Annotated in this window: 112 protein-coding genes, 1 other RNA gene and 1 riboswitch (2 of these 114 cut by a window edge); of the genes, 63 read left to right on the forward strand and 50 right to left on the reverse strand. The window is 62.1% G+C overall.

What is annotated here, in order from left to right; genetic code table 11:
• Positions 1–1,145, reverse strand: the 5' portion of a protein-coding gene (locus tag ACR0IR_RS12930; RefSeq protein WP_170364219.1) for a flagellar hook-length control protein FliK. Its footprint begins 97 nt before the window's first position; only the first 1,145 of its 1,242 coding nucleotides appear in the window; its start codon is at positions 1,143–1,145; its stop codon lies beyond the left edge, outside the window.
• 111 nt (positions 1,146–1,256) lie between these two features.
• Between ACR0IR_RS12930 and ACR0IR_RS12935 the strand changes: the two genes are divergently transcribed.
• The 6 genes from ACR0IR_RS12935 to ACR0IR_RS12960 all read left to right on the forward strand — a co-directional run bounded on the left by ACR0IR_RS12935 (position 1,257) and on the right by ACR0IR_RS12960 (position 4,984).
• Positions 1,257–1,532 carry a rod-binding protein gene (locus tag ACR0IR_RS12935; RefSeq protein WP_170364220.1) on the forward strand — a complete coding sequence of 92 codons (276 nt, stop codon included), beginning with the start codon at positions 1,257–1,259 and terminating at the stop codon, positions 1,530–1,532.
• Positions 1,522–1,881, forward strand: a complete 360-nt coding sequence (locus ACR0IR_RS12940; RefSeq protein ID WP_170364221.1) for a flagellar biosynthesis protein FlgN — start codon at positions 1,522–1,524, stop codon at positions 1,879–1,881. The genes ACR0IR_RS12935 and ACR0IR_RS12940 overlap by 11 nt, the downstream gene beginning before the upstream one ends.
• Before the next feature lie 207 nt (positions 1,882–2,088).
• Positions 2,089–3,336, forward strand: coding sequence for a flagellin (locus tag ACR0IR_RS12945; RefSeq protein ID WP_170364222.1), 1,248 nt, complete (start codon positions 2,089–2,091; stop codon positions 3,334–3,336).
• 78 nt (positions 3,337–3,414) lie between these two features.
• Positions 3,415–3,789, forward strand: coding sequence for a flagellar biosynthesis regulator FlaF (flaF, locus tag ACR0IR_RS12950; protein ID WP_170364223.1), 375 nt, complete (start codon positions 3,415–3,417; stop codon positions 3,787–3,789).
• Positions 3,789–4,190 carry a flagellar biosynthesis repressor FlbT gene (gene flbT, locus ACR0IR_RS12955; protein ID WP_170341263.1) on the forward strand — a complete coding sequence of 134 codons (402 nt, stop codon included), beginning with the start codon at positions 3,789–3,791 and terminating at the stop codon, positions 4,188–4,190. The genes flaF and flbT overlap by 1 nt, the downstream gene beginning before the upstream one ends.
• A 32-nt stretch (positions 4,191–4,222) precedes the next feature.
• Positions 4,223–4,984, forward strand: a complete 762-nt coding sequence (locus ACR0IR_RS12960; RefSeq protein WP_367647673.1) for a DUF1217 domain-containing protein — start codon at positions 4,223–4,225, stop codon at positions 4,982–4,984.
• 107 nt (positions 4,985–5,091) lie between these two features.
• On the opposite strand, the gene ACR0IR_RS12965 is transcribed toward ACR0IR_RS12960, so the two are convergent.
• The 3 genes from ACR0IR_RS12965 to ACR0IR_RS12975 form a co-directional block, all read right to left on the reverse strand.
• Positions 5,092–6,663 carry a DUF427 domain-containing protein gene (locus tag ACR0IR_RS12965; RefSeq protein ID WP_170364226.1) on the reverse strand — a complete coding sequence of 524 codons (1,572 nt, stop codon included), beginning with the start codon at positions 6,661–6,663 and terminating at the stop codon, positions 5,092–5,094.
• A 103-nt stretch (positions 6,664–6,766) separates the two neighbouring features.
• Positions 6,767–7,468 carry a winged helix-turn-helix domain-containing protein gene (locus tag ACR0IR_RS12970; protein WP_093964234.1) on the reverse strand — a complete coding sequence of 234 codons (702 nt, stop codon included), beginning with the start codon at positions 7,466–7,468 and terminating at the stop codon, positions 6,767–6,769.
• Positions 7,440–7,727, reverse strand: a complete 288-nt coding sequence (locus tag ACR0IR_RS12975) for a hypothetical protein (protein ID WP_093964235.1) — start codon at positions 7,725–7,727, stop codon at positions 7,440–7,442. Before ACR0IR_RS12975 ends, ACR0IR_RS12970 begins: the two co-directional genes overlap by 29 nt.
• 176 nt (positions 7,728–7,903) lie before the next feature.
• Here ACR0IR_RS12975 and ACR0IR_RS12980 point away from each other — a divergent pair, with 176 nt between their 5' ends.
• The 4 genes from ACR0IR_RS12980 to ACR0IR_RS12995 all read left to right on the forward strand — a co-directional run bounded on the left by ACR0IR_RS12980 (position 7,904) and on the right by ACR0IR_RS12995 (position 11,838).
• Complete coding sequence (locus ACR0IR_RS12980) at positions 7,904–8,368, forward strand: hypothetical protein (protein ID WP_170364227.1); 465 nt, start codon at positions 7,904–7,906, stop codon at positions 8,366–8,368.
• Between the two features lie 111 nt (positions 8,369–8,479).
• Positions 8,480–9,097, forward strand: a complete 618-nt coding sequence (locus ACR0IR_RS12985) for a ribonuclease HII (RefSeq protein ID WP_170364228.1) — start codon at positions 8,480–8,482, stop codon at positions 9,095–9,097.
• 106 nt (positions 9,098–9,203) lie between these two features.
• A complete protein-coding gene (locus ACR0IR_RS12990; protein WP_170341272.1) occupies positions 9,204–10,307 on the forward strand; it encodes a site-specific DNA-methyltransferase in 1,104 nt (367 codons plus the stop codon).
• Between the two features lie 145 nt (positions 10,308–10,452).
• Positions 10,453–11,838 (forward strand): adenylate/guanylate cyclase domain-containing protein, encoded by a 1,386-nt coding sequence (locus ACR0IR_RS12995; protein ID WP_170364229.1) that lies wholly within the window; start codon positions 10,453–10,455, stop codon positions 11,836–11,838.
• A 6-nt stretch (positions 11,839–11,844) separates the two neighbouring features.
• Here the strand turns inward: ACR0IR_RS12995 and ACR0IR_RS13000 are convergent, their stop codons facing one another.
• Together ACR0IR_RS13000 and mutY are read right to left on the reverse strand one after the other, a co-directional pair.
• The gene (locus ACR0IR_RS13000; protein ID WP_170364230.1) at positions 11,845–12,981 is read right to left on the reverse strand and encodes an alkane 1-monooxygenase; all 1,137 of its coding nucleotides are present in this window, start codon (positions 12,979–12,981) and stop codon (positions 11,845–11,847) included.
• A gap of 23 nt (positions 12,982–13,004) precedes the next feature.
• Positions 13,005–14,096: an A/G-specific adenine glycosylase gene (gene mutY, locus ACR0IR_RS13005; RefSeq protein ID WP_170364231.1), complete on the reverse strand. Its 1,092-nt coding sequence runs from the start codon at positions 14,094–14,096 to the stop codon at positions 13,005–13,007.
• 81 nt (positions 14,097–14,177) lie between these two features.
• Here mutY and ACR0IR_RS13010 point away from each other — a divergent pair, with 81 nt between their 5' ends.
• From ACR0IR_RS13010 to ACR0IR_RS13020, 3 genes are read left to right on the forward strand one after another with little or no spacing between them, the layout of a single operon-like run.
• Positions 14,178–14,684, forward strand: coding sequence for a DUF721 domain-containing protein (locus ACR0IR_RS13010; RefSeq protein ID WP_170342209.1), 507 nt, complete (start codon positions 14,178–14,180; stop codon positions 14,682–14,684).
• 13 nt (positions 14,685–14,697) lie between these two features.
• Positions 14,698–15,363, forward strand: coding sequence for a DsbA family protein (locus ACR0IR_RS13015; protein ID WP_170360782.1), 666 nt, complete (start codon positions 14,698–14,700; stop codon positions 15,361–15,363).
• Positions 15,363–16,475 carry a CaiB/BaiF CoA transferase family protein gene (locus tag ACR0IR_RS13020; RefSeq protein ID WP_170364232.1) on the forward strand — a complete coding sequence of 371 codons (1,113 nt, stop codon included), beginning with the start codon at positions 15,363–15,365 and terminating at the stop codon, positions 16,473–16,475. The genes ACR0IR_RS13015 and ACR0IR_RS13020 overlap by 1 nt, the downstream gene beginning before the upstream one ends.
• On the opposite strand, the gene lpxK is transcribed toward ACR0IR_RS13020, so the two are convergent.
• Genes lpxK through ACR0IR_RS13040 form a run of 4 tightly spaced genes read right to left on the reverse strand, consistent with a single transcriptional unit; the run spans position 16,472 to position 20,822 of the window.
• Positions 16,472–17,470: a tetraacyldisaccharide 4'-kinase gene (gene lpxK / locus ACR0IR_RS13025; RefSeq protein ID WP_170364233.1), complete on the reverse strand. Its 999-nt coding sequence runs from the start codon at positions 17,468–17,470 to the stop codon at positions 16,472–16,474. The two genes, ACR0IR_RS13020 and lpxK, sit on opposite strands and share 4 nt — an antisense overlap.
• Entirely contained in the window at positions 17,457–18,692 is a 1,236-nt protein-coding gene (locus ACR0IR_RS13030) for a 3-deoxy-D-manno-octulosonic acid transferase (protein ID WP_170364234.1), read from the reverse strand. Before ACR0IR_RS13030 ends, lpxK begins: the two co-directional genes overlap by 14 nt.
• Positions 18,689–19,489 (reverse strand): 3'(2'),5'-bisphosphate nucleotidase CysQ, encoded by an 801-nt coding sequence (locus ACR0IR_RS13035; protein ID WP_170364235.1) that lies wholly within the window; start codon positions 19,487–19,489, stop codon positions 18,689–18,691. The genes ACR0IR_RS13030 and ACR0IR_RS13035 overlap by 4 nt, the downstream gene beginning before the upstream one ends.
• A complete protein-coding gene (locus tag ACR0IR_RS13040) occupies positions 19,476–20,822 on the reverse strand; it encodes a TldD/PmbA family protein (protein ID WP_170364236.1) in 1,347 nt (448 codons plus the stop codon). Before ACR0IR_RS13040 ends, ACR0IR_RS13035 begins: the two co-directional genes overlap by 14 nt.
• A gap of 351 nt (positions 20,823–21,173) precedes the next feature.
• Here ACR0IR_RS13040 and ACR0IR_RS13045 point away from each other — a divergent pair, with 351 nt between their 5' ends.
• Positions 21,174–21,959: a hypothetical protein gene (locus tag ACR0IR_RS13045; RefSeq protein WP_480779124.1), complete on the forward strand. Its 786-nt coding sequence runs from the start codon at positions 21,174–21,176 to the stop codon at positions 21,957–21,959.
• 78 nt (positions 21,960–22,037) lie between these two features.
• On the opposite strand, the gene ACR0IR_RS13050 is transcribed toward ACR0IR_RS13045, so the two are convergent.
• Positions 22,038–23,561 carry a DUF2125 domain-containing protein gene (locus tag ACR0IR_RS13050; RefSeq protein ID WP_170364239.1) on the reverse strand — a complete coding sequence of 508 codons (1,524 nt, stop codon included), beginning with the start codon at positions 23,559–23,561 and terminating at the stop codon, positions 22,038–22,040.
• 133 nt (positions 23,562–23,694) lie between these two features.
• Between ACR0IR_RS13050 and ACR0IR_RS13055 the strand changes: the two genes are divergently transcribed.
• Genes ACR0IR_RS13055 through ACR0IR_RS13065 form a run of 3 tightly spaced genes read left to right on the forward strand, consistent with a single transcriptional unit; the run spans position 23,695 to position 25,780 of the window.
• A complete protein-coding gene (locus ACR0IR_RS13055; RefSeq protein ID WP_093964250.1) occupies positions 23,695–24,444 on the forward strand; it encodes an SDR family oxidoreductase in 750 nt (249 codons plus the stop codon).
• Positions 24,441–25,049 (forward strand): enoyl-CoA hydratase/isomerase family protein, encoded by a 609-nt coding sequence (locus ACR0IR_RS13060; protein WP_170341288.1) that lies wholly within the window; start codon positions 24,441–24,443, stop codon positions 25,047–25,049. The genes ACR0IR_RS13055 and ACR0IR_RS13060 overlap by 4 nt, the downstream gene beginning before the upstream one ends.
• Entirely contained in the window at positions 25,046–25,780 is a 735-nt protein-coding gene (locus tag ACR0IR_RS13065) for a VOC family protein (RefSeq protein ID WP_170364240.1), read from the forward strand. The genes ACR0IR_RS13060 and ACR0IR_RS13065 overlap by 4 nt, the downstream gene beginning before the upstream one ends.
• Here ACR0IR_RS13065 and ACR0IR_RS13070 read toward each other — a convergent pair whose 3' ends face one another.
• Positions 25,781–26,077, reverse strand: a complete 297-nt coding sequence (locus ACR0IR_RS13070; RefSeq protein WP_170342229.1) for an HNH endonuclease — start codon at positions 26,075–26,077, stop codon at positions 25,781–25,783.
• 48 nt (positions 26,078–26,125) lie between these two features.
• Between ACR0IR_RS13070 and ACR0IR_RS13075 the strand changes: the two genes are divergently transcribed.
• Complete coding sequence (locus tag ACR0IR_RS13075; protein ID WP_170364242.1) at positions 26,126–27,316, forward strand: TIGR03862 family flavoprotein; 1,191 nt, start codon at positions 26,126–26,128, stop codon at positions 27,314–27,316.
• Here the strand turns inward: ACR0IR_RS13075 and ACR0IR_RS13080 are convergent.
• From ACR0IR_RS13080 to ACR0IR_RS13100, 5 genes are all read right to left on the reverse strand, one after another.
• Complete coding sequence (locus ACR0IR_RS13080; protein WP_170342233.1) at positions 27,313–27,909, reverse strand: glutathione S-transferase family protein; 597 nt, start codon at positions 27,907–27,909, stop codon at positions 27,313–27,315. The two genes, ACR0IR_RS13075 and ACR0IR_RS13080, sit on opposite strands and share 4 nt — an antisense overlap.
• Positions 27,910–27,990: 81 nt before the next feature.
• Positions 27,991–29,019 (reverse strand): DNA polymerase III subunit delta, encoded by a 1,029-nt coding sequence (gene holA, locus ACR0IR_RS13085; protein WP_170364244.1) that lies wholly within the window; start codon positions 29,017–29,019, stop codon positions 27,991–27,993.
• Entirely contained in the window at positions 29,016–29,516 is a 501-nt protein-coding gene (gene lptE, locus ACR0IR_RS13090; RefSeq protein ID WP_170342238.1) for an LPS assembly lipoprotein LptE, read from the reverse strand. The genes holA and lptE overlap by 4 nt, the downstream gene beginning before the upstream one ends.
• Entirely contained in the window at positions 29,503–32,040 is a 2,538-nt protein-coding gene (leuS, locus tag ACR0IR_RS13095; protein WP_170364246.1) for a leucine--tRNA ligase, read from the reverse strand. Before leuS ends, lptE begins: the two co-directional genes overlap by 14 nt.
• Before the next feature lie 72 nt (positions 32,041–32,112).
• Positions 32,113–32,601, reverse strand: coding sequence for a DUF3576 domain-containing protein (locus tag ACR0IR_RS13100; RefSeq protein WP_170341302.1), 489 nt, complete (start codon positions 32,599–32,601; stop codon positions 32,113–32,115).
• Positions 32,602–32,881: 280 nt separating this feature from the next.
• Between ACR0IR_RS13100 and ACR0IR_RS13105 the strand changes: the two genes are divergently transcribed.
• Together ACR0IR_RS13105 and ACR0IR_RS13110 are read left to right on the forward strand one after the other, a co-directional pair.
• Complete coding sequence (locus tag ACR0IR_RS13105) at positions 32,882–33,952, forward strand: porin (RefSeq protein WP_170364419.1); 1,071 nt, start codon at positions 32,882–32,884, stop codon at positions 33,950–33,952.
• A 103-nt stretch (positions 33,953–34,055) separates the two neighbouring features.
• Positions 34,056–34,715 (forward strand): YggS family pyridoxal phosphate-dependent enzyme, encoded by a 660-nt coding sequence (locus tag ACR0IR_RS13110; protein WP_170364248.1) that lies wholly within the window; start codon positions 34,056–34,058, stop codon positions 34,713–34,715.
• Here ACR0IR_RS13110 and ACR0IR_RS13115 read toward each other — a convergent pair.
• Together ACR0IR_RS13115 and ribA are read right to left on the reverse strand one after the other, a co-directional pair.
• Positions 34,699–35,199 carry a L,D-transpeptidase family protein gene (locus tag ACR0IR_RS13115; protein WP_170364250.1) on the reverse strand — a complete coding sequence of 167 codons (501 nt, stop codon included), beginning with the start codon at positions 35,197–35,199 and terminating at the stop codon, positions 34,699–34,701. The genes ACR0IR_RS13110 and ACR0IR_RS13115 overlap by 17 nt on opposite strands.
• On the reverse strand, positions 35,196–36,290 hold the full coding sequence (gene ribA, locus ACR0IR_RS13120) for a GTP cyclohydrolase II (protein WP_170364252.1): 1,095 nt from the start codon (positions 36,288–36,290) through the stop codon (positions 35,196–35,198). Before ribA ends, ACR0IR_RS13115 begins: the two co-directional genes overlap by 4 nt.
• Before the next feature lie 162 nt (positions 36,291–36,452).
• Between ribA and ACR0IR_RS13125 the strand changes: the two genes are divergently transcribed.
• The 5 genes from ACR0IR_RS13125 to ACR0IR_RS13145 all read left to right on the forward strand — a co-directional run bounded on the left by ACR0IR_RS13125 (position 36,453) and on the right by ACR0IR_RS13145 (position 39,977).
• Positions 36,453–37,139: a response regulator transcription factor gene (locus tag ACR0IR_RS13125; RefSeq protein ID WP_093964262.1), complete on the forward strand. Its 687-nt coding sequence runs from the start codon at positions 36,453–36,455 to the stop codon at positions 37,137–37,139.
• Positions 37,140–37,331: 192 nt separating this feature from the next.
• Complete coding sequence (locus ACR0IR_RS13130; RefSeq protein ID WP_170342259.1) at positions 37,332–38,120, forward strand: exodeoxyribonuclease III; 789 nt, start codon at positions 37,332–37,334, stop codon at positions 38,118–38,120.
• Positions 38,121–38,208: 88 nt separating this feature from the next.
• A complete protein-coding gene (locus ACR0IR_RS13135; RefSeq protein ID WP_170364254.1) occupies positions 38,209–39,126 on the forward strand; it encodes a thioredoxin family protein in 918 nt (305 codons plus the stop codon).
• Between the two features lie 27 nt (positions 39,127–39,153).
• Positions 39,154–39,795, forward strand: a complete 642-nt coding sequence (locus ACR0IR_RS13140; protein WP_170364255.1) for an LON peptidase substrate-binding domain-containing protein — start codon at positions 39,154–39,156, stop codon at positions 39,793–39,795.
• A complete protein-coding gene (locus tag ACR0IR_RS13145; RefSeq protein WP_093964266.1) occupies positions 39,792–39,977 on the forward strand; it encodes a Trm112 family protein in 186 nt (61 codons plus the stop codon). Before ACR0IR_RS13140 ends, ACR0IR_RS13145 begins: the two co-directional genes overlap by 4 nt.
• Here ACR0IR_RS13145 and ACR0IR_RS13150 read toward each other — a convergent pair.
• Complete coding sequence (locus tag ACR0IR_RS13150; RefSeq protein ID WP_254441561.1) at positions 39,974–41,236, reverse strand: FAD-dependent monooxygenase; 1,263 nt, start codon at positions 41,234–41,236, stop codon at positions 39,974–39,976. The genes ACR0IR_RS13145 and ACR0IR_RS13150 overlap by 4 nt on opposite strands.
• Positions 41,237–41,293: 57 nt before the next feature.
• Here ACR0IR_RS13150 and ACR0IR_RS13155 point away from each other — a divergent pair, with 57 nt between their 5' ends.
• The 4 genes from ACR0IR_RS13155 to ACR0IR_RS13170 all read left to right on the forward strand — a co-directional run bounded on the left by ACR0IR_RS13155 (position 41,294) and on the right by ACR0IR_RS13170 (position 47,466).
• Positions 41,294–42,622, forward strand: coding sequence for an amidase (locus tag ACR0IR_RS13155; protein WP_170364259.1), 1,329 nt, complete (start codon positions 41,294–41,296; stop codon positions 42,620–42,622).
• A gap of 109 nt (positions 42,623–42,731) precedes the next feature.
• Entirely contained in the window at positions 42,732–43,913 is a 1,182-nt protein-coding gene (locus ACR0IR_RS13160) for an aminotransferase class I/II-fold pyridoxal phosphate-dependent enzyme (protein ID WP_170364261.1), read from the forward strand.
• Between the two features lie 13 nt (positions 43,914–43,926).
• On the forward strand, positions 43,927–46,830 hold the full coding sequence (locus ACR0IR_RS13165; protein ID WP_170364263.1) for a DNA translocase FtsK: 2,904 nt from the start codon (positions 43,927–43,929) through the stop codon (positions 46,828–46,830).
• 39 nt (positions 46,831–46,869) lie between these two features.
• Complete coding sequence (locus tag ACR0IR_RS13170) at positions 46,870–47,466, forward strand: LolA family protein (RefSeq protein ID WP_170364265.1); 597 nt, start codon at positions 46,870–46,872, stop codon at positions 47,464–47,466.
• Positions 47,467–47,478: 12 nt separating this feature from the next.
• On the opposite strand, the gene ACR0IR_RS13175 is transcribed toward ACR0IR_RS13170, so the two are convergent.
• Complete coding sequence (locus ACR0IR_RS13175) at positions 47,479–48,060, reverse strand: transglycosylase SLT domain-containing protein (RefSeq protein ID WP_093964271.1); 582 nt, start codon at positions 48,058–48,060, stop codon at positions 47,479–47,481.
• Positions 48,061–48,247: 187 nt separating this feature from the next.
• Between ACR0IR_RS13175 and hspQ the strand changes: the two genes are divergently transcribed.
• Positions 48,248–48,574, forward strand: a complete 327-nt coding sequence (hspQ, locus tag ACR0IR_RS13180; RefSeq protein ID WP_170341320.1) for a heat shock protein HspQ — start codon at positions 48,248–48,250, stop codon at positions 48,572–48,574.
• Positions 48,575–48,598: 24 nt separating this feature from the next.
• Here the strand turns inward: hspQ and ACR0IR_RS13185 are convergent, their stop codons facing one another.
• The 3 genes from ACR0IR_RS13185 to ACR0IR_RS13195 all read right to left on the reverse strand — a co-directional run bounded on the left by ACR0IR_RS13185 (position 48,599) and on the right by ACR0IR_RS13195 (position 51,185).
• Positions 48,599–50,176 (reverse strand): gamma-glutamyltransferase family protein, encoded by a 1,578-nt coding sequence (locus ACR0IR_RS13185; protein ID WP_170364268.1) that lies wholly within the window; start codon positions 50,174–50,176, stop codon positions 48,599–48,601.
• Positions 50,177–50,364: 188 nt separating this feature from the next.
• Positions 50,365–50,826, reverse strand: a complete 462-nt coding sequence (locus ACR0IR_RS13190) for an ATP-binding protein (protein WP_170364269.1) — start codon at positions 50,824–50,826, stop codon at positions 50,365–50,367.
• A 20-nt stretch (positions 50,827–50,846) separates the two neighbouring features.
• Positions 50,847–51,185, reverse strand: a complete 339-nt coding sequence (locus ACR0IR_RS13195; RefSeq protein ID WP_170364271.1) for an STAS domain-containing protein — start codon at positions 51,183–51,185, stop codon at positions 50,847–50,849.
• 100 nt (positions 51,186–51,285) lie between these two features.
• Between ACR0IR_RS13195 and ACR0IR_RS13200 the strand changes: the two genes are divergently transcribed.
• Together ACR0IR_RS13200 and ACR0IR_RS13205 are read left to right on the forward strand one after the other, a co-directional pair.
• The gene (locus ACR0IR_RS13200; RefSeq protein WP_170341327.1) at positions 51,286–52,458 is read left to right on the forward strand and encodes an acetyl-CoA C-acyltransferase; all 1,173 of its coding nucleotides are present in this window, start codon (positions 51,286–51,288) and stop codon (positions 52,456–52,458) included.
• A 73-nt stretch (positions 52,459–52,531) separates the two neighbouring features.
• Positions 52,532–52,987 (forward strand): GAF domain-containing protein, encoded by a 456-nt coding sequence (locus ACR0IR_RS13205; RefSeq protein WP_093964276.1) that lies wholly within the window; start codon positions 52,532–52,534, stop codon positions 52,985–52,987.
• A 5-nt stretch (positions 52,988–52,992) separates the two neighbouring features.
• Here the strand turns inward: ACR0IR_RS13205 and ACR0IR_RS13210 are convergent, their stop codons facing one another.
• Positions 52,993–53,889: a cation diffusion facilitator family transporter gene (locus ACR0IR_RS13210; protein WP_170341329.1), complete on the reverse strand. Its 897-nt coding sequence runs from the start codon at positions 53,887–53,889 to the stop codon at positions 52,993–52,995.
• Between the two features lie 38 nt (positions 53,890–53,927).
• Positions 53,928–54,200 carry a DUF1294 domain-containing protein gene (locus ACR0IR_RS13215; RefSeq protein ID WP_170364273.1) on the reverse strand — a complete coding sequence of 91 codons (273 nt, stop codon included), beginning with the start codon at positions 54,198–54,200 and terminating at the stop codon, positions 53,928–53,930.
• Positions 54,201–54,314: 114 nt separating this feature from the next.
• Between ACR0IR_RS13215 and ACR0IR_RS13220 the strand changes: the two genes are divergently transcribed.
• The 10 genes from ACR0IR_RS13220 to rarD all read left to right on the forward strand — a co-directional run bounded on the left by ACR0IR_RS13220 (position 54,315) and on the right by rarD (position 65,503).
• Positions 54,315–54,884, forward strand: coding sequence for a helix-turn-helix domain-containing protein (locus ACR0IR_RS13220; protein ID WP_170364275.1), 570 nt, complete (start codon positions 54,315–54,317; stop codon positions 54,882–54,884).
• Entirely contained in the window at positions 54,884–55,507 is a 624-nt protein-coding gene (locus ACR0IR_RS13225) for a LysE family translocator (protein WP_170364277.1), read from the forward strand. The genes ACR0IR_RS13220 and ACR0IR_RS13225 overlap by 1 nt, the downstream gene beginning before the upstream one ends.
• Before the next feature lie 4 nt (positions 55,508–55,511).
• On the forward strand, positions 55,512–55,892 hold the full coding sequence (locus tag ACR0IR_RS13230; protein ID WP_170364279.1) for a GFA family protein: 381 nt from the start codon (positions 55,512–55,514) through the stop codon (positions 55,890–55,892).
• Positions 55,893–55,907: 15 nt separating this feature from the next.
• Complete coding sequence (locus tag ACR0IR_RS13235; protein ID WP_170364281.1) at positions 55,908–58,355, forward strand: GcvT family protein; 2,448 nt, start codon at positions 55,908–55,910, stop codon at positions 58,353–58,355.
• A 15-nt stretch (positions 58,356–58,370) separates the two neighbouring features.
• On the forward strand, positions 58,371–58,847 hold the full coding sequence (locus tag ACR0IR_RS13240; RefSeq protein ID WP_093964282.1) for a cupin domain-containing protein: 477 nt from the start codon (positions 58,371–58,373) through the stop codon (positions 58,845–58,847).
• A 12-nt stretch (positions 58,848–58,859) separates the two neighbouring features.
• The gene (locus ACR0IR_RS13245) at positions 58,860–59,912 is read left to right on the forward strand and encodes an alcohol dehydrogenase family protein (RefSeq protein ID WP_170364283.1); all 1,053 of its coding nucleotides are present in this window, start codon (positions 58,860–58,862) and stop codon (positions 59,910–59,912) included.
• Between the two features lie 12 nt (positions 59,913–59,924).
• Positions 59,925–60,818, forward strand: a complete 894-nt coding sequence (locus tag ACR0IR_RS13250) for a homocysteine S-methyltransferase family protein (RefSeq protein ID WP_170364285.1) — start codon at positions 59,925–59,927, stop codon at positions 60,816–60,818.
• A 9-nt stretch (positions 60,819–60,827) separates the two neighbouring features.
• On the forward strand, positions 60,828–61,811 hold the full coding sequence (locus tag ACR0IR_RS13255) for a GlxA family transcriptional regulator (protein WP_170342312.1): 984 nt from the start codon (positions 60,828–60,830) through the stop codon (positions 61,809–61,811).
• Between the two features lie 87 nt (positions 61,812–61,898).
• A complete protein-coding gene (locus tag ACR0IR_RS13260; RefSeq protein ID WP_170364287.1) occupies positions 61,899–64,352 on the forward strand; it encodes a GcvT family protein in 2,454 nt (817 codons plus the stop codon).
• Positions 64,353–64,597: 245 nt separating this feature from the next.
• Positions 64,598–65,503 (forward strand): EamA family transporter RarD, encoded by a 906-nt coding sequence (rarD, locus tag ACR0IR_RS13265; protein WP_170364289.1) that lies wholly within the window; start codon positions 64,598–64,600, stop codon positions 65,501–65,503.
• Here the strand turns inward: rarD and ACR0IR_RS13270 are convergent.
• Both ACR0IR_RS13270 and ACR0IR_RS13275 read right to left on the reverse strand, forming a co-directional pair.
• Positions 65,494–66,201: an SGNH/GDSL hydrolase family protein gene (locus tag ACR0IR_RS13270; RefSeq protein WP_367647674.1), complete on the reverse strand. Its 708-nt coding sequence runs from the start codon at positions 66,199–66,201 to the stop codon at positions 65,494–65,496. The two genes, rarD and ACR0IR_RS13270, sit on opposite strands and share 10 nt — an antisense overlap.
• A gap of 7 nt (positions 66,202–66,208) precedes the next feature.
• Complete coding sequence (locus tag ACR0IR_RS13275) at positions 66,209–66,619, reverse strand: nuclear transport factor 2 family protein (RefSeq protein WP_170364290.1); 411 nt, start codon at positions 66,617–66,619, stop codon at positions 66,209–66,211.
• Positions 66,620–66,713: 94 nt separating this feature from the next.
• On the opposite strand from ACR0IR_RS13275, the gene ACR0IR_RS13280 reads away from it, so the two are divergent.
• From ACR0IR_RS13280 to ACR0IR_RS13295, 4 genes are all read left to right on the forward strand, one after another.
• Positions 66,714–67,361, forward strand: a complete 648-nt coding sequence (locus ACR0IR_RS13280) for an RluA family pseudouridine synthase (protein WP_170364291.1) — start codon at positions 66,714–66,716, stop codon at positions 67,359–67,361.
• Positions 67,362–67,490: 129 nt separating this feature from the next.
• Positions 67,491–68,162, forward strand: coding sequence for a YiaD family glycine zipper/OmpA-like lipoprotein (locus tag ACR0IR_RS13285; protein WP_480779125.1), 672 nt, complete (start codon positions 67,491–67,493; stop codon positions 68,160–68,162).
• A 136-nt stretch (positions 68,163–68,298) separates the two neighbouring features.
• Complete coding sequence (locus tag ACR0IR_RS13290) at positions 68,299–68,841, forward strand: NADPH-dependent FMN reductase (RefSeq protein WP_170364293.1); 543 nt, start codon at positions 68,299–68,301, stop codon at positions 68,839–68,841.
• 38 nt (positions 68,842–68,879) lie between these two features.
• Positions 68,880–69,692, forward strand: a complete 813-nt coding sequence (locus tag ACR0IR_RS13295; protein ID WP_170364294.1) for an HTD2 family dehydratase — start codon at positions 68,880–68,882, stop codon at positions 69,690–69,692.
• Here the strand turns inward: ACR0IR_RS13295 and ACR0IR_RS13300 are convergent.
• Positions 69,684–70,718, reverse strand: a complete 1,035-nt coding sequence (locus tag ACR0IR_RS13300) for an NAD(P)/FAD-dependent oxidoreductase (RefSeq protein ID WP_170364295.1) — start codon at positions 70,716–70,718, stop codon at positions 69,684–69,686. The two genes, ACR0IR_RS13295 and ACR0IR_RS13300, sit on opposite strands and share 9 nt — an antisense overlap.
• A gap of 55 nt (positions 70,719–70,773) precedes the next feature.
• Between ACR0IR_RS13300 and mnmC2 the strand changes: the two genes are divergently transcribed.
• Positions 70,774–71,439 carry a tRNA (5-methylaminomethyl-2-thiouridine)(34)-methyltransferase MnmC2 gene (mnmC2, locus tag ACR0IR_RS13305; protein ID WP_170364296.1) on the forward strand — a complete coding sequence of 222 codons (666 nt, stop codon included), beginning with the start codon at positions 70,774–70,776 and terminating at the stop codon, positions 71,437–71,439.
• The gene (locus ACR0IR_RS13310) at positions 71,436–72,305 is read left to right on the forward strand and encodes a DMT family transporter (protein WP_170364297.1); all 870 of its coding nucleotides are present in this window, start codon (positions 71,436–71,438) and stop codon (positions 72,303–72,305) included. The genes mnmC2 and ACR0IR_RS13310 overlap by 4 nt, the downstream gene beginning before the upstream one ends.
• Here the strand turns inward: ACR0IR_RS13310 and ACR0IR_RS13315 are convergent.
• Positions 72,279–74,252, reverse strand: coding sequence for a lytic transglycosylase domain-containing protein (locus ACR0IR_RS13315; RefSeq protein WP_170364298.1), 1,974 nt, complete (start codon positions 74,250–74,252; stop codon positions 72,279–72,281). The genes ACR0IR_RS13310 and ACR0IR_RS13315 overlap by 27 nt on opposite strands.
• Positions 74,253–74,385: 133 nt before the next feature.
• On the opposite strand from ACR0IR_RS13315, the gene dapA reads away from it, so the two are divergent.
• Positions 74,386–75,258, forward strand: a complete 873-nt coding sequence (gene dapA, locus ACR0IR_RS13320; RefSeq protein ID WP_170360872.1) for a 4-hydroxy-tetrahydrodipicolinate synthase — start codon at positions 74,386–74,388, stop codon at positions 75,256–75,258.
• A gap of 74 nt (positions 75,259–75,332) precedes the next feature.
• Here dapA and ACR0IR_RS13325 read toward each other — a convergent pair whose 3' ends face one another.
• The 6 genes from ACR0IR_RS13325 to pdxR all read right to left on the reverse strand — a co-directional run bounded on the left by ACR0IR_RS13325 (position 75,333) and on the right by pdxR (position 84,369).
• Positions 75,333–76,205, reverse strand: coding sequence for a dimethyl sulfoxide reductase anchor subunit family protein (locus ACR0IR_RS13325; protein WP_170364299.1), 873 nt, complete (start codon positions 76,203–76,205; stop codon positions 75,333–75,335).
• Position 76,206: 1 nt separating this feature from the next.
• Positions 76,207–76,956, reverse strand: coding sequence for a 4Fe-4S dicluster domain-containing protein (locus ACR0IR_RS13330; protein ID WP_170364301.1), 750 nt, complete (start codon positions 76,954–76,956; stop codon positions 76,207–76,209).
• A 112-nt stretch (positions 76,957–77,068) separates the two neighbouring features.
• The gene (locus ACR0IR_RS13335) at positions 77,069–79,888 is read right to left on the reverse strand and encodes a molybdopterin oxidoreductase family protein (RefSeq protein WP_170364302.1); all 2,820 of its coding nucleotides are present in this window, start codon (positions 79,886–79,888) and stop codon (positions 77,069–77,071) included.
• A 90-nt stretch (positions 79,889–79,978) separates the two neighbouring features.
• Positions 79,979–80,986 (reverse strand): phosphate acetyltransferase, encoded by a 1,008-nt coding sequence (gene pta, locus ACR0IR_RS13340; RefSeq protein ID WP_170364304.1) that lies wholly within the window; start codon positions 80,984–80,986, stop codon positions 79,979–79,981.
• 21 nt (positions 80,987–81,007) lie between these two features.
• Positions 81,008–82,783, reverse strand: a complete 1,776-nt coding sequence (gene xsc, locus ACR0IR_RS13345; RefSeq protein WP_170364307.1) for a sulfoacetaldehyde acetyltransferase — start codon at positions 82,781–82,783, stop codon at positions 81,008–81,010.
• Positions 82,784–82,908: 125 nt separating this feature from the next.
• Positions 82,909–84,369, reverse strand: a complete 1,461-nt coding sequence (gene pdxR / locus ACR0IR_RS13350; RefSeq protein WP_170364309.1) for a MocR-like pyridoxine biosynthesis transcription factor PdxR — start codon at positions 84,367–84,369, stop codon at positions 82,909–82,911.
• Between the two features lie 134 nt (positions 84,370–84,503).
• Here pdxR and ACR0IR_RS13355 point away from each other — a divergent pair, with 134 nt between their 5' ends.
• The gene (locus ACR0IR_RS13355) at positions 84,504–84,812 is read left to right on the forward strand and encodes an ArsR/SmtB family transcription factor (protein WP_093964304.1); all 309 of its coding nucleotides are present in this window, start codon (positions 84,504–84,506) and stop codon (positions 84,810–84,812) included.
• Positions 84,805–85,833, forward strand: a complete 1,029-nt coding sequence (locus ACR0IR_RS13360) for a permease (protein WP_170364311.1) — start codon at positions 84,805–84,807, stop codon at positions 85,831–85,833. Before ACR0IR_RS13355 ends, ACR0IR_RS13360 begins: the two co-directional genes overlap by 8 nt.
• A 41-nt stretch (positions 85,834–85,874) precedes the next feature.
• Here the strand turns inward: ACR0IR_RS13360 and ACR0IR_RS13365 are convergent, their stop codons facing one another.
• A complete protein-coding gene (locus ACR0IR_RS13365; RefSeq protein WP_170364313.1) occupies positions 85,875–86,264 on the reverse strand; it encodes a hypothetical protein in 390 nt (129 codons plus the stop codon).
• Positions 86,265–86,316: 52 nt separating this feature from the next.
• Positions 86,317–87,078, reverse strand: a complete 762-nt coding sequence (locus ACR0IR_RS13370; RefSeq protein WP_170364315.1) for a DUF1013 domain-containing protein — start codon at positions 87,076–87,078, stop codon at positions 86,317–86,319.
• Positions 87,079–87,208: 130 nt separating this feature from the next.
• Here ACR0IR_RS13370 and ACR0IR_RS13375 point away from each other — a divergent pair, with 130 nt between their 5' ends.
• Entirely contained in the window at positions 87,209–87,850 is a 642-nt protein-coding gene (locus tag ACR0IR_RS13375; protein WP_170364984.1) for a ribonuclease T2 family protein, read from the forward strand.
• Here the strand turns inward: ACR0IR_RS13375 and ACR0IR_RS13380 are convergent.
• Positions 87,847–88,335, reverse strand: coding sequence for a hypothetical protein (locus ACR0IR_RS13380; RefSeq protein ID WP_170341383.1), 489 nt, complete (start codon positions 88,333–88,335; stop codon positions 87,847–87,849). The two genes, ACR0IR_RS13375 and ACR0IR_RS13380, sit on opposite strands and share 4 nt — an antisense overlap.
• A gap of 196 nt (positions 88,336–88,531) precedes the next feature.
• Between ACR0IR_RS13380 and ACR0IR_RS13385 the strand changes: the two genes are divergently transcribed.
• Positions 88,532–89,029, forward strand: coding sequence for a lactoylglutathione lyase family protein (locus ACR0IR_RS13385; protein WP_480779126.1), 498 nt, complete (start codon positions 88,532–88,534; stop codon positions 89,027–89,029).
• 71 nt (positions 89,030–89,100) lie between these two features.
• Here the strand turns inward: ACR0IR_RS13385 and recR are convergent, their stop codons facing one another.
• The 3 genes from recR to ACR0IR_RS13400 all read right to left on the reverse strand — a co-directional run bounded on the left by recR (position 89,101) and on the right by ACR0IR_RS13400 (position 91,926).
• Positions 89,101–89,694: a recombination mediator RecR gene (gene recR, locus ACR0IR_RS13390; protein ID WP_170341385.1), complete on the reverse strand. Its 594-nt coding sequence runs from the start codon at positions 89,692–89,694 to the stop codon at positions 89,101–89,103.
• A 46-nt stretch (positions 89,695–89,740) separates the two neighbouring features.
• Positions 89,741–90,085 carry a YbaB/EbfC family nucleoid-associated protein gene (locus ACR0IR_RS13395; protein ID WP_005980576.1) on the reverse strand — a complete coding sequence of 115 codons (345 nt, stop codon included), beginning with the start codon at positions 90,083–90,085 and terminating at the stop codon, positions 89,741–89,743.
• A gap of 86 nt (positions 90,086–90,171) precedes the next feature.
• Entirely contained in the window at positions 90,172–91,926 is a 1,755-nt protein-coding gene (locus ACR0IR_RS13400; protein ID WP_480779127.1) for a DNA polymerase III subunit gamma/tau, read from the reverse strand.
• Positions 91,927–92,081: 155 nt separating this feature from the next.
• Between ACR0IR_RS13400 and ACR0IR_RS13405 the strand changes: the two genes are divergently transcribed.
• The gene (locus ACR0IR_RS13405) at positions 92,082–92,585 is read left to right on the forward strand and encodes a protein-tyrosine phosphatase family protein (protein ID WP_170364325.1); all 504 of its coding nucleotides are present in this window, start codon (positions 92,082–92,084) and stop codon (positions 92,583–92,585) included.
• A gap of 3 nt (positions 92,586–92,588) precedes the next feature.
• Here the strand turns inward: ACR0IR_RS13405 and ACR0IR_RS13410 are convergent, their stop codons facing one another.
• Positions 92,589–92,996, reverse strand: a complete 408-nt coding sequence (locus tag ACR0IR_RS13410; protein WP_170364327.1) for a hypothetical protein — start codon at positions 92,994–92,996, stop codon at positions 92,589–92,591.
• Between the two features lie 86 nt (positions 92,997–93,082).
• Positions 93,083–93,298: riboswitch (cobalamin riboswitch) on the reverse strand.
• Between the two features lie 30 nt (positions 93,299–93,328).
• Positions 93,329–93,862: a TetR/AcrR family transcriptional regulator gene (locus ACR0IR_RS13415; RefSeq protein ID WP_367647675.1), complete on the reverse strand. Its 534-nt coding sequence runs from the start codon at positions 93,860–93,862 to the stop codon at positions 93,329–93,331.
• A 123-nt stretch (positions 93,863–93,985) separates the two neighbouring features.
• On the opposite strand from ACR0IR_RS13415, the gene ACR0IR_RS13420 reads away from it, so the two are divergent.
• On the forward strand, positions 93,986–94,843 hold the full coding sequence (locus ACR0IR_RS13420; RefSeq protein WP_170364331.1) for an alpha/beta hydrolase family protein: 858 nt from the start codon (positions 93,986–93,988) through the stop codon (positions 94,841–94,843).
• Between the two features lie 81 nt (positions 94,844–94,924).
• Here ACR0IR_RS13420 and ffs read toward each other — a convergent pair.
• Positions 94,925–95,023: signal recognition particle sRNA small type (gene ffs, locus ACR0IR_RS13425), an RNA gene on the reverse strand.
• Between the two features lie 39 nt (positions 95,024–95,062).
• Complete coding sequence (locus ACR0IR_RS13430; protein WP_254441562.1) at positions 95,063–96,931, reverse strand: 5'-nucleotidase C-terminal domain-containing protein; 1,869 nt, start codon at positions 96,929–96,931, stop codon at positions 95,063–95,065.
• Positions 96,932–97,104: 173 nt separating this feature from the next.
• Here ACR0IR_RS13430 and nudC point away from each other — a divergent pair, with 173 nt between their 5' ends.
• Positions 97,105–98,088, forward strand: a complete 984-nt coding sequence (nudC, locus tag ACR0IR_RS13435) for an NAD(+) diphosphatase (protein WP_170364334.1) — start codon at positions 97,105–97,107, stop codon at positions 98,086–98,088.
• 38 nt (positions 98,089–98,126) lie between these two features.
• Positions 98,127–98,594 (forward strand): SRPBCC family protein, encoded by a 468-nt coding sequence (locus tag ACR0IR_RS13440; RefSeq protein WP_170364336.1) that lies wholly within the window; start codon positions 98,127–98,129, stop codon positions 98,592–98,594.
• 56 nt (positions 98,595–98,650) lie between these two features.
• On the opposite strand, the gene ACR0IR_RS13445 is transcribed toward ACR0IR_RS13440, so the two are convergent.
• Positions 98,651–99,484, reverse strand: a complete 834-nt coding sequence (locus tag ACR0IR_RS13445; RefSeq protein WP_170364338.1) for a prephenate dehydratase — start codon at positions 99,482–99,484, stop codon at positions 98,651–98,653.
• 119 nt (positions 99,485–99,603) lie between these two features.
• On the opposite strand from ACR0IR_RS13445, the gene ACR0IR_RS13450 reads away from it, so the two are divergent.
• The 5 genes from ACR0IR_RS13450 to ACR0IR_RS13470 all read left to right on the forward strand — a co-directional run bounded on the left by ACR0IR_RS13450 (position 99,604) and on the right by ACR0IR_RS13470 (position 105,967).
• Positions 99,604–100,107 carry a c-type cytochrome gene (locus tag ACR0IR_RS13450; protein WP_170341467.1) on the forward strand — a complete coding sequence of 168 codons (504 nt, stop codon included), beginning with the start codon at positions 99,604–99,606 and terminating at the stop codon, positions 100,105–100,107.
• A 172-nt stretch (positions 100,108–100,279) separates the two neighbouring features.
• Positions 100,280–102,190, forward strand: a complete 1,911-nt coding sequence (locus ACR0IR_RS13455; RefSeq protein ID WP_170364340.1) for an extracellular solute-binding protein — start codon at positions 100,280–100,282, stop codon at positions 102,188–102,190.
• A 1-nt stretch (position 102,191) separates the two neighbouring features.
• Positions 102,192–103,286, forward strand: coding sequence for a microcin C ABC transporter permease YejB (locus tag ACR0IR_RS13460; RefSeq protein ID WP_170341405.1), 1,095 nt, complete (start codon positions 102,192–102,194; stop codon positions 103,284–103,286).
• Positions 103,287–104,393, forward strand: coding sequence for an ABC transporter permease (locus tag ACR0IR_RS13465; RefSeq protein ID WP_170364341.1), 1,107 nt, complete (start codon positions 103,287–103,289; stop codon positions 104,391–104,393).
• The gene (locus ACR0IR_RS13470) at positions 104,390–105,967 is read left to right on the forward strand and encodes an ABC transporter ATP-binding protein (protein WP_170364343.1); all 1,578 of its coding nucleotides are present in this window, start codon (positions 104,390–104,392) and stop codon (positions 105,965–105,967) included. Before ACR0IR_RS13465 ends, ACR0IR_RS13470 begins: the two co-directional genes overlap by 4 nt.
• On the opposite strand, the gene ACR0IR_RS13475 is transcribed toward ACR0IR_RS13470, so the two are convergent.
• Together ACR0IR_RS13475 and hemN are read right to left on the reverse strand one after the other, a co-directional pair.
• Positions 105,964–107,892, reverse strand: coding sequence for an elongation factor G (locus ACR0IR_RS13475; RefSeq protein ID WP_170364345.1), 1,929 nt, complete (start codon positions 107,890–107,892; stop codon positions 105,964–105,966). The genes ACR0IR_RS13470 and ACR0IR_RS13475 overlap by 4 nt on opposite strands.
• 211 nt (positions 107,893–108,103) lie before the next feature.
• The gene (gene hemN / locus ACR0IR_RS13480; RefSeq protein ID WP_170364347.1) at positions 108,104–109,459 is read right to left on the reverse strand and encodes an oxygen-independent coproporphyrinogen III oxidase; all 1,356 of its coding nucleotides are present in this window, start codon (positions 109,457–109,459) and stop codon (positions 108,104–108,106) included.
• 61 nt (positions 109,460–109,520) lie between these two features.
• Between hemN and fnrL the strand changes: the two genes are divergently transcribed.
• Positions 109,521–110,264 (forward strand): transcriptional regulator FnrL, encoded by a 744-nt coding sequence (gene fnrL / locus ACR0IR_RS13485; protein ID WP_170341416.1) that lies wholly within the window; start codon positions 109,521–109,523, stop codon positions 110,262–110,264.
• Here fnrL and ACR0IR_RS13490 read toward each other — a convergent pair.
• Positions 110,261–110,980: the 3' portion of a LysR family transcriptional regulator gene (locus ACR0IR_RS13490; protein WP_170364349.1), read on the reverse strand. Its footprint extends 153 nt past the window's final position; only the last 720 of its 873 coding nucleotides appear in the window; the start codon falls outside the window, past its right edge; the stop codon is at positions 110,261–110,263. The two genes, fnrL and ACR0IR_RS13490, sit on opposite strands and share 4 nt — an antisense overlap.

A 110,980-nucleotide genomic window follows, 5' to 3' on the forward strand; every position in this document is an offset into this window, starting at 1 on the left:
CTGCGTTCACGTGGCTCAGCGTCCTGTTCTGGGTTCGTCGAGGTGCCCAGATCAAAGGAAAGATCGCCCAGCCCCATCTCTTTGAATTCGGCTGACAGGATCGAAATATGCCGACGCATGAGGTCCATGGTTTCAGGCCGGTCAGCGACGATCATCATGTGCAACCCGTCTTCGCGCCCGGTCACCTTGATCGAAACTTTGCCCAGCTCTTCCGGAGTCAGTGCGATTTCCACGCTTCCGCTTCCCGGCTTTGCGACGATGGTGGCCGCCATTTGCCCGGCGACCGCCCGCGCAATTTCCGCCCGGCCCGAGAACGGGGCGCCGTTGGTCGGGCCTGTATCCCTTTGCGCTGGGGTCGTACCCAAGTCCTGCGTTGGCATCCGGTCGTGCAGACTGTCCTCTGGCATCCGGTCCTTCAGTGCTGCGCGTTCCGATGTACCGACGATCTGCGCCCGGATGATGGATTCCGTTCTTTGGCCCGCAGGTTTGGCCGGCCGTTGATCCACCCCCCACGATCCGGTGGTCTGCTCGTCGCGCCTGGCATCTTTACCGGTTGCAGCGCGCAATTCGTCCTTTCGGTTCTGCAGCCCTCCACTCATTCCAGGTTCGGTGGTGTTCAACTGCTCTTTTGCCGCTGACCCATGTTGAGACGCTGTGCTCGCGACACGCTCGGGCGCTTCGGTTCCCTTGCCCGTGTCGCCCGCGAGCGATCGGCGATCGGGATCAGAGGTTGTTGCGCGCATGGCCGCGGCGGCAGTTGACTGGCGCCCCTCCGGCGGCGGAGTGACCCCGAGAGTGGCGTGCGCCGTCGCCTCGCGCTTTAGAAATTCAACGGGCGTTGCCATGGGCAGAGGCGTGTCTTTCTGTCGGGCGTCCTGTTGTGATCCCTGCAAATCCAGCGGTTCAGCCAAATCGGGTTCGGCTTGCGGGACGTCAGGGTCGGTGTTTTCATCGCCATCCACGATTTCCGGACCCGCGCGGCTGTCCGGATGAGGTTTCGCCTCGGCCTCAAGGTTCGGCATCTCTTCTTCGGCCATGAGTTCCGCGAAATCAGAGTTGCCTTTTGTTTGGGGCTCGGACTTTGCGGCCCAATCCGGCTTTCCGCCGGAAATCACATTGGTCATCATGGTCAGGGCGTTGGGCATTTTGCTCCGGCTCCGGTTGTTTGGCCCAAACCTGCCCTCAAGGTAGTTACGTTTATTTTAACCGCTCTTCGCTTTGATCGACAAAGATCGAAACAATTTTCGGAGAGGGCGATGGAAATCCCAAACCTCGCGCCGGTACCGCGCAGCAATATGACCGAACAAAGACTCAAGGCCGCAGCGGTCGAGCTTGAGGCAACTTTTCTAGCCGAAATGCTGAAGGCCGCAGGCCTGGGCAAGGCGCGGCAGGCTTTCGGAGGTGGCGCGGGCGAAGACCAGTTCTCGTCTTTCCTGTTGCAGGAGCAGGCCAGGCAATTGGCCCGATCCGGCGGGATCGGCCTGTCGGAAACCCTTTTCAATGCAATGATGGAGAAGACCGATGCCGACTGAGAACAAGCAAGGACTGATTAAGGCTCTCGAGGAGGTTCTCGATCTCGAGCGCAGGGCTTTGGTCGAAGGGGACCTGGATCGGCTGGGCCAGATGATGCCGCAGAAGGAAAAGCTGATCGGCGCACTCAACGAGATGCAGGTGCACGACAGTGACGACTTGATTCGGCTGCACAAGAAGGTCGAGCGCAATCAAGGCCTGCTGAACAGCGCGGCCGAAGGGATTCGGGCGGTCATGAACCGGATGGCTGAACTCAGAAAAATCCGGCAGGAGTTCACGACCTATGACGCGGCCGGGCAACGCAATGGCTTCGCCGTCCGTCAGGATCCCAAGCTGGAAAAACTTGCCTAGCGGCGGGTTTGATTCAAATCCGTCTTTTTCGGTCGGACCGCCTTAGCACTCCGTTAGGAGATCAGACCCAAAAGTGGTCCCGCACCTCGAAAGAAGGTGGCGCGAACACCGATCGGTAGCTCGCACAGGTCAGAACGACAACACGTCCGCCAATGATGGTCGGGCGTCACTGGGCGAAGAAGGCCCGAATGGAAAAGGATGAAAAACATGTCCAGCATTCTGACAAACAACGGCGCGATGGTTGCGCTGCAGACTCTGAAATCGGTCAACAAGAACCTTGCAGCAACCCAGAACGCGATTTCGACGGGTAAGGATGTCGCTACGGCCAAGGACAACTCGGCTGTATGGGCGATTTCCAAGGTGATGGAATCCGACGTCAACGGTTTCAATGCGATCAAGGATAGCCTGGCACTGGGTGAATCGACTGTCGCCGTGGCCCGGAACGCTTCGGAAACCGTGACCGATCTGCTGACCCAGATGAAGAACAAGATCGTCGCCGCGCAGGAGGACAACGTCGACCGCGGCAAGATCAACGATGACGTAACCGCCCTGCGGGACCAGATCGCATCGGTTGTCGGTGCCGCACAGTTCAACGGCCTCAATCTTGTGGACGGTTCAGCGGGCACCGCATCGATCCTGTCGTCGCTGGATCGCGACAGTGCAGGCAACGTGACCGCGTCGTCGATTTCGGTGGCCAGCCAGGATCTGTCGACCGGTGGGTATGCCAGCAAGGGCGTTCTGGCCGGCTCGGACAACGCGACCACTGACAATGACGCCGCCGGGTTCACAATGGACAAGTCCGGCGGTTCCGGTGACATCGTGATCGACAGTTCGACCGACAACTTCGCCGTCGGAGACAAGGTGTCAATCACCATCGGGGACAAAGTTGCATCATACACCGTGCAGGCCAGCGATCTGGATCCTTCGGGAACCTATGACTCCGCCTACACAGATGCCATCGTGGCAGTTGGACTGAAGAACCAGATCGACGCGCTTGGGATCACCGGTGTTGCGATCGACTATGACTCTAGCGCGCCGGGCACCCTGTCCTTCGTGACCGGGACCGCAACCGCTGGTGCTGACGCAGATCGCGACGTAACCGTTTCGGCCCAGTTCACCAATGCCGGTTCTGGAGGTCTTGGCGCGCTGTCGTCGATTGACGTTTCGACCAGTGCCGGCGCTGCCGCAGCACTGGGCACGATCGAAACCTTGATCGACACGGCGATTGACGCGTCGGCCGCGTTCGGTTCGGCGCAAGGGCGGATCGAGACCCAGAAGGAGTTCATCTCGAACCTGACTGACTCTTTCAAATCCGGCATCGGCTCGCTGGTGGACGCCGATATGGAAGAGACCTCGGCCCGTCTGCAGGCCCTGCAGGTCCAGCAGCAATTGGCGACACAATCGCTGTCGATCGCCAACCAGGCCCCGCAGTCGATCCTGTCGCTGTTCCGCTAAGGCGGAAACTTGGTCGGGGCGTGACCAACGCGCCCCGGCTGTGACTGCAAATACGACGGCCTTTTGAAAGGATTTCAAGTGACCCCGCAAACGCTTGCACAACGGGCATACGCTCAGTCCGCCGTTCCGACGCGAACCCCGCGTGATACCGAGTATGAGGCGATTTCAAAGATCACGCATCGGCTCAAGGCAGCGGCTGCGCGCAAAGCCTCGGATTTCGCGGGCTTTGTTCAGGCCCTGCATGAAAACCGCCGCTTGTGGTCCGTTCTGGCCAATGGCGTCGTGGATTCGGAAAATGCACTGCCGAATGAGCTGCGCGCGCGGATCTTCTATCTGGCCGAGTTCACCGAGCAGCACACGGGCGAGGTTCTGGCCAGCAAGGCCGGGGTCGAGCCGCTGCTTGAAATCAATCTGGCGGTTTTGCGCGGGCTGCGTCAGCGGGGGACCGCGTAATGGGAGGGCTGGTTCTGAAGCTGGCTCCGAAAGAGCGGGTTCTGATCAATGGCGTAGTGATCGAGAACGGCGACCGACGGACCCGCTTTTCAATCATGACGCCCGAGGCAAATGTCCTTCGATTGCGCGACGCGATACATCCCGACGAAGTGACGACCCCGGTCCGGCGCGTGTGTTACGCGGCCCAGCTGGTCCTGTCCGGAGATCTGGAAGCCGGAGACGCAAAACAACAGCTGCTGCGACGGATCGAGGAACTGAGCCAGGTCTTCACGGATGTCGACAGTCGCCGGGTCCTTGCACAGGCGACCGAAGCCCTGGTGACCGAGCAGTACTACAAATGCCTGAAGGCGCTTCGATCGTTGCTGCCGCGCGAAGAGCGTCTGATGGCCTATCGGCAATGACATTCCTGCCGGTCGTTCCAACTGGGGGTATCGTGGGGTGGCGTTTTTTGCAGCGCACCTATGACGCCCAGTTGCAGGCCTTTTCCACCTCGGCGGTCAATGACCGGGACACGCAGTATTTTGTGGAAAACATCCGAAACGTCCGATCGGCAGAAGATCTGGTCTCTGACCGACGCCTGCTGCAGGTCGCGTTGGGCGCGTTCGGATTGGAAGGTGACCTGGACAATCGGTACTTCATTCAAAAGGTCTTGTCAGACGGTACGAGTTCGGATGACGCCCTTGCGAACCGCCTGGCTGACAGCAGATACAGGGAGTTTTCCGAAGCATTCGGCTTGGGTCCGGGCGAGGTTCGGAAAACCGCACTGATCACTGACATGGAAAAGATCGCTCAGAAAAATGCCGTCGCCCGGTTCGAAAGCTCGGTCGGAGAAACCGACGACTCCATGCGGATCGCACTTTTTGCCCAGCACGCTTTGAAAGACCTTGCCGGGCAGTCCGGAAGCGAGACCAAGAAGTGGTACGATCTGATGAGCCTGTCGCCGTTGCGCAGCATGATGGAAACAGCGCTGGGCCTGCCGTCAAGCTTTGGGCAGCTGGATATCGACAAGCAGTTGGACGTATTTCGGGACAAGCTGAGCAGAGTGACTGGTTCGCCGAACCTTTCGCAGTTCGTCGATGCCGAGGCAATTGCCGAACTGACGGAGACTTATCTCGCCCGAACTCAGATCGCACAGATGCAAAGTTCGATTTCTCCCGCGCAAACTGCGTTGATTTTGCTGGGCGCCGCAAGTTGAACCGTTCGGGCTAAGGTCAGTACCTCGCGCCAGGATCAGAATGCGCACCAGTGCCGTGCGCAGCTATGAGTGGCTATTTGGGATCGGGGGGCAAGGGTGCCGGATGCTCAGGCGTCCAGAACCGTGTCAGCCGATGTCTGCAAGGCAAAAGACTTCACCGGATGCGAAACGTTGTGCAGGTCGACCGGCCCCAGTGGGACGGCCCGGGAACAGGCCGGCTCGATATCTTCGGACACGACGATCCGATGGCCATTGAGCTTGCCGAACTCGCCCAACCGCGCCGCGACATTAGCCGCATGTCCGATCACCGTGAAATCAAGCCGCTCGCGCGAACCGACATTTCCGTACGTGACACGCCCGAACGATACACCGATCGAACAATCGCATTGCCGGCTCTTGTCGGAGCGACGCAGCTCGGCCAATTTCTCGACGATTTCAACGGCACTGCGCTGAGCGTCTGACCGTGCCTTGCCGGGGTCCTCACCTGCCGGGAAAACCGCAAGAACGGCGTCGCCGATGAATTTCAGAACCTCACCGTCGTTGTCGTGGACGATGCCGGACACCGTTTCGAAGAATTCGTTCAACAGGTTGATGTATTCCGTGCGGCCCAGATCCTCTTCCAGGCTGGTCGAGTTGCGCAGGTCACAGAACATGATGGCCGCGTCGATGTCGTCTCCGTCGCCGCGACGAATGTCGCCGCCCAAAACGCGGGCCCCGGTTCGTTTGCCCACATAGGTCTCGAGAAGGGCCTGGGCATTCTCGCGCTGCATGAACACCTCGTAGTACCGGGCGATGACGGCCGAGCACTCAAAGACAAGCCCCAGGTTTTCCGTGGTAAAGCCGTTGGGGTGGTCGCAGGTCAACGTCAGGACATTGATACGCCCGTCGGAAAACGGCAGAGGCATTGCCACGTAATCGGTGCCCCCCTTGGCGCGCAGGTCCTCCATGATGGGGAAACTGTTGTGGGGGTTGTCTACGTTCAGCCGTTGCCGAACGCCGCCCAACCCGTTCGAGACATGCCGCAAGGGGCTGTTGATGAACGCGGGGTGGTCGTGAATCTCGTAAGTTGGAATATTGGTCGAAATCTCCTCGGCACCCTTTTCCCAGATGTAGTGCTTGCCTGCGATCAGGGGATGCAGCGACCAGACAAGGATGCTGAGGCGTTGAATGGCGATGCCGTGTTCCAGCATTTTTTCGGCCAGGGTCTTGGTGAAATCTTCCGGTGTTGAGATCGACCCCGCGCCACGCATCAACCAATCGATCAACGGGCCGCTGATGTTGCCGTCTCGCGGTTGGCGCAATTGATTTTCGCCCAGATCGATATGAGTGTAGGCCGCAGGCATGAAGCCGATGTGACCCTGAATGGCTTTGCTTTCAGGCAGGGAATCCTCGTAGGCCCAAACCGAGTTTGCCAACCGTTCGTCGCCAAGCAGGACATCGTGATAGGTTGCCGTGCCCTTGAACGGGCAGAAGGTCTGCAACTCGGTCTCACCGCTCAGATCAACGCGCACGTCTTCGCGCGGAACATAAATCGCAGGCGGCAGCCGGGTTTCATACATGACCTTGGCATTCGTGCTTTCAGCCAGAAGGATGTCATCGCGGTAGATGGCAACCCTGCCGTCAAGCGTTTCGATCGAAATTCCGTAGCCGTTCGTATTCCGTGTGGCGTGGACATTCATCGGCCGTCTCCCTTGCCCGGGTCCCTAGAGGATGGGCTCTTGCAGCCCGATTTCCAAGGGGCGCAACACAGAATTTACCGATTACGATCCACGGCCGAGGCGGTCAGACCATCTGGATCACGTCTTTTTCGATCGCCAGCATATATCCCTTTTTGGCGATGTTTTTGACCAACAGCTCGCTGACCATCTGATTGCCCAGCGCGTCCCGCAGCCGTTTGATGCGCGTGGCCCCGGCGGCTTCGTCACAGTCCGATATGTCTCGGCCAGAGATCATGGCTTCGATCTGAACCCCCGACAGCACTTCGTCGTCGAGACGGGACTCGGCCAGGACGGCCAGCGTTTCCATCGCTGCGGGCGTCAGCTTGAAATCCATGTTGTTCAGGTAGACGGTGTTCTCTTCGCGACTGATCAGCAGCGACGTGACCTGGATTCCCGTGCGCTCGATCTGGGCCATTCTACGGTTCAACGTCACCAGCATTACCAGAAAGACCAAGGCGGCCAACAGCATGGCCGTGGCAAAGATCAGCAGCACGAAGATCACCATCCGGTAGCTGGCCAGCGTGTCGGCAAATGCGGTTCCGGATTGCGCGAGGATCTCCAGCAATCGGATTTCAGCCTGGGTGGTCAGATCGCTTTCGACGAACAGCCGCTCGACCCGGGCGTTGAAAGCATTGGCATCGGGCAGGGTCCAGAACAAGAAGGCTGCGGCCGTGATCAGGATCACGACAATTGCGGCGATGCCTGCTCCAACCAGCCGGGTGCCAGACCGCCGCGCCTCAGAAACGGAGATAGAATTTTCCGGCATTGGCCTTCCTTTGATCCAACCCTTCCGGTCCGAAAACGCTGATCACGTTGAGCAACGTCCACCCCGAGGATTTCAGCCTTTTGGCCACCTCTTGCTTGGCTTGCCCCTTTTTGCAGGCGGACACTTGCATCACGCCATAGTGCAGGCGCAGCGGGTTGTCCTGTTTGGCCTTGTAATCGGCATAGCATTCGGCCGCCGAGACGGTGGTGCTCAGCGATATCAACGTCGCAACGACCAGGAAAGAGAGGATCTGTTTCATAGGCTGCATCCTGCGCATGGCTTGGCACGATATTCAATATCTCAAAGGGTTTGCGGCGATGATATCGGATAACACCGGGCCGTTATTGCTTGTCTGTCGGCGGGTGGCCGAAAGCTGTTGCATCAGTTTCGCGGTTAGCCAGTGGCGCCGCGTCCAGCTTTGAAAGGACACTTGTCATGCACCGGAAGTTCATCGCCCTCGTCGTCGCCACCGCAGTCGCCATCACCGGCGTTTCCGCATCCCAGGCCAAGGCGGCCGACGCCCATGACATTCTGGGCGGGTTGGCGGCCATTGCCATCATCGGCGCGGCCGTCAATCACTATAACAAGGAAAAGCGCAAAGAGCGTGTCACCCGGCAGAACAACTATGTCTACCAGCCGCAAAACGTTCGGCCCGATCATATCCGCCCGCTGCCCCGGCGTGTCGCCCGCTATGACCTGCCGCAGCGTTGCCTGAAGACCTACAACGGCTATTCGAAGAAACGTCCTTTGCTGGGTCCGAATTGCCTCGAGAAACACTACAAACATGCCAATAGCCTGCCACAACAGTGCAAAGTGGGGTTCTGGGACGGCAAGAAGGTGAAGCGGGCCTACGAACCCGCCTGTCTGCGCCAGAAAGGATACCGCGTGGTTTACCAGTAATCGGTTTCGAGCAGGAGCAGCGCCGCAGAAGCGCTGTGCGGGAAGGGGGCGGCCTAGGTCGCCTCCTTCTTTTTTGTTGCGGTTCGGGCCAAAAAACGGTTTGCCGAGGGGATGACGACTCCGACGTTTGAAATGGAACAGGCGCTGATTGCGCAGGGCTATCCCCGAATAGCAGGTGTAGACGAGGTGGGCCGCGGCCCGTTGGCCGGTCCGGTCGTGGCGGCCGCGGCCATTCTGAACCCGCAAGACATCCCCGACGGTTTGAATGACTCCAAGAAGCTGACGGCGCGAAGGCGGCGTACCCTTGACGAAGATCTGCGCGCCCGGGCCGAGTTTGCCATTGCCGAGGCGTCGGTTGAGGAAATTGATGACCTCAATATCTTGTATGCCTCTCATCTGGCGATGGAGCGCGCCGTCGCCGCCCTGCATCCTGCGCCGGACTACCTGTTGATCGACGGCAATCTGATCCCCAAAGGGCTGACCCTGCCGGCGCAGGCTGTGGTCAAGGGGGATGCGAAGTCAGTCTCGATCGCGGCGGCGTCGATCCTTGCAAAGAATTGGCGCGATCAACTGATGGTGGATTTGGCGCAACAGCATCCGGGCTACGGCTGGGAAACCAATGCGGGCTATCCGTCCAAACAACACCGCGACGCGCTGCAAAATCTTGGGGTAACCCCACACCATAGACGTTCATTCAAGCCCGTCCACAATATCTTGTATCAAGAGTAAATCGTAACCCCCTGATTCAAAAAAGAATTTGACGCCGAATCCGGTTTGACTCATCCTAGTCTCAACCAAATGAGCGCAAAAGCGCCGTGGAACTTGAGGCAGAGACATGACAACTACCAAGACAAAGGGCGCATCCGCGCTCCCTTTAAACACGATTCTATCTGGCGACTGCATCGAGGTGATGAACAGTCTTCCCGAGGCGTCGGTCGACCTGATTTTTGCGGATCCGCCGTATAATTTGCAGCTGAAAGGACAGTTGCATCGCCCGGACAACAGCCAGGTGGATGCGGTCGATGATCATTGGGACCAGTTCTCGAGCTTTGCCGCCTATGACCAGTTTACCCGCGAGTGGCTGAAGGCCGCGCATCGCCTGCTCAAGCCCAATGGGGCGATCTGGGTGATCGGCTCGTATCACAACATCTTCCGCGTGGGCTCGGCCCTGCAGGATGCGGGCTATTGGATCCTGAACGACGTGATCTGGCGCAAGTCGAACCCGATGCCGAATTTCCGCGGCAAGCGGTTCACCAACGCGCATGAGACGATGATCTGGGCCAGCAAGCGGGAAGGCGCGAAATACACCTTCAACTATGAGGCGCTGAAGGCCTTGAATGAAGGCGTGCAGATGCGCAGCGACTGGGTGCTGCCGATCTGCACGGGCCACGAGCGCCTGAAAGATGAAAATGGTGACAAAGCGCACCCGACGCAGAAGCCCGAGTCGCTGTTGCACAGGGTTCTGGTTGGTTCGACCAATCCGGGCGACGTGGTGCTTGACCCGTTCTTCGGCACCGGAACCACCGGCGCGGTGGCCAAGATGCTGGGCCGCGAGTTCATCGGGATCGAGCGTGAGGACAGCTATCGCAAGGTGGCCGAAAAGCGCATCGCCAAGGTGCGCAAGTTCGACCGTGACGCGCTGGAGGTCAGCGCCAGCAAACGCGCCGAGCCGCGCGTGCCTTTCGGCCAGCTGGTCGAACGCGGCATGCTGCGCCCGGGCGAAGAGCTGTATTCGATGAACCAGCGGCACAAGGCCAAGGTGCGGGCCGACGGCACGCTGGTGGGCGACAACATCAAGGGCTCGATCCATCAGGTGGGCGCGCATCTGGAAAACGCGCCGTCCTGCAATGGCTGGACATACTGGTGCTTCAAGCGCGACGGAAAAACCGTTCCGATCGACGTGCTGCGCCAGCAGATCCGGGCCGAACTGCACAACTGATCACACCAATACCGCCGGTGCCTGTGGCCTGACACATGGTACCAAGCCTTGCCCCGCCGAACCCGGCGGGGTCTTTTGTTTTTGGCCCCGTGATGTTTGGATGGTGCGACCCCATATCCCGCTACATAGCGAGGGAGCATCAGAAATGTCTGATACCACGGCCAGCCAATCCCGGTTTCAGCGGTTTTTCGTGACCACGCCGGACAAATTCAATTTGGACAACAAATACACCGAAGCCGCGCTGGAACGGCACAAGCGCGAGGGGCTGGAACTGGCCGTCCGCGCCCGCTGGATCGCCATGGCGTTGACCGGTGTCCTGCTGGTGTTTCTGAATCCGAACTGGGATGTGATGTGGTATCATTTCATCCTGCTGCTGCTCTGCGGCAACGGCTGGCTGATCCGGCGCGCTGGCCGTGTGGGCCAATCCCGGATCGAGCTTCTGCTGATTTTCGCCGATCTGCTGATCATGACGCTGGGCATGGTCGTTCCCAACCCGTTCAGCGACGATGTGCGCCCGCTGGCGATGCAGTACCGGTTCGACAATTTCCAGTATTTCTTCATCATCCTGGCCGCAGGTACGCTGGCCTATTCCTGGCGCACGGTGATCGCCATGGGCAGCTGGACGGCCCTGATGTGGACGGCGGGCTGGATCGTCGCCTGGTGGGTGGCCACGCCCATCTCAGGGCTCAGCGAAAAGGTTGCCGCCGCGTTGCAGGGCTATCCGGCCGTGGCTGAATTGTTGGACCCCAACAGCTTCATGGTTCCGATGCGTGTGCAAGAGGTGATCGTGTTCATGATGGTCGCGGTTACGCTGGGCGTGTCGATGCGGCGGCTCAATCGCCTGTTGATCTCGAATGCCGGGCTGGAACGGGAACGCGCCAACCTGTCGCGATACTTCTCGCCCAACGTGGTCGAGGAACTGAGCCAGAACGACGAGCCGCTCAAGCAGGTGCGCAAGGAAAACATCGCGGTTCTGTTCATCGACATCGTCGGCTTCACGAAATTCGCTGCCGGCCGCGACCCGTATGAAGTGATCGAGGTGTTGCGGGGCTTCCATGCGCGAATGGAGGCCGAGGTGTTCCATCACCACGGAACCTTGGACAAGTATCTGGGCGACGGGCTGATGGCCACGTTCGGCACGCCGGTTCCAACTCCGCTGGACGCGGTCAACGCCCTGTCCTGCGCGCGGTCAATGGCTGACATCATCGACCGTTGGAATCTGGAACGCCGACGGGCAGGCGAGCAGGAGATTCAGGTTGGCATCGGTGTTCACTACGGTCCGGTCGTTCTGGGCGACATCGGGGCCAACCGGCTGGAATTCGCGGTGATCGGAGACGCGGTCAATCTGGCTGCCAAGCTTGAAGCAATGACGCGAAAGATGGGTGCGCGGATTGTCATCAGCGACGCGCTGCGCGAAAAGGCCCTAAGCGAAGCGTCGACGGCTGCCGATCTGATGAACGGGTTCCAGCGCCACGATGCACAGGCGGTTGGCGGCGTCGAGCGGCCGGTCGATATCTGGGCGCTTCGTTGACCGCTCTCAGGACCGTGGCATCGGAAGCATTGCCTTGTTGTACGGCTTCCAGTCCGTGATCTCGGGGTAGTACTGTCGCCGCCAAGCCCGCACCCGCGGGTTCATCACACGCCGCCACAGCGGCGGGACCATCGCCGCGATCGTCATCACCGGATAGCCATAGGGCAGTTGCGGGGCCGCTTCGGCAGGGTGGTTCTGCAGCAGCGGAAACCGCCGGTTGGGCTTGTAATGGTGGTCCGAGTGGCGTTGCAGATTGATCAGCAGCCAGTTCGAGGCCTTGTGCGCGGCGTTCCACGAATGGCGCGGCCGGACGTGCTCGTATTTGCCGTCGCCCAGGTATTTGCGCGTCAGGCCGTAATGTTCGACATAGTTGACCAGCTCCAGCTGCCAGATCGCGGTGCCCGCCTGAACCAGGAACAGCCCCAGCCCCGCCCATCCGCCGAGCAGCAGCGCCAGCGCCAGCATCAGCCCCTGCAGCGCCCAATACCGCCAGAACGGGTTTGCCCGGTCCGTCCAGTTCAGCCCCTTGCGCGCCAGCTTGGCCTTTTCGGCCTGAAACGCGGACACCAGGCACTGGCGCAGGACGCGCGGATAAAAGCGGTGGAACCCTTCGTTGTAGCGCGCGGTCACCGGGTCGCGCGGCGTGCCCACATAACGGTGATGCACCAGCAAGTGTTCGGACCGGAAATGCGAATACAGAACCATCGCCAGCAGGATGTCGCCCAGCCACCGCTCCAGCCGGCCCTTCTGGTGCATCAGTTCGTGGCTGTAGTTGATGCCGATCGTGCCCGAGATCACGCCCATCCCGAAGAACAGCCCGATCTTTTCCAGTGATGACAGATGTTCGGCGCGGGTGGCGTACCAGATCAGGCCATAGAGCGTGAAAAACTGGACCGGAACCCAGGCCTTGGTCAGCAGGACGTACCAGCGCAGCGCGTCCTCGGGCGTTTCGGGGTCGGCGTTTTCAAGGTTCAGCCCGGTCAGGCCGTCCAGCGCCGCAAACAACCACCAGGTGGACAGCGGCACCAGCAGCACCCACCAGCCACCGGCGAAAGCAGTGAACCACAGGATCGGGATCAATATGAACGAAACCCAGAAAGGAAGGGCTGATTGCCAGCGCGACAGGGTATCAGTCGAGATCATGGTCAGGCTCCGAAACTCTGCCGTCAGGATAATCCTGCCCGATCCATTTTCCCAGATGCAGAACTGCCGCGCCACAGATCATGCGCCTTGCGCATCACGGTCGGAAGGTCGCCGGGGCGAAAGGCATGTTTGGGCATCACCAGCAACCCCTCGGGGCTCACCTCTGCGGGTACGGCGGTGGTCCAGACGCGCAGGATCAGGTGGAAATGGGTAAAGGTATGGCGCACCTCGGCGGGCAGCAGGGTCCAATCGGCCGGAAAGGGCGGCGCCTCGGCCGCGTCCTCGGACCAGTCCGAGCCCGGAAAGCCCAGCATCCCGCCCAACAGCCCCGTTTCCGGGCGGCGCTCCAACAGGATTGCGCCATCGGCGCGCTGCGCGATGTAGACGTGGCCAAGCCGGGTGGGCTTCGGTGCCTTGGGCGTCTTGCGCGGCAACTCTGCCTGGGTTCCGGCAGCGCGGGCCTGGCACGGGTCTCGCAGGGGGCAGATGCCACAGGCCGGAGATTTCGGCGTACAGATCGTGGCCCCCAGATCCATCACCGCCTGGGCATAATCGCCGGGGCGTTCCTCCGGGGTCAGCGCGGCGGCTTTCGCCTTCAGCAGAGGTTTCGATTTCGGCAACGGGTCGTGGATGTCATGCAGCCGGGCCATGACCCGCTCGACATTTCCGTCCAGCACGGTTTCCGGCCGGTCAAAGGCGATGGCCGCGATGGCCGCGGCGGTGTAAGGGCCGATGCCGGGCAGCTTCAGCAGCGCATCATGGCTGTCTGGAAAGCGCCCGTCGTGCTGGTCCACCACCGCGCGGGCGCATTTCAGCAGGTTGCGGGCGCGGGCGTAATAACCCAGCCCGGCCCATTCCGCCATCACCTGGTCATCGGGCGCAGCGGCCAGCGCCCGGACATCCGGCCAACGCGCGGTGAAGCGCAGGAAATAACCCTGCACGGCGGCCACTGTGGTCTGCTGCAACATCACCTCGGACAGCCACACGCGATAGGGGTCGGGTTGCACGCCTGCCGCCCTGTCGGCGGGGCTGACCCGCCACGGCAGGTCGCGGGCATGGCGGTCGTACCAGGCAAGCAGGCTGCGGCTCAGGTCGAAAGTGGCGATGTCACGCAAGTTTTATCCATTTCTCTGTCGGGTTTCGCTGGCGCCCGGATGCACGCCCATTACAATAGCGGCGCAGGAGCTGGAAACCAGATGCAACCAAGACGGTCCACCACCCGCGGGTTCAAACGCACCGCGTCCTTGCTGAGCGATCGGATCCGCAAAGCCGGTGAAAGCCGCGGCTTTGCCGTGTCGCGCCTGTTGACCCATTGGGCCGATATCGTGGGCCCCGACATCGCCGCCATCGCCCGACCGGTCAAGGTGGGCTATGGAAAGGGTGGGTTCGGCGCCACATTGACCGTGCTGACCACCGGACCTCAGGCCCCGATGCTCGAGATGCAGAAGGACCGTCTGCGCGACAAGGTGAATGCCGTCTATGGCTACAGTGCCATCAGCCGCATCCGCATCACCCAGACCGCTCCCACAGGATTTGCCGAGGGGCAGGCCAGTTTCGAGCATCGGCCGAAACAGGCGAAACCCACCATCGCACCGGAAATCGTTGCCGAGGCAGACAAAGTGACGCGCGAGGTTCACGACCAAGACTTGCGTGCTGCCCTTGAACGACTGGGCCGGAACGTTCTATCCAAACAAAAACGCTGAGAAAGGGCTGAGTATGAGCCGTATTGCAACCGTAATCTGCGCGGCCGTGGCGCTGGCCGCAGGCGGCTATTGGCTGACCCAATCGCCAAGCACCGTGCCTGTGCCACAACTGGTCGGCAGCGCCGAAGCGCAAAACGCCGATCTGGACACCTCGACCATTGTCGAAATGGTGCAGGGGGCCGAGGATGCGCCGGTCGAGATCATCGAATACGCGTCCTATACCTGCCCGCACTGCGCGAACTTCCATCAGGGGCCTTACAAGCAGCTCAAGAAGGAATACATCGACACCGGCAAGGTCAAATTCATCTACCGCGAGGTCTATTTCGACCGCTACGGTATCTGGGCGTCGATGGTGGCGCGCTGCGGTGGCCCCGAAAAGTTCTTTGGCATCACCGACCTGATCTATCAGGGCCAGTCCGAATGGACACGCGCCGGCGGCCCGGCCGAGATCGTGGAAGAACTGCGCAAGATCGGCCGTCTGGCCGGGCTGAGCAACGATCAGCTGGAAGCCTGCCTGCAGGACGGCACCAAGGCGCAGACCCTCGTCGCCTGGTATCAGAAAAACGCCGAGAAAGACGGTATCCAGGCCACCCCGTCCTTTGTCGTCAACGGCAAGAAGGTCGACAACCAGTCCTATGACGAGTTCAAGGCGCTGATCGAAAAGGAACTGGGCAACTGATGACCGGGCCTCTGGCCGGTCTCAAGGTTGTCGAACTGGCGCGCATTCTGGCTGGCCCCTGGGCCGGCCAGACCTTTGCCGATCTGGGCGCCGAGGTCATCAAGGTGGAATCCCCGGCCGGCGACGACACCCGCGCCTGGGGTCCGCCCTTCGTGACCCGCGATCAGGATGTCTCGGCGGCCTATTACCATTCGACCAATCGCGGCAAGGCGTCTGTGATCGCCGATTTCTCGACCCCCGAAGGGCAGCAGAAGGTGCGCGCGCTGGTCGCTGACGCCGATGTGGTGATCGAGAATTTCAAGGTCGGCGGGCTGAAGAAATACGGGCTGGACTTTGACAACCTCAGCCAGTTGAACCCGCGCCTCGTCTATTGCTCGATCACCGGGTTTGGGCAGACCGGGCCTTATGCGCACCGGGCCGGGTATGATTTCATCATCCAGGGCATGTCGGGGCTGATGTCCGTGACCGGAGAGCCCGACGGCCAACCGCAGAAGGCAGGTGTGGCGATCACCGACGTGTTCACCGGCATTTATGCGGTGGCCGGGGTTCTGGCCGCCCTGCACCAGCGCCAGCGCACCGGGCGCGGGCAGCATGTGGACATGGCCTTGCTGGACGTGGCCGTGGCGGTCACGGCAAACCAGGCGCTGAACTATCTGACCACCGGCGAGGTGCCGCAGCGCATGGGCAATGCACATGTGAACCTGGCGCCCTACCAGGTGTTCGACTGTGCCGACGGTCACATCATCATCGCCACCGGCAATGATCGGCAATATCAGCGCCTGTGCCAGGTATTGAACCTGCCCGACATGGCCGAGGCGCCCGAATATCTGCACAACAAGGACAGGTTGGCCAATCGCCGCACCCTGATCGCCCGGCTGAACGGGGCCACGGCGACTTGGGCCAAGGCCGACCTGCTGGCCGCCTGTGAGGCGCAAGGCATCCCCGCCGGGCCGATCAACACGCTGGACGAGGTCATGGCCGATCCGCAGGTGATCGCGCGCGGCATGCAGATCGACCTGGACGGTGTGCCGGGGATTCGCGCGCCGTTCGTCTTTTCGGATGCCGATCTGAACCTGTCGCGCCCCGCCCCGAAACTGGGCGAAGACGACTAGGGCGGCGGCGCGGCCGTCAGCAGCCGCTGACGCAAGTCGTCGGCCTGATCCACCTGCAGGCGCACCGGCAGGGTGATGACCTTGCTGCGGAAGGCGGGCGGCAGGCGAACCGCGTCTTTTTCGGTGGTGACCATCTGCGCACCCAGCAACCGCGCCTCGTTCTCCAGCCGGGTCATCAGGGCCGGCGTCAGCGGCTGGTGATCGTCCAGCGCCTCGGCCCGCAGCAGCCGCGCGCCCTGTTGGCGCAAGGTCTGAAAGAACTTCTCGGGGTGGCCGATACCGGCAAAGGCCAGAACCGGAGTCTCGCTCCAGTCCATCCCGGTTTGCAGCGCCGTCACCTGACCGGTTGCGTGCGGAACGCCCAGCTTGTCGCCCCATAGCTGCGCGAACCGCTCCTGCGCGGCCAAGTCACCCAGCGACAATACCAGGTCGGCCCGTTGCAACCCGACATCGACCGGCTCGCGCAGCGGTCCGGCCGGCAGACACATGCCGTTGCCAAAGCCGCGGGCCGCATCCACAACGACGATCGAGAATGTCTTGGCCACCGAGGGGTTCTGGAACCCGTCGTCCAGCACGATCACGGTAGCGCCGTTCTCGACGGCGGCGCGGGCGCCGGCGGCACGATCCTTGGCGACCCAGACCTCGGCGAAGGCCGCCAGCAACAATGGCTCGTCTCCGACCTGCGCCGCCGTGTGTCGGACCGGGTCGACCCGAACCGGCCCCTCAAGCGATCCGCCATGGCCGCGGGTGACCACATGCGGCGTGTGATACGCGTCACGCAACTGTTCCAGAACCCATATTGCCGTCGGCGTTTTTCCAGTGCCGCCAGCATTCAGGTTGCCGACGCAGATCACGGGTACACCCGGATCAACCCCGGGCCCCGACGCCACCCGCCGCGCCGTTGCCCGCGCATAGACGCGGCCAAGCGGCGCCAGCAGCCTCGCGCGAAGGCCGGGGTGATCCGGCGCGTTGTTCCAGAATTCAGGCGCCCTCATGTTCCGCTCCGTGCTGGTCCAGATGTTCCTGTACCATGTCGATCAGAGTATCCACCTGGGGCGCGCTCTCGGTCACCAGTTGCCAACCGGCAAGGGCCATGTTCGCGGCCAAGTCCGGGGCCAGCAATTCAACGACAGCGTCGCCCAATTCGGTGGCGGTGCGAATCTCTCGAGCGGCTCCCACACGATCAAGCGCGTCATACAGGGCCTTGTGGCCGCTCACGTCCGGTCCATGGATCAGGGCCGAGCCCAAGGCTGCGGCCGCGATTGGGTCATGCCCGCCTATTCCCGACTCGAGCGTGCTGCCCATGAACGTCACCGGAGAGACGCGATACCAAAGGCCAAGGGCCTCGGGGTCTGACGCAAGGATGACCTGGGTCATGTCTTCGATCATGTCCCCATCTTCCCAGTTGGCACAGCGCAGGTCCATCGTTTCCAGCCTTTTGCGCAGGGGCGCCGCCTCGGACATGTCCGCGACATGCAGGATCAGGGCCAGCCTCGGCAGCATCCGCATGGCCTGCCGATGTGCGCTGAGAACCGAGATGAATTCCTTGGCGTCGACCCACGCCGCCAGCCAGACCGGCCGCCCTGCCAACGCATGGTTCGTCTCGATCAGTTCGTCCTCGGGCCAGGGGCGAAGGGTGGGGCTGATACTGAGCGGCGGAAACAGCGCCACCTTCGAAGCGGGGACGCCCAGACGTCGGATTTGCCGGGCTGCATCCTCGGACGTGACGTGGATCGCACGGAAGCAGTCAAAGGTATAGCGGTTGATGTCCGGCAGCCATTTCCCGACAAAGGCAATACGAACGTCGTTCTCGCCTTCAAGCAGGACCATGGGTATACCGCGTTCGGCCGCGCGGGTGATCACGTTGGGCATCAGGCCGCCGCCGACCCACAGCCCCATGTCGGGCTGCCAGTGCTCCAGAAATCCACGCGCCGCGCCGGTTTTTTCGTCAGGCAGCGGAACCAATTCCATGTCGCAACCTGCCCAGTGTGTCAGGTCAGCGTCAGGCGGGACGGTCAACAGAATCGACAGCCCTGGCCGGGACTGCTGCAGCCGCTTGCAAAAGTCGTTCACCGCCCGCAGGCGCTGTTCGTTGGCAACATGAATCCAAAGCAACTCACCCGCGGGGCGAGGCGGCGTGTTGTGTCCAGTGGGCTTGGGAACACCCCAGGACAACGCGCGATAGGCCGCCAGGCTGAGGGATCGCGGTTTGCTCATGCCCGGTGCCCCTGAATTGGCTGATCCAGTCGGCCCATCAGCACCTTATGCAATTCGGACCCGGCGCCAACAACACCGTTCAGCCGTGGGTTGGGGTTGTTGAACCGCAACGGACGCCCAGTACGGTCAGTACAGGTGCCGCCTGCTTCGCGCAGGATCAGATCCCCGGCCGCGATGTCCCATTCCCAGCTTGGGCGCAAGGTCAGCATCCCGTCGAACCTGCCCTGTGCGACCAGCGCCATACGGTAGGCCAGCGACGGGCGATAGGCCCGACGGAAGATCGGCGCGACCCCGCTCTGCCAATGATCCGCTTTCAGGTTCGGTTTTGCGGCCAGAACCTCGGCTTCGGCCTCTGTGGCCGCCGCGGTCACCCGGATCGGCTGACCGTTCAGGGTTGCCCCCTGTCCCCGCGCGGCAGCAAACAGCATGTCGCGCATCGGCAGGTAGATCACGCCGGCGATGACCTGTCCGCGATCGGCGATCGCCAAGGAATGCGCCCAGGTCCGCGACCCTTCGGCAAAGCTGCGGGTGCCGTCGATCGGGTCGATGATGAACACCCGGTCACGGGTCAACCGATCCTGATTGTCCTCGGTCTCCTCGCTCAGCCAGCCATATCCGGGCCGCGCGCTGGGCAGGCGTTGTTCCAACATCGCGTTGACGGCCAGATCAGCCTCGGTCACCGGCCCGGCGCCCTTGGGTTTGTCCCAGCTCTGCATCTCGCGGCCCGCATAGGCGACGGCAATCCGGCCGGCCTCGCGTGCAGCGTCGATCAGCAGGGACAGGTCAGTTTCCGGCAAGTGTCATCCCTTCGATCAGAAGCGAGGGCACGACCCGGGACAGATAGGTGCGCGCGTCGTTGGCCGGGATGATCCGCATCAGCATGTCCCGCAGGTTTCCGGCAATGGTGCATTCGTTGACCGGGTGCGAGATCTCTCCGTTTTCGACCCAGAAACCCGACGCACCGCGTGAGTAATCGCCGGTATTGGGGTTGATGGTGGACCCTATCATCGAGGTCACCAGCAATCCCGTTCCCATGTCGCGCAGCAGGTCGTCCCGGCTGGACTCGCCCTGGGTCAGGCTCAGGTTCCAGTTGCTGGGAGATGGAGGGCCGGACACGCCACGGGCGGCGTTCCCGGTGGAATTCATGCCCAGTTTGCGCGCGCTTGAAAGATCCAGGGTCCATCCGGTCAGCACGCCGTTTTTGACGATCATCCGGCGCGCGGTCGGCAATCCTTCGGCATCAAACGGGCGCGATCCCGCAATCCTCGGGCGATGGGGGTCCTCGATCAGCGACAGATGTGCAGGCAGCACCTGCTGGCCCAGGCTGTCCTTGAGCCAGGAGGCACCGCGGGCCACCGCCGCGCCGTTGCTGGCCGCCAGAAGATGCCCGATCAAAGAGGACGAGATCCGCTCGTCGAACAATACCGGGAAGCGCCCTGTTTCCGGCTTTCGGGCACCCACTCGCTGCACGGCACGCTCGCCGGCGATCCGGCCGATCTCGTCGGGGCTGCGCAGGTCGGACTGAAAGCTGCGGCTGTCTCCGTCATAGTCGCGTTCCATCCCGGTGCCTTCGCCCGAGATCGCCACGCATGAAACCGAGCGGCTGCTGCGCGCATAGCCACCGGAAAATCCATTTGTCGCGGACAAATGAACCCGGTGGGTGCCATAGGATGCCGCCGCATCAGACACCTGGGTAACGCCTTCCACCGCTAGGGCCGCAGCCTCGGCGGTCAGCGCGTCCTGCATCAGTGCGTCTGCTGAAGGTTCGGGCGTGGGGTCAAAAAGCTCCAAGGAGTCCACGGAAAAACCGCTGGCCAGTTGTTCCGGATCTGCCAGACCGGCGAACGGATCCTCGGGCGCTTCGCGCGCCATGGCCACGGCCCGTTCGGCCATGGCTGCAAGCGTTTCGGGACGACTGTCTGAACCTGATACAATGGCCTGCTGCTTGCCGATGAAAACACGCAACCCAACGTCGGTGCTTTCGGCGCGTTCGGCGTGCTCCAAAGCGCCTCCACGCACCTCGACCGAGACCGAGGATCCGTCGATCACGATCGTGTCGGCCGCTTCGGCTCCGGCCTTGCGGGCCAGGTCCAGCATTTCGTGGCTGATTGCTTCGGGTGATCGGGTCATGGTGCCTCCAATTGATTGTATTGGACCTAGCCTTGGTCAACCCGCCTCGCAAGCCCTTGGGTGTATCCAATGCGTCACGGATGGTGTTGGCACGTTGGGAAATCGGGGTCTACGGAAATAGATCCCGCTGGGAAGGGCCGCAGCTGCAGGGTAAGCTGACTGCAGAGAATGACCGGTCGCCCGGCGGCACTGAAATTTGAGGTATGAGGTTTGGCGCGCTTCTTTGTGGTTGAGTTTGACGAACCCGGCGTCCTGGCCAAGGGCAAAGGGTCCCGCAACATCATCGTACGCCTGACCCGGGTGATGAGTAAGCTGGGCGTTCCCTCCGAGGTTTTGCCCTTTGCCGAATTGATGGCACGCGGTGCGATCGACGACCCGCAGAGTTACGTTCTTCTTCACTACAACGAGCTGTTTGTCGTTCAGAACGAAAAAGTTGACTGGCTGCGTGCGCGGGAATCTGAAATCGAGGCACTGGGCCACAGGATTTTGCACTCGGTCGAACATGGCCGCGTCGTCGGGCACAAGATCCGTCAGAACAAGGTTCTGACAGCGGCAGGGGTTCCAATGCTCCGGCTTATCGAGACTGGGTCTTCGTTCGAAACTGCGTTCTCGAACGAAGTTTCGAACGCTCATGTTCCGGTTCAGCTTGTCGGGAATGCCGCAGAGTTGGACACGGATCGTTACAACACCGAGTATGTCGATTGTCGTCACGAGTATGAAGGTGAGATGTGGCACGTCTGCATTCGTGCGCAAGCGGTGGGCGAACAGGTTCTGTTTTCTTGGGTTAGAGCGGGGCCGCAGCCAAACGTTCGAACTCGTGGTACACCCCTCGACGCCAAGCTCTTGAACCATTTCCATTCCAAGCTGGTTGTTCCGAACACCGATCAGATCAGGGAAATTGCGAGCGCGGTAAAAAAGGCGGTCGGTGTCGGTTTCTTTGCGCATGACATTTTACCATGCGCAAAGACGGGCCGACTTTTTCTGTGCGAAACTAATTACAAATTCTACGAGGGCTTCTATCGTTTCTACATGAAACCGATTGCAAAAGACCTGCCCAATCAGGCCTTTTTTGATGGGCGAAAAGTTACACGGCGGATGGCCCGGGCTTTGGTGCAGGAACTTGATTTGAAGACCTGAAAAGCCCGAGATTGCATAGGACCAAAGAAAAAGGGCGCGGAACACCGCGCCCTTGGTCGAAGGCCAGGCCAAGCGAGCTTACTTGATCCGTTGACCATTGGCCAAAATCTGGCCGTCCTTGGTGAACTCGATCTTGGAGTTCAGCGTATCGGGCTGGTCGCCGGGAACGGCCATCATCCCCATCATCATGCGCGCGCCCATGGCGTCGTTCTCGGACATGAACCCCATTCCGATCAGCTTGTCGATCAGGGCGTTGGCACCCACCAACTGGAGGTTTGCCTCACCCGCCGGCGCCGGAACGCCTCCGAACTCTTCGGTGTTCGAGTTGTCGAAGGTGAAATCACCGGTTCCGGTCAGCTTGGCGCCGACCATCGAGACCAGCAGTTCATTGATTTTGAGCGAATGCAGTTCGGCCGGAATCTCGTCCGAGCCTTCCAATGCTTCGGCAACTTCCGGGTCCAGGAAGTTCAGGAGAACCTTTGCGGTGCCCGTCGCATCCAGCGCGATCGTGGCTGGATCGCGTGGCAACGCGCCTGCGGGGTCGAACATGCTCCACAGAATGTCGGACATGGTGAAGTCTGTCAGATTCATCGCAAAGCCGAACGGCTCGACCTCTTCTGATGCCTGGATAGGTGCCTCGAGTTTCAGACCGGCCTTCGCCATTGCAATCTCGATGGGAAACGGCAGGTCTGCCGTGGTTACTTCGAGCTTTGCATTGTTCTGTTCGACGTCATACGCCAGACGCTCGGCGTCGATGCTGGCACCGAAGCGGCCACCGTCCGAACTGCTGGCCATCGAGAAAGCCTCGCCCTCGCTGGTGCCTGCGATGCTGGTTTGGCCAGCGCCGTAGGTGAAGATCCCGTCAAAGGCAAAACCAGCCTCATATGCGCCTTCCACGTCCGCCAGGCTGAAGCCTTCGGGGATTACGTTCTTGCCTTCAAACTCCAGCTGGTCGAGCTTGCCGTTGATGCGTGCATCTTCGCCCGTTTCCGGGTCTTGGAAATTCAGGTCATAGGTCAGGTTTGCCGCGGTGAAATTCTGGTCGACCTTGCGGCCCTCTCCGATCTGCATCCGGGATGCACCGGCCAGGTTGATCATCTCAAAACCCAGATCCAGCGCGTCGTCGGGCATCGCTTCGCCATCGACCATGATGTTGTCGAGCGCCAGTGCCAGCTTGCTGGCAGAGTAGTCATAGGTCATGTCGTCGGGCGACCCCGAAACCAGCATTTTCAACCCGGTCTGCGAGTACAGGATATCCACCGAGAATTCTTCCTCCTCGGCCTGGCCGGATACCGTCATGGGGAAGCTTTCGGGGAATTCGATGCTGACCGTTCCGTCGCCGTTTTCCGTCAGGGTCATTTCCGGAACGACCATGTCGAACGAGCCTTCTCCCTCAGGAAGGTCCATCTTCATGGTCATGTTCGTGATGGTGGTGACGTCGCCAGAGGTGTTCTGCTCGCCGGTGATGGTGTACCCCATGCTGCCCATGTAGGCCTGCCAATCCGACCAGACATCGTTGGCGGACAGATCGGCAAAAGCGCCTTGGGTTGCAACGGCATAAGCCAGCGCGGCACCGCAGCTGCGGCGGAAGAAAACGGACATAAGGGAACCCTTCTCGGTAAAAATTGCGCGCATGGTCGTGGTTGTCGCGGCTGCCGTCAAGGGGCAAGGGCTGGACGATTTCCCCGTTTGCGCGGTACCACTTTACCCGATTTCAATCCAAAAGGATTACAGGATGCACATGAAGGGCAAAACAGTACTGATCACCGGAGCCAGCCGCGGCATCGGCGCCGAAGCAGGGCGCGTATTTGCCGCAGCCGGCGCCAATGTCGCGCTGGTAGCGCGCAGCCATGATCAGATCGACGCATTGGCCGCGGCACTGGGTGAGAACGCCATCGCGCTGTCTTGCGACGTCAGCGATTTTGCGCAGGTGGAACAAGCGGTTGCGGATTGCGCCGACCGCTTTGGCCGCGTGGACGTGCTGATAGGCAATGCAGGTGTGATCGATCCAATCTTTCACCTGTCAAATGCCGATCCAGCAGCCTGGAGCAAGGCCATCGACATCAACCTCAAGGGTGTGTTCCACGGGATGCGCGCGGTTCTGCCGCTGATGCGCGCGGCGGGCGGCGGGACGGTTCTGACCGTTTCCTCCGGAGCCGCCTCGAACCCGGTCGAGGCCTGGAGCCACTACTGCGCGTCCAAGGCCGGGGCGAAAATGCTGACCGAATGTCTTCACCTGGAAGAGGCGCATCACGGCATACGCGCCATGGGTCTGTCCCCGGGCACGGTGGCGACCGACATGCAGCGGGTCATCAAGGCCAGCGGCATCAACCCGGTCAGCCAGTTGGACTGGGACGATCACATCCCGGCCGACTGGCCGGCGCGGGCGCTGCTGTGGATGTGCTCGGAAGATGCGGACGAGTTTCTGGGAACCGAGATTTCGCTGCGCCGTGATGACATTCGCCAGAGGATCGGCCTGACGTGATCGACCTGACCCAGCAGGACGGTCTGTGGACGGTCACGATCAACAACCCCGGCAAGGCCAATGCCCTGACCGGGGCCATGTTGTCGGACCTGCTGCAGATCGCGGAAGCGGCCCAAGAGGCGCGCGCCCTGATCCTGACCGGAGCGGGCAAGGTGTTCAGTGCCGGCGCCGATCTGGACGAGGCGCGGGCAGGCCTTGCGACCTCGGACCTGTGGGAGCGTTTGTCCGGAGCCATCGCGGCGCTGCCCTGCCTGACCGTCGCTGCGTTGAACGGCACCATGGCGGGCGGGGCCAACGGTATGGCCTTGGCCTGTGACCTGCGCATCGCGGTGCCCACGGCCAAGGTCTTCTACCCGGTCATGCGGTTGGGGTTCCTGCCGCAGCCATCGGACGTGAAACGCATGCGGGCGCTGATCGGCCCCGCCCGGACCAAGTTGATCCTGATGGCAGGCCAGAAGGTCACGGCGGACGAAGCGCTTGCCTTTGGCCTGGTGGACCGGGTGGTCGCTCCGGAAGATCTGATGCAGACCGCGCGGGACCTGGTTGCGGACAGCCTAGCCGCTGATCCGCAGACGGCGGCCGGTATCGCCGGGATGTGCGGATGAGGATCGCTGCCCTTCGCCTGCGTGTGGCTGATCCCGCACGGCTGGCCGATTTTTACAGGGAAAACCTCGGCATGGTCGTTCGTGCCGAGGGAGATGCGCGGCGAGCGGGCTACCCGGGGCCCAGCGCCGACCTTCTGCTCCTGCCCGGAGGCGGCGGATACGCCCACGACCGGGGTCAGAGATACTGGAAGATCGGCATCACCTTGCCAGATCTCGACCAAGCGGCGGAATGGCTTCGGCGCGCTGGCATCAACGTCAGCCGTCCGGCCCAGTTTCGAGATATCGGTTACATGTGCCACCTCTCGGACCCCGAAGGCTTCTCGATCGAGCTTCTTCAGCATGATTTTGAGGGGAAGCGGCCCAAAAAGCAGCGGGATGAGAACCCGTTCGGACAGGCCGCCGTGGGCCAGATCACTCTGCGGACCGGCGACATTTCGGCAGAGGATGCGTTTTGCAGGGATTTGGGCCTGCGCCTGCTTTCCATGCAGGACGTGGCCTCGCACGGGTTTGATCTGCATTTCTATGCCTTCACGACCGAGGTGCCGCCGGACCCTGATCTCTGGGCGGTCGCAAATCGCGAATGGCTGTGGAAACGTCCCTATACCATTCTGGAATACCAGCATATTCCCGATGCGCGAATCGTTCCCGCGCCAGACTTTCTGGGCATCGAGGTCGAGGGCCTGGCTGCAACGGAAACAGACCCGATGGGTGATCCTTTCCTGCCAGCCTGATCAACGGCCGCGGCGTCGGCCCGGGACTTTGGATTGAAACCCAGGCGGACGTTTGCGTACCCAGTCCAGAAACCGGTTCAGCCGGGGATGCGTGCGCAGGCTTTCGACAGTGTTGAAGTCTCGCGCAAGCTCGGCTTCGGTCAGGGTGGCGTGCACCTCCTTGTGGCAGATCTTGTGCAGCAGAACCGTGGGACCGCCCTTGCCACCTTTGAGTTTTGGGATCAGATGGTGCAGGCTGCCGGTCCCGTTCGGGATCGGGCGGTTGCAGAGCGGGCAGATCGGATCGCTGTTCGTCATCACCGGAACACAGTCGCGGCTGAACGCAAGTGAGGCAAGAGGGCAGATATGGCACAGGCAGTGGTGATCGGGGCAGGCCCCGCCGGGCTGATGGCCGCCGAAGAACTTGCCGCGGCCGGGCACAATGTGCTGGTTGCCGAGGCCAAACCCTCGGTGGCCCGCAAATTCCTGATGGCGGGGAAGTCCGGTCTGAACCTGACAAAGGACGAGCCGTTTGACCGCCTGATTTCGGCGTACGGCGATGCGGCGGACTGGTTGTACCCAATGATTGCCGCATTCGATGCGCAGAGCGTGCAAAGCTGGGCGCGGGACTTGGGCCAAGATCTGTTCACGGGGTCCACAGGGCGGGTATTTCCCAAATCAAAAAAAGCTTCGCCATTGCTGCGCGCCTGGCTGGCGCGGCTGGACGAGATGCGGGTCGAGATCCGCACCCGTTGGCGCTGGTTGGGTTGGGACGGCCCCGCGCTGGTCTTTGATACGCCGGAAGGTCGGCAGAAAGTGGTTGCTGACGTCACGGTTCTGGCGCTTGGCGGTTCCAGCTGGGCGCGTCTGGGATCGGATGGCGCTTGGGCGCCGGCTCTGGCCGAGGCTGGGGTTCCACTGGTCCCTTTTGCACCATCGAACGCCGCACTGTCCGTCGAATGGAGCCCCCATATGGCCGCGCATTTCGGTCAGGCACTGAAATCTGTTCGGTGGCGCGCGGGCGACCTTGCCAGCCGTGGCGAGGCGGTCATTTCAGCCAAAGGCCTGGAAGGGGGCGGTCTTTACCCGCTGACACCCGCGCTGCGGCAGGGTGCTGATCTGTATGTGGACCTCGCGCCGGACCGCACGATTCAGGATCTGTCCGGGCGTCTGTCAAAAGCTGGCCCGAAAACCACTTTGACCCGTTGGTTGAAGAACGGCCTGCGACTGCCGCCGCCAAAGATCGCCTTGTTCCACGAAATGACACATGGGCAGAATCAGCGGCGCGATGATTGGGTCAAGACTTTGAAGGCTTTGCCTGTTCGCAACGCAGGCTTGCGCCCGCTGGACGAAGCCATTTCGACCGCAGGCGGGGTTGCGAAAAGCGGGCTGGACTCGGGGCTGATGCTGAGAGCCAAGCCCGGCGTGTTCTGCGCAGGCGAGATGCTGGATTGGGAAGCCCCGACCGGCGGCTATCTGTTGACCGCATGCCTGGCGACAGGTCGTTGGGCGGGGCGCTCGGCCGCAGAATGGGCCGGGCCGTCCCAAGCGGATTAGGCAGATTTGGCCATCTCACCCAGTTTCTTGTAGGCCGGACGCTCGCGAACGCGCTTGCCGTAGGCTTTCAGGCTGTCTGAATTCATCGGGAAGCCAGCCGATTTTGCCCAACTCATGCAGTGAATGCACAGGATGTCCGCGATCGTCATCTGCTCGCCCTGAAGGAATGGCCCTTTGAATCGTTGCCCCATGCGTTGAAAGCTGCGGTCAAACTCCCACTGGGCGGTTTCGACGACCTGTGGAACGCGTTTGTCCTTGGGCAGAATGAACATATGGCGGGCGGCCAGCCACAGCGGAGCATCGAATTCTTCCAACAGCGCGTGCAACAACGAATCCTGCTCGGCCCGTTCCGGGGTGCCGGCGGGGTACGTGAAGGCCCTGTGCTTGTCCGCCAGATAAGTCATGATCGCCGCGCTGTCCGAAATGACTGCGTCGCCATCCTGCAGGACAGGGATCTTGCCCGTGCCGTTCAGGTCCAGAACGCGCGGGTCGTGCGGGCCCGCATCGATCCACTCATAGTCCTGCCCCAGTTCCTCCAATAGCCAGATCACCCGAGAGGCACGACTCTGGATGCGCCCGTAGATCTTGTACATGTCATGCTCCTGCGTGGTTGCCCTGGCGACAGGGTGGGGGACTGCGCCGCCGCGTCAAGTCGGACGCGCCGTTAGTTCAATTCAGCGTGACCGCGCCAGCATGGCCAGCCGGATCAGAGCGCGCTCGACCAGGGCCATGGCCGGGGCAGTCTGCCCTGCCGACCGGAGAGACAGATCCGTATCCGTCAGCACGGTCAAAGCCGTCTGCAGCTTGTGCGCGCCCCAATTCTGCGCCTGCCGAAGTATCCGGTCACGCCGTTTGCCATAAACCGGCGGCCGGAGTTTGCCGATCCCTTGCGCCGCGCCACCGGGGTCCGAGGCGCAGGCATAGAGCGTGCGAAAATGGCGGGTCGCGCCGATGCACAGGGACACCGCATTGGTTCCTTGCGCCTGCAACCGTCGGATCAGGGGCCCGATTTCACCGGATCGGCCTTCGGCAACGACGTTGAGAACGTCATCCAGGGCCGCCTCATTGGATTGCGGTGCGCAGGCCTCAATGTCTTCGACGGTAACGTCCGACGCATCGCCACGTTTGTAAAGAGACAGCTTTTCAACGGTTTGCGCAAAGTCTCCCGGGCTGAGTTCGGTCGCCAGATCGCTGAGCACGGACATCGCGTCACGGGGAACACTTGCAAGTCCGGCTTGGGCCAGAACACGCTCGATCTCCGCGCGCGACGGTGGGTCGTCATAGATCCCGACCGCATACGCAGCCCGATGGCCTTCGAACGCTTTGCGCAGCTTCGAGCTGGCCTTGAGCTGCCCGGCGGTCACAATGATCTGAGCGTCGCCTGGCGCCCAATCCTCGAGCGCAGCGGCGATCGCCGGGGTTGCGGCGTCTGTTGCATCCTCGACGAATACGGCGCGCGCGCCGGGAAAGAACCCCACAGCCTTCACGGCATCCAGCAGAAGGGCAGGATCCGCCCGCAGATCCGAGGCCGGAAGACGGGTCAGGCGCATTTCCTCTTCGGCACCCGGGCCCAACAGCGCGGCCAATACCTGCTGGCGCTTGAGCGCAACGCGCATCGCGTCGGCGCCGTAGATCAACAATCCCGTCTTGTCGGGGTCAGGTTTGGCGAAATACCCCTCGGCGTCGCGCGGGGACAGCTTCATGAAGCCAGGCCCGGTGCGGAATACAGGCGCGTGACGATCTGATCGGACAGGATGACCATCAGCCTCTCTTTGGCATCCCGTTCATCAGCGAGCGTGGAAACGGTGGACCCCGCGGCGGAGTAGCCTACGAAATCGGCCACAGTGCCGGACACAAGGATCTGGCCCGTTTCATTGGATCTCAGCGTATAGCTGGCGCGCCCGTCAATCGAATACCGGTTGGTCTCGTTCGAGGTCGTGATGGCGGCCCCGCGGGTCACCGTAGAGACCTGCACATTCAGGCTGTAATCCTTGGCTGAACTGACGCTGCGCCCGAGGGACTGCTCCAGATTCTGCACCAGAAGGTAGCTTTCGACCGAATCTGGCGCTGACACGGCGACCTTGCCGTATAATTCGCTGCCAGCGCCGCCCGGGGCATAAACCGGCTGGAACCCACAAGCGGGCGCCACGGTCAACGCCGCCAACGAAAGCAGCAGGTTTCTGCGGTCAAACAACGACATTCACGATCCGGCCCGGAACAACGATCACCTTTTTCGGAGCAGCGCCATCCAGCGCCTTCTGCACAGCTTCGGTGCTGAGCGCGATTCTTTCAACCTGCGTCTTGTCCAGATCCTTGGCCACGCTGATCTCGGCACGGCGCTTGCCGTTGATCTGGATGGGCAGGGTGACGGTATCATCGACCAGCATCGACTCGTCCGCCACCGGCCAGGGCGCCAGCGCCACCAGCCCTTCGCCGCCCAGCATCTGCCACAGCTCTTCGGACAGGTGCGGCGTCATCGGCGACATCAGCTGCGCCAGCGTCTTGGCCGCCTGCCGCTTGGCCTGTGCGCCCGCCTTGGATTTGGCCAGCGTGTTGGTAAAGGCATAGAGCTTGGCGATCGAGGCGTTGAAGCCGAAGGATTCGACCCCGCCGGTCACGTCATGGATGGTCTTGTGCATCTCGCGCAGCAGCGCTTCGTCCTCGGCATTGGCCGGGGCGTCGGACGCGGCGATCTCGGACACGATGCGATGCACGCGGCTGAGGTGCTTGTGCGCGGCCTCGGCGCCGGCGGCGGTCCATTCCACGTCACGCTCGGGCGGCGAATCGGACAGAACGAACCAACGCGCGGTATCCGCCCCGAAGGCCGAGATGATGCTGACCGGGTCGACCACGTTTTTCTTCGATTTCGACATCTTGGCCGAGGGGATGATCTCGACCGGCTCGCCCGTCGCCTTCAGCTTGCCGTCCTCGACCTCTTCGGGAAGGTGATAGACCGGGCGGCCCTTGTCGTCGCGGGTCTGATAGATTTCATGGGTGACCATGCCCTGGGTGAACAGCGCGTCGAACGGCTCGATCGCCTTTTTCGGCAGATGTCCCGTCAGATGCATGGCCCGGGCGAAGAACCGCGAATACAGCAGGTGCAGGATCGCGTGTTCGATGCCGCCGATATACTGGTCCACGTTCATCCAGTACTCGGCTTCAGCCAGATCGGTCGGCGTTTCGGCACGCGGCGCGGTGAAACGGGCGAAGTACCACGACGAATCGACAAACGTGTCCATCGTGTCGGTTTCGCGCTTGGCCGGTTTGCCGCAGGACGGGCAGGCACAGTCGCGCCAGGTCGGGTGACGGTCCAGCGGGTTGCCCGGTTTGTCGAAGGTAACATCGTCGGGCAGGCGAATCGGCAGGTTCTCCTTTTTCTCCGGCACTACGCCGCAATCGTCGCAATGCACCACCGGGATCGGACAACCCCAATAGCGCTGGCGCGACAGGCCCCAATCGCGCAGGCGGTACTTGGTCACGCCTTTGCCCCAGCCGGCCTTCTCGGCAAAGTCGATAGTCGCGTCGATGGCTTCCTGTCCGGTGGCCTCGGTCAGACCGGCGAAATGGTTGACCCAGCGCACCTTCTGCTCTTTCGGCGGGACGAAGGCGATCTTGTCCACCGGCGTGTCGTCATCCAGGGCAAAGAAGGTGTCGATTACCGGCAGGTCGTATTTGCGGCAGAAATCCAGGTCGCGCTGGTCATGCGCGGGGCAGGCAAAGATCGCGCCGGTGCCGTAATCCATAAGGATGAAATTCGCGATCCAGACCGGCAGTTCCCAGTTCGGGTCCAGCGGGTGTTTGACGCGGATGCCGGTGTCGAAACCCAGCTTCTCGCCGGTCTCGATGGCCTCTTCCGTGGTGCCGCCCTTGCGGCATTCGGCAACGAATTCAGCAACTTCGGGGTTCTCGGCCTCAAGCTGCTTGGCGATCGGGTGATCGGGCGAGATACCCACGAAAGACGCCCCTAACAGCGTGTCCGGCCGCGTGGTATAGACGGTGATGGGTGCACTGTCGTCGGTGCGCTCGAAGGAAAACTCCAGACCGCGTGACTTGCCGATCCAGTTTTCCTGCATCAGCCGCACCTTGGCGGGCCAGTTGTCGAGCGTATCCAGCGCATCAAGAAGCTCTTCCGAGAACTCGGAGATCTTGAAGAACCACTGGGTCAGCTCGCGCCGCTCGACCAATGCGCCCGAGCGCCAGCCGCGGCCGCTTTCCACCTGTTCGTTGGCCAGCACGGTCATGTCCACCGGGTCCCAGTTGACCACGGCGTTCTTGCGATAGACCAGCCCCGCATCCAGCATGTCGAGGAACAGCGCCTGCTGCTGGCCGTAATATTCCGGGTCGCAGGTCGCGAATTCGCGCGACCAGTCGATCGACAGGCCCAGCGGCTTCATCTGCGCGCGCATGTCGGCGATGTTGCCATAGGTCCAGTCCTTGGGATGGCCGCCGATGGCCATGGCCGCGTTTTCCGCCGGCATCCCGAAAGCATCCCAGCCCATCGGGTGCAGAACGTTGTGCCCGGTGCTCAGCTTGTGGCGCGCGATCACGTCACCCATGGTGTAGTTGCGCACATGCCCCATGTGGATGCGCCCCGACGGATAGGGGAACATTTCCAGCACATAGTATTTCGGCTTGTCCGCCGTCCGTTTGGCGGTGAAGATCCCGGCCTTGTCCCAGGCCTCTTGCCATTTTGCTTCGATTTCGTTGGCCGAGTAACGCGACATCATGCGGTCCTTCGTGAATGAAAACGCCGGGCAGGGGCCCGGCGTGGTAATATTGTGATTTTCTGCGGGTTGCTAGAGCTTGTTGTCCGCGATCCGCAGCTGGCGCGCCCGCGAAAGAATCGCATCTTCGACCGCACGCGTGGTCGCCGCGCTGACCGGAGCGCCCCCGCTGGTCTGCAGAGCCACCGAAAGGGACCGCGCCGCCAAGGCCGGATCACTGATGTGCACCGTCGCCCGATAGGACCGCCCGCCGCCCGGCGGTTTGCCGTAACCCGTTATGATCACGCCGGTAAACGGATCCACCTCCTGCACCGGCAGGAAGCTGAGCACATCCAGCGACGCCGCCCACAGGTACCGGTTGACCTGGGTGACCTGTTCCGAGTTGTTGGGGCCGAACACATCCCAGATAGTCGAACGATTCGGATCGTTGAGCTCGCGGGCCTCGGACGAGCTGCCGTCGGCGGATAGAACATTGGGGTTGGGCGACGTGCTCCGATTCTGTCCGCACGCAGAAACGGAGGCAGTCAAAACGGTCAAACCCAAAATCGTCAGCAGGCGCATCGTCGGCAGGTCCTGTTTTCACATGTTTTGCTTTGCTAGGAGATACTCCTAGACAACGTACTGTGCTGCAACAACCCCATTCTTGGCTTACGTGCCGGTGCCGCTGAAATATCGGGGTGAATTCGACTGTGGCATCCTTGCACCAATTTGGGGTCAAAGAACCGAAGCTGTCCAAGGCATGCTTGCGCAACAGGGGCAAAAAGAGCGAAACGGTCTGCGTGCTGAGACATATGCAGCAGGTATGTGTCGAGTAGAAATTATTGAAACCGAGGGAAACAAGATGAAAAAAGTTCTCTTCGCATCGACCGCACTGATCGCAACCGCATCGGTTGCCGCGGCCGAAGTTAAGTTCAGCGGTTATGGCCGCTTTGGTATCGGTTACCTGGAAGACCGTACCGGCGTTGTGACCAACTTCAACACCGGCGTGACCACGACCACGACCACGACGACCGCTTCCGGGACCAACCAGAACCAGAACACTGGTCAGACCACCACCAACACCACGACCGTTTCGACCGACGAAACCATCCTGGTCTCGCGCTTCCGCCTGAACATCGACGGCATCGCGGAAACCGACGGTGGCGTCCGCTTTGAAGCACGTGTTCGTCTGCAGGCTGACGAGAACGCCGGCAACGGCGAAGCAAACGCAGCCGGCCTGAACGGCGCTCGCTTCTCGGTCATCTACGGTGGTCTGCGTGTTGACGCCGGCAACGTTGCTGGTTCGTTCGACAACTTGGCAAACTACTACGGTAACGAGCCGGGCCTGGAAAACTTCATCGGTCAGTACTCGGGCGTTGACTACAGCTTCCTGGGCTACTCGTCGACCGGTGCAGGTTCGAACGCTGTGTTCTTCCAGTACGCAGTTGGTGACTTCGCCTTCGGCGCATCGTACGATCAGGCAACCTTTGGCCTGAACGGTGTTGCAGACAGCGCAGACCGCTGGGACATCAGCTTCACCTACAGCTTCAACAACTTCACCGCAGCTGTTGCTTATGGTGAAACCAGCGCCATCGGCGACGTTGTTGAGAAGCAGAGCCTGGCAGTTCTGACCCTGGGTGCTGAATTCGGCGACTTCTCGGGCACCATCTTCGTCGCAGACGATGACGTTGCAGACGAGGACCTGAACGGTACCGCATACGGTCTGTCGGCAGCCTACAACGTTGGCGCTGCAACCACCCTGACCTTCGCTTACGGCGACGGTTCGGCTGACAACGACACCCAGCAGTACGGCATTGGCGCCATCTACGACCTGGGCGGCGGTGCATCGCTGCGCGGTGGTATCGGCCAGTCGAAAGCCGGTGACGGCGACAGCCGCCTGCGCGCTGACTTCGGTGCTCAGTTCAACTTCTAAGTTGATCTGAACCGCAAGGTTTGAGGGCGGGTCTTCGGACCCGCCCTTTTCTTTTGCGCCGACATGGTGTTTTTCTGCGGACAAATGGAAACAGAGGGAATCCATGTCGCTGCAAGAAATCACTGCCCGCATCGCCAAGGCCGAAACCGCAGCCGGCCGCCCCAAGGGCACGGTCCGGCTGATTGCCGTATCCAAGGTGCAGCCCAACGACCGGGTCGAGGCCGTGTTGAAGCAGGGTCACCGGTGTTTTGGTGAAAACCGGGTGCAGGAGGCCGCCGGCAAGTGGCCCGCCTTCCGTGAAAGCTATCCCGATATTGATCTGCATCTGATTGGTCCGCTGCAAACCAACAAGGCGCGGCAGGCGATGGAACTGTGCAACGCGATCCACTCGGTCGACCGTCCCAAACTGGCCAAAACCCTTGCGCGGCTGGCGCAAGAGGTGGGGCAGTGTCCTGATCTGTTCATTCAGGTAAATACCGGCGAAGAGGCCCAGAAAGCTGGGGTCATGCCCGCCGAGGCCGATGATTTTGTCGCCGAATGTCGATCACTTGACCTGCCGGTGCGTGGGTTGATGTGCATTCCGCCCGTCGACGAGGAGCCCGCGCTGCATTTTGCTCTGCTGGCCAAGATCGCGCGCCGAAACGGTTTGGAAGGCCTGTCCATGGGGATGAGCAGCGATTTTGAAACGGCGATTGCGCTGGGTGCAACTCATGTCCGGGTGGGGTCGGCCATTTTTGGTGACCGGGTCAAACCCGAGGAATGATGATCCGGGTTCCGGGTGCGACGCGCCGCGCGATCCAGTGCAGATGGTCGCGCTGGAACGCCACGCAACCTTCGGTCGGATAACCCGGCCTGCGCCACTGATGCAGAAAGATCGCTGATCCGCCGCCCGGTGTGGCAACGGGCCAATTCCAATCGGTAATCAGCACCAGATCGTACAGCGGATCAGCCCGACGCAGGCGTTCGTGGCTGCATGGATAGGGCTCCCGAACGTGTTGGTTGTAGTCCTGATCCCTATCGTCATCCGACCACAGATCGCCCGGCCCGATGGGCAAAGCCCACGGGGCGGGAGGCGCAATCCGATCCGGGCGGTACAGCATTCCGACAATGTGGTGGTGCCCTGTGGGGGTGGCCCCGTCGCCCTCGCGCTTGTGGTTGCTCAGGCCACCTCTGCCGACGGTGCAGGGAAACCTGCGGCCGAAGAACCGTACTCCGGTCGGCGTCACCACCAGATCAAGAGGGCTCACAGCAGGTGGCCCGATTTCGAGGCCTTGGTCGCCAGATAGGCCCGGTTGTGGGCGGTTTCCCCGACCTTCAGCGGCACACGCTCGGTAACGGCAATCCCGGTCCGTTCCATCATTGCGATCTTCGCCGGGTTGTTGGTCAGCAACCGGACCGAACTGAACCCGAGCGATTTCAGGATGTCCGATCCCAGGCGGAAATCGCGCTCGTCATCTTCAAACCCAAGCCGGTGGTTGGCTTCGACCGTGTCGAAGCCCTGATCCTGCAGGAAATAGGCGCGCATTTTGTTGGCCAGGCCGATCCCGCGACCTTCCTGGTTGAGATACAGCAGAATCCCATGCCCCTCGGCCCCCATCTGGGCCAGGGCACCGCGCAGTTGCGGGCCGCAGTCGCATTTCAGGCTGCCCATCAGATCACCGGTAAAACAGGCCGAATGCAACCGAGCCAGAACAGGTTTCGAGCGATCCGGGCGGCCGATTTCGATGGCATAGTGCTCCTCGCCACCGTCCTCTGGGCGGAAGACGTGCAGACGACCGGCCTCGGACACCTCCATCGGCAGGCGCGCGGCAACCACCTCGTGCAAGGGGCTGCGATCGGCCAGATGCGGCGCGGCGCGTGTGTGGTCGATGCAGGTCAGACCGTGTGTCGCCGCAAAGGCCCGGCCGTTTTCGACCGCAACCACCACCGCAGCGGGCAGCAGGCGGGCGGATTTTGTCAGTGCGATTGCGATGCGATGCAGGTGCGCATTGCCCTGGCGCTGAGTCATCAAGGGCCCCTTCATCGGGGCATTCAGGTCATCGGACGGGTCTGCAACCGCCTGCACCCACCCCAGATCAGCCTCGGCCGGTATCACGACCCGAGCAAGATCACCGTCATAGGCGCGGGCTTTCAGCGTTTCGGCCCGTCGTCCTGTGATGGCAACCACAGGCGTGTCGCCAAGCCCCCTCAGGTCCGCCAGACGCTGCGGGTTGAGTGTCTCTGCGGCGACGGCAACAACGCTGAAATCCCCGTCATCCGTCAGCACGACCGGAACGCCCATCCGAAGGTCGGCACGCGCCCGGGCCAGCAACTCGGTGATGTCTGGAATGAGACTCATTGATGTTATCCTGTAACGTTCGACCCTCGTCCTAGCCCGTTCGAAAGGAAATGTGAAACATTTCCGGCCCACCAGACACGAGGGCGTGAGAGCATTGCAGCAAAACTTGTTGATTGCATCTTCCACGCTCAAGTGTAGCAAAAGGTTTAGGAGGACCGGGACATGGCGCAACTCAAGAAAATCCTGCTGGTCGATGACGATGAAGACCTGCGCGAGGCGCTCAGCGAGCAGTTGGTGATGACCGAAGACTTTGATGTATTCGAAGCCTCCGACGGCCAATCCGCGATGGAGCGGGCGCGCGAAGCCATCTATGACCTTGTGATCCTGGATGTGGGTTTGCCCGACACGGATGGGCGCGAGCTGTGCCGCCTGATGCGCAAGCAGGGGGTCAAAAGCCCGATCCTGATGCTGACCGGCCATGACAGCGATGCCGATACGATCCTGGGGTTGGATGCGGGTGCCAACGACTATGTTTCAAAGCCGTTCAAGTTCCCGGTGCTTCTGGCCCGGATCCGTGCGCAGCTGCGCCAGCACGAACAGTCTGAAGATGCCGTTTTTGTCCTGGGGCCGTACACCTTCAAGCCGGCGATGAAGATGTTGATCACCGAGGACGACCGCAAGATTCGGCTGACGGAGAAGGAAACCAACATTCTCAAGTTCCTGTATCGCTCGACCGACGGCGTGGTGGCGCGCGATGTGCTGCTGCACGAGGTCTGGGGCTACAACGCCGGTGTAACCACACATACGCTGGAAACGCACATCTACCGGCTGCGTCAGAAAATCGAGCCCGATCCCTCCAATGCGCGCCTTTTGGTCACAGAATCTGGTGGATATCGACTGGTGTCGTAACCATAGGTGGATTGATGTGGATCAAAGTGATACTCTGCAAGCATCTTTAGGATAATCCCATCCCGTGCATGTCCGGGTCATGACATGTACCTCCCTGTTGGACTGCCGGGCCTTTGGCCCGGCTTTTTTTCGGATGGCACCCCGGCACCTGCCGCGCTAGTTTGCCCGAGTCGCGACAAGGGAACCCCGATCATGCCTTTCACTCTGGCCACCTGGAACATCAATTCCGTTCGCCTGCGCGAGCCGATCGTGCTGAAATTGCTGCAGGAGGAAGCGCCGGACGTGCTGTGCTTGCAAGAGTGCAAATCGCCGGTCGACAAGATCCCGACCGAGGGATTCGCGGAACTGGGCTACACCCACATGATCGCCCGCGGTCAGAAGGGCTATAACGGCGTGGCCATCCTGTCGCGCCTGCCGATCACGGACCTGGGCGATCAGGACTTTGCCGGGCTGGGCCATGCCCGGCATGTGGCGGGGCAACTGGAAAACGGGGTGATCATCCACAATTTCTACGTCCCGGCAGGCGGCGACGTTCCCGATCGCGAGGTGAACGAGAAATTTGGCCAGAAGCTAGATTACCTGACCGACATGCGCGACTGGTTCCACGCTGAAAAGCCGCAGAAATCCATTCTGGTCGGCGACCTGAACATCGCCCCTCGCGAGGACGACGTGTGGTCGCACAAGCAACTGCTCAAGGTCGTGTCGCACACGCCGATCGAGGTCGAGCAACTTGCCGAGACGCAGGATGCGGGCGGCTGGGTCGATATCACCCGGCAGGACATCCCCGAGGGACAGCTCTACAGCTGGTGGTCCTATCGCGCCCGCGACTGGGATGCGGCTGACAAGGGGCGGCGCCTGGATCACGTCTGGGCGACGCCTGATATCTCGAACGCCGGCCATTCCAGCCGCATCCTGCGCGACGCGCGCGGCTGGGAGAAGCCCAGCGACCACGCGCCCGTCTTTGCCAGTTTCGATCTTTGATCGGTGCGGGATTCCGCAACTCGGCCCTTGGTTTCCCGGTCGGCTGGTTGCATATAAGGCGCAAGACTGAATCCGGAGAGTGAATGCCATGGAACTTCTGAACGGCGCAGGCAGCCCCGCAGCCACCGATCTGATCAAAGACGGAACCGAGGCCACTTTCATGGCCGATGTCGTCGAGGCATCGCAGGAATTGCCCATTATCGTCGACTTCTGGGCGCCCTGGTGCGGTCCGTGCAAGACCTTGGGTCCGGCCTTGGAAGAGGCCGTGACCGCGGCCAAGGGCGCGGTCAAGATGGTTAAAATCAACGTGGACGAGGCGCAGATGATCGCCTCGCAATTGCGTATCCAGTCGATTCCGACCGTCTATGCCTTCTTCAAGGGGCAGCCGGTTGACGGATTCCAAGGCGCATTGCCAGGATCAGAGATCAAGGCCTTCATCGACCGCGTGATCGAGGCCGCCGGGGGCCAGAGCCCGGGCGGCCAGCTGGACGAGGCCGTGGAAGCCGCCGAAGAGATGCTGAATGATGGCGCGGCAGTGGATGCGGCCCAGACCTTTGCCGCCATTCTTGGCGAAGACCCCAAACATGCCGCGGCCTATGGCGGCCTGGTACGGGCGCACATCGCGATGGGTGACCTTGATCAGGCCGAGGCGATCCTGAACGGCGCTCCGGCCGAGATTTCAACGACGGCCGAGTTGGAAGCTGCCCATGCGCAGCTGGAACTGGCCAAGCAGGCCGCAAATGCCGGGCCGGTGGCCGAGTTGAGGGCAGCGGTCGAAGCAGATCCTGAAAACCATCAGGCCCGTTTTGACCTGGCGCAGGCGCTCTATGCCAACGGCAAGGCCGCCGAGGCGGTTGACCAGCTTCTGGAGCTGTTCCGCCGCGATCGGGAATGGAATGATGGCGCAGCCAAGGCGCAGTTGTTCACCATCTTCGATGCGCTCAAGGCCAATGACCCGATCGTTTTGAACGGCCGCCGCAAACTCAGCTCGATGATATTTGCCTAACCGCGCATCAGAGCTAGAATCGGAAACATGATGCATCCCGCCGATCTGCCGGACACGGTGTCCGTGTTTCCTCTGCCCGGGGCGCTGTTGCTGCCCCGGTCACGCCTGCCGCTGCATATTTTCGAGCCCCGCTACCTGCAAATGCTGGATGACGCCTTGAAAACCAAAGAGCGGTTGATCGGCATGGTCCAGCCGAACCCTTGTCAAAACGACGACACCAAATTGCATCGGATCGGATGCGCCGGACGTGTCACGCAGTTTTCCGAGACCGAAGACGGGCGCTATCTGATCACGTTGTCCGGTGTATCCCGGTTTCGCATACAATCCGAATTGGATGGTTTCACGCCGTATCGTCGCTGCGCCGTTACTTGGGACGGGTTCAACCGCGATCTGGGCAAAGGGGAAATAGACGATACGTTCGACCGGTCCGGCTTCCTGCGTTTGCTGGGGCGTTACTTTTCCGCCCGCCAACTGTCGACCGATTGGGAGTCGCTGAACGAGGCGGATGACGAATTACTGGTCAACTCCCTGTCGATGCTTCTGGATTTCGACCCTGAGGACAAGCAGGCCCTGCTTGAGGCGCCCTGTCTGCGCACCCGGCGCGAAACGCTTGTCACACTGATCGAATTCTCGCTGCGCGGGGGTTCAAACGAGGAACAATTGCAATGACTGAAACGGAACCGGGGTTCGACCGCCACATGCTCGAGGCGCTGATCTGCCCCCAGACCCACACCACCCTGGAATATGACGCCGAGCGGCAGGAGCTGGTCTCGAAAGCCGCTGGTCTGGCTTTTCCCATCCGCAACGGGATTCCGGTGATGCTGGTGGATGAGGCGCGCAAGCTCGACTAGATCGGGCGGCCCTGCAGCAGCTTGGGCAGGTCGCCTGTCAAACCGGCGGCCTCGCGCACGAAGCCGCGGCGCAGGTTGGGCAGGGAGCCCACGATGCCCATTCCGATGTCGCGCCCCAGCCGCAGGATCGGATTGTCGTTCGAAAACAGCTTGTTGAACACATCTGTCGCCATTGCCAGGGCCGCCGTGTCAAAGCGGCGCCATTCCTGATAACGCTCCAGAACCAGCATCGAGCCGATGTCCTCGCCGCGTCGCCCGGCCAGCGTCAGCACCTCGGCCAGAGCGCCGACGTCGCGCAGCCCGGCGTTCAGCCCCTGACCGGCGATCGGGTGCATGCCATGTGCCGCATCACCCACCAGCGCCAGCCGCTCGGCGATGAAGAAATTGGCGATGGTCAGGTTCAGCGGATAGGTGAACCGATCGCCCTGCAGGCGGATGTCACCCAGAAAATCGCCGAATCTGGGCCGCAGGACCTGAAGGTACTCGGCCTCGTCCAGCGCGTTGATGCGCTGCGCGGTGTCAGAGCGTTCGCTCCAGACGATCGAGCTGCGGTTGCCGGTCAGCGGCAGGATCGCCAGCGGTCCGGGGGGCATGAAGAACTGATGTGCGATGCCGTGATGCGGCAGGTCGTGTTCGATGGCGCAGACCAGCGCGGTCTGGCCGTAGTCCCATCCGGTCCGCTTGATCCCGGCGCGGGCGGCGGTGCCGCTGCGGCGGCCGTCGCACCCCACAAGAAGCCGACCGGACAGCGCCGATCCGTCATCCAGCGTCACGGTCACACCGCCAGGCCCGGTCTCTTGTGCAACCACGGTTTTGCCATCGACCCGAGTGATTGCCGGGTCCGCCTCCATCGCCGCAAGAAATGCGCGCCGCAGGTGACGGTCCTCGACCATATAGCCCATCGGGCCTTCCTCGATCTCGGCATGATCGAAATGCATGAAAAACGGCGACGGGCCTGCGCCGGCATGGCCATCGGTGACCTTGATCTCCAACATCGGCTGGGCGTTCTCTGCGATCCGTTCCCAGACGCCGATCGCGGCCAGCAATCGTTGCGAGGCCAGCGCCAGCGCATAGGCACGCCCGTCGAACGCCGCGGTCTTGCGAACCTTCTCGGCCAGCGCGTCGATCACGGTGACGCTGTGCCCGGTCTGCGCCAGCGCCAGGGCCAGGGCGGGGCCGTTCAGCCCGCCGCCCACGATCAAGATATCGGAAACCTGTGTCATGCGGTGCAATATGCGCGCCCTTTCGGGATTGTCCATGTGCAGTCCTGTCGCTACCGTCGCCGAAACACGAATTTTTCCGACTAGGGGGCAAAGATGCAGGACTGGCTGACCATGACGGCATGTGACCTGGGCCGGGGGATCGGCATGGGTCAGATCGATCCCGAGGAACTGACCAAGGTCTATCTGGCGGCCATCGACGCCCATCCGCACCGCGACCGCATCTATGCCCGCGTCACGCATGACCGCGCCCGCGCCGAAGCCCGCGCGGCCAAGGAACGGGCGGCCCAAGGGCTGCGCCGGTCCCTGCTGGATGGGGTGCCGATCAGCTGGAAGGATCTGTTCGACACCGCCGGGATCGGAACCGAGGCCGGATCGGCCCTGCTGCGCGGCCGCGTGCCCGAGCATGACGCAACAGTCCTGCGCAATGCGACGGCCATGGGCGCGGTCTGTCTGGGCAAGACGCATATGAGCGAACTGGCCTTCTCGGGGCTTGGTCTGAACCCCGTCACCGCGACGCCGCCCTGCGTGAATGACGAAAAGGCGGTTCCGGGCGGGTCGTCCTCGGGCGCCGCGGCGTCGGTGGCTTTTGGTCTGGCGGCTTGCGGTATCGGCTCGGACACGGGCGGATCGGTGCGCATTCCGGCCGCGTGGAACGACTTGGTGGGGCTGAAAACTACGTCGGGGCGGCTGAGCCTTGAGGGCGTGGTGCCCCTGTGCCTGCGGTTCGATACGGTCGGTCCGCTGGCGCGGTCGGTCGAGGATGCGGCGCAGATGCTGGCGCTGCTGGAGGGCGGAACGCAGGCCGATCTGCGGGGCGCCAGCCTGAAGGGGCGGCGGTTTGCCGATCTGCAGACCATCGCGCAGGACGATCTGCGCGACGCACCACGCCAGGCTTATGCCGATGCGCTGGACCGCCTGCGCGATGCCGGGGCCGAGATCGTGCCGCTGGAGGTGCCGGAGCTGGCCGAGGCGATGGGCCTGTCCGGTGTTCTCTACACCACCGAAGCCTATGGCCTGTGGCGCGACGTGATCGAAGCCAACCCCGAGGCGATGTATCCCGAGATCCTTGAACGGTTCCGCGCGGGCAAGGGGCATTCCGGCCCGGATTACGTGGCCGCGTGGTCGCGCCTGAAAGCCTGCCGATCGGTCTGGGACGCGGCCACCGCCGGCTTTGACGCGGTTCTGGCCCCCACCGCGCCGATCCTGCCGCCGGATCTGGACCGGCTGATGAATGACCATGACTATTACGTCACCGAGAACCTTCTGGCTCTGCGCAACACCCGGATCGGCAACCTGATGGGGCTGGCGGCGCTGTCGCTGCCCACCTCGACACCGTCCTGCGGGCTGATGATGCTGGGCTATCCGGGCTCGGAAGAGGCGCTTCTGCGGCTGGGTGCGGCGGCCGAGGCGGTTCTGACCTGAATGCCACAATCCCCTGATTCGGAACCTCTTTGTCTGGACGCGAGGGGGTTCGGCCTGTAATCTGCTGGAAAACCGGGGCGCCAATGATCCCGGTATCGAGGCAGCAGTCATGAATTTCCCCGAGCGGTTTTCGAACCTACCGGCCTATGCTTTTCCGCGTCTACGCGCCCTGCTCGACCATCACGCGCCGGGCGGCGAAGTCGTGCATATGACGATTGGCGAGCCCAAGCATGACTTTCCGCCCTGGGTGACCGATGTCATCGTGGAAAACGCCGCCGGATTTCAAAAATACCCGCCGAACGAGGGGTCCGACGCGCTGCGCGGGGCCATCGCCGACTGGATCGACCGCCGCTATGGCGTGCGGATGGACCCCGAGGCCAACATCATGGCGCTGAACGGCACGCGCGAGGGGTTGTACAACGCCGCCATGGCGCTCTGCCCCGAGCAGAAGAACGGCCAGCAGCCGATCGTGCTGTGTCCCAACCCGTTCTATCAGGTCTACATGGTGGCCTCGATCTCGGTCGGGGCGCAGCCGTTTTTCGTGCCGGCAACTGCGGCCACCGGGCATCTGCCGGACTGTGCCGGCCTGCCAGAGGATGTGCTGAACCGCACTGCCGTGGCCTATATCTGTTCGCCCGCCAACCCGCAGGGTGCCGTTGCTTCGCGCGACTACTGGGCCGAGCTGATCCGGCTGGCCGAGCGGTACGATTTCCGCATCTTCGCCGACGAGTGCTATTCCGAGATCTACCGCGACGCGCCGCCCACCGGCATCCTGACCGTCGCGCAGGAGCTGGGCGCCGACCCAGAGCGGATCACGCTGTTCAACTCGCTGTCGAAACGGTCGAACCTGGCGGGGTTGCGGTCGGGGCTGATCGCGGGCGGGCCGGAAAGCATCAGGCGGGTCAAGCAGTTGCGCGCCTATGCCGGGGCGCCCTTGCCGCTGCCGTTGCAGGCCGCCGCGGCCAGGGTCTGGGCCGACGAGGCGCATGTTCAGGAAAACCGCGCGCTGTATCAGGAAAAATACGCCATCGCCGATCAGGTGTTTGCGGGCGTTCAGGGCTATATGCCGCCCGAGGCGGGGTTCTTTCTTTGGCTGCCCGTCGAGGATGGCGAGCAGGCCGCATTGAAGCTGTGGCAGGAAACCGGGGTTCGGGTCCTGCCGGGCGCATATCTTTCACAAGGGGATCCGGGGCAGAACCCGGGCAAAGGCTTTATCAGGGTCGCGATGGTGGCCCCAAAAACAGAGATGCAGCGCGGGCTGATCACGCTCCGCGACTGCATCTATTCGTGAGGTACGAGGGCACATGGCATCTTACAACGCGCGCAACCGCGACCCATTGTTGGACAGCACCACCCAGGCCGCGATCGAGCGGCGCAGCAAGGAACTGATCGGGATCGCCCTGATCCTGGCCGGTCTGGCCGCCGCGGCGATGATCTGGTCCTACACGCCGGATGATCCGAACTGGATGGTCTCGACCGACGCGCCGGTGCAGAACTGGCTGGGCCGGTTCGGCGCTTCGATCGCCGCGCCGTTGTTCATGATCGTGGGCTGGGGCAGCTTTGGCATCGCGCTGGTGCTGGTCGGCTGGGGCGTGCGCTTTGCCGGCCATTTCGGCGAGGATCGCGCCGTGGCCCGCTTGATTTTCGCGCCGATCTGGATCGCCGTGCTCTCAGTCTATGCCGCAACCCTGGTGCCCGGCGCCGAATGGCGCGCGACGCACAGCTTTGGTCTGGGCGGTCTGTTCGGCGATACGGTGATGGGGGCGCTGCTGACGCTGTTGCCGATCTCGTCGCATTTCATGGTCAAGCTGATGTCGCTGGCCATGGCGGCCGGCATGCTGGCATTGGGCGTCTTTGTGCTGGGCTTCACCAAATCGGACGTCCGGCGCGGGTTCCGGGCTTTCCTGCTGGGTCTGGTGATGGCCTATGACATGCTGATGACCGCGCTGGGGCAGGGGGCTTCGGCCACGGCCCGTGCCGCGCAGGCGCGCCGGGAAAAGTGGCAGGAACGCAAGGCAACCCAGGCCGCCGGTGCCGAATTCGAGGATGAACTGGCCTATGCCGATCCGGTCTTTGAAGAGCCTGAGATCGCAGCCCCCGAGCCCGTCAAAACGGGCCTGCTTGCGCGCATGCCTGGCCTGATCCGCCGCCCCGAGCCGATGCCCGAACCCGAACTGGTCGATCCGGAACCCGTTACCGGATATGACGAGATGCCGGGCGAGGACCGGATCCGCTCGAAGATCTCCGCGGTGATCCAGAACCGCAAGGTCGCCACCGGTGAAATCGCGCCCGAGCCCGATCCGAACCGCCCGCTGACCAAGGGGCGCGGCCGTGGTCCCGACCCGCTGATCCTGAATGCGCCGCGAGCGGGCAACCTTCCGCCCGAACCTCCGCTGACTGCTGCCGGGCTTCCGCCCGAGCCGCCGTTGACAGGGCACCCGGCGCAGCCTTCTAGGGAAATGGAGACGTTCGCGGAAAACCCGCTTTCGACATATGCGCCTGAGGATATCGACGACGATCAGGTGTTCGAGGATTCAGAGGACCCAATCGCCGAGGCGCGCCCGGCCATGAAGATCCCGGTTGCCGAACCGCGCAAGCCAGTTGTCGCGCAGCCAGTCCGGCGCAACGTCCTGCCGTCGCGACGGGCTCAGGCCGAAGCTCAGCCCAGCCTGTCTTTCGAAGAGCGGCACACGGATTTCGAACTGCCACCGCTAAACCTGCTGACGAACCCGTCGGGTATTCAGCGTCATCACCTCAGCGACGAAGCGCTGGAGGAAAACGCGCGGATGCTGGAGAACGTGCTGGATGATTATGGTGTCAAAGGCGAGATCGTCAGTGTCCGCCCCGGCCCTGTCGTCACGATGTACGAGTTGGAACCCGCGCCGGGCCTGAAGGCCAGCCGCGTCATCGGCCTGGCAGATGACATCGCCCGGTCGATGTCGGCGCTGTCGGCGCGTGTCTCGACCCTGCCCGGACGTTCGGTCATCGGCATCGAACTGCCCAACGAGAACCGCGAGATGGTAGTCCTGCGCGAAATCCTGGCAAGCCGCGATTTCGGCGACGGCACCCATGCGCTACCGCTGGCGCTGGGCAAGGATATCGGCGGAGACTCGGTCGTGGCCAACCTGGCCAAGATGCCTCACCTGCTGATCGCCGGGACGACCGGTTCGGGCAAGTCGGTGGCGATCAACACGATGATCCTGTCGCTGCTCTACAAGCTGACACCGGACGAATGCCGCCTGATCATGATCGACCCCAAGATGCTGGAGCTTTCCGTCTATGACGGCATCCCGCACCTGCTGTCGCCGGTCGTGACCGACCCGAAAAAGGCGGTGGTTGCCCTGAAATGGGTCGTCGGCGAGATGGAGGACCGCTATCGCAAGATGTCCAAGATGGGCGTGCGCAACATTGCCGGCTACAACGGCCGGGTGAAGGACGCGCTGTCCAAGGGCGAATTGTTCAGCCGCACGGTCCAGACCGGGTTCGATGACGAAACCGGAGAACCCGTTTTCGAGACCGAGGAATTCGAACCCAAGGCCATGCCCTATATCGTCGTTATCGTCGACGAGATGGCCGACCTGATGATGGTGGCCGGCAAGGAGATCGAAGCCTGCATCCAACGCCTGGCGCAGATGGCGCGGGCTTCGGGCATCCACCTGATCATGGCTACGCAGCGGCCCTCGGTGGACGTCATCACCGGTACGATCAAGGCCAACTTCCCGACCCGGATCTCGTTCCAGGTGACGTCGAAAGTCGACAGCCGGACCATCCTGGGAGAGATGGGGGCCGAACAGCTGCTGGGGCAGGGCGACATGCTGTACATGGCCGGCGGCGCCAAGATCACCCGCTGCCACGGGCCGTTCGTGTCGGATGAAGAGGTCGAGGAGGTCGTGAACCACCTCAAGCAGTATGGCCCGCCCGACTATGTCGGCAGCGTGCTGGACGGCCCGTCCGAGGACAAGGCCGACAATATCGACGCGGTTCTGGGGCTGAACACCGGCGGTAACACCAATGGTGAGGATGCCCTGTACGATCAGGCGGTTGCCATCGTGATCAAGGATCGCAAGTGTTCTACCTCGTACATCCAGCGGAAACTTGCCATCGGCTACAACAAGGCTGCACGGCTGGTCGAGCAGATGGAGGACGAAGGCGTTGTTTCGGCAGCAAATCACGTGGGCAAACGCGAAATCCTCGTCCCGGAACAGTAGGATATTTAATAACAAGGGCTGAGCGCATATCTGTGTGTCATGAAACAGATTGCCTTTGCCCTTGCCCTTGCTTTGACTGCCCCTGCAGCCTGGGCCGCCGACAAGCTGCCCTTGTCGCAGATCTCGAACTATCTGAACGGACTGAAGGCCGTTCAGACGACGTTTACCCAAGTCAACGATGACGGATCGCTGAGTACCGGCAAGCTGTGGCTGCAGCGCCCCGGCAAGATGCGGTTCGAATACGATCCGCCCAACAGCGCGGTGGTGCTGGCCAATGCCGGCACCGTGATGGTGTTCGACCCCAAATCGAACCAGCCGCCCGAGCAGTACCCGTTGAAGCGCACACCGCTGTCGCTGGTTCTGGCGCGCAACGTGAACCTGTCGCAGGCCAACATGGTAGTCGGCCACACATTTGATGGCACAGCCACGGTCGTCACCGCGCAGGACCCGAAAAACCCCGAGTCCGGGCGGATCGAGCTGATGTTCACGGCAAATCCGATCGAGTTGAGGAAATGGGTCATCTACGACAACGCCGGGGGTCAAACCACGGTGCTGCTGGGTCCCCTCGACGAAGATGTCAGAATCGACAGCGGCCTGTTTTCGAACAAGGCGCGGCGCGGGTCAGAGAGTCGCTGACCCGCGGCTCTTTCAGTAGCGGCAGCTGGACAGCTGCGCCTGGTACATCTGCGCACGTGCGTCCACGTCATTGGCCACGTTCAATAGCCAGGTCTTGCCGTAGTGGCTGCCGCGTGCGTAACCCGCGCGACCTTCGTGATACGCCAGATACTGGTTCCGCGTGTCGCTGGTCGAGATTCCGATCTTCTGGCTGCTTTTGTTCATGTACCAACCGACGAAATCTGACGCGTCACGAATGCGGTCACGCTTGGCGCGCCGCTTCCCGGTTTCGCGCTGGTACTCTTCCCAGGTTCCGTCCAGGGCCTGGCTGAAGCCATAGGCGCTGCTCTGACGGCCCATCGGAATTACTCCCAGAACATATTTGTGGGGCGTCCGCGCGTCGTGACGATAGCGGCTTTCTTGGTAGATGGTTGCCATCTGGACATGAACCGGAACACCCCATTTGCGTTCCGTGCTTTTGAATGCCTTGATCATGTCCGGCCGCTCGCGTGCGATGGCGCAAGCGTCATTGAGGTTGCTGGGCGGACGCTGTGCGCCGCCCCCACAGGATGCCAAAAACAGCACCCCGAAGAGTACGAGAAGTTTTCTGCTCATGTGCCTCGTGCCTTTTTTCTTTATTCTAGCGCAGATTGCAGGCCGAGGAAATCACAATCGTATAAGAAACCCTGCAGCAGGCCGACGACTGTCAGGCATAGGTTCACAGACTGTTTCCGCGAATTTCAGATCAATGATTGGCAATTGCCGGCGGAAAGGTTTAGTAAGTGCCTTGGGGGCTGAAACAATGCTGAAGACACATGCAAAGTACCGCCTGGGCCAGGTGGTTCGTCACAAGAAACATCCCTTCCGAGGGGTGATTTTTGACGTGGATCCGGAATTTGCGAACACCGAGGAATGGTACGAGGCAATTCCCGAAGACAGCCGCCCGATCAAGGATCAGCCGTTCTACCATTTGCTGGCCGAGAACGATCAATCCTTCTATGTGGCTTATGTATCAGAGCAAAATCTGATTGCCGACCAGTCTGGCGAACCTGTTGATCATCCTGATATTCCCAACATGTTCGGGCCGTTTCAGGACGGCAGCTATCCGCTGCACTTCCAACTGAACTGATACGGTGTTGACGCCGTTGCGGCGTCAGTAACCCAAAGCGCAACCGTCCTTTCGGGGGTCGCTGGCGCCCTCCAATACTCCGCTTTGACGGATTCGGATCGCCTGGGCGCCGCCCAGAGGCGTTTCCGTTTCGACGACATTGTGCCCCATTTCCGACAATTGTTGCGCGATCCTGCGATCGAAACTGGGTTCGATCTTCAAGATCGAACCGTCGGCAAAAGCGCGGGGTGCGTCGACGGCGTGCTGCAGCCCCAAGTCGAAATCCAGAAGGTTGGAAACCAGGCGCGCGTGGCCTGTCGGCTGATAGGCCCCGCCCATCACGCCGAACGGCATAGCTATCTGACCGTTTTGCTTCAGTATCGCGGGAATGATCGTGTGCATAGGGCGCTTGCCGCCGCCCAGCTCGTTCGGATGTCCCGGTTCAAGGTTGAAACCACATCCGCGGTTCTGCAGGAGAATGCCAAACTTTTCCGAGGCGATGCCCGATCCGAAGCTGTGGAAGATGGAGTAGATCAGAGAAACAGCCATACGATCCCGGTCGACGACCGTGACATAAACCGTGTCCTTGTGCACCGCTTCGGTCAGCGGGGCGGCGGCGGTCATGGCGCGCCGGGGATCGATTAGCCCTGCCAGCTTTGCCGCCGTTTCCGGCGCCAGAAAATGTTCCATGCGCGACGTATGATCCGGGTCGGCGATGAACCGGTTGCGTGCATCGTAGGCCAGCTTGGTCGCCTCGGCTTCGATATGCGCCCGTTCGGCGCCCCACGGGTCCATGCCTGCAATGTCGAAATGCTTGAGGATGTTGAGAAGCAGGATCGCAGTCGCGCCTTGTCCGTTCGGCGGATGTTCCAGCAGTTCAGCGTTGCGGTAGTCACCTCCGACCGGTGAGGCTTCGATGAACTTTGTGTCGTGAAAGTCCGTGGCCGAATGAACACCGCCTCGGGAATTCAACGCGGCCAGCATGTCATCGGCGATTTCGCCCTCGTAAAAGGCGTCACGCCCCCTTCGGGCCACGCGACGCAGGACTTCTGCCTGACCCGGAGCGCGAAACACCTGACCTGTCGTTGGGGCGCGGCCGTCGATCAGATAGTGATCCCGGGCTGCGCCCTGCAGCGTTTCGGCCCCGATCGACCAGTCATGCGCGACGCGAGGTGCAACCGGAACGCCCGTTTCGGCATAGTGAATTGCAGGTTGAAGAAGGGCCTCGATCCCCAATCGACCCTCGGCCTCTGACAGGTGGCAGAATGCGTCAACAGCCCCGGGGATCGTCACCGCTTCGGGGCCGTCAAGTGGCACCGCAGCCAACCCACGGGCCCGCAGATCTTCGGCCGAGGCGCCAGCGGGCGCCCGCCCGGATCCGTTCAGCGCGCGCACCTTCGTTTCGCCAGCGCGATTGTAAAGAACGAAACAGTCGCCACCCAGACCTGTCATCTGCGGTTCGCAGATGCCCAGAAGTACGCCCGCGGCAATGGCGGCGTCCATTGCGTTTCCGCCGCGGCCCAGAATATCCAGCGCCACCTTTGCAGCCAGCGGATGCGAGGTTGCGCACATCCCTTCGGTCGACAAAACCTCGGAACGGCCGGGGGCGTGGAAATCGCGCATGGAATGGGTCTCCTCCTGAACGCGTCGACACTAGGGTGCCGTTGGCTGATGTCCAGTCATTTCAAGGAGAAGGTCCTCGGCGCCGTTCACTGGGTGGGGGCTGTGACACATGGCGCCGAGGGAAGCTATCTGAGCTACCCCTTGTTTCTGCCGGTCGTTTGCGGCGCGACAATGGTCCGATATGGGCGTTATTGTGGCCGATCCGCTTTTTTTGTGCGCTCAAACCGCAAGAATAGCAGGTTCTGGCCGTTTCTGCGGTCATACCGCACCTCGTCGGCCAATGTGCGGATCAGGAACCAACCGAATCCACCTTCGGGCAGATTTGAAGTATCGGTTTCCACGCTGGCAGGAATGCCATCAGGCATCTTCAAGCCGGGCAAGGGGTGCCCAGTGTCAGTGATCTGGACCTCCAGGAAATCTTTGGAATCCAGCACGGAAACCCGGACCATTCCGGGCGCGCACTCTGCGTAGGCGTGTTCGACAACATTGTTGATCGCCTCGGCCAACACGATCTTGATGTCCGCAGTCTTTTGCCCCGGCAAACCGAAATTTGACAGCCCCGCGTGCAGCGAAGCGATGGCGCGGCTGGCCTCGGCTTCGACGGCAGGGAACGCCACTTCGAGTCGGCCGTCTTCGCAGTTGACTGTCACGCCATTTGCCTCCTGGCGCTTCACTCCAACTCGGAGGCCAGCGCGCCATCTAAGTTGGGATGCAGTTTGAAAACCGTATCCATCCGTGTCAGCCGAAAAACCTTTGCCACGACAGGCTGCAATCCCGCCAGCTCCAGCCTGCGCCCATTTCCAAGTTGCTTCATGGACGCCACGATCGCGCCCAATCCACTGGAGTCTATGAACTCGACCGCAGACAGATCCAGGATGATCCGACCGGCACCATCTGCGGTTTGGGTCCGCATGTCTTCCTTGAACTGTATCGCCATGGCGGCGTCGATGCGGGCGGCGTCGACTGTGATGATCTGCGTCTCGCCTGTCGTTTTGCTGCTCAGTGCCAAGTGACTTCCCTCGGATTCCGTCGATCGATCGTAGAAATACGCTAGACGGCATTTCTTACCATTCGGTATCCAAGCACTCGACAAAAGGAGGAGTCGTCACATGAAAGAGGTTGTGATCGCTGGTGCGGCCCGGACGCCGATGGGCGGGTTTCAAGGAATGTTCGACGGCGTGCCTGCGGCGGAACTGGGTGGCGTCGCCATTCGTGCGGCGCTGGAAAACGCCAAGACGCAGACGGTCGACGAGGTTTTGATGGGCTGCGTTCTGCCGGCCGGTCAGGGGCAGGCTCCGGCGCGGCAGGCAGGGTTCGCGGCAGGTCTGGGTGAAGAGGTACCTGCGACCACACTGAACAAGATGTGCGGGTCGGGCATGAAGGCGGCAATGATGGCGTTCGATCAGATCGCGCTTGGCCATGCAGACTCGATGGTTGCGGGTGGAATGGAAAGCATGACGAATGCGCCCTACTTGCTGCCCAAGATGCGCGGCGGGGCGCGTATCGGTCACGGCCAGGTGGTGGATCACATGTTCCTGGACGGGCTGGAGGATGCCTATGACAAGGGCCGCCTGATGGGCACTTTTGCTGAAGACTGCGCCGAGGCTTATCAATTCACCCGAGAGGCGCAGGACGAATACGCGTTGAAGTCGCTGTCGAATGCGCTCGAAGCGCAGGCCAGCGGGGCCTTCTCGGACGAGATCGCAGCCGTCACGGTCCGAAGCCGCAAAGGTGAAATCATTCAGGATTCGGATGAGCAGCCCAAATCGGCGCGGCCGGAAAAGATACCGACGCTGAAGCCGGCATTCCGCAAGGATGGCACGGTGACGGCGGCCAATTCCTCGTCAATCTCGGATGGCGCGGCGGCGCTGGTTCTTGCCGCGGCTGACACGGCTGAAGCGCGCGGCCTGAATGTCCGTGCCCGCATCCTGGGCCACGCGAGCCACGCCCAGGCGCCCGGCCTTTTCACGACGGCTCCGGTCCCGGCCGCGCAGAAGCTGCTGGAACGGATCGGTTGGAGCAAGGACGACGTGGACCTGTGGGAAGTGAACGAGGCTTTTGCCGTTGTTCCGATGGCCTTCATGCATGAAATGGGCCTGCCGCGCGACAAGGTCAACGTCAACGGAGGCGCCTGCGCCCTTGGTCATCCGATCGGTGCCTCAGGTGCACGCATCATGGTGACGCTTCTAAATGCACTCGAGAAGCGTGGCCTGAAGCGCGGAGTGGCCGCGATCTGCATCGGAGGCGGCGAAGGCACTGCAATCGCGATCGAGCGGGTTTGACGCTTTGGCATTTTGCCATTAGCTGAACCGGGCCGCAGAGGTTGCGGCCCGGTTGCACTTTGGAAATGACCCCATGAAAGCTGACTACGCGCTCTTGTCCAAAACCATCGAAGCCCTGACGGAAGGTGAAACTGACCAGGTCGCTCTGATGGCCACCGTCGCCTGCGAGGTGCATCACAGCGACGACCGCTTTGACTGGACAGGGTTTTACCGTGTGACCGAGCCGGAGTTGTTGAAGATCGGACCCTATCAAGGCGGGCATGGGTGTTTGGTCATTCCGTTCTCGCGCGGGGTCTGCGGGGCAGCAGCGCGGACCGGAGAGGTTCAGCTGGTCCCGGATGTGGATGCGTTTGAGGGGCACATTGCCTGTGCCTCGTCGACCCGGTCCGAACTGGTTCTGCCGGTGCGGGATTCTGCGGGGCAGGTCATCGGGGTCTTTGATATCGACAGCGATCAGCCCGATGCGTTCGAGCAGGCCGATGCCGAAGGGCTGTCGCGTATCCTCGCGCAGGTTTTCGGGCGTCTGTAGAACCTTTATTCCGGTTCGATCCCCGAGGCTTTGAGCTGAGAGTCCGGCTCCACGTGAATGATGGTCCGGGCCTCGGGCAGCTTTTCCGCGATTGCATCTTCGATCGCGTCGCAGATGTCGTGGGCGTCTCCGACTGTCATGTTGCGATCGACGACTAGGTGAAATTCGATGAACACGGCTTTGCCGGCCCGACGTGTGCGCAGATCGTGGATCTGCAAGGCTCCCTGAGACGAGTTCCGAACGGCGGCTTCGATGATGTCCGTGTCCTCGGTGTGGGCCGCGGAATCCATCAGATCTCCGGCCGAATGGAAAATGACCTTCCAGCCTTCGCGCAGAATATTTGCGGCCACCAGAATGGCCAGCAGCGGGTCAAGAACGGCCCAGCCTGTCAGCAATACGAGGATCAGTCCCAACAAGACCCCGGCCGAAGTCCAGACGTCGGTCATCAGGTGGCGTCCATTGGCCGTCATGGCCGGCGAGCGCCGTTTCTGACCCGCCGAGATCAGCACGCGTGCCCAGACCAGGTTCAGGACCATGGCCGCGGCGTTCACTGCCAGTCCGATCGGCCCGAGTTGGTCCAGGTGTGGGGCGAACAAGGCGCCCCAGGCTTCCTGAATGATCAGGATTGCGGCGAGAACGATCAGGGTCCCCTCGGCGATGGCCGAGAAGTTCTCGGCCTTGTGATGTCCGAAAGGGTGATTGCTGTCGGCAGGACGTTCCGCCATCCGAATGGCAAACCACGCCAGCAGCGCGCCAACCACGTTGACCAAAGACTCCATTGCGTCGGAATACAGTGCGACCGACCCGGTCAAATGCCATGCCAGGACCTTGAGCAGCAGCACCAGCAGGGACACCGCCACTGACCCGATGGCCAGCGCCTGGGACGAAGTTCTGTCAATCATGTGCAACCATTGCCCGATCGCACTGCCAATTGCCAGTTTCAAACAGAACTGTAGGTGAGGAACAGGTAGATCGCGCCCGCCTGCAGAGCCGCAATGGCACACAGCAGAGTCGTCAGCCGCTTTTTTCGGGTCTTGTGCCCGAATATCCAGCGACCCAACAAAGCTGCGGGGCTGCCGCCCAACAGCGCCAGTCGCAAAAGCCACTTCTCCGGGACACGCCGCCTGCGTCGGATCGCCCGCAGCTTGTCCCAGCCGAACACCAGAAAAGTCAACGCGTTGATGGCCCAGAAATACAGAATGACGATCCACATTCCGCAGCCATAGCGTGGAAGGATCAGGACCGGTAGTGAAAAATCCCTTGGAATTTTCACCGATTCGGGACATCGTGAAAAATGTGACGTAAATTTCATGAATCGGGGGGGAGCGTGAACGATCAGGCCCATATCGCTGCGACGCTGGGGGCGGACATTCGCGCGCTGCGCAAGGCGCGCGGGCTGACGCTGACCGATATCGCTTCGCGGTTGGACCGGTCGGTGGGCTGGCTCAGCCAGGTCGAGCGCGATTTGTCCGCTCCGTCGATCTCGGATCTGCGCCTGATCGCGGAATGCCTGGGCGTGCCGATGTCGATGCTGTTCGCCCATACCGGCGTTCTGGCCGAGGAACAGGGCTATGTGGTGCGCGCGGGTTCGCGCCGGCCGATGGGGTCGGGCGAGGAAGGGCTGATCGAGGAATTACTGTCGCCTGACCTGACCGATGATTTCGAGATGGTGCATTCCACTTTTGAGCCCCAGTCCCGAATGCAGACCCCGGCCAACCGTCCGACGCAGGAGGTTGGATACATGATCTCGGGCCGTCTCGACCTTACGATCGGAGGCCGAAATTTCACCGTCGGCGTCGGGGACAGCTTTCGGATCAAGCACGAACCCTATCAATGGGCGAACCCATACGACGAACCCGCCGTGGCTGTCTGGGTGATCGCTCCGCCGGTGTACTGATGAGCTTTGAGGCCTGGACCATATTCGCGCTGTTCTGGGTGGTGTTCGTGACCACGCCGGGTCCGAATGCGGTGAATTGCATCTCGAACGGGATGAGCCTGCCATTTCCCAAGGCAATGCTTGGGGTTCTGGCGATCCTGACCCAGGCCAGCGCCTTTCTGATCCTGTCGGCTCTGGGGGTGACAGCCCTGATCGCGGCCTCGCCAACCGGGTTTTTCGTGGCTAAACTGATCGGGGCGGGGTTCCTGATCTGGATGGGACTCCGGGGGTGGATGAACGCCGCGCGTCCCGCGCCGGCCAGCCAGCGCCCGGCCCGCCATGTCTATCTCCATGCCTTGGCCGTCGCCACGATCAATCCGAAGAGCGTCGCAGGTTACCTGGCCGCGTTTTCCCAGTTCGTGCAGCCTGATGTGCCGATCTGGCAGCAAATTGCGATCATCATGCCGACGGCGCTGATCATCACGACGCTCAGCTACACCGGGTTCACACTGTTGGGTGCGGTGATGGGGCGGGCGGCGCTGGGTGCAGTGTTCAACGTCTGGGTGCGCCGCATCATGGCTACCTGTTTCATCATCTATGGCGTCCTGCTGGGAACCAGCGCGGCACCTGCAGGAAGGGGATAGAGCCATGCATACAGGATCGTGCCTTTGCGGTTCGGTGGCCTTCACGATCAACGGAGAGCTGTCACCGCCCTCGGCCTGCCACTGCGGGCAATGCCGGCGGCAGTCAGGGCATTATTGGGCCTCGACCGCGACCCACCAGGACAACCTGACCCTGAACAGCAGTGATACGCTGGGATGGTTTCAGGCTTCGGACACGGCTCGGCGTGGTTTCTGCAAGGCTTGCGGAAGCTTTCTGTTCTGGCAGCACAAGGACGAAGACACGATTTCGGTTTCGATGGGGGCTCTGGACCAGCCCACTCAGTTGAAACTGGCTCGCCACATCTTCGTGGCGGACAAGGGCGACTACTACGACATCACGGATGAACTGCCCCAAAGGGCACAATGACAGGGATCTAGAAACATGAGCGATTTTCCGACCAAGGCCCGCGTGGTCATCATCGGTGGCGGCGTCGTAGGGGCGTCCTCGCTGTACCATTTGGCCAAAAAGGGCTGGACCGACTGCGTTCTGCTGGAAAAGAACGAGCTGACCGCAGGGTCAACCTGGCACGCGGCCGGCAACGTGCCGACCTTCTCGACCTCGTGGGCGATCATGAACATGCAGCGCTATTCGACCGAGCTGTATTCGCGCCTTGGCGAAGAGGTCGACTACCCGATGAACTACCACGTGTCCGGCTCGATCCGCCTGGCGCACAGCAAAGAGCGGATGCAGGAGTTCCAGCGGGCCATGTCGATGGGCCGCTACCAGGGGATCCCGATGGAAATGTGGACGCCGGAGCAGGCCAAGGAACGCTACCCGTTCCTGGAAACTCATGATCTTGAGGGCGTTCTGTATGACCCGACCGATGGGGACATCGACCCTGCGCAGCTGACCCAGGCGCTGGCCAAGGGCGCACGCGACATGGGGCAAAAGATCATCCGGTTCTGCCCGGCCACCGGTGTGACCCAGCATGACGACGGCACCTGGACTGTCCACACCGAAAAGGGCGACATCGACTGCGACTATGTCGTCAACGCGGCCGGTTACTACGCGCAGCGCGTGGGCGAATGGTTCAAACCCTTTGGCGGCCGCACCGTGCCCGCGATGGTCATGAGCCACCAGTATCTGCTGACTGACGAGATCCCCGAGGTCGAAGCCTGGTCCAAGGAAAACGGCGGCAAGCTGCCGCTGCTGCGCGACGTGGATATCTCCTACTACCTGCGACAGGAAAAGCACGGCTTCAACCTTGGCCCATACGAGCCCAATTGCAAGGGCCACTGGATGACCGAGGACGACCCGATGCCCGAGGATTTCAGCTTTCAGCTTTGGAACGACGATCTGGACCGGATCGAGGACATCGTCACTGACGCGATGGAGCGTGTGCCTCTGATGGCGACCTCGGGCGTGGGCCGCGTGATCAACGGGCCGATCCCCTATGCGCCCGACGGCCTGCCCCTGATCGGGCCGATGCCCGGCGTCAAGAACGCCTTCGAGGCGCATACCTTCACCTTCGGCATCGCCCAGGGCGGCGGTGCAGGCAAGGTGCTGGCCGAATGGATCGTGGATGGCGCCACCGAATGGGACATGTGGGCCGTCGATCCGCGCCGCTACACCGACTACACCGATCAGGACTACTGCAACCAGAAGGGCATGGAGGTCTACGGCAACGAATACGCCATGCACTTCCCCCATCACGAATGGCCCGCCGCGCGCGACAAGAAGCTGTCGCCGGTCCACGCCAAGGTCAAGAAACTGGGCGGCGTCATGGGCGCCTACAATGGCTGGGAACGCGCCAACTGGTTCGCGCAGCCGGGGGATGACACTTCCGAGGAAAGCACCCACACCTGGGGCCGCTCGGGCCCATGGGAGCAGCGGATCAAGGAAGAATGCGAGGCCGTGCGCGACCATTGCGGCGTGCTCGACCTGCCGGGTTTCTCGCGCTTCGTCGTCAAGGGCGACGGCGCGGCCGAGGCGCTGCGCGGGCTGGTCACCGGCGGCCTGCCCAAGGTGGGGCGGATCAACCTCGTCTACATCGCCGACGATCGCGGCCGCATCCTGACCGAGATGTCCTGCATGCGCCTGGGCGAGGATGAGTTCGTGATGATCACCGCCGCCACCGCGCAATGGCACGACCGCGACATCCTGATGAACGCAATGCCCGCGGGTGTCACGGTCGAGGACGTGACCACCACCCGCGACACGCTGATCGTGACCGGTCCGAAATCGCGTGAGATCCTGTCGGGTCTGACCGATGCCGACCTCTCGCTGGGTTGGCTGACCCATCAGGCGGCCACCGTGGCCGGACAGCCCGCCCACCTGATCCGCGTGTCCTTTGCCGGTGAACTGGGTTGGGAGGTGCATGCGCTCAACGAGCACATGCCCGCGATCTATGACGCGATCCTTGCCGCCGGGGCCAAGCCGTTCGGCATGTATGCGCTGAACAGCCTGCGCATCGAAAAGGGATACCGCGCGTGGAAGGGAGATCTCAGCACCGACTACTCGCTGCTCGAAGGCGGGCTGGAGCGCTTCGTCAAGTTCGACAAGCCGCAGGATTTCCCCGGCAAGACCGCGTTGCTGGCGGAAAAGCAGCGTGGAGTGAAGAAGTCTTTCGTCACGCTGGTCGTCGAGGCCGGTGACTGCGATGCGCCTTACATGTCCTGCATCTGGCAGGGCGACCAGATCGTGGGCGAGACCACATCGGGCGCCTGGGGCTATCGTGTCGGCAAGTCCGTCGCGCTGGGTATGATCAAGGCCGATCTGGCCAACCCGGGCACCGAGCTTGAGGTGGAAATCTACGGCGAAAAGTGTCGCGCCGTGGTACAGGAGGATCAGCCGCTGTGGGATCCCGCAAACGAGCGGCTGCGCGCCTGACACAAGGAGGCCCATATGCGCCCGCGATATTCCAAGCAGGGACCCGGTGAGGGTCCCAACTATGACTGGGAGAATGACCATACCTTCGTGAAGGTTTCCGGTCAGGACACGGGCGGGGCCTATACCCTGATGGAAGACAACTTGAAGGCCAGCTTCGCGCTTGGCCTTCATCGCCACGACAGCCACGCCGAGACTTTCTATTTCCTCGAGGGCGCCGTGGATTTCTACGTCGACGGAGATTGGCACCTGTGCACGCCGGGCACCACCATGCATGTTCCGCCGGGTGTGCCGCATGCCTGCCGCGTCGCCGACAACAAACCGGCACGAATGCTCATGATCTTTCAACCCTCCGGGTTTGACGGTTTCCTTGCGGAACTGGCAACCATGACCCAGGCAGATTTTGAGGACGAGGCCAAGATGGCCGATCTGAATGCCCGCTACGACATCGTGCCGATGGGGCCGGTGCCGCCCCATCCCGACGACCAGACCTGAGAAGCCAGCGAAATGAATGCTCCAAAGACGATGTGCGGTGTCTATCTGACAGGTCACGGTGGTCCAGAAGTTCTGGAATGGCGCGAGGATATTCCGGTTCCAGTACCCGGGCCCGGGCAGGTTCTGGTCCGCGTGGTCGCGGCAGGCGTCAACAACACCGACATCAACACGCGGATCGGATGGTATTCCTCGGACGTCACCGGCGCGACGGACGCGGTTGACCAAGAGGTCGAAGCCGGCGGGTGGGGCGGCGCGCTGTCCTTTCCCCGCATTCAAGGCGGAGATATTTGCGGCATAGTCGAGCAGATCGGGCCGGGTGCCGGCGTCAAACCGGGGCAACGCGTGACCTGCCCGATCAACCTGCCGCGCCCGCGCCCGGGTAACCCGACAGGCTTCATCGCGCTTGGGTCCGAGATCGACGGGTCTTTTGCGCAATACTGCCTGCTCGAGGCGGATGACCTCTATGACGTGACCGCCTCACCGCTGTCGGACGTGGAAATCGCCGCCATCCCCTGTGCGTTTGGCACGGCCGAGAACCTGTTGACCCGCGCGGGCGTGACTGCCGGGCACAAGGTGCTGATCACCGGCGCCTCGGGCGGCGTCGGGCTGGCGGCCGTGCAATTGGCAGCCTTGCGGGGAGCAACCGTGTGGGGGGTGACCAGTGCCGCCAAGGCCGAAGTGGTACGGGCGCAGGGTGCGGCTGGTACGTTCGAGCGCGACGCGCCGCTGCCTCAGGACAGCTTTGACGTGGTGATCGACGTGGTCGGCGGCCCGGCCTTTTCCGGCCTGATCCTGGCACTGAAGCCGGGCGGCCAATATGCCGTGTCCGGGGCCATCGCCGGCCCGATCGTGCAGGCTGATCTGCGCGAAATCTACCTGCGCGACATCACGATCCACGGCTGCACTCACCAAGCCTTCGAAGTTTTTGGCCGACTGGTCGAGTTGATGAACGCGGGTCGGATCAAGCCGTTGATTTCCAAGACTTACCCGCTGCGCGAGATCGTCCAGGCGCAGACGGACTTTCAATCAAAGACCCTGCCCGGAAAGCTGGTTCTCATACCGTAAGGAGGCACCGAGATGGCAGACATCACGCTGTTGGATGGTTCGATCGGTCAAGAGCTGGTCAAACGTCGTGGCGAACAGCCAACCGCCTTGTGGTCAACCCGCGTAATGATCGACGAGCCGGGGTTGGTCGGAGACATCCATCGGGATTATTTTGACCGCGGGGCAACCGTCGCGACGACAAACACCTACGCCGTGCACCGTTCTCGCCTCGTACGAGCGGGGATCGAGGACCAGCTGGAGCAACTTATTGATGCGGCTCTGACACAGGCCGAACTGGCGCGCTATGGGCGGGCGGGGCGTATCGCCGGTGCGCTGGGCCCCTTGCTGGCCACCTATCGCCCCGATCTGAACCCCGATCCCGACGAGGCCGCGCAGAAATTCGCGGAACTGGTGCGATTGATGCAGAACCGGGTGGACCTGTTTCTGATCGAAACCGTCTCGTCCGTGACCGAGGCCGAAGGCGCGCTGCGTGGAACTGAAGGCTGTGGCAAGCCGGTCTGGCTGGCCCTGTCGGTCATGGACGAGGACGGTACGCAGCTGAGGTCGGGCGAACCGCTGGGCGCGATCGCGCCACTGGTCGAACGCTTCGATCCCCAGGCGGTTCTGATCAATTGCACCCGACCCGAGGCGGTGCCCGCGGCGCTGGAGATCCTTGCGGAACTTGAAAAGCCCTACGGTGCCTACGCGAATGGTTTCACCCGGATTTCCGACGGCTTCCTGAAAGACGCTCCGACAGTCGACGCGCTGGAGGCGCGCCACGATCTGGACCCGTCGGCCTATGCCGTACATGCGATGAGTTGGGTTGACCAAGGGGCCACGATCATCGGTGGATGCTGCGAAGTGGGCCCTGAGCACATCGAAGCTTTGGCCAACGCCCTGCGCTCGGCCGGGCACAGGATCGTGTGAGTGGCGGGTATGGCGGAGAAACCGGACCCTGGAAAACCCGAAGGCGTCAAGGCGCAGTGGCATTTTGACATCATCACCGCGCCGGGCTTCGTTCTGCTGGAACTGGCGTCGGTGGTGGATGTGCTGCGTCTCGCCAATCGGGTTTGCCCGCACCCGCCGTTCACTTATGCCTATCGGTCGCTCAAGGGAGGGACCATCGTCAGCAGCAGCGGCGCCAGCATTCCGACCCAGCCCGTTACGCGCCAACCGGACGCCGACTATCTGTTCGTGATCGGCAACACCGACCCGGACCAGCCCGAGCTGTCGCTGGGCCGGGTTGTGTCCGACTATACCTATCGCGGTGCGCAGGTCTTTTTGCTGGCCGAGGCCGCCAGCCGATACATCGACGAACACGGAACGCCCGACATGGCAACACATTGGGAAAACGCGTCGATCTTCCGCGAACGCGGTGCCCGGTTCGAGGCTAAGCTTTCGATCGCGACCGAGCAGGGCCCGGTCGTGACCTGCGCGGGAATGGGGGCCACGGCCGATATTGCTTTGGCGGTGATCGGGCGTCACATCTCGGGGCCGGCCAAGATGACGGTGGCTGACATCATGCTGCACGAACACATCCGCGACTTTTCGTCGTTGCAGCCGTTTTCGGGCGCCAAGACGACAACGACCGGGGACGCCCGGCTGGATCAGTGCATCAAGTTGATGCAGGCCAATATCGAAGATCCGTTACCCATCAATCAACTGGTCGAAGAGCTTGGAATGTCGAACCGCTCGCTGGAGCGCAAATTCAAGACATTCTTTGGCACCACACCGAATGGGTTCTACCGGGAGATGCGGTTGGCCAAGGCCAACAACCTGCTTTTGAATACCACTATGAGCGTGCGCGAAATCGGCCTCGCCTGCGGCTTTCCCAACGGGTTCTCATCCGTCTACAAAAGCTTTTTTGGGATCACGCCATTCGCTCTGCGCCGCCAGAAACGCCAATCGGCGCTGCGGTGATTTTTGTGCTGCAGTTGACGTTTTTGATGCATTTTTTGTCGCCTGTTCGTGGCACTCTGACGCCGACTCGAGATTGGAGACTTCGGAATGGTTGATCTTCCCAGCAAGGCCCGCGTGGTGATCATCGGTGGCGGTGTGATCGGATCCTCGGTGGCCTATCACCTGACCAAGAAAGGTTGGAGCGACGTTGTTCTGCTGGAGCGCAAGCAGCTGACCAGTGGCACGACCTGGCACGCGGCTGGCCTGATCGCCCAACTGCGCGCCACCGCGAACATGACCAAACTGGCGAAATACAGCCAGGAACTCTATGGCGCGCTCGAGGAGGAAACCGGCGTCGCCACCGGCTTCAAACGCTGCGGCTCGATCACCGTGGCGCTGACGGATGAGCGTAAGGAAGAGATCTATCGCCAGGCCGCCATGGCCCGCGCCTTCGGGGTTGAGGTCGAAGAGATCTCGAACGAGCGGGTGGCCGAGCTTTATCCGCATCTGAATCTGGATGGGGTCAAGGGCGCCGTCTATCTGCCGCTGGACGGCCAGGGCGACCCGGCCAATATCGCGCTGGCGCTGGCCAAGGGTGCCCGTCAGCGCGGCGCCGTCGTCAAGGAACGGGTCAAGGTCACCGAGATCGCAAAGCAGGGCCGCAAAGTTACCGGCGTCGACTGGGTGGCGGATGATGGCAGCGCCTCGGGCCATATCGAGTGTGACATGGTGGTCAACTGCGCCGGCATGTGGGGGCATCAGGTGGGGCGCATGGCGGGCGTGAACGTTCCGCTGCATGCCTGCGAGCATTTCTACATCGTGACAGAGGGCATCGACGGCCTGACCCAGCTTCCGGTTCTGCGGGTGCCGGACGAATGCGCCTATTACAAGGAGGACGCCGGGAAAATCCTGCTGGGCGCCTTCGAGCCCAACGCCAAGCCCTGGGCGATGGACGGCATCCCCGACAGTTTCGAGTTCGACCAACTGCCCGAGGATTTCGACCATTTCGAACCGATCCTCGAGGCCGCCTGCAACCGCATGCCGATGCTGGCCGAGGCGGGCATCCATACCTTCTTCAACGGGCCGGAATCCTTCACTCCCGACGACGCCTATCACCTTGGCCTTGCGCCCGAGATGGACAATGTCTGGGTCGCCGCCGGGTTCAACTCGATCGGGATCCAGTCTGCGGGCGGCGCGGGAATGGCGCTGGCGGAATGGATGGACTCGGGTGAAAAACCCTTTGACCTGGGCGACGTAGACATCAGCCGGATGCAGCCATTCCAGGGCAACAAGCAGTATCTATTCGAGCGGTCCAAGGAAACGCTGGGCCTGCTCTATGCCGACCACTACCCCTATCGGCAAAAGGCCACGGCGCGCGGCGTGCGCCGGACGCCGTTCCACCACTACCTCAAGGAACACGGCGCCGTCTTTGGCGAGCTGGCCGGCTGGGAGCGCGCGAACTGGTTTGCCAATGAGGGGCAGGAACGCGAATACCGCTACAGCTGGAAGCGCCAGAACTGGTTCGAGAACTCGGCCGCCGAACACCGCGCAGTGCGCGAGAACGTGGGCATGTATGACATGTCCTCGTTCGGAAAAATTCGGGTCGAAGGCCCCGATGCCCAGGCTTTCATGAACTATATCGGTGGCGGCGACTACGCGGTTCCAAACGGCAAAATCGTCTACACCCAATTCTTGAACCGGCATGGCGGGATCGAGGCAGACGTGACCGTGACCCGCCTTTCCGAGACCGCCTATCTGGTCGTGACCCCGGCGGCGACGCGACTGGCCGACCAGACGTGGATGATGCGTCATTCGGGCAATTTCAATGTGGTCATCACCGATGTCACGGCCGGCGAAGGCGTTCTGGCGGTGATGGGCCCCAACGCGCGGACCTTGCTTGAAAAAGTTTCGCCCAACAACTTCTCGAACACGGCAAACCCATTCGGCACCGCGCAGGAAATCGAGATCGGAATGGGCCTGGCACGCGTTCACCGCGTGACCTATGTGGGCGAACTTGGGTGGGAGGTCTACGTGTCGTCGGATATGGCCGGCCACGTTTTCGAAACGCTGCACGAGGCTGGGCAGGACATGGGCCTGAAGCTGTGCGGCATGCACATGATGGACAGCTGCCGGATCGAAAAGGGCTTCCGTCACTTCGGCCATGACATCACCTGCGAAGATCACGTTGTGGACGCCGGTCTCGGCTTTGCCGTCAAGGTAGACAAGGGATGTGATTTCATTGGCCGAGATGCGGTGATTGCCCGCAAGGACAGCGGCCCCCACAGCCGGCTGGTGCAATTCAAGCTGACCGACCCTGAACCGCTGCTGTTCCACAACGAACCGATTATCCGCGATGGCGAATATGTGGGTTACATCAGCTCAGGAAACTATGGCCACACTTTGGGTGGCGCGATCGGCATGGGTTATGTCCCCTGCAAGGGCGAAAGCGCGGCCGACGTGCTGTCCTCGACATACGAGATTGACGTCTGTGGAGTTAAGGTCCGCGCCGAGGCGTCGTTCAAACCCATGTACGATCCGAAATCCGAACGTGTGAAGGTCTGATGGCGGGTTGGGGGCGTTGCTCCCACGCAATTGCATAGTGACGGATGGAGGTTCTTGACGAGGCCTCCATCTGGCCAAGACTTTAGCGAAAAACAATGCAGAGCCGAACATGGTTCCGCCGGTCGCACCCCTGACCACAGGGCTGCCGACCCATCACAATTCGTTATGGGCGTCTTCAAGCTTTTCTGAGTTTCAATGGCAAAGGACTTTGCCTAAAGACGGGGGGTATCAGCTGGAGACCATTCATGGCCGAGCGCCCGACCCAAGCCCAGAACACGGATTCGCCAAAAGGCCTTGCGCTGGCTGTTACGGCGTATGTCCTTTGGGGTTTTCTGCCGCTCTACATGAAGGCAATGGCGCATATCGGTCCCGTCGAAATCGTGGCGCATCGCATCATCTGGTCGGTACCGGTGGCCGGGCTGTTGCTGGTGGCGCTGGGGCGAACGGGTGATCTGAAGGCGGCGCTGCGCGATCCGCGCATGTTGGGAATGGCATGCCTGACGGCGGCCCTGATTTCAGTGAACTGGGCTATCTACGTCTGGGCGATCGCCAGTGGCAACGCTCTGGACGCGGCGCTGGGGTATTATATCAACCCGCTGTTCAGCATAGCGCTGGGAGCGATCATGCTGCGCGAGTCCCTGACCCGAACACAGTTGATTGCCGTGGGGCTTGCCGCCTTGGGCGTTCTGGTTCTGGTGGTCGAGGCCGGCCGTCTGCCATGGGCGGCGCTGGGGTTGATGGTCAGCTGGGGATTCTACGCGTTCTTCAAGCGCTCGTTGCCCATCGGACCAAACCAGGGATTCCTGCTTGAGGTTCTGATTCTGTTGGTTCCCGCGCTGGCTTACGTAACCTGGTTGGGCGTGCAGGGCTCCGGACATTTTGGAGGCGCCGCAACGGATACCATGCTGTTGGCCGGGGCAGGTATCGTGACCGCCGTTCCGCTGCTGGTCTATGCCAACGGGGCCAAGCTGGTGCGACTTTCGACCATGGGCATCCTGCAGTACATCGCGCCGACCATGATATTCATCACGGCGATCACGCTGTTTGGTGAGCAGATCGACCGCGGGCGCATGATTGCCTTTCCGCTGATCTGGGTCGCACTGGTTGTCTATTCAGTGCCCATGATCCGTCAGGTGCGCGGTCAGACCTGATCGAGGATCATTCGCGCGGCCTGCTCTGCCCAAAGGCGATAGGCTTTGGGGCTTGGGTGATAGCCGTCCACAGCGGCCAAGGCCGGATCGTCGGGCAGGTGCAGTGCCAGATGCCGGGCCTGTGGAAAGCTCGCGATCACCTCTCTCAGCCCTTCGTCAAGGCGCGCGGATTGCCGGCCCAGAACCCATGCCAAGGGCTGTGGCAAGGCCGGGAACCGATCCATCTGCGGGACGCCCGTCACGATCACAGTCCGCACGCCCAGATCGACGGTAAGCAAGCGCATCAACTCTGCCTGCTGCCGTTTGAACCGGTTGCAGGTCACGGCTCGGGTGACGTCGTTGACGCCCAAGGCCGTAACAGCCGCGTCAAACTGGCCTTCGATCCTGCGCAGGTCTTCGATCGTGTCACCGGTCGTGTGGCCGGTCGTTGCAACAAGGCGCCACTCCACGCTGAACTGGCGGCCGAGCAGTTTAACCAACTGGCCCGACAGCGCCTGTTCCTGAGTGCCTGCCCCAACACCTGCGGCTGAACTGTCGCCGGCGATCAGCAGGCGCAGTCTCGGCCCGCGGCCTTGCCGGCCCTCACGCGCACCAGCAGGTTCGGGCAGCCCCACGGCCCTTCGCCGCACCAGCAGAGCCTGTGCCGCCAGCACCGGCAGCAGCGGAACTCTCAGAAGCTGATCGGCGGCAATGGGCACGGATGGCTCAGCTCAAAGCGTTACGAAATTCCAGGAACCGGGGGTCTTTCATGACGCGCGCCATCATGGCCTCGCGCAGGGCGCCAACGGTCTTGTAGGGACGCATGGCGACTTCGAATGTCTGAATCAGCCCGTCGTCGTTGAGCGTGATCAGGTCAACGCCAACCGCGTCCAGTTCACCCACCTTGCATTGAAACTCCAATGCCCAGTCTTTGCCATCGCCCATGATCCGGCGGTAGCGAAACTCGGAAAAAACCTGTCCAACATGACCCAATACCGCCGCCACCGGGGCGCGGCCTGTCCAGGTGCTGTAGTAGGTCGGCGGAAGGAACTGCACGTCTTCGGCCAGCAATTCATGGATCAGGCTCTCGTCGCCCTTGGCGACCACTTCCTGCATTCGTTCGATCGTCGGTTGCATGTCATCTCCTCTGCCTGGCGCGAGAGTTGCCGAGAAGCCTTCTCTTCGCAAGGACGACGTTGCGAGAGGCGGCGCCCTGCGATAGGCAGCGCGCATGAGCGATACCTATGATCCCCCCAAAACGCCGCTGGACGTGCTGCACGAGGATGCGCAGGTGATCGTGGTGAACAAGCCGGCGGGCCTGCTGTCGGTGCCCGGCCGTGGAGAGCACCTGGCCGATTGTCTGCTGGTCCGTGTGCAGGCCGCATTTCCGCAGGCCTTGCTGGTCCACCGGTTGGACCGCGATACCTCAGGCGTCATGATCTTTGCCCAGACACCGCACGCTCAACGGTATCTGGGGCAGCAATTCGAAAACCGGCAGACACGAAAAACCTACGTCGCCCGCGTGTGGGGCCGGCTGGAACCCAAAACCGGCACGGTAGACTTGCCGTTGATCGTGGATTGGCCCAACAGGCCGCGCCAGATGGTGTGCCACGAGACCGGAAAGCCGGCGGTCACGGATTGGCGGGTCGTCCGGTACGACGGGGACACCACCCGCGTTCGCCTGTTTCCAAAAACCGGTCGCTCGCACCAGTTGCGGGTCCACATGCAGGCACTGGGCCATCCGATCCTGGGCGACCCGTTCTATGCCGAAGGACCAGCGCGCGATTTCCCCAGGCTGATGCTTCATTCCGAGGAATTGCGCGTCAAACACCCTGAGGATGGCATATCGATGAAATTTCGCGCGTTGCCGGATTTCTGAGCGCCTTCGGGGCGGCGGGTATTCGCCGATCTCACGTTTTTGTCGCTTGAGCCTGTTTGTGTCAGGCGTGCTATAATCACGTCAAACACGTAACCCGGAAAAACGGGTGCAGGAGCAGAAGGTGAACCCATGAAAATTTCCAGATTCTTGCTGCCGGTCGGGCTGAGCGCCGCATTTGTGCTGGGGGCCTGTACCGACCCCGGTACATTGCGGGTTCAGGACGACCCGAACCAGAACGCCAAGCAGGGAGCGTTGCTGGGCGGTCTGATTGGCGCCGGTGTTGGCGCCATCGCCAATGACTCGAACCCTGGGCTGGGTGCCGTTTCCGGTGCGGCCATTGGTGCTGCCGGCGGCGGGTTGATCGGCAACCAGTTGGACCGGCAGGCAGCCGAACTGCGTCAGCAACTGGCCAATGACGGTATCACGATCGTCAACGCCGGAGACCGGCTGATCGTCACGGTTCCGAATGACATTACCTTCGATACCGACAGCGCCACGGTCCGGCCTGCGCTGAGAGCGGATCTGGTCCGCGTGGGGCAAAACCTGGTGAACTATCCCAACTCGAACGTACAGATCATCGGGCACACCGACAGCGATGGTGAAGCCGGCTACAATCAGATCCTGTCCGAACGCCGCGCCAATTCGGTGGCGGATGTTCTGCAGGCCAATGGCGTCAGCTATGCGCGTATCGCCACGATCGGCCGCGGTGAAAACCAACCGATCGCCTCGAACCTGACGCCCGAGGGCAAGGCGCAGAACCGCCGGGTCGAGATCGTGATCGTGCCAAGCGGCAACGCCTGAGCCGATCAACAGCAAACCGCCGGGGGCCGCCGCGAGCGGCCCCTTTCTTTTTGCACATTGACTGCGCGTCAGGCGGGCTATGGTTTGCGGTCGGGATGACTAAACTGCAGCCGAAACACATGACGGAGATATCCTGATGTCCGAACCGATCCTTCTGGGCCTGTCCGGCTCGTTGCGGCAGAACGCCACCAATCGACGCCTGATCCGCGAAGCGGCGCGCCTGTTCGGCGCGGGAACGTTCATCGAAGCTGATCTGAACCTACCGCTCTATGATGGAGATGCTGAGGAGGCCGAGGGGGTCCCGGCCGAAGTTCAGATCATGGCGGATCAGATCGCCAGTGCCCATGCGGTGGTCATTTCCACTCCGGAATACAACAAGGGGCCGTCAGGCGTTCTGAAGAACGCGCTGGACTGGGTCAGCCGGACCAAGGGTAATCCCTGGGCCGACAAACCGGTTGCGGTGATGTCAGCAGCGGCGGGCCGGGCCGGAGGCGAACGGGCGCAGATGATCCTGCGGTCTTTCATGGTGCCGTTTCAGCCGCGCATCCTTCAGGGCCCCGAAATTCATCTGGCCGACAGCTCGAACGAGTTCGACGATGCAGGTCGGTTGCGCAGCGACCGGTACGAACGGACGCTGGGCCAGTTGATGGAGAAGCTGCGGGCCGAAGCAGGTTTCTGAGCCTTGTCGGGCTGGCCGGGCCTGCTTAGGGTGCGCCCATGACGGATCAAGTTTCCTCGGAAATTCAACATGACGTGATGGACCCTGCCCGGGCGGCGGCGTTTCAGGTGGCGTTGGGGCAGGCACCTTCGATCGGTATGGGCACGTCGCTGCCGCCGTTCTTTCACCAGCTGTATTTCTGGTCACCGCGCCCGCCCGGGGACTTGGGGCGCGACGGCCATCCCGCGGTGGGCCGAGGGCTGGTACCCGACCTGGGTCTTCCGCGTCGGATGTGGGCCGGTGGGCGACTGCGGTTCGCCGCTCCGCTGATCGCTGGCACACCAGCGGAACGCCGCTCGACCTTGAGCAATGTAAGCACCAAGACCGGACGGACTGGGCCCTTGGGGTTTGTGACCCTCAAGCACGAAATCTGGCAGGACGACACGCTGTGCCTGACCGAATGGCAGGACCTTGTCTATCGCGAGGATCCGTCGGCCGATGCACCAAAACCAGCGGCCCCGGTTGCCCGGACGGACGAAACAGACCTGCGCCAGGTCGCGTTCGACACCACGCTGCTGTTTCGGTACTCGGCGCTGACTTTCAATGGCCACCGCATCCACTATGACCTTGACTATGCCCGCGATGTCGAAGGCTATGCCGGGCTGGTGGTTCATGGACCGCTTCTGGCGCAGCACCTGATGCTGCTCGCCACTGATCTCATGGGGCCGCTGGCCGAGTTTTCCTTTCGCGCGTCCTCTCCGCTGATGCATTTCGAGCCTGCCACGCTGTGCCGAAACGGGAACGATTTTTGGGTCCGCGGTCCGGACGGTCGGCAGTGCATGCAGGCCGTGGCCCTTCCACGGTCACAGTGACGCCTCGGGGCGGAAGGCTTCGGGGATCGAATCCTGTCCGTTCAGTACAAGGTCTGCCATGACCTCGGCTACCTTTGGGGCCATGCCGAACCCGATCTTGAAGCCGCCATTGGCAATGAACTGACCCTTGTGCAGCGGGTGTGCGCCCAGCATTGGCGCTCGGCTCTTGCTGCGGGGGCGGACTCCGGCCCAACGCTCGATCACCTCCGCGCCGTGTAGAACAGGAACCGCCTGCAACGCGCGCTGGATCACATCGTCAAGCGCAGCATCGGTGCCGGTCGGGTCGTCATAGTCCCGCTCGGACGTCGAGCCGATGGCCAGTGTCCCGTCGGCGTGGGGCACGAAATGGATCGACTCCGCAAACAGCTGCGGCACCTGGCCCGCGTCGAACCGCAGCAGTGCCGCCTGTCCCTTGACCCCGTTTCCGACCGCCTTGCCGAAAGCATCGGACAGTTCCAACAGGCCGGACACCCCGGTCGCATGAATGACTGCCCCGGTGTCCGGGGCCTCGGGCACGACCTCAACCCCCATCACGGCCAGCGCGGCCACCAGCGCTGCGCAGGCCCGGCGTGGATGCATGCGTGCACTCAACGTATCGTGGATGACGAAACCCGTTGCGCTGGGCGGGCACCATGATCCGACCGAGCGCGCCTCGACCACGGTCCATTCAGCCCGACCCTGCCAAAGGTCGCGGGCCGAGGCCGCACGCTGATGCGCCAGGTCGAGGCTCTTTGGGTCGTTGATGGGCTGGATCCGCCCCAGACGCGCATAGCCGGGCGAAACGCCGCCGGTGGCTTCCACCTGTCGCCAGAACGGTTCGGCCATCAGCAGGCTTTCGAATTGAAATGCTTTCTTGTCGTTCCAGTTTTCCGGAACGTGCGGGGCAAGGGCACCCACCAGCCCACCGCTGGACCCTGAACCCGCGCCGTAAGGATCGACGACCCGGACCCTGGCGCCACGTCGCGCACAGGTCCAGGCGATGGACAGGCCGAATATCCCAGCCCCGCGGATCGTCACATCGACCATTGCCAATCCCCTTTTCCTTGTTCAGTGTCGCACCGCTTAGCTACAGGAATTCCCGATGGCAGACCAGCGCGCCAAATTGTCGTGGAGGGATGAGACAGTCCCTGTTTCTGATCGTTTCGACGACCCCTATTTCAGCCTTCAGAACGGGCTGGAGGAGACCCGTCATGTCTTTTTGCAGGGCAACGATCTGCCCGCGCGCTTTGCCCCCGGTTTTCACATCGCCGAGCTGGGGTTCGGAACCGGACTGAACATGCTGACCGCTTGGTCGGAATGGGAGAAGTCCGGGCAATCGGGTCCGCTGACGTTCACCAGTTTCGAAGCCTTTCCGATGGCCCCTGCCGATATGAACCGCGCGCTTGCGGCCTTTCCCGAGCTGGCGCCCTGGGCCGACCGGTTCCTTGACCGATGGCAGGGTGGCGGATGTGATTTGGACACGCTGCGTCTGACCGTGATCGAAGGTGACGCCCGCCAGACGCTGCCCCTTTGGGACGGGCTCGCCGATGCCTGGTTCCTGGATGGATTCTCGCCCGCCAAGAACCCTGAGCTGTGGCAGCCGGAACTGATGCGGCAAGTGGCGGTCCATACAGCGCCCGAAGGGACGGCTGCCACCTACACCGCAGCCGGGTTCGTGCGGCGTGGGTTGCAGGATGCCGGGTTTTCGGTATCCCGCGCGCCGGGATACGGCCGCAAACGGCACATGATGCGGGCGACCAAGGCATGACCCAGACAAACAACGTGCGGGCGGGTATTGCGCTGATGATCGCGGCCACGATCGTGTTTGCGCTGCAGGACGGCATCTCGCGCCATCTGGCCGGCACGTACAACACCTACATGGTGGTCATGCTGCGATACTGGTTCTTTGCGGCTTTCGTGATTGCCTTGGCGGCGCGTGCACCCGGTGGTCTGGTAGCCGCCGCCCGGACGCGGCAACCGGGCCTGCAGATCTTGCGCGGCCTGCTGCTTGCCGGCGAGATCTGCGTCGCCGTCTACGGCTTTACCATTCTCGGTCTGATCGAGAGCCAGGCGGTGTTCATCTGTTATCCGCTTCTGGTCGCCGCGCTCAGCGGCCCTGTGCTGGGCGAGAAGGTCGGCTGGCGGCGCTGGTCGGCCATCGGGGTCGGATGCGTTGGCGTGCTGATCATTCTGCAGCCCGGCATGGGTGTTTTCAATCCGTGGGCAGTGATCCCTCTGATCTCGGCGCTGATGTTTGCGTTCTATGGTCTGTTGACCCGCTATGCTGCGCGTCAGGACAGCACCGCAACCAGTTTCTTCTGGACCGGGATCGTCGGAGCATTGGTCATGACCTGCATCGGCCTGTGGTTCTGGGAGCCGATGGTGCCGCGGGATTGGTTCTGGATGGGGCTGCTGTGCATTACCGGCGTTCTGGGGCATTGGCTGCTGATCAAGTGCTACGAGATGGCCGAGGCCAGCGCCGTACAGCCCTTTGCCTATTTCCACCTGATGTGGAGCGCAATCCTGGGCATCACGATCTTTGACGAGACCCTGCGCCCCGCGGTGATCGCGGGGGCGGGGCTGGTGGTAGCGGCGGGTCTGTTCACCCTATGGCGCGAACGCAGACAGGGTTGATCCGACCAACTCCTGCGAGAAGGGGATCGGCAGCGCGGGTTTGCCCAGCCTTGCGCGGTAAACAGGCAGGCTCTCGGTCACCCGCATCACATAGTTGCGGGTCTCGTTGAAGGGGATCGTCTCGATCCAGTCGACGATATCCACCGCGCCGGTCCGCGGGTCGCCGTAGCGGTCCATCCATGATTTCGGGCGATTGGGGCCGGCATTGTAACCTGCGGCCATCATCACGACGTTGCCGTTGAATTCAGCAGCCAGCCCGGCCAGATAGTTTGCCCCCAGTTTGGCGTTGTATCGCCAATCCGAGGTCAAACGTCCCGTCTGATGGCCGCTGAGAATGCCAAGTTCCTGCGCGACCAGCTTGGCGGTCGCAGGCATCACCTGCATCAGGCCGCGCGCGCCGGCACCGCTGATCACGACCGGGTCGAATTCGCTTTCGCGGCGGGCGATGGCCAGGGTCATTTCCTTGGCCATTGGCAATCCGATATCCGCAACGGGATGGACTGGATAATACGCCGCGGGCAATACGACTCCATTCGTCGCGGCCCGTTTGGCGATCATCACCGCCAGATGCGGCTCCTTCAACTCGACCGCCAGATCACCCAGCTGGCCGGCCTGCACCGGATCCAGGCTCTCGACCAGGTGCGTCAGGAACCGTTCGCCCAATTCCGGCTCACCAGCTCGTATCAGCAGCAGCCCCGCCTCAAGCACACTGGACTTGGCGAACTCGGCTTGTTTCCAATGGGGCGCCCGGCGCGGGTTGGCCAGGTCGCTGTCAAATGGCCGTCCGATCTGTTCTGCAGCCAACAGACCATAGAACGAGGTCTGATAGTCGGCGCCGATTGCATAAGCCTCGTAGGCTTTCTCGGCGTTTCCGGTTGCGGCGTAGGCCCGGCCCAACCAATACCCGCCCCGACCCATCGAGATCGGAGACTTCACAGCCCCCAGAAAGTTCTGGAAATGCCGAACGGCCGTGGCCGGGTCGTTCAGCTTGCGCAAAGCCAGGAAACCCGACAGCCACTCGAGGTCGGCATAACCATACCCCATCTCGGGTGTCATGTGGTGATTGGCGGCGATGGCATAGGCCCGGTTCGCATCACCCTGACGCATTTCCAGCCGAGCCAGCCTGCGTCGCCCTTCGGCCCACATGTCGGGTTCGCCCAGTGCCTGCGGGCTGGTCGAGCGCGCCAGCATCAGATCAATGGCGCTGTCGTCCAGCTCTTTGCGGTCCCGCCATACGAACCGGTCAAAGGCCAGCCCCGGATCATCGGCAAGCGCCTTCGGAACGGCGGCAACCTTGCCATCCACGCCGGGTTGGCGCTTTTGCAGGGCGATCCGCGCTTCGGCCAGTTTGCGGTAGTCTTCGCTGACCAGCGGCAGCATCTGGGCCGAGCTGATCAGATGACCATCCCACAGCATTCGGTCCAGACGAGCCTCGTGATGCGGTTTCAGCAGTGACCCGAAGTTCTGAACGTAGTCCTGCTGCAAGCCCGAGCCCATCGGCATCGTCCGCCAGGCAGTGACGATATCCGCCTCGGCCTCACCGGTTCGGCCTTTGGCCTTCAGTGCCACGGCATAGTTCAGAGCTCCTTCGGCAGTCTGTGGCGGGTTGTCCTTGTAGAACTTCAGCACCCGGTCCGGGTCCGCGCCGGTAAAGGACGGCTCGCTTTTGCGGCGCAGCCAGGCAAGGCCCGGCCAATCGGGCCGCCGGTCCAGAAAGACCAGAACATCGCCAGAGCTGCCGAACCCTTGGCGCAGCCAGTGCCACACGATGATGTCGCGCGCGACCGAGCCGCGGGTGCCGGCCACGCGCAAGGCGGCGTTCCAGTCGCCTTTGCGCATTTCGGACATTGCGGCCCGAAGATCGGAAACCGCATCGGCCCGCACGACCTGAGTTTGAAGCGTCAAAGCTAGAATCATCGTCGCGATCAGCGACAGAATCCGTGTCATCCCTTGCATTTCCCGACCAACCGAGGATACAGCCATTCAGGATAAACCTTGCGCCGCCGGGATCAACTCAAGAAACCTAAATTCGTGTCGGCCCGCGGCGCGCATCACACGATTGAACCTCAAGGAGCGTTCCATGTTCAAAGGCTCGATGCCAGCTCTCGTCACCCCGTTCCGCAACGGCGAGTTGGACTTGGATACGCTCAAACAATTGGTGGAATGGCAAATTGCCGAAGGGTCGACCGGTCTCGTGCCCGTCGGCACGACCGGCGAGAGCCCGACGCTGAGCCACGAGGAACACGAAACCGTAGTGGCCGAGGTGGTCAAAGCCGCCGCGGGGCGCGTGCCGGTCATCGCCGGGGCCGGGTCGAACAACACGGTCGAAGCCATCCGGTTCGTGCGATTCGCACAGAAAGTGGGTGCGGATGCGGCCCTGGTCGTCACGCCCTACTACAACAAGCCGACTCAGAAAGGCCTGTTGTCGCATTTTCGGGCACTGCATGACTGTGCGGATATTCCGATCATCATCTACAACATTCCGGGCCGCTCGGTCATCGACATGAACCCGGACACCATGGGTGCGCTGGCGCAGCTGCCTCGGATCATCGGTGTCAAGGACGCCACGGGGGATCTTGCCCGCGTAAGCCAGCAGCGCGCTGCCTGCGGCAAAGACTTCTGCCAGCTTTCGGGTGAGGACGCGACGGCCCTCGGTTTCAACGCTCATGGTGGCGTCGGCTGCATCTCGGTCACCGCGAACGTGGCCCCCAAGCTGTGCGCCGAGTTCCAGCAGGCGACCCTGTCGGGCGACTATGCGACGGCGCTGGAGTATCAGGATCGGTTGATGCCGCTGCACGAGGCCATATTCATCGAACCGGGCCTGGTGGGTGCGAAATACGCGCTCAGCAAACTGGGACGCTGCACCGAAGAAGTGCGGTCGCCGCTGACGACGCTGGAAGACAGCACAAAGGCCGCGATTGATGCCGCGATGGAGCATGCTGGCCTGATCTGATCAGGCTTGTTCCGAAAGAAAAAGGGCGGTGTCCGGGAGAACCGGCACCGCCCTTTGCTTGCCTGCTGAGCGACTTAGCGCTTGCCGTAGTACAGCCCGACCACATGTTCGGCCTGGGCAAAGAAAAGCCAGCGCGAAGTTGCGATACCCGCCATATGAGACAGCACCGCCAGCGCTCCGACCAGGTGGTTGAACGGCAGGATCAACAGACCGACGGGAACCACGAAGGCCAAAGCAAAGGAAATGGCCCGCAGCTTGTCTGCGTGTTTGCGTCCGACAACGTGAACGAATTCGCGCAGCAGATAGTTGGTTCCTGTATGCGGCGGTTCAAACGCGCGGACAGAACCTCTGTCGCCAAGACCAGTTGCCGTACCAAGATTGGTTCCCGAGTTGGCCAAGGCCTGATCGCCCGAACGCCAGTACAGAATCTGAACCAGCGCGGCGATCAACAGCAGCGGGATCGCAAATGCGGTCTGCCCCGCCAAAAGCGCGCCGCCGGCCACGCTGAAGCTCAGAAACATCACAGGCGTCAGTGTCAGGTTCCACCGCGGGATCGTCTTGAGTTGCGTGTAGATCATCGAGGTCGTGAATACGGTCGCCAATGAGAGCAGCGAACCGATCAGACCCAGACCGGACCAGCGTTGGTCCAGAAAGATCACGCCGATCGCATAGAGCCCCATGACCAAAAGGGCCAGAACTGCGCACCAGCCCTCGCGGCTGAGCCAGCTTGTCTTCCATTGGGTGAACGCCTTGAGCGCGCGCTCGGGGTGGCCGAGGTGAAAGGTCGAGGCCATGAGACCACCCACGGACAGCGCATAGGCGATGGCGAAGAACACGAAGGCCACCCAGCCCGAGACATTCGGAAAGCCGAGGCCCAGGAAAAACAGCAGGCCGAAGCCCAGCCCCGACAGGGTGGTGAACAGGATGACGGAAGGTGCGGGATGCATGTCAGAGCTTCTCCAATGCCTTGTCCAGCCAGCCAAGGAAGCCCTTCGGCTCGTCGGCGATCGGCGCCAGCAGGGGCGCCAGGATGTCGATCTGCTCTTCGACTGTATCCTTGGGGCGGGGTGGCAGGTATTTGTTGACCGGTTTGGTGCCCATTTCGGGCATCAGATCCATTCCGCCGCGCTCGGCCACCAGTTGGCTGACCGCGCTGTCGGGGTCGCCCAAGTCACCGAAATGGCGGGCCCCCGCGGGGCAGGTCCGCACGCAGGCGGGAACGCGGTCTTCCTCGGGCAGGTTGTCGTTGTAGATGCGGTCAACGCAAAGGGTGCATTTCTTCATGACACCCTCTGCGGCGTCCAGTTCGCGCGCGCCATAGGGGCAGGCCCAGGCGCACAGGCCACAGCCGATGCAGTCGCTTTCGTTGACCAGCACGATCCCGTCCTCGACCCGCTTGTAACTGGCGCCGGTGGGGCAGACGGTGACGCAGGGCGCATCCTCGCAATGCAGGCAGGATTTCGGGAAATGGATCAGCTGGGCGGCACCTTCGGCCGGCTGCACCTCGTAGGAGTGCACCCGGTTCAGGAATGTGCCCGAGGGGTTGGCGCCATAGGCGTCCTGATCGGACAGGGGGGCGCCGTAGTTCTCGGTGTTCCAGCCCTTGCAGGAGATCACGCAGGCATGACAGCCGACGCAAGTATCCAGGTCAATGACCAGGCCCATTTTTCGCTCGGTGGATTGGGGAAGTTGGGTCATGGCGTCTGCTCTTTGTCGAGGGCCGGGGCCGAAAGGGGGGCAACCCCCTCCTGAGCCGCTCGGCTCAATTCATCCCCGGAGTATTGCGGGCCAAATGGAGTGTGGGGCAGCGTCATTTGCCAACCTTCCATGCGAGATCCTTGGGGCCGGTGCCGACCGGAGATTTGATTGGCGGGAATTCCGGCTGGCTTTGGGCGTCTGCCGGTGCTTCGGCTTTTTCGATCTTGACCTTGAGGTCAAACCACGCGGCCTGTCCGGTGATCGGGTCGGAATTGGCCCAGCGAAGACCGTCGCCCTTGGGTGGCAGCAATTCGTGGATCAGGTGGTTGAGCAGAAAGCCCTTGGTCGCCTCGGGTGCGTCGGGCTGCAACGCCCATGCCCCTTTGCGTTTACCGATGGCGTTCCATGTCCAGACGGTGTTGTCGTTCAACGCAGCCATTTCTATCACCGGCACAGTGATTTCTCCGTGCGGAGAACTGACTTTGGCCCAGTCCCCGTCCTTCAGTCCGTGTTCGCGCATCAGCTTGGTGGGAACATATAGCGGGTTGCGCCCGTGCAGTTGCCGCAACCAGGCATTCTGCGTGCCCCAGCTGTGATACATCGCCATGGGGCGCTGGGTCAGGGCGTTGACGGTAAAGCCTTCGTTTCCGGTCTGGTCGGTCTCGTACCAGATCGGAAGCGGGTCCATGGTTTCCGTGATGCGGCCGCGCAGGTGGTCGGGCGGCTGGCGGTCACCATGGCCTTCGGCTGCCAGCTGGAACTTGCGCATCGGTTCGGAATAGAGCTGGAACAGGTAGGGTTGCGGACTGTCATACAGGCCCATTCCCACTGCCCAGTCCTGATAGGCGGCGTTCCAGGGTTTGTAGAACAGGGCCTCGTCCGGGATGTGTTCCAGGTAGAAGCCGCCATTCTCGATGTAGCGGTCCAGTTGGTTCGGGTTCACGTCGCCCCGACCCACCTGCGAGCCATCTGCGCCGCGGAACCCAGCCAGCGGGCCGATCCCGGGCTTACGCTGGTGGTTGACCATGTAGTCGGCGTAGTCCGTATACTTGGCCGAGCCGTCCTCATCGGTGAAGCCCGGCAGACCCAGCTTGTTGGCCAGCTGGATCAGCACCGTCTGAAATCCGCGCACGTCGCGATCGGGTTCGATCACCGGCCAGCGGATCGCATCTGCGGCTCCGTCGGCCTCGCAGATCGGGCGGTCGAGGAGCGAAATGCAGTCATGGCGCTCCAGATAGGTGGTGTCGGGCAGGATCAGGTCGGCATAGGCCACCATTTCCGAGGAATAGGCGTCGGAGTAGATGATCCGCGGGATCACGTAGTCTCCGTTGTCATCCTTGTCCGTCAGCATCTCGATCACGCCCTTGGTGTTCATGGTCGAGTTCCAGGACATGTTGGCCATGTACATGAACAGCGTGTCGATCTTGTAGGGATCGCCCGCGTGAGCATTCGAAATCACCATGTGCATCAGCCCGTGGCTGGACATCGGATTTTCCCAGGTAAAGGCCTTGTCGATGCGCGCCGGGCTGCCATCGGCCTTCAGGGCCAGATCTTCGGGGCCGCGCACGAAACCCAGATGCGGGCCGTCCAGGGGCGAGTTTGGCGTGACCTTGCAATGGGGGGTCGGGTGCGCCTCGACCGGCTTCGGATAGGGCGGCTTGAAGCGGAACCCACCCGGGACTTCGACCGTGCCAAGCAGGATCTGCAGCACGTGCAGCGCGCGGCAGGTCTGGAATCCGTTGGCATGGGCCGAAACGCCGCGCATCGCGTGCATGGCCACCGGCCGGCCGATCATCTTGCTGTGCTTTTCGCCCCGGAAGTCAGTCCATTCCTGGTCCAGCTCAAAGGCCTCTTCAAAGGCGACGCGCGCCAGCTCACCGGCGATGGCGCGGATCCGGCTGGCGGGTACGCCGCAATCCTCGGCCACCGCTTCGGGGGCGTATTCGTCGCTGAGGTATTTTTCCGCCATCAGGTGGAAGACCGGGCGGTGGGTGATGCCGTCTATGTCATAGGTGGCGGTCAGGTCGGGCCGGACGCCCGGTTTGTCGAAGGCCGTCGGTTGCCCCGTGACCCGGTCGATCACCAGCGGCTTGCCGTCCGCGTCCCGCAGAAACAGGCCCTTTTCAGAGCCTTCGGCGGCGTTGATCAGCACCGGCGCGTTGGTATAGCGGCTCATGTAATCCAAGTCGATCTTGCCGGCTTTCATCAACACATGGATCAGCGACAGGATGAACAGCCCGTCGGTCCCGGGCGTGATGCCGACCCAGTCATCGGCCACTGCGTTGTAGCCGGTGCGGATCGGGTTCACCCCAATCACGCGGGCACCACGCGCCTTGATCTTTCCGATGCCCATCTTGATCGGGTTGCTGTCATGGTCCTCGGCCACGCCGAACAGCATGAACAGCTTGGTGCGGTCCCAATCGGGCTGGCCGAATTCCCAGAACGCGCCGCCCATCGTGTAGATGCCGCCGGCCGCCATGTTGACCGAGCAGAAACCGCCATGGGCGGCATAGTTGCAGGTGCCGAAATTCTGGGCCCAGAAGCTGGTAAAGGATTGCGACTGGTCACGGCCGGTGAAAAAGGCCAGCTTCTCGGGGTTGTCCTCGCGCAGCGGCTTGAGCCAGCCGACGGCGATGTCCAACGCTTCGTCCCAGCTGATTTCCTCGAACTCACCCGACCCGCGCGGACCCACCCGCTTGAGCGGAGCGCGCAGGCGTGACGGGGCGTTGACCTGCATGATACCCGCGCTGCCTTTGGCGCACAGAACCCCCTTGTTCACCGGGTGGTCACGGTTGCCCTCGATGTAAGCGACCTTGCCATCCTTCATGTGGACGTTGATCCCGCATCGGCAGGCACACATGTAGCAGGTTGTCTTGCGAACCTCGTCCGAGACCTTGGGAGACGTGTCGAGCATTGGCTGCTGATGGGTCATTTGCGGATCCAGTCGTTTGCGTCGGGACGAACTTGTCACTTTCAGCCCGGATTTAGAATACTGTTCTGACGATGGCGCCAGATTTGATGGTCATGTTCCCAATGCCTGCAGCACGGTCACGGCGATCATCTGTTCGACATCCTCGGCGCTGCAGCCGCGGGACAGATCATTCGCCGGTCGGGCCAGACCCTGCAGCACCGGGCCGATCGCCATGTATCCACCGATCCTCTGGGTGATCTTGTAGCTGATGTTCCCCGCGTCCAGATTGGGAAAGATCATGACGTTGGCCTTTCCGGCCACTGTCGATCCCGGAGCCTTTTTCTGGCCGACGGGGGGGTGAAAAGCCGCGTCGAATTGCAGCTCGCCGTCGACATGCAGCTCGGGATGCTGTTCGCGCAAAAGACGTGTTGCCTCGGTGACCTTGTCGACACCGGGATGTCTTGCGCTGCCTTTGGTCGAAAAGCTCAGCATCGCCAGCGACGGCTGTTCCCGCAGGATGGCCCGGGCCGACTGGGCCGAGGCGGCTGCGATATGGGCCAGCTCCGATGCGGTCGGATCAATCACGAGCCCGCAATCGGAAAACAGCATCGCGCGCGCATCAGGTCCGCCCTGGTCCGGCGGGTACATCAGGAAAAACGAGGACACCAATCCGGCATCCGGGGCCAGGCCGATCACCTGAATCGCCGTTCGAACTACATAACCGGTCGTGTGGACAGCGCCACCGACCGTTCCCGTGGCGCGCCCTGTCCGGACCAGCATGGCCGCGTAGACCAAGGGCGTTTCGGCGGCGGACCGGGCCGACACCGCATCCACGCCCTTGTGCCGGCGCAGATCGTGGTAGATGGCCGCGAACTCCTCGGTCAGCGGCGACTCGGTCGGGTCATGGATGGAAAGGCCATCGCCCGGTGCGGCGCCCTGCGCCTGCAACTCGGTCTCGATTTCTGCCCGCGGTCCGACAAGGATGATGTCGGACAGCCCTGCGGACCGGGCGGCAAGCGCCCCCGCAACGATGCGGGGATCACTGCCTTCGCTCAGAGCAACGATTGGCCGGATTGCCGGAGCTTGCTGACGCAACAACTCGATGGGTGTCAGGGTCATCCGCTCCAGCTCCGTTCCCGCTCAGACCTGCTGCGGCACCATGTCGTCGGCCGAAATGCCGGCCACGGCCACAGGCTTTTTCATCGCGTCGCGGCGGAACGGCTCACCCAGTTCTTGGTTGATCAGGGCTTCGATCAGGGTGGTGATGCCGTTCTTCTGGTCTTCGATGGCCTGGTTCAGGGCGGCGGTCAGCTCGTCCATGGTGCGAGCGACGACACCCTTCAGGCCGCAGGCTTGGGCGATGCCGGCATAGGACACTTTGGTGTCCAGTTCGGTGCCAACGAAATTGTCGTCGAACCACAGGGTCGAGTTGCGCTTTTCCGCGCCCCACTGGTAGTTGCGGAACACGATCTGCGTCACGGCAGGCCATTCCTCGCGGCCGATGGCGGTCAGCTCGTTCACCGCGATGCCGAAGGCGCCGTCACCGGCAAAACCCACTACGGGCACGTCCGGGCAGCCGATCTTGGCGCCGACGATGGCGGGCAGGCCATATCCGCACGGTCCGAACAGGCCGGGGGCCAGATACTTGCGACCTTCCTCAAAGGACGGGTAGGCGTTGCCGATGGCGCAGTTGTTGCCGATGTCCGAGCTGATGATGGCTTCTTTCGGCAGCGCGGCCTGAATGGCGCGCCATGCCATGCGGGGGCTCATCCAGTCGGGCTTGGCCGCGCGTGCGCGCTCGTTCCAGCTGGTACCGGGATCGTCGTCCTCGTGGTCCATGCTGCTGAGCTGCTGGGCCCAACGCGACTTCTTCTCGGCAATCTTGGCCTTGCGCTCGGCGCGGCCTTCGTCTCCGGCCGTGTCGCTCAACTGGTTCAGGATGCCGGTCGCCACCTTGGCCGCGTCGCCAACGATTCCGACCGAGACCTTCTTGGTCAGGCCGATCCGGTCGGGGTTGATGTCGACCTGGATGATCTTGGCGTCGGCCGGCCAGTATTCCATGCCATAGCCCGGCAGGGTCGAGAACGGGTTCAGGCGGGTGCCGAGGCACAGCACCACGTCGGCTTCCTTGATCAGTTCCATCGCTGCTTTGGATCCGTTGTAGCCCAGCGGACCGGCAAACAGCGGATGGCTGCCGGGGAAGGCGTCGTTGTGCTGGTAGCCGACGCAAACCGGCGCATCCAGACGCTCGGCCAGGGCCTTGGAGGCCTCGATGCCGCCTTTGGCCAACACCACGCCCGCTCCGTTCAGGATCACGGGGTTCTTGGCGTTCGACAGCAGTTCGGCGGCCTTTGCGACAGCGGTTTCACCGCCTGCGGGACGCTCGAAATCGACGACCGCGGGCAGTTCGACGTCAATGACCTGGGTCCACATGTCACGCGGGATGTTGATCTGGGCCGGGGCGCTGGCGCGCTTGGCCTTCATGATCACGCGGTTCAGAACCTCGGTAACGCGGGATGGATCGCGGACCTCTTCCTGATACGCGACCATGTCCTCGAACAGCTTCATCTGTTCGACTTCCTGAAAGCCGCCCTGTCCGATGGTCTTGTTCGCGGCCTGCGGGGTGACCAGCAGCAGCGGTGTGTGGTTCCAGTAGGCGGTTTTGACGGCAGTGACGAAGTTGGTGATGCCGGGGCCGTTCTGTGCGATCATCATGGACATCTTGCCGGTGGCGCGGGTGTAACCGTCGGCCATCATGCCGGCGCTGCCTTCATGAGCGCAGTCCCAGAACATGATCCCGGCCTTGGGGAACAGGTCCGAGATCGGCATCATGGCCGAGCCGATGATCCCGAACGCGTGTTCGATGCCGTGCATCTGCAGAACCTTAACAAAGGCCTCTTCTGTCGTCATTTTCATTTGGACGCTCTCCAAGCAATGGTGGAAACGGTCAGGCGATACGCCTTGGCTTGCCATTGGTTTTGGCGCAACGGGGGCATCTGGGTTAGGGCCAGACACGGCGCCGGAGTAGGTCCAGTGTGGCCTCAGCAGGCCCGGATTGCGGCCGCAACCCGCTCGATTCCCACAGGTATCCGGTCAGCCGAGATCGAGGAATACCCCAGGCGGTAATAGTTCCTGGGCCGATCCGGCCCCGAGAAGAACGCAGCACCGGGCTCGATATGAACACTCTGATTCTGCAGCGTTTTCGCCAGTTCGGCGGTGTCGACGTGGTCCGGTGCCTTCATCCACATCGACGATCCACCAAAGACACCGCGTCCGGCCACGGTCAACCCGTTCGCCTCGATCGCGTCCTCGATCGTCTTGCGCCGCTGCATCAGAGCCTTGGACATACGCCGTATCTGGGCGTCATAGTGCCCGAGCGACAGGAAATAGGCCGCCGTTCGCTGGATATGGCCGGGTGGGTGTCGGAAAACGAGCGACCGCAGCGCGCGGGCCTCGCGGATGAACGGTTCGGATCCGACCATGTACCCCAACCGCAATCCCGGGAACAAAGACTTGGAAAAGCTGCCCACGTAGACCACACGCCCGTCCTTGTCCAAGGACTTGAGCGCCGGGGACGGGGCACCCAAGAAGGCCATCTCGAACTCATAGTCATCTTCGACGATCATCGCGTCCAGTTCGCGGGCGCGTTTCAACAGGTCGTGACGCCGGGCGACGGGCATTGTCGCGGTTGTCGGGCATTGGTGGCTGGGCGTGGTGTAGATCACGTCGGTGCCGTCCGGGATGGACTCGGGCGGTAACCCATCCTTGTCCACCCGCAATGGTGTCATCGAGGCATCCGAGCAGCGCATAAGCTCGTGCAGAGCGTAGTAGCTGGGATCCTCGATCGCAGCCTTGCGCCCATGGCCCAGAAGAATGCGCGAGGTCAGCCAAAGGGCGTTCTGAGCGCCCAGCGTGATCAGAATTTCCTCGGGCCGAGCGGCGATACCGCGGCGGGGCAAGGTGTGGCGGGCAATGAACTCGATCAGCAACGGATCGTCCTGATCCACGTAGTCGCCGGTCAGCGAGTCGAAATCCTTGTGGCCAAGGGCCCGAACGGCGCAGAGGCGCCAGTTCGCATGATCAAACAGGGTGCGGTCGGCCTGGCCGTAGATGAACGGATAGCTATATTCTCGCCAATCCGGTGGCTTGGCCAGAAAATCACCCTCGGAAAAGCGGCGGGCCAGTGCGGCGTCCCAGTTGACGGTTTCTTCGCTGCGCTGAACCGGTGTGTATTTCGGTGGCACCGGCGCGTTCTGTGACACGTAGTACCCGGACCGGCCTTTGGCCGTCAGATAGTCATTTGCCAGCAACTCGGTATAGGCCAGCGTCACCGTGATGCGGCTGACACCCAGATGCGCGGCCAGTTTGCGCGACGACGGCAGTTTCTCACCGACATGAAAGCGGCCTGACAGGATGCCCTCGGCAATCATCTGCTGGATCTGCGCCTGCAGAGTGCCCTGACCGCCCGGTTTCAGAAAGAAGGTATCGACCGAAATTCCCATGCCTCGTTATATGTTGGACTTAAATACAGGGCAATCTGGACTTATTCGGGATCAACGGAAATTTATCGATGCGGTTGACTCGGGCTCTGCTTATCACTAAAAAACTAGAAATCTAGTTTAATGGAGATAACCAAATGTGGGAAAAAGCTGCTGCAGGGTTTTCCGCGATGGGGTCCGAGGCGCGATTGCAGGTGCTCAAGACCCTTGTACGGGCCGGACAGGCCGGTCTGACGGTCGGGGAAATCCAAAGCCGCACGGGGATGGCACCATCCACCCTTGCTCATCACCTGCGATTCTTGGCGGCGGGCGGCGTGGTCGAGCAGGAGAAATCCGGTCGGACCACAATCAACCGTGCATGTTTCGATGAATTGAGATCATTGGCGCAGTTCATCCTCAGCGAATGCTGCGCGGATGAATCCAGAAAGGTTGCCAACGATGGCTGAATTGACCCAATCCCCGAAGGCCGTTGGTCAAACCCTGTCCGGTCTGCTGAAGACACCCTGGGCCCTGATCGCGGCGATCCTTGTGCTTGTGGCCATTCTGGACCCGGGCAATTGGGTGAACGTCACGACTTTTGCAGCCAAGGCTCTGGTGCACACCGGTCAGTACATCCTGTTTGCAGTGCTGTTGCTGTCCTACCTCAAGGCCAGCGGGGCCGAGACTATGGTTGCCCGAGCCTTCGAGGGCCGTGAAACCCGGATGATCCTGCTGGCCGCTTTGTTCGGCGGGTTGGCTCCGTTCTGCTCTTGCGAGGTGATCCCGTTCATCGCAGGCCTGCTTGCATTGGGTGCGCCCTTGTCGGCGGTCATGGCCTTCTGGCTGAGCTCGCCGTTGATTGACCCGCCCACGCTTTTGATTACGGCGGGCGCCTTGGGCTGGCCATTTGCGATCGGCAAAGCCCTTGCCGCCGTGGCACTGGGATTGTTCGGCGGGTTCGCGGTGCGTTTTCTCATGCGTCAGGGTGCCTTTGCCCAACCTCTGCGCCACTATGAACCGGCCGGATGCTGTGGCTGCGGTCCGAAGAAAGACACGCTGCTTTGGCGCTTTTGGCAAGAGCCCGAACGCCGCGTCCGGTTCCGTCGGGAATTTGTGCAGAACGGCCTGTTCCTGCTGAAGTGGCTCGCTCTGGCCTATGTGCTCGAGGCGCTGCTGGTCAGCTATGTTCCGGCTGATCTGATCGCGCGGCTGGTTGGTGGCGACGGTGCCGTGCCGATCGTGATCGCCGCCTTTGTCGGGATGCCGGCCTACCTGAACTCGTATGTCGCGCCGCCGCTTCTGGCCGGCCTGATGGAGCAGGGGATGAGCGCAGGCGCGGCGATGTCCTTCATGATCGCCGGGGCCGTCAGTTCCATTCCGGCCATGGCGGCTGTCTGGTCTCTGGTCAAACCCCGTGTGTTCGCAGCCTATATCGGGCTTGGGATCAGCGGAGCTATTGCAGCCGGGATCCTGTTCCAGCTTCTGTAAGAAGAAAACCGCCCGGAGTATTCTCCGGGCGGTTCTGCATATCAGCTTGCGCCGCAGTTGCTTGGCAATTTGAACCGATAGCGTGGTTCGCCGCTGTCAACGAAAACCCGCTTTTCTACGCAGGCCGTGGTTCCGACACTGCGCGCGATCGGCGCCTCGGTCGCGGTGATTGAAGTTGCCGATCCGTCCGGCAATCGAACCGACGCGATGACCCCGTTCTTGAGATCACCATTGATTGGCGTAGCCGACAGTACGGGAACAGTCAGAAACGCTTCGTGTTCGTGTTTCCCATCGCCGCTGAACAGCAGCAGACCGGCAGCTACGGCAATAACGGCCACGCCGCCCAGAATGGCCAGTCCTTTGGTTTTTGCGAAAGCGTAGATCGAAACCGCCCGGTGCGGCCCGAAGATAGACGATAGAATATTCAGCATGGTCCAGTTCCAAAAAAAGGCCCCGGTCCATCGGACCGGGGCCAGCACAGTGTCAGTTGCGCAGATCGTCCTCGTCGTCTTCTTCGGCACCGCCCTTGGGCAGGTTGAAGAAGCTGTCGGCATCCACCACTGCTTCGTCTTCTTTTTCCTCGTCGCTGTCATCGGACAGCGAGAAGGTTTCCAGCCCCTCGATCGCCGTGGGGATCTTGGGAGCGGCATCCATTTCCAGCGACTGTTCGGTCGAGACCAGCTTGCGGCGCTCGTCATCGCTCATGACGCCACCTTCGGCGGCCTTCTTGGCGGCGGCTTTCTGGACGGCGGCATCCAGTTCGGACTGTTTGCAAAGACCCAGCGCGACCGGGTCGATCGGCTGCATGTTGGCGATGTTCCAGTGGGTGCGCTCGCGGATCGACTGGATCGTGGGCTTGGTGGTGCCAACCAGTTTGGCGATCTGGCCATCGGTCAGTTCCGGGTGGAACTTGACCAGCCACAGGATCGAGTTCGGGCGGTCCTGGCGCTTGGACAACGGCGTGTAGCGCGGACCGCGGCGCTTTTCCTCGCCGGCAGCGGCGGGGTTGAACTTGAGCTTCAGCTTGTGCAGCGGATCTTTCTCGGCCTTGTCGATCTCTTCCTGGGTCAGCTGGTTGTTGGCGATCGGGTCGAACCCTTTGACGCCTGCCGCCACATCGCCATCAGCGATGCCTTGCACTTCCAACTCGTGCATGCCCACGAAATCCGCGATCTGCTTGAAGCTGATCGTGGTATTGTCCACCAGCCAAACGGCGGTTGCCTTGGCCATCAGGGGTTTTGCCATCAGCCCGTCTCCTTTGAATACATCTGTCCCGTCGCCGGAATTCGGCGGCCCCGTGGTCTTGGGGCAGGTTTCCGTTGTCGGGGAACTTGGCCCGTATATAGTCGTGCAGATGCAAGAAGGGAAGAGGCGAATGCGCTGGGCGTTGTTGGGGCCGCTGGTGTGGATTTTGGGCGCGACGGCCGCGCTGGCCGATGGCGAGAAGTCGGGCGTGTTCGACTATTACGTCCTGTCGCTGAGCTGGTCGCCCAACTGGTGCGCCCGCGAAGGCGACGCGCGCGGATCCGACCAGTGCGATGCGCGCCACGATCACGGCTGGATCCTGCACGGATTGTGGCCGCAATATCACCAGGGCTGGCCGTCCTATTGCCCGACAGCCAAAGCACCGCCGTCCCGCGCGATGACCCGACAGATGGAAGATATTCAAGGCAGTTCGGGCCTGGCCTGGCACCAGTGGAAGAAACACGGCACCTGTTCGGGCCTGTCTGCGGTGGACTATTACGAGCTGTCCCGGCAGGCTTATGAGCGCATTACCCGACCGCCGGTGTTTCGCAAATTGGACAAAGCCGTGAAACTGCCGGCGCGCGTGGTCGAGGATGCCTTCCTCAGTGCCAATCCAAGGCTCGAGCCGGACATGATCACCGTCACTTGCAAGCACGGTTACATCGAAGAAGTGCGCATCTGTCTGTCACGTGATCTGGACCCGGTGCCCTGTGGGCGGGACGTGATCCGGGACTGCACCGCTTCGGATGCGTTGTTCGATCCGATTCGCTAGAGCTTCTTGTTCTGGCAGTCCCGCGCATAGTCCAATGCCTTGGCGGTGCCTTTCAGATCGATCGCCAAAACCCGCTCGCCCGCGGGGTTGTAGATCGTCATCGTCTTGTTCTGGGCGATGGCCGCAACAAAGTTCCGGTCGGTGAAGAACACGGTCGCACCGGGCACCCGATCCTGCTTGAACCCGATGGCTGTGGCGTCAAAGCTCTTGCCGTCCAGCTCGAACCGGATCGGATAGGATTTGCCGGGCTCGATGTTGCCCCACCCCTTGTGGAAAACGGTGAAATAGCCCCGATTGTCCAGAGCATCATAGCCCAGGCGCACCACGGACAGGTCCTGATACACCGTCTGGATCAGACAGCCGTTGCCCAGATTGGGGTCCATCATGATGTTCCAGCCTTCGACGAACCCCTTGTCGACCAGTTGCTGTGACCACGCGGAAGTGGCGGTGAAGGCGGCGAAGGTCAGGGCGAGAAGGCGTTTCATGGCGGGTTCCGATATCAAATGGGTCAGGCTAGGGCATAGTACACGGTGCGGGGTCGACGGAAAGATCATTCTAGGCCTCGGCAGCAGTGCATGATGATCTATGTGCATGGAACAACACGGCTTTGCCTTGTGGGGCGGGCGCTTGAAACAAGGACGTTGCAAAATACGTCTTGCCCAATAGACCAAGGAGCAAGCCATGCCTCAACATCCAAGAACATTCTCTCACATCGGGTTGTCCGTCCCGAACGTGGACAAAGCCGTGAAATTCTATTCCGAGGTTTTGGGATTTTACGTGATCATGCCGCCAACCCACGTAGTCGAGGATGACACGGACATCGGCGTGATGTGCACGGACGTGTTTGGCCCGAATTGGAAAAAACTGCGTATCGCGCATCTGGCGACCGCCGATCGTATCGGGATCGAGCTTTTTGAGTTTGATGGAAACTACGCGCCGGAAAACAACATCGACTTTCGCAGGAACGGGACGTTCCATTTCTGCGTCCAGGATCCTGATGTCGAAGGCTTGGTGGAAAAAATCGTGGCGGCCGGCGGGAAACAACGCATGCCTATCCGATACTACTACCCCGGCGAGAAACCCTACCGCATGGTCTATGTCGAGGATCCGTTCGGGATAGTCTTCGAGATCTACAGCCATTCCTATGAATTGACCTACTCGTCGGGTGCCTACACCTGACCGATGGGTAAAGTGGTACCTTGCAATCGGGGAGGGGCGAGAGCGTGCTGCTTGCAGGCAGCACGCGGCGGCTACAGTTCTTTCCGCGCCCGCAGCGCTGCGGTGATGGTCCCGTCATCCAGATAGTCCAACTCGCCCCCGATCGGCACGCCCTGCGCCAGCGAGGTCAGGCGGACCTGTCCTTCCAACTGATCTGCGATGTAATGGGCCGTGGTCTGGCCGTCGACGGTGGCGTTCAGGGCCAGGATTACTTCCGTGATGTTTTCGGCGGTCACCCGGTCGCGCAGCCGGGGGATCCGCAGGTCTTCCGGGCCGACGCCGTCCAGCGCCGAGAGCGTTCCGCCCAGCACGTGGTAGCGGCCCTTGAATACGCCCGCGCGTTCCATCGCCCACAGGTCGGCCACGTCTTCGACCACGCACAGCTCACCGGTGGCGCGGTCTTCGGAATTGCAGATGTCGCAAATGTCCGTCGTGCCCACGTTGCCGCAGTTCAGGCATTCGCGTGCGGTGGCGGCGACCTGCTGCATGGCGTCCGACAACGGCGTCAGCAGCAGGGCGCGTTTGCGGATCAGGTGCAGCACCGCCCGCCGGGCCGAGCGCGGTCCCAGCCCCGGCAGCTTGGCCATCAGATCGATCAGGGCGTCGATGTCACTGTTCGAACTCATGGCCTGTCCTGCGTGGCTTTGGCGGCGGGGGGTTGAGGGGCGAAGATCAGAACGGCAGCTTGATGTCCGCCGGGAGGCCCATGCTTTCGGTCAGCTTGGCCATTTCTTCCTGCGACCGCTCGGCGGCTTTGGTCTGCGCGTCCTTGATTGCGGCTAGGATCAGGTCCTCGACCACTTCCTTGTCGTCGCTGTTGAAGATCGAGGGGTCGATGTCCAGACCTTTCAGTTCGCCCTTGGCCGAGGCCGTGGCCTTGACCAGGCCCGCGCCGGATTCGCCGACGACCATGATGGTGTTCAGCTCTTCCTGCATCTGCGCCATCTTGGTCTGCAGTTCCTGCGCGGATTTCATCATCTTGGCCATGTCGCCCAGACCGCCGAGTCCTTTGAGCATCTGTGTGTCTCCTGTCATTCGATTTGCGGCCTAAATACGGGCCGTCTGCGTCCTTCACAAGGGCAGCGCGCCTTCTGCGCGGATGATCAGTCTTCCTCGAACGGGTCCCATTCGTCTTCGACCTCGGGCAGGGCTTCGGTTTCGACCTTGGCCGCGCGGTCCTCGGGTGTTTCAATCCGGGTGATGCGGGCCTTGGGGAACTGTGTCAGAACCGCCTGAACCAAAGGGTGTTCTTCGGCCTTGGCCTTCAGCGCCAGCTCGGCCGCGTCGCGCAGTTCGGCGATGGTGGGCGCGTCCCCGTCCGAGACGATCGAGACCGCCCAGCGATTGCCGGTCCAGCGCTGCAGCGCGGACCCGAGCCGCGCGGCCAGGTCGGTGGGCGCCTTTTCGGTGGGCGTGAACTCGATCCGGCCCGGCTGGTACGAGACAAGGCGGACGCCGTTCTCGACCTCGACCAGCAGCTTCACGTCACGGTTGGCGCGGATCAGCTCGACCACATGCTCGAACGTTGGATAACGCGCCAGCGCGGTCTGCACGTCCTGAGCCAACGCCGCCGTCGGCGCACCGCCCGCACCGCGCGGGGCAGGCGCATGGGCCGAGGCCGTCGCGGTCACGGGCGGGGCGCTGTTTCCGGCAACCGGGACACCGCCCCCCGGCCCGCCGGCGGGCGGCGGAGGGCTGTCCTGAAGGCGCTTGATCAACTCTTCCGGGCTAGGCAGGTCGGCCACATGGGTCAGGCGGATCACCGCCATTTCCGCGGCCATCATCGCGTTGGGCGCGGCCGAGACTTCCTCGAGCGCCTTCAGCAGCATCTGCCACATCCGGGTCAGCACCCGCATCGGCAACGCCTCGGCCATCTGCTGGCCGCGGGTGCGTTCATCGGGCGAGACGGTGGGATCTTCGGCTGCGTCGGGGGTGATCTTCACCACCGAGACCCAATGCGTGATTTCGGCCAGATCGCGCAACACCGCCAGCGGGTCGGCGCCCTCGGCATATTGCGCGCCCAGTTCGGTCAGGGCCCCGGCCGCATCGCCGCGCAGGATCATGTCCATCAGGTCCAGCACGCGGCCCCGGTCGGCCAGTCCCAGCATCGCGCGCACCTGATCGGCGGTGGTTTCGCCGGCACCATGGCTGATTGCCTGATCCAGCAGCGAGGTCGCATCCCGGGCCGAGCCTTCGGCGGCGCGGGTGATCAGTGCCAGCGCGTCATCCGAGATTTCCGCGCCCTCGGCGGTGGCGATCTTGCGCAGCAGGCCGATCATCACTTCGGGCTCGATCCGGCGCAGGTCGAACCGTTGGCAGCGCGACAGCACGGTGACCGGAACCTTGCGGATCTCGGTCGTGGCGAAGATGAATTTCACATGCTCGGGCGGTTCCTCCAGCGTTTTCAACAGCGCGTTGAAGGCGCTGGTCGACAGCATGTGGACTTCGTCGATGATGTAGATCTTGTACCGCGCGCTGGCGGCGCGATAGCGCACGCTGTCGATGATCTCTCGGATGTCGTTCACGCCGGTGCGGCTGGCGGCGTCCATTTCCAACACGTCCACATGGCGACCTTCCATGATGGCCACGCAATGCTCGCACTGGCCGCAGGGTTCGGTCGTTGGGCCGCCATTGCCGTCGGGTCCGATGCAGTTCATGCCCTTGGCGATGATCCGGGCCGTGGTCGTCTTGCCGGTGCCGCGGATGCCGGTCATGATGAAGGCCTGCGCGATCCGGTCCGCCTCGAACGCGTTTTTCAGCGTGCGCACCATGGCATCCTGACCGACCAGGTCGGCAAAGGTTTCCGGGCGGTATTTTCGGGCGAGAACCTGATAGGCGGGGCTGGACTGTGTGGTCATGTCTGCTCTGACGGATTCGTACTGACGATGCAGGGTAGAGTTCCCGGTGCCCCGCGTCCACAGCGCCGGTGCAGGTTTTTCGCTTTGGCGAGCGCGCGGTGTGAGGCATACTGCGCGGATCAAGTTCAATCAGCCAGTTTCGGGGGGAACGTCTGATGACAAATCTTGTGGTTCATGCATTGCAGGTGGGCGGCGGGACGCTGGCCCTGACCTCGGTTCCCGGCGGTGGCGGCGACTATGAGGGAGACCTGGACCTGATTTCAGCCTGGGCGCCGGGGCTGGTGATTTCGATGACAACCCTTGCCGAACTGGTTGCCGTGGGTGCGGGCGAATTGGGCTGTGACATCCATCGGCGCGCCTGTCGGTGGGCACATCTGCCGGTCGCCGACTTCTCGGCGCCGTCGACCGAGATATCCGGCCGATGGCCCGAAGTCAGCGCCGCCGCCCGCCATGCGCTGTCGGGCGGCGGGCGGGTACTGGTTCACTGCCGGGGCGGTTGTGGGCGGTCTGGCATGGTTGTTCTGCGCTTGATGATAGAAAGCGGCGAGCAGCCGGAACAGGCCCTGAAACGCCTGCGGGCCGTACGCCCCTGCGCGGTCGAGACTGATGCTCAGATGGACTGGGCCGTCGCCCCGGCGCGCGAGGCACTGGTGACCTGACCTTCAGGCGGTTGCGCGGTACTCGCGCTCGACCCTGACCACCGGCATGATCGCCGTGGCCTGCAGCATCGCACAGGGTCGATCGCCGATGACCTGTGCGGGCAGGGCGTCGCTCTGGTCGTCAAACAGCATGTCGGCGTAGGTATCAAGGCAGTCGGACGGGGTGTCGGCGGCCGCTCCGCAATACACGCGGATCCGTTCGGAACGTGCATCGAACCGCGCCGTGCAGCCATGTTCGCAGTGGGCCAGTTCGCTACTGCCTTCCACTTGGAAGTCGGGGGATGTCGCGGCCTGCGCCGTCGCCATTGCCTGCGCGATGGCCCGTGCTATGCGCGCCAGTGCCGGGCAGGTCTTTCCGGTGCGCTGGCAGATGGTTGCCGCGAATTCATGGGTGTCGGTCTTCCAAATCATGTTGCGCCCTCCGCGCGCTGAGCGGGGTGGATTTGGACAGACGCCGGTTTCAAGGCCAGACCCTGCCCGGACACCCCGTCCGAGTTTCGGTTTCACGTTTGATGGCAGGTCTCCTGACTTGCGGGTCTTTGCTTTGCCGACCTTCCCAACCTTGCGGTCAGTGGTATTTCGGCATCGCTCTCCGCCTACAGTTGCGGGGGCAGTCGCGGCCTTGGTCCGCTCCGGAGTTCCGGGTTGGACCGCACCGTGTTCCCTTTTCATCCCGGACCGAAACGGCACGGGAACCATCCCCTCATCGCTAGCGGTGTATCCGGGATCGAGTCAAGACGGTTTCAGCCCGGTTGCCGGAGTGTGTCCCAAGGGAACAGATCAGGCAGTCTGCGCAGCACATTCGAATCCCTGCGGGCACGGGCCAATTGCCAGCCGCCCTGCATTACGATGAACAGGGTGTCCGCAGCATTTTCGGGGTCGGAAACTCCGAACCGCGCGGCGTGATTTCGAACTTCGACGATCCAGCTTTCATACATACGGTCGGCATGTTCCCGAAACGCGCGGTTGTCGGGGCTTTCGAACAGGGTGGCGGCGATCGGGCAGGTCTCCCATTGGGCCGAGGTGTCGAACAGCTTCGCGATTTTGTGGCACAGGGTCGTGACCCCGTCGCGAAAATCCGCGGCGTCGTCGAATGCCGCAGCAATCATGCTCAACATCCCGTCCGAGGCCCAACTGGCCGCCGCCAGGGCCAGATCCGGCTTGCCCTTTGGAAAATGGTGATAAAGCGAACCCTTGGGGGCTTGCGCTTCGGCCAGCAATTCCGCCAGACCGACACCGTTATAGCCCGAGCGCTGGAACAGTCGGGCGGCAGTCACGATCAGGCGATCTTTGGTGTTTGGTGGACGTTGGGTCATGCAGGCCAAATATTGACAGGCCTAGACCAATTGGTCCAGACACAAAGTATTAGACCGATCGGTCCAGAGTGTTTGGAGGCAAAGATGTTGGATTCGCAGCACGCGGTTGACGTGGAAGACTTTCAGTTTCCGTCGGGCCAGACCCAGCTGGCGGCGCGGCTTTACACTCCGGCGGTCGAGCCGCAAACCGTTGTTGTGCTGAACGGCGCAACAGGAGTGCCACGTGACTACTATCAGCACTTTGCTCGCTGGCTGGCCGCCGAGCGCGGTATGGCTTGCCTGACATATGATTACCGGGATTTCGAGCATTCGCTGACCGGGCGGCTGAAAGACTCGAAGGCCACGATGGCGGACTGGGCGCTGATCGACATGCCCGCAGCGCGTGCCGAGATGCGCCGTCGATACCCGCAGGCAAAACTGTGGGTGATCGGGCATTCGGTCGGTGGAATGCTGGGTCCGCTGCAACCGGAAATCGAACAGATCGACCGGATGATCTGTGTGTGCGCAGGTTTGGTGACGGTGGCCGATCACCCGTGGCCCTACAAGGGCTTGGCGACTTTGTTCTGGTATGGCCACGTGCCACCTCTGGTGCGTCTTCTGGGGTACCTGCCGGGGAAACTTCTGGGATTCGGAGCCGATTTGCCGGCGGGCGTCTATTGGCAATGGCGCAAGTGGTGTACATCGCCCACCAGCTATCTGCCCGAATTGGGAGACACGCTTCCCCAGGCGGATTGGAGTCGGGCGAACGCCACGGCGGATATCATTGCGTTCGAGGATGACCAGACTGTGCCACCGCCCGCGGTCTGGCGGCTGTCTGAACTCTATGGTCCGACCGCCCGTCGGCACTTGTTGGAGCCCAAGGATTTCGGGCTGTCCGAAATCGGTCATATCGGCGCCTTCGCCCGGCGCAGCAGTGCCGTTTGGCCGCGATTGATCGCCTGACCCGCCCGCAAGCGCGGTTTTCAGGAACAACGACGAAATACAGAGGTTGGATTGACCGGGCCGAATACGTGGCGCGGCGTCAAGTGAGAGGTTGGACATCGACCCAAGCGGGGCTCGTTGTGGCTGCTTCCTTCCGGACCTGACCAGGTTGGCGAGGCGCTTGCCCGCGCCAACCTCTCGACCGACGATATAGGCATCACGCACCCGCTTGGCAACCCGTCACAAAGACAGGCGTACCCTAAGAAACCCGCGCGCGTCCTGCCCGTCGGTGGTGGCTGCAAAGTGGTCGAGCTCGTGCAGGTAGTTTGCAGCGCGTGGCCCGGTCTTCAGAATCACGGACCGGCCCGCCTGCGGAGCAAAGGAAAAGCTTTGGGCGGTGTTTTCCACCGGATCCGGACCCAATCGTCCCGCCAGGTAGTCGCGCAAGATTCCCTGGAGGCTCAGCGGCGGCACCGGGATCAGCCGGGCCGGGTCTGGGACGGGAAAGTTGCCGCCGCCATTGGCTCGGTAGCTGTTTGATGCAACGACGAATTGTTCATCCGGATCGACGGGGCGGCCCCGAAAGGCAAGATCGCGCAGGCGGGAATGGGACGTGTCGATCAACTGGCCGCCTAAATCATATCGCGCGGGCTGGGTCAGATCGAACCTGTAGGTCACCCCATGCAGCACGTCGAAATTGTGCCCGGTGCCCTCGGGGTCGATCAGAACCTGCTCGTCGCTGTTGCCAAGTTGAGAAAACTGGGCAGCCGACATCTCCAGCCACTCGGCGATCTGGCGGCCATCCAGCAGCATGGCGGCCAGTTGGTTTGGAAACACATGCAAGTCCGAGACATGCCTTACGGTGACATCGCCAGCCGGGACTTCGGTGTAATGCCGTGGTCCGGCCCGGCCTCCGAATTTCGAAGGTGCGGCTGCGGACAGAACAGGGAGGGTTTCAAAGGTCGTTCCGGCCAGAACCGGTCGCAGGGCTGCCGCCTGTGCTGCGGCGACCAAGTTCAGCCCCTGATCCACCCCGCAAAAGGTGAAATAGCTGTGCAGGGTACGATTGATCCGGCCCACCGGCTGGGCAGCGGCTTTGCGGGTCGCCTTATGGGCGGCGGCAAAAAGTTCGACCATCTCAGGGTCTTCAGGAACGACCCGAGCGCCGGTTTCAGCCCCGCCCGGGCAGATCGCGCGCAGATGCGCGCTGTGACCAGCAATTCTCACTTCTCCCGTGGCGTTCACGGCAAGCGTCAGGTCGATCACCCCCAAATGCGACCCCGCTGATCCGGGCATGACCAAGGGTCTGGCCAGCTGCGGGTTACCATCGCTTGGGTCGGGCAGTGTCAGGTGCGTGTGTCCGGCCACGATTGCATCAATACCGTCCAGAGCAGAAAGCTGTGCGACCACATTTTCCGACATCGGCGCGGCGTCGGGCTCGCCTAGGCCGGAATGTGCAAGAGCCACAATCAGGTCGCAGCCCTGACGACGCAAATTCTCGGCCATCCGGCGCGCCGTGGAGACGGCATCCTCGGCTACGACCTGGCTTTGCAATTGTAGTGCTTCCCACTTCACCGTCTGCGGCGGCAGGATCGAGAAAACGCCAATTCGGACAGCAATGCTTTGGCCGTTGACATGGACATGACGGGTCAGGATGGCCTGTTTCTGCCAGGGCGCGACCCCGGTCAGACACTGCATGTTGCTGCACAAAACCGGGCAAGGTGCCCGAGAAACGATTCGGCCCAGAGCCGGCAGACCAAAGCCGAAGTCGTGGTTCCCCAGCGCAATTGCGTCGTAGCCCAAGCGCCCAAAGGCGGACATCAAAGGGTGGGTCGTGTCGGTCTGTTCGGCCGCCCAATCACCCAGAAGTGTCCCCTGAAGGGAGTCGCCGTTGTCGAACAGCAGGACAGTTGCATTTGCCTCTTCCGCCTCTTGACGTGCAGAGCGGATCAAGCTGACGGTTCGGGTGAAGCCCACACTTGGTTCCGGCCGGTCTGCATAATAGTCGAAACTGCTCAGATTCATGTGCAGATCGGTCGTTGCAAGAATCCGGATGTGCGCGGTTTCCAAGTGGGGATGTGCCTGAAGCAGGGAGGATTTCAGAGCCAATTTTCTTCTTTTAGGTGCTGTTGTGCATACGTTTTCACTGAAAGGTAGAATACAGGCAATCGTCAGGGCTTCCATGCGTCCTTTGCGACAACGATGCTTTTTGCGAGTGTGAATTCCCATTGCACCAGTGCCCAAGTCGTGGCAGCCCTTGTGCAAATTCCAAAGGGACAGGCATGAAACGGGCGGAAAGCGTGACATTTGGCGGCTCTGGACTGGACCGGGCGGCGCAGATCCGTACCGATGCCAGAGCCTTGGAGGCAGCACGGTCCGATCCCACGGCGCGGTGCATCCTGATGTGGCGGGGCAAACCGCTGGTCATGGGCGAAGCGCTGGACCAGTTGGCCTTGGTTCCGATGGACCACGATCTGGTTGCGAACGGACCCGGCGGGGCGATTGACCAACCGATCTTGCTGGGCCGCAGTGAAGCGAGTGCGCCGCTGTTTGCCATGGACATTTCGATTTGGTCTGCCGACGGGTTGGACCTGTCGGGTGTTGGAGCTTTCGTGGACCGAACCGAACAGCAGCATCCGGGGCTGCCCGTGGGCCACGTGTTCGCCGAGCTTCGTCGGATCATGACCCGGCTGTCGGCCCGGGACGCCGAATTGGCAGCCACCGCCAAAGCCGTGATCGGCTGGCACGAGACGCACAGGTTTTGCGCGCGCTGCGGCAACCCGACCAACATTTCACAGGCGGGGTGGCAACGGCTGTGCCCGGCCTGTGGCGGTCAGCACTTTCCACGCACCGATCCGGTGGTGATCATGTTGGTCACGCATGGCGATTCCGTCCTGATGGGCAGATCTCCGGGGTGGCCCGACGGCATGTATTCACTGCTGGCCGGTTTCGTCGAGCCGGGCGAAACCCTCGAGGCCGCCGTGCGGCGCGAGGTCATGGAGGAGGCCGGCGTTCCGGTCGGACCCGTCAGCTATCTGGCAAGTCAACCCTGGCCATTTCCGTCGTCGCTGATGTTCGGGTGTGCAGCGCAGGCGCTGTCCCGCGAGATCACAATCGACCCGGTCGAGATCGAGGACGCGATGTGGGTCACCAAGTCCGAGATGATGCAGGCTTTTGCGGGCGAGCACCCCAAGCTTCTGCCGGCGCGAAAGGGGGCAATCGCGCATTTTCTTTTGCGTAACTGGCTTGCAGATACGCTGGACTGACGAAACACTGACACCCTGACTGAGCAGAAAAGGCCGACATGCAGGTTTCAGCACGCGAAGATATCCAGGCGCCGATCGATGCGGTGTTCGACATGGTCGCGGACTTCGAACGGTTCGAGCGCATGGCGATGCGCCGCGGTGTCGAGGTTCGACGCACTGTCGAGATGCCGGGCCACTGGGTCGGGTCGTGCTGGGAAGCCGATATCATGATCCGTGGCAAGCCCCGCCACGTCGCGATCGAGGTGGCCGAGTTCGATCGCCCCACAGTCATGCGGTTTCGATCGACCAGCAGGGGCATGAACGGCCTGACCACGATTGATCTTCTGTCGCTGTCGCAAAAGCAGACGCGGCTGAGCATCGAGATGTCACTGGCTGCCAAGACCTTGCCTGCGCGTCTGCTTCTGCAGTCGTTGAAGCTGGGCAAGGCCAGATTCCGGCGCCAGTTCCAGATGCGACTGAGCGATTTTGCGCGCGAAATGGAAGAACGCTATCTGCACGGGGCTTGAGAGCCGGCGTTTGACTGGCGGTGAACAGTCCCCAGCTGCTTGCGCGTGGGAGCAGACTAACCGCGTGGTCGAGCAGCGGGGTACACGCCCAGCACTTCCACATTCGTGGTGAAATGCTGCAGTTCATCCATCGCGAGTTGCACGTTGCGGTCCTCCGGGTGGCCGACGATGTCGGCGTAGAACTGAGTCGCCGTGAACGAGCCATCAACCATGTAGCTTTCCAGCTTGGTCATGTTGATGCCGTTGGTGGCAAAACCGCCCATGGCCTTGTACAGCGCCGCCGGAATGTTCCGGACCTGGAACACGAAGCTGGTGATCATCCCGTGCTCGCCACGGCGGCGGCGGTCGTCCTCGCGCGACATCACCAGAAAGCGGGTCGTGTTGTCGTCGCTGTCTTCGATGTGGCGCGCCAGCAGTTCTAGGCCATAGATTTCGCCAGCCAGTTCGCTGGCCAGGGCCGCCGAATGTTTCTCACCCGCTTCCGAGACCTCGCGCGCCGCGCGGGCGTTGTCAGGGCTGACGCGCCCGCGGATGCCGTGGGCCTTCAGGAAGTTTGCGCATTGCGGCAACAGCACCAGATGCGAATGGGCTTCGGTGATATCTTCGAGTCTTGCGCCCGGCACGCCCAGCAAGTTGATGTGAACCCGCACGAAGGCCTCGTCCACGATGTGCAGCCCGCTGTGCGGAAGAAGGCGGTGGATATCGGCCACTCGTCCATAGGTGCTGTTCTCGACCGGCAGCATGGCCAGATCGGCCTCGCCCGAGCGCACCGATTCGATCACGTCCTCGAATGTTCGGCAGGGTAGCGCCTCCATATCCGGACGCGCATTGCGACAGGCTTCGTGACTGTAGGCGCCGGGTTCCCCCTGAAAGGCGATGCGTTTGGTCATTTGGTCGATTCCGTGCAACAAGTTCCAGAATTGGGCGTTTCGTCGCGGTGTCTATACCTTGCCTCTTGCAAGGGGAAGCCTTAGACACCCCGAAGACAGCTGAAATGGACTCGCGATCAATGTTCGACACGATGACAGTTACCAAGGCCGCAGCCGGCCTGTTCGGTGCCTTCCTTGTACTCCTCCTGGCAAAATGGGGGGGCGATGTTCTCTACCATGTCGGCGGGCACGGCGAAGCCGCCTATGTTATTGAAACCGAAAGCTCGGGCGAAAGCGCTGACGGCGAAGAGGTGGTCTTTGCCGATCTGCTGGCCGCAGCTGACCCGGAAAAGGGCGCGAAGGTTTTCCGCAAATGTTCGGCTTGCCACAAGCTGGAAGAAGGCGCCAATGGCACCGGTCCCTACCTGTATGGCGTCGTGGACCGCCCTGTGGCGGCGGCTGCGGGCTTCGGCTACTCGGCGGCGATGCAGTCGCATGGCGGCAACTGGACCCCGGAAGAGCTGGATGCGTTCATTGCAAACCCCAAAGGCTATATCCAAGGCACTTCGATGAGCTTTGCCGGTCTCAAAAAGGCTCAGGAACGCGCAGACCTGATCGCGTACCTACAGACGATTGGCGGCTGATCTGCCCACCCAGACACCGAAAAGCGAAAGCCGCTGCCATGTGCAGCGGCTTTTTTTGTCTGAGCAAAACTTCACAAAGCGCTCACGCATTCTAAACTTGCAAGTGTCAGTGCTGGGCTTTTAGCTTGCCCACAAGGACATGGACAGAAGACAACATCGAAGGATGACCCGTATGATTTCCCATCTGCCTGGCGCGCGCGAACAAGGTTTTCGTCATTGGGTCGCGGCATTGGGCATTTCGGCGGCGTTGGTTCTGGGGCAGGCGGGGCCAGCCCGGGCCGACGAGGACCAGATCATTCGCAGCCATGGCTACTCGTACTTCGGCAATCTCGACTACCCCGCCGACTACACGTACCTGAACTATGCCAACCCGGATGCGCCCAAGGGCGGCGAACTGTCATTGGCCGCATCGGGCACGTTTGATTCCCTGAATCCATATTCACGCAAAGGTCGCCCCGGAGCGTTGACGACACTGCAATACGATCGGCTGATGGACAGCACCGATGACAGTGTCGGTCAGTACTACGGCGTTTTGGCCGAGAGCCTGGAGTATGACGCCGACCGCAACTGGGTCATTTTCCACCTGCGCCCCGAAGCGACGTTCTGGGATGGCACGCCCGTCACCGCCGAGGATGTGGTCTACAGCCACCGACTGTTCATCGAACAGGGCCTGCCGTCATATGCACAGGCCGTCGGGCGGATGGTGACCGGCGCCGAGGCGCTGGATACGCACACGGTCAAGTTCACGTTCAATCCCGAATTGACGGCCCGCAGCCGGATCGAAACCGTCGGCGCGACGCCCGTATTCTCGAAAGCGTGGTTCGAGGCAGACCCGTCCCGCCGTCTCGACGAGCCGCGCCTGGAAGTCGCCGTTGGATCTGGGCCGTACAAATTGGACAGCTACGATATCAACCGGCGCATCGTCTACAAACGCCGGGACGACTACTGGGGCAAGGACTTGCCGTTCAACAAGGGCCGGCACAACTACGATACCATCCGAGTCGAGTATTTCGCGGACCAGACAGCCGCCTTTGAAGGCTTCAAGGCAGGCGAATACACGCTGCGGATCGAAAGCGACCCCAAACTGTGGGCGACCGGGTATGACTTCCCCAAGTTGAAAGAGGGCTACGTCGTCAAGGACGCGATAGCGAATGGCAGCCCGCCGACCCCGTCGGGCTTTGTGTTCAACCTCGCGCGTCCGCAATTTGCGGACAAGAATGTTCGAAAAGCACTGGCGCTGGCATTCAACTTTGAATGGGCCAATGAGTCTCTGCTGTTCGGGCTGAACTCGTCCCGCGATTCGTTCATCGAAGGCACGCCGCTTGAAGCGATGGATACACCGCAGGGGGCAGAGCTGGCATTTCTGCAAGCTTTGGGTGACGTGGTTCCACCCGAACTGTTGTCCGAACCGGTGACGACCGTTCACGAGTCCAACCCGGCGCGCCTGAACGATCGGCGCAACCTGCGCAAAGCCTCGAAACTGTTGGACGAAGCCGGATGGCCTGTGGGCGACGGCAACTTGCGCCGCAATGCTCAGGGTCAGACCCTTCGGGTGAACATCCCCTATCCGTCCAACCTGCCGACATCGACGGCCACGATGATCGAGACCTTTGTCCAAAACCTCCAGGCGCTGGGCGTGGATGCGTCGGCCGAAAAAGTCGACCCAGCGCAGTACACCCTGCGCAGCCGCGAGCGTGACTATGACATGGTTTATTCGACACGCTATGGCGCGTTCCTGTCCACTGGCGGTGGCCTCAGTCAGATGTATGGCTCGAAAGAGGCCGAGTTCAGCCTGTTCAACCCGGCAGGCCTTGCCAGCCCGTTGGTGGACGCCATCATCGAAGCGTCTTTCGCGACCAACAATCAAACTGATCAGGACGCAGCGCTTATGGCCTTGGATCGCGCCTTGCGCTATGAGTTCTTCATCATACCGGATGGGTATATCGCGGAATACTGGACAGCCTACTACAACATGTACGAATACCCCGATCAGTTGCCGCCCTATGCGCTGGGATACCTTGATCTGTGGTGGATCAATCCCGAGAAGGAAGCGGCCCTGAAAGCAGAAGGCGCGCTGCGTTAACATGGGCGCATATATTCTTCGACGCCTGTTGCTGGTCATTCCGACCCTTCTGGGCATCATGATCGTCAACTTCACGCTGGTGCAGTTCGTGCCCGGCGGTCCGGTCGAGCAGATCATCGCCCAGATCGAAGGGCAGGGCGATGTATTCGCGGGTTTTGCGGGGTCCGGTGACGCGGGTGCCGGGGCCGAACCCGGCGGTGGCGTTTTCGATGACAAATACGTGGGCGCCCGCGGCCTACCGCCGGAATTCATCGCCGAACTGGAGAAAGAATTCGGCTTCGACAAACCGCCGGTCGAGCGGTTCCTGAACATGATGGGCAACTATCTGACGCTGGATTTTGGCGAAAGCTACTTCCGCTCGGTCTCGGTGATCGACCTGGTGCTCGAGAAGATGCCGGTCTCGATCTCGCTGGGCCTGTGGTCGACGCTGATCGCCTATCTGGTCTCGATCCCGCTGGGCATCCGCAAGGCGGTCAAGGATGGTTCACGCTTTGACACATGGACCAGCGCGACCATCATCGTGGCCTATGCGATCCCCGGCTTCCTGTTTGCGATCCTGCTGCTGGTGCTGTTTGCGGGCGGCTCCTACTGGCAGATCTTCCCGCTGCGCGGGCTGACCTCGGACAATTGGGAGGACCTCAGCCTGCTGGGCAAAGTGGCCGACTACTTCTGGCACATCGCCCTGCCGACCATCGCACTTACGATTTCCGCGTTTGCCACGCTGACGCTACTGACCAAGAATTCGTTTCTGGACGAGATCAAAAAGCAATACGTCATGACCGCCCGCGCCAAGGGGCTGAGCGAGCAGCGCGTTTTGTACGGCCACGTATTCCGCAACGCGATGCTGATCGTGATCGCCGGCTTCCCGGCGGTGTTCATCGGCGTGTTCTTCGGCGGGTCGATCATCATCGAGACGATCTTCTCGCTGGATGGCCTCGGTCGTCTGGGCTTTGAGGCCGCAGTGGCGCGCGATTATCCGGTGATCTTCGGGACGCTGTTCATTTTCGGTCTGCTCGGTCTGGTCGTCGGCATCATCAGCGACCTGATGTATGTGCTGGTCGATCCGCGCATCGATTTCGAGAAACGCGAGGGGTAAATGGCACTTTCTCCTCTGAACCAACGTCGCTGGCGCAATTTCTGCCGCAACCGCCGGGCCTTCTGGTCGCTGATCATCTTTTCGGTGCTGTTCGGTCTGTCGCTGTTCGCGGAATTCATCGCCAATGACAAACCGATCCTTGTGAAGTATCGGGGCGAGTTCTATACGCCCATCTTCAACTTCTACGCCGAGACCGAGTTCGGCGGCGACTTCCAGACCGAGGCGATCTACCGCGACCCCGAGGTCCGTTGCCTGATCGACAGCGGCGGGCTGGATGACTGTTTCGATGACCCCGAAGGCATCATCGAGCAAATCAAGGCGGGAACGTTCCAAGCCGAGGGTTTCGAGCGTGGCTGGGCCATCTGGCCGCCGATCCCCTATTCCTACAACACCAGCGTCGACCGTCCCGGAGCCGCGCCGCTGCCGCCCAACGGGCAGAACCTGCTGGGCACCGATGACACCAAGCGCGACGTGCTGGCGCGTGTCATCTATGGCTTCCGCCTGTCGATCCTGTTCACCCTGATCGTCACCGGCGCGGCCAGCCTGATCGGCATATTCGCCGGCGCGTTGCAGGGCTTTTTCGGCGGCTGGCTGGACCTGATCTTCCAACGCATCATCGAGATCTGGTCATCCACCCCGTCGCTTTACGTCATCATCATCATGTTCGCGGTGCTGGGGCGCAGCTTCTGGCTGCTGGTGATCCTGATGGTGCTGTTTTCCTGGACAGGCCTGGTGGGCGTAGTGCGGGCCGAGTTCCTGCGCGCCCGCAACCTGGAATATGTGCGCGCGGCCAAGGCGCTGGGCGTAGGCAACCTGACCATCATGTTCCGCCACATGCTGCCCAACGCGATGGTGGCCACGCTGACCTTCATGCCGTTCATCGTGACCGGCACGATCGGCGGGCTGGCCAGCCTCGATTTCCTGGGCTTTGGCCTGCCGTCCTCGGCGCCATCGCTGGGTGAACTGACCCTTCAGGCCAAGCAGAACCTGCAGGCGCCGTGGCTGGCCTTCACCGCCTTTTTCACCTTTGCCATCATGCTGTCGCTGCTGGTCTTCATCTTCGAAGGCGTGCGTGACGCGTTCGACCCGCGAAAGACCTTCTCATGAGCTTGCTGGATGTCAAAAACCTGAAGGTCTCGTTCCGTCAGGACGGGCAGGTGACCACGGCGGTTCGGGGCGTGTCCTTCCATGTCGATCGCGGGGAAACCGTGGCGCTGGTAGGCGAATCCGGGTCGGGCAAATCGGTCACGGCTCTGTCCACCGTGTCGCTGCTGGGCGACAGCGCGATCGTCGAAGGGTCGGTCACCTATGACGGGCAGGAGATGATTGGCGCATCCGAGCAGCGCCTGATGGAGGTGCGCGGCAACGACATCAGCTTCATCTTCCAGGAGCCGATGACCTCGCTGAACCCGCTGCACACGATCCAGAAGCAGATGGCGGAATCGCTGGCCCTGCACCAGGGTCTGACGGGCGACGCGGCGCGCGCCCGGATCGTCGAATTGTTGAACAAGGTCGGTATCCGCGACCCCGAGGAACGGCTGGACGCCTATCCCCATCAGCTGTCCGGCGGACAGCGGCAGCGGGTGATGATCGCCATGGCGCTGGCCAACAAGCCCGACATCCTGATCGCGGACGAGCCGACCACTGCGCTGGACGTGACAATTCAGGCGCAGATCCTCGAACTGCTGGCCGAACTGCAGAAATCGGAAAACATGGGGATGCTGTTCATCACCCATGATCTGGGCATCGTGCGACGCATCGCCGACCGGGTCTGCGTGATGAAGGATGGCGAGATCGTCGAGACCGGCCCCGTGGCCGATATCTTCGACAACCCTCAGCACCCCTATACCCGCAAGCTGCTGGCAGCCGAACCCACGGGCATACCCGACCCGATCGACCCCGCGGCCGAAGAAGTAGCCCGGACCGAGCATCTGAAGGTCTGGTTTCCGATCCAGCGCGGGTTTCTGAAGCGCACGGTCGGCTATGTGAAGGCGGTGAACGACGCCACACTCAGCGTGCGGGCGGGCGAAACCGTTGGGATCGTGGGCGAAAGCGGCTCGGGCAAGACCACGCTGGCGCTGGCGATCATGCGGCTGATCGCCTCCGAGGGCGCGATCACCTTCCGCGGACAGGATGTGCGCCGCTGGTCCACGCGTGAACTGCGCCGCCTGCGCAAGGACATGCAGATCGTGTTTCAGGACCCGTTCGGCAGCCTCAGTCCGCGGATGACCTGCCAGCAGATCATTGCCGAGGGTCTGGCGATCCACAAGGTCGACCCGCACCGGGCCCCGCGTGAACTGGTGGCCGAGGTGATGACCGAGGTTGGCCTGGACCCGGCGGCGATGGACCGCTACCCGCACGAATTCTCGGGCGGGCAACGCCAGCGCATCGCGATTGCCCGCGCCATGGTGCTGCGGCCCAAGCTGCTGGTGCTGGATGAGCCCACCAGTGCGCTGGACATGACGGTGCAGGTGCAGATCGTCGAATTGCTGCGCGACCTGCAGAAGAAATACGGGCTGGCCTACCTGTTCATCAGCCACGACCTGAAGGTGGTGCGGGCGATGTCACACAAGGTGATCGTCATGCGCAACGGAGACGTGGTCGAGATGGGCGCTGCCGAAGATCTTTTCGTCAACGCCCAGGATGACTATACCCGCGAACTGATCGCTGCGGCAGGCTAGGCGTTGGCCGCTTCGCGCGCCGCCGATTTCGGCACCGGGCCGCGCAGCTCTTCATAGTGGTCGAACTGCAGCTTGACCCAGCCGGTGCCGCGTGTGGCGCTGGCCAGTGTGCGGTGTAGTTCGTCCTCGGCCACGGCGGGCAGTTGGGCGTTGAATATCTCCCAGCCCGGCGCGTTCGGGTTGCCCTCGAACCCCAGTACCTGCCCCTGAAGCGAGCTGATCGTGGGCACCAGATCGCCCACGAAGGCCGACGGAACATGGATCTCGGCGTTCAGGATCGGCTCCAAAACAACCGGCTTGGCCTGTGGCAAGGCTTCGCGCACGGCGTTCTTGCCTGCCGTCCGGAAGGCAAAATCGGAACTGTCTACGTTGTGATGCTTGCCGTCATGCAGGGTGACCTTCACATCCACCACCGGAAAGCCCTCGGGGCCCTGCGCCAATGCATCGACCGCGCCTTGTTCGACCGAGGGGATATAGTTCTTGGGCACGGCGCCGCCCTTGACCACCTCGTCGAATTGAAATCCCGATCCGCGCGGCAGCGGCGCGACTGAGATCACCACATCGGCGAACTGCCCCGCTCCGCCGGATTGCTTGCGGTGGCGGTGTCGGTGTTCGACCGTGGCGCGGATGGTCTCGCGATACGCGGTCTCGACCGGAGAGGTTTCGATCTCGATCCCGAAATCCTCGGCCAGCTTGGCGACCACCCGCCGCATGTGCTGCGGCCCTTGGGAGCCGAGAACGGCGTGGCCGCTCAGCTCGTCCTGTTCCAGCGTCAGGCCCGGGTCGATCTCGACCAGCCGGGACAGCGCGTTGGACAGGCGCACGTCGTCGCGTTCATGGGCCGGCGACACCACCTGCCGATAGGCGACCGGATGCGCCGTGGCCCAATCCGGCAGCGGCGTGGAGCCGCTGCTGTCATAGATATTGCCGGGGTTGAGGTGATCGGATTTCACCGCCAGCCCGATCTCGCCGGCCTTCAGCCCGTCGATTTGGGTCTTTGCGTCCAGCGCGGTCAGGTTGCCAACAGTTTCGCCGCCCAGCGGGTCATGCGCCTTGATCCCCTCGCCCAGCCCCCGTAGGACGATGATTTTGCCAATGTGCTTTTTGACGTCGGCGAACCCGGCGATGGCGCGGGCGGCCTCGGGCGCCGCGTCCCGGTCGGCGGCGATGTCGAATTCGGGCGCCTCGTGCCGCAGGGCCTTCATCAGGCGGGTCAGCCCGTTGCCATGGCTGGCTGCGCCCAGACAGGCCGGGATCAACTGATGGTTCTGCAGGACCTGCGCGGCCAGGTCATAGACCTCGGCGCTGGGCGGTTGCTTGTCCTCGATCAGCTGCTCAAGCAGGTGGTCGTCGAAATCCGACAAGGTTTCGAGCAGTTCGGTGCGGGCTTCGGCCTCGCGATCGGCCACCGATTGCGGCAGTTCGATCAGCGCCGAGGGCTGACCTTCCTGATATTTCCACGCGCGCTCCGAGATCAGGTCGACGGCGCCGACGATGGTTTCGCCTTCACGGATCGGCACCTGTCGTAGGGTGATGTGATGGCTGCAATAGGTCTGCAGCGCGGCGATGATGTCGCGGATGCGGCCGTTGGGGTTGTCCATCCGGTTGATGAACAGAAAGCAGGGAATGCCCGCCTCCTCAACCAGCCGCAGATAGGGGGCACACAGAACCGCCGCGTCCGGGTCCGGCGGGACCACCACCACGGCCGCGTCGGAAATGGCCATGGCGGGTCCGGCATAGGCCAGCGCATCGCCCCCGCCATCCACGTCGATCGCACACCATGGTTCGTCCAGATAAGAAAAACCGTGCAGATGCACGGTTCCGGACAGGTCGAATGTGGTGGGCCGGCCATCAAGGCGACTGATGGCCTCGACCAGGGTTGTCTTGCCCGATTGGCTGGGGCCGAGGACGGTAAAAACGCGCATGGGTGCTGTCCTTTCGTCAAGTTGCAGAGTGGTTGCACGAAAGGAGCTGTCGAACGCGGATGCGCCGGCGAGTCTGTCTGAATGATGGCCTGCCTCGGCGTCGGGCGGCCCGCCGCCCGCCTTCCGAGTGTGGGGAAAACCCACCGCGCGCGTCAACCCCCCGCTTTTTTGCATTGTGGCGACTGGCCGGTTTGCGGCCTGCCGCCTGTCGTCAGATAGCCGAGCTGTGGCCTGCCTTGCTCAGGTCATAAGCGTCGAAGGTCCGGGCGATCATCCGGGTCAGGGCGCGCGCTTCGGGCGGGATGAACAGCCCGTCATCGGTGATCTGCAACAACCCGTCGAAGGCGTCATTGGCGCGCTGGTACATCGCCGTCAGCTCGGCTGCCAAGATGTCGTGGTCGCGCAGGATTTCGGCCGTTTCGATGCGGAAGTCGCACATCAGGGCCTCGATCAGGCGGGCGCGCAGAATGTCCTGATCCTTGAACAGATGCCCGCGCGAGGTCGAGAACCGGCCATCGCGCACCGCTTTGGTATGGGCCGACGTGGCTGGCGCGTTCTGCGCATAGCCCTGCGGGAAGCGCGAGATCGAGCTGGCGCCGACACCGATCAGAACCTCGGCCTGATCGTCGGTATAGCCCTGGAAGTTCCGCTTGAGCCGCCCGGCTTTCAGTGCATGGGTCAGCCCGTCATCCTTGGTGGCGAAATGGTCGATGCCGATTTCTTCGTAATTGTCCCACAGGAACAGACGGCGGGCGGTGTCGAACAGATCAAGCCGCTGTTCCGGCGTCGGCAAGGCGTCGGACGGGATCAGCTGCTGGCGTTTCGCCATCCACGGCACATGCGCGTAGCCATACAGGGCCACCCGGTCGGGGTTGAGGGACAGCAGCTTTTGCACGCTTTCGGTCATCCGCGCCTTGGTCTGGTGCGGCAGTCCGTACAGGATGTCGGCGTTCAGGCTGGGCACGCCGCGCTCGCGGATCATGTCGATCGCTTCGCGGGTGGTGTCATAGCTTTGGATGCGCCCGATCGTCTTCTGGATCTCGTCGTCGAAATCCTGAACCCCGATCGATGCGCGGTTCATCCCGGCCTCGGTCAGCGCATCCAGACGGGCGGCGTCCACTTCGTTGGGGTCGATCTCGACCGAGAATTCCGCGTTGGGTCCAAGTGGGACGATGCCCAGAATATGCGCGGCCAGTTCGCGCATCAGGTCGGGGTTCAACAGCGTGGGCGTGCCCCCGCCCCAATGCAGGCGCGACAGGGTCACCCCAGCAGGCAGGCGCGCGGCCAGCAAGTCCAGCTCGGCCTTGAGGACATCGACATAGGCGATGACCGGGTTGTCGGTCTGGGTGCCCTGGGTGCGGCAGGCGCAGAACCAGCACAGCCGGCGACAGAACGGCACATGGACATAGAGCGAGATCGAACTGCCCGGCCGGATGGCGGAAATCCAGTCGCTGAACATGTCGGGCCCCACGTCATTGCTGAAGTGGGGGGCGGTCGGATAGCTGGTATAACGCGGTACCTTCGCGTCAAATAGTCCGAGCTTTGCCAATTGAGGTTTTACTATCATGACGACACCGGTATAGGCTCGACGACCAGAAAACCTTGACTGAGATCAAGTGGACGCGCGCATGACCCTGAATACCCTCGTTGACCACTCCAATTGCGAAGATTGCCCAATTCGGCATCGGGCCGTCTGCGCGCGCTGCGATGCGGACGAGTTGGTCGCGTTGGAAGAAATCAAGTATTACCGCAGCTTCGAGGCCGGTCAGACGATCATCTGGTCGGGCGATCAGATGAATTTCGTAGGCTCGGTTGTGTCCGGGATCGCGTCTCTGACCCAAACCATGGAGGACGGGCGCACCCAGATGGTGGGCCTGCTGCTGCCCAGCGACTTCGTAGGGCGGCCGGGGCGCGACTCGGCGCCTTATGACGTTCAAGCGACCACTGACGTGGTCATGTGCTGTTTCCGCAAGAAACCGTTCGAGGACCTCATGGGCCGCACGCCGCATATTGCCCACCGCTTGCTGCAGATGACGTTGGACGAGTTGGACGCGGCGCGTGAATGGATGCTGGTTTTGGGCCGCAAGACCGCGCGAGAGAAGATTGCCAGCCTGCTGTCGATCATCGCGCGCCGGGATGCGTCTGCCAGCCAGAAGGGTTCATCCGGTCCCATCGTCTTCGACCTGCCGCTGACCCGCGAGGCGATGGCCGACTACCTTGGTTTGACGCTCGAGACCGTCAGCCGTCAGATTTCTGCGCTGAAAAAGGATGAAGTGATCCTGCTGCAGGGCAAGCGCCACGTGACCGTTCCGGATATCGGCCGCCTGATGGAAGAGGCCGGGGATGATTCGGATGGCGGGTTTCTGGTCTAAGCGGTTTTTCTGAGCCACTCGACGACGCGCCCGACCGGTGTCTGCGATCGGACGGCACGTGGCGACCACAGCTTGAGCTTGTCGGGAAGAGTGACCGCCGTTTCGAACGGAGCCACCAGTCGACCGCTGTCCAGATGCGGCTGAACCAGCGCTTTGTGTCCCATCAACACACCCGCACCGTTCAGCGCTTCTTCAACGGCCAGCGCGTACAAAGAGAATACCGGCCCGCGGGGTGTGAACGCCCATCCGGGTCGCGCCGCCGCCACCCATGTTTGCCAATCGTCGAACCAGGTCGAATCGGACAGGCAGGTCACATTCGCCAAGTCCTCGGGCGTAGTCAGGCGATGCGCCAAGGCCGGCGCGCAAACCGGAAAGATGGCGTCTTCGGCGATGGGGTCCCCCAAGTCTCCGCCGAAAAACAGGTAGATGTCGAAGGGCGCGCGCTTGAGGTTGGGCGGGGTTTCCTCGGCCGTGAGTGAAACTTCGATCTCGGGCTCTGCGGCTCGAAGTTCGGGCAACCTTGGCGACAGCCACAGCTGTGCAATCGAGGGCAGCGTCACGATGTGCACCACTTGCGGCTGTGCCTGGGCGCGCATGGACAATGTGGCTTGTCCCAAAGTGTCGAAGGCCTTGGTCAGGTCCGGCAACGCCTTCTGTCCCAGCGCGGTCAGGGCAACGCCTCTTGCGGTGCGCTCGAAAAGGGGCGCACCCAGTTC

The organism is Ruegeria sp. CF2 (genome assembly GCF_056537385.1).

Bases quoted from the DNA above. Each gene is read 5' to 3' on its own strand.
- ACR0IR_RS13330 (WP_170364301.1), bottom strand. From the start codon at position 76,956: ATGACCCAACTTCCCCAATCCACCGAGCGAAAAATGGGCCTGGTCATT.
- ACR0IR_RS13295 (WP_170364294.1), top strand. From the start codon at position 68,880: ATGACGGATCAAGTTTCCTCGGAAATTCAACATGACGTGATGGACCCT.
- ACR0IR_RS13400 (WP_480779127.1), bottom strand. From the start codon at position 91,926: ATGACCACACAGTCCAGCCCCGCCTATCAGGTTCTCGCCCGAAAATAC.
- ACR0IR_RS13375 (WP_170364984.1), top strand. From the start codon at position 87,209: ATGCGCTGGGCGTTGTTGGGGCCGCTGGTGTGGATTTTGGGCGCGACG.
- dapA (WP_170360872.1), top strand. From the start codon at position 74,386: ATGTTCAAAGGCTCGATGCCAGCTCTCGTCACCCCGTTCCGCAACGGC.
- ACR0IR_RS13275 (WP_170364290.1), bottom strand. From the start codon at position 66,619: ATGCAACCGACGATCGAACGAATGCAGGAAGTGGTCGCCAAGGGCGAC.
- ACR0IR_RS13410 (WP_170364327.1), bottom strand. From the start codon at position 92,996: ATGATTTGGAAGACCGACACCCATGAATTCGCGGCAACCATCTGCCAG.
- ACR0IR_RS13105 (WP_170364419.1), top strand. From the start codon at position 32,882: ATGAAAAAAGTTCTCTTCGCATCGACCGCACTGATCGCAACCGCATCG.
- ACR0IR_RS13300 (WP_170364295.1), bottom strand. From the start codon at position 70,718: ATGGTCGATGTGACGATCCGCGGGGCTGGGATATTCGGCCTGTCCATC.
- leuS (WP_170364246.1), bottom strand. From the start codon at position 32,040: ATGTCGCGTTACTCGGCCAACGAAATCGAAGCAAAATGGCAAGAGGCC.
- ACR0IR_RS13100 (WP_170341302.1), bottom strand. From the start codon at position 32,601: ATGCGCCTGCTGACGATTTTGGGTTTGACCGTTTTGACTGCCTCCGTT.
- ACR0IR_RS13325 (WP_170364299.1), bottom strand. From the start codon at position 76,205: ATGCATCCCGCACCTTCCGTCATCCTGTTCACCACCCTGTCGGGGCTG.
- ACR0IR_RS13145 (WP_093964266.1), top strand. From the start codon at position 39,792: ATGACTGAAACGGAACCGGGGTTCGACCGCCACATGCTCGAGGCGCTG.
- ACR0IR_RS13040 (WP_170364236.1), bottom strand. From the start codon at position 20,822: ATGACCCGATCACCCGAAGCAATCAGCCACGAAATGCTGGACCTGGCC.
- lpxK (WP_170364233.1), bottom strand. From the start codon at position 17,470: ATGAGGGCGCCTGAATTCTGGAACAACGCGCCGGATCACCCCGGCCTT.
- ACR0IR_RS13335 (WP_170364302.1), bottom strand. From the start codon at position 79,888: ATGACCCATCAGCAGCCAATGCTCGACACGTCTCCCAAGGTCTCGGAC.
- ACR0IR_RS13260 (WP_170364287.1), top strand. From the start codon at position 61,899: ATGGTTGATCTTCCCAGCAAGGCCCGCGTGGTGATCATCGGTGGCGGT.
- ACR0IR_RS13280 (WP_170364291.1), top strand. From the start codon at position 66,714: ATGAGCGATACCTATGATCCCCCCAAAACGCCGCTGGACGTGCTGCAC.
- ACR0IR_RS13210 (WP_170341329.1), bottom strand. From the start codon at position 53,889: ATGATTGACAGAACTTCGTCCCAGGCGCTGGCCATCGGGTCAGTGGCG.
- ACR0IR_RS13240 (WP_093964282.1), top strand. From the start codon at position 58,371: ATGCGCCCGCGATATTCCAAGCAGGGACCCGGTGAGGGTCCCAACTAT.
- ACR0IR_RS13225 (WP_170364277.1), top strand. From the start codon at position 54,884: ATGAGCTTTGAGGCCTGGACCATATTCGCGCTGTTCTGGGTGGTGTTC.
- hemN (WP_170364347.1), bottom strand. From the start codon at position 109,459: ATGATAGTAAAACCTCAATTGGCAAAGCTCGGACTATTTGACGCGAAG.
- ACR0IR_RS13355 (WP_093964304.1), top strand. From the start codon at position 84,504: ATGTGGGAAAAAGCTGCTGCAGGGTTTTCCGCGATGGGGTCCGAGGCG.
- lptE (WP_170342238.1), bottom strand. From the start codon at position 29,516: ATGTCGTTGTTTGACCGCAGAAACCTGCTGCTTTCGTTGGCGGCGTTG.
- ACR0IR_RS13460 (WP_170341405.1), top strand. From the start codon at position 102,192: ATGGGCGCATATATTCTTCGACGCCTGTTGCTGGTCATTCCGACCCTT.
- ACR0IR_RS13010 (WP_170342209.1), top strand. From the start codon at position 14,178: ATGCAACCAAGACGGTCCACCACCCGCGGGTTCAAACGCACCGCGTCC.
- ACR0IR_RS13445 (WP_170364338.1), bottom strand. From the start codon at position 99,484: ATGACCAAACGCATCGCCTTTCAGGGGGAACCCGGCGCCTACAGTCAC.
- ACR0IR_RS13155 (WP_170364259.1), top strand. From the start codon at position 41,294: ATGCAGGACTGGCTGACCATGACGGCATGTGACCTGGGCCGGGGGATC.
- ACR0IR_RS13050 (WP_170364239.1), bottom strand. From the start codon at position 23,561: ATGTCCGTTTTCTTCCGCCGCAGCTGCGGTGCCGCGCTGGCTTATGCC.
- ACR0IR_RS13440 (WP_170364336.1), top strand. From the start codon at position 98,127: ATGCAGGTTTCAGCACGCGAAGATATCCAGGCGCCGATCGATGCGGTG.
- pta (WP_170364304.1), bottom strand. From the start codon at position 80,986: ATGACCCTGACACCCATCGAGTTGTTGCGTCAGCAAGCTCCGGCAATC.
- ACR0IR_RS13290 (WP_170364293.1), top strand. From the start codon at position 68,299: ATGTCCGAACCGATCCTTCTGGGCCTGTCCGGCTCGTTGCGGCAGAAC.
- ACR0IR_RS12995 (WP_170364229.1), top strand. From the start codon at position 10,453: ATGTCTGATACCACGGCCAGCCAATCCCGGTTTCAGCGGTTTTTCGTG.
- ACR0IR_RS13170 (WP_170364265.1), top strand. From the start codon at position 46,870: ATGAAACAGATTGCCTTTGCCCTTGCCCTTGCTTTGACTGCCCCTGCA.
- ACR0IR_RS12990 (WP_170341272.1), top strand. From the start codon at position 9,204: ATGACAACTACCAAGACAAAGGGCGCATCCGCGCTCCCTTTAAACACG.
- ACR0IR_RS13235 (WP_170364281.1), top strand. From the start codon at position 55,908: ATGAGCGATTTTCCGACCAAGGCCCGCGTGGTCATCATCGGTGGCGGC.
- ACR0IR_RS13055 (WP_093964250.1), top strand. From the start codon at position 23,695: ATGCACATGAAGGGCAAAACAGTACTGATCACCGGAGCCAGCCGCGGC.
- ACR0IR_RS13070 (WP_170342229.1), bottom strand. From the start codon at position 26,077: ATGACGAACAGCGATCCGATCTGCCCGCTCTGCAACCGCCCGATCCCG.
- ACR0IR_RS13420 (WP_170364331.1), top strand. From the start codon at position 93,986: ATGTTGGATTCGCAGCACGCGGTTGACGTGGAAGACTTTCAGTTTCCG.
- ACR0IR_RS13065 (WP_170364240.1), top strand. From the start codon at position 25,046: ATGAGGATCGCTGCCCTTCGCCTGCGTGTGGCTGATCCCGCACGGCTG.
- ACR0IR_RS13135 (WP_170364254.1), top strand. From the start codon at position 38,209: ATGGAACTTCTGAACGGCGCAGGCAGCCCCGCAGCCACCGATCTGATC.
- ACR0IR_RS13110 (WP_170364248.1), top strand. From the start codon at position 34,056: ATGTCGCTGCAAGAAATCACTGCCCGCATCGCCAAGGCCGAAACCGCA.
- ACR0IR_RS13200 (WP_170341327.1), top strand. From the start codon at position 51,286: ATGAAAGAGGTTGTGATCGCTGGTGCGGCCCGGACGCCGATGGGCGGG.
- ACR0IR_RS12965 (WP_170364226.1), bottom strand. From the start codon at position 6,663: ATGAATGTCCACGCCACACGGAATACGAACGGCTACGGAATTTCGATC.
- mnmC2 (WP_170364296.1), top strand. From the start codon at position 70,774: ATGGCAGACCAGCGCGCCAAATTGTCGTGGAGGGATGAGACAGTCCCT.
- ACR0IR_RS13015 (WP_170360782.1), top strand. From the start codon at position 14,698: ATGAGCCGTATTGCAACCGTAATCTGCGCGGCCGTGGCGCTGGCCGCA.
- ACR0IR_RS13230 (WP_170364279.1), top strand. From the start codon at position 55,512: ATGCATACAGGATCGTGCCTTTGCGGTTCGGTGGCCTTCACGATCAAC.
- ACR0IR_RS13285 (WP_480779125.1), top strand. From the start codon at position 67,491: ATGAAAATTTCCAGATTCTTGCTGCCGGTCGGGCTGAGCGCCGCATTT.
- ACR0IR_RS13215 (WP_170364273.1), bottom strand. From the start codon at position 54,200: ATGTGGATCGTCATTCTGTATTTCTGGGCCATCAACGCGTTGACTTTT.
- ACR0IR_RS13075 (WP_170364242.1), top strand. From the start codon at position 26,126: ATGGCACAGGCAGTGGTGATCGGGGCAGGCCCCGCCGGGCTGATGGCC.
- nudC (WP_170364334.1), top strand. From the start codon at position 97,105: ATGAAACGGGCGGAAAGCGTGACATTTGGCGGCTCTGGACTGGACCGG.
- ACR0IR_RS13475 (WP_170364345.1), bottom strand. From the start codon at position 107,892: ATGCGCGTTTTTACCGTCCTCGGCCCCAGCCAATCGGGCAAGACAACC.
- ACR0IR_RS12985 (WP_170364228.1), top strand. From the start codon at position 8,480: ATGACGACTCCGACGTTTGAAATGGAACAGGCGCTGATTGCGCAGGGC.
- ACR0IR_RS13370 (WP_170364315.1), bottom strand. From the start codon at position 87,078: ATGGCAAAACCCCTGATGGCCAAGGCAACCGCCGTTTGGCTGGTGGAC.
- hspQ (WP_170341320.1), top strand. From the start codon at position 48,248: ATGCTGAAGACACATGCAAAGTACCGCCTGGGCCAGGTGGTTCGTCAC.
- ACR0IR_RS13130 (WP_170342259.1), top strand. From the start codon at position 37,332: ATGCCTTTCACTCTGGCCACCTGGAACATCAATTCCGTTCGCCTGCGC.
- ACR0IR_RS13045 (WP_480779124.1), top strand. From the start codon at position 21,174: ATGGCACGCGGTGCGATCGACGACCCGCAGAGTTACGTTCTTCTTCAC.
- ACR0IR_RS13385 (WP_480779126.1), top strand. From the start codon at position 88,532: ATGCCTCAACATCCAAGAACATTCTCTCACATCGGGTTGTCCGTCCCG.
- ACR0IR_RS13185 (WP_170364268.1), bottom strand. From the start codon at position 50,176: ATGCGCGATTTCCACGCCCCCGGCCGTTCCGAGGTTTTGTCGACCGAA.
- ACR0IR_RS13245 (WP_170364283.1), top strand. From the start codon at position 58,860: ATGAATGCTCCAAAGACGATGTGCGGTGTCTATCTGACAGGTCACGGT.
- fnrL (WP_170341416.1), top strand. From the start codon at position 109,521: ATGACCCTGAATACCCTCGTTGACCACTCCAATTGCGAAGATTGCCCA.
- ACR0IR_RS13470 (WP_170364343.1), top strand. From the start codon at position 104,390: ATGAGCTTGCTGGATGTCAAAAACCTGAAGGTCTCGTTCCGTCAGGAC.
- holA (WP_170364244.1), bottom strand. From the start codon at position 29,019: ATGAAGCTGTCCCCGCGCGACGCCGAGGGGTATTTCGCCAAACCTGAC.
- ACR0IR_RS13315 (WP_170364298.1), bottom strand. From the start codon at position 74,252: ATGACACGGATTCTGTCGCTGATCGCGACGATGATTCTAGCTTTGACG.
- pdxR (WP_170364309.1), bottom strand. From the start codon at position 84,369: ATGGGAATTTCGGTCGATACCTTCTTTCTGAAACCGGGCGGTCAGGGC.
- ACR0IR_RS13080 (WP_170342233.1), bottom strand. From the start codon at position 27,909: ATGTACAAGATCTACGGGCGCATCCAGAGTCGTGCCTCTCGGGTGATC.
- ACR0IR_RS13030 (WP_170364234.1), bottom strand. From the start codon at position 18,692: ATGAGCAAACCGCGATCCCTCAGCCTGGCGGCCTATCGCGCGTTGTCC.
- ACR0IR_RS12980 (WP_170364227.1), top strand. From the start codon at position 7,904: ATGCACCGGAAGTTCATCGCCCTCGTCGTCGCCACCGCAGTCGCCATC.
- ACR0IR_RS12970 (WP_093964234.1), bottom strand. From the start codon at position 7,468: ATGCCGGAAAATTCTATCTCCGTTTCTGAGGCGCGGCGGTCTGGCACC.
- ACR0IR_RS13250 (WP_170364285.1), top strand. From the start codon at position 59,925: ATGGCAGACATCACGCTGTTGGATGGTTCGATCGGTCAAGAGCTGGTC.
- ACR0IR_RS13310 (WP_170364297.1), top strand. From the start codon at position 71,436: ATGACCCAGACAAACAACGTGCGGGCGGGTATTGCGCTGATGATCGCG.
- ACR0IR_RS13360 (WP_170364311.1), top strand. From the start codon at position 84,805: ATGGCTGAATTGACCCAATCCCCGAAGGCCGTTGGTCAAACCCTGTCC.
- ACR0IR_RS13205 (WP_093964276.1), top strand. From the start codon at position 52,532: ATGAAAGCTGACTACGCGCTCTTGTCCAAAACCATCGAAGCCCTGACG.
- ACR0IR_RS13455 (WP_170364340.1), top strand. From the start codon at position 100,280: ATGATTTCCCATCTGCCTGGCGCGCGCGAACAAGGTTTTCGTCATTGG.
- ACR0IR_RS13365 (WP_170364313.1), bottom strand. From the start codon at position 86,264: ATGCTGAATATTCTATCGTCTATCTTCGGGCCGCACCGGGCGGTTTCG.
- ACR0IR_RS13150 (WP_254441561.1), bottom strand. From the start codon at position 41,236: ATGGACAATCCCGAAAGGGCGCGCATATTGCACCGCATGACACAGGTT.
- ACR0IR_RS13380 (WP_170341383.1), bottom strand. From the start codon at position 88,335: ATGAAACGCCTTCTCGCCCTGACCTTCGCCGCCTTCACCGCCACTTCC.
- ACR0IR_RS13405 (WP_170364325.1), top strand. From the start codon at position 92,082: ATGACAAATCTTGTGGTTCATGCATTGCAGGTGGGCGGCGGGACGCTG.
- ACR0IR_RS12945 (WP_170364222.1), top strand. From the start codon at position 2,089: ATGTCCAGCATTCTGACAAACAACGGCGCGATGGTTGCGCTGCAGACT.
- xsc (WP_170364307.1), bottom strand. From the start codon at position 82,783: ATGAAAATGACGACAGAAGAGGCCTTTGTTAAGGTTCTGCAGATGCAC.
- ACR0IR_RS13160 (WP_170364261.1), top strand. From the start codon at position 42,732: ATGAATTTCCCCGAGCGGTTTTCGAACCTACCGGCCTATGCTTTTCCG.
- ACR0IR_RS13020 (WP_170364232.1), top strand. From the start codon at position 15,363: ATGACCGGGCCTCTGGCCGGTCTCAAGGTTGTCGAACTGGCGCGCATT.
- ACR0IR_RS13000 (WP_170364230.1), bottom strand. From the start codon at position 12,981: ATGATCTCGACTGATACCCTGTCGCGCTGGCAATCAGCCCTTCCTTTC.
- ACR0IR_RS13450 (WP_170341467.1), top strand. From the start codon at position 99,604: ATGTTCGACACGATGACAGTTACCAAGGCCGCAGCCGGCCTGTTCGGT.
- ACR0IR_RS12940 (WP_170364221.1), top strand. From the start codon at position 1,522: ATGCCGACTGAGAACAAGCAAGGACTGATTAAGGCTCTCGAGGAGGTT.
- ACR0IR_RS13165 (WP_170364263.1), top strand. From the start codon at position 43,927: ATGGCATCTTACAACGCGCGCAACCGCGACCCATTGTTGGACAGCACC.
- ACR0IR_RS12975 (WP_093964235.1), bottom strand. From the start codon at position 7,727: ATGAAACAGATCCTCTCTTTCCTGGTCGTTGCGACGTTGATATCGCTG.
- ACR0IR_RS13255 (WP_170342312.1), top strand. From the start codon at position 60,828: ATGGCGGAGAAACCGGACCCTGGAAAACCCGAAGGCGTCAAGGCGCAG.
- recR (WP_170341385.1), bottom strand. From the start codon at position 89,694: ATGAGTTCGAACAGTGACATCGACGCCCTGATCGATCTGATGGCCAAG.
- rarD (WP_170364289.1), top strand. From the start codon at position 64,598: ATGGCCGAGCGCCCGACCCAAGCCCAGAACACGGATTCGCCAAAAGGC.
- ACR0IR_RS13140 (WP_170364255.1), top strand. From the start codon at position 39,154: ATGATGCATCCCGCCGATCTGCCGGACACGGTGTCCGTGTTTCCTCTG.
- ACR0IR_RS13465 (WP_170364341.1), top strand. From the start codon at position 103,287: ATGGCACTTTCTCCTCTGAACCAACGTCGCTGGCGCAATTTCTGCCGC.
- flbT (WP_170341263.1), top strand. From the start codon at position 3,789: ATGGGAGGGCTGGTTCTGAAGCTGGCTCCGAAAGAGCGGGTTCTGATC.
- ACR0IR_RS12935 (WP_170364220.1), top strand. From the start codon at position 1,257: ATGGAAATCCCAAACCTCGCGCCGGTACCGCGCAGCAATATGACCGAA.
- ACR0IR_RS13175 (WP_093964271.1), bottom strand. From the start codon at position 48,060: ATGAGCAGAAAACTTCTCGTACTCTTCGGGGTGCTGTTTTTGGCATCC.
- ribA (WP_170364252.1), bottom strand. From the start codon at position 36,290: ATGAGTCTCATTCCAGACATCACCGAGTTGCTGGCCCGGGCGCGTGCC.
- ACR0IR_RS13125 (WP_093964262.1), top strand. From the start codon at position 36,453: ATGGCGCAACTCAAGAAAATCCTGCTGGTCGATGACGATGAAGACCTG.
- ACR0IR_RS13395 (WP_005980576.1), bottom strand. From the start codon at position 90,085: ATGCTCAAAGGACTCGGCGGTCTGGGCGACATGGCCAAGATGATGAAA.